Raw genomic sequence first — 115343 nt, 5'->3', positions numbered from 1 at the left:
TCGCGCTCGAAGCCCTCAACGAGCTCTCACGCGACCCGCGCGACGAAACGTTCAGCCCGGAGCTGAACAAGCTCGGCCGCACCCCGCACACTTGGCGGACCCAGATCACGAACTGGCACCGGTCCCGCATCACCAACGGACCCACCGAGACCGACAACAACCTCGCCAAGCTCATCAAGCGCGTGTCATTCAGGACCGCCAACTTCGACCACTACCGAACACGCGTCCTGCTCTACGCCGGCAAACCAAACTGGACCCTCCTCGACAACCTCACCCCACGCTAAGGGTCCGCCATCAGTCAAGTCGCGTGATTCTCCCCCATGCGCAGGTCTCTGAACTGCGGAAATGCGTGAGCGGATCACGCGACTTAAGACGCGGCGGACCCTAAAACGCGAAGAGCCGCCAAATCTGGAGCGAACGGGAACGCCGGAAAGGTCTACAAGACCTTCAATGAAGGGCCGATCAATTGATCGGCCAAATGACGCGTTGCGCACCGAGGTGCAGGTCGTGATCCGAGCTTCAATGAAGGGCCGATCAATTGATCGGCCAAATTCGACGGGTCGGTGCTCACGCTGGAATGGACCACCCCTTCAATGAAGGGCCGATCAATTGATCGGCCAAATTTGAAGGCCTGGGCGGCACGCAACGGATTGGCCTGCGCCTTCAATGAAGGGCCGATCAATTGATCGGCCAAATCTGCATTACAGCTACGGCGACGTGGTGTACACGCTCGACCTTCAATGAAGGGCCGATCAATTGATCGGCCAAATCTCCGGGTCTGGGACAGCGGCCCTCGGCGGACAGGCACCTTCAATGAAGGGCCGATCAATTGATCGGCCAAATTGGCGGGCTTTCGCATTCCCAAGGCTACCTAGCCGCCCGCTTCAATGAAGGGCCGATCAATTGATCGGCCAAATCGGGTCGCCGTCAGGGATCGCACGCGGACGCACCGTGCTTCAATGAAGGGCCGATCAATTGATCGGCCAAATTCAGATCACGACGATCACTGAGGAAGACGGCTGCGGGCTTCAATGAAGGGCCGATCAATTGATCGGCCAAATCAGGAGAAGTGGTCCCATCACATCCGCAGCGTCGAGGCTTCAATGAAGGGCCGATCAATTGATCGGCCAAATGACCAGCACGCCTCCGGGGGGCCCGCTCAACCCGGGCTTCAATGAAGGGCCGATCAATTGATCGGCCAAATGCTGCGCCGCGACTCCGTGTTCGGCACCGAGTCGGTCGCTTCAATGAAGGGCCGATCAATTGATCGGCCAAATAGTCGCTGCCTGCGCATCCCCGACTCGGGAGCCGACGCTTCAATGAAGGGCCGATCAATTGATCGGCCAAATCGCAGTGTCTCAGCGCAGGCTTCTGCGAGGTCGGCGCTTCAATGAAGGGCCGATCAATTGATCGGCCAAATCGCCTGTTCGGCGAGGAAGTCCTCACGCGACTCGGCGCTTCAATGAAGGGCCGATCAATTGATCGGCCAAATCGGGCGGCGTCACCGAGGAGGACACCGGCCCGCTCGCTTCAATGAAGGGCCGATCAATTGATCGGCCAAATGTGGATGCTGAATGCGCATGGGGACAGCAGCGCGGTGCTTCAATGAAGGGCCGATCAATTGATCGGCCAAATCGGACCCGCACGCACGACGTCGAGCTGGTCACCGCGCTTCAATGAAGGGCCGATCAATTGATCGGCCAAATCTCGACACCGGGCGCCCGTGGGCGCCCGGAGCAGGTGCTTCAATGAAGGGCCGATCAATTGATCGGCCAAATCTGGTCCACCGACAAGCCCATGTCGCCCGAGCGTGCAGCTTCAATGAAGGGCCGATCAATTGATCGGCCAAATGTAGCGGTGCTGGAACACCGGGCGGGCATCCACCAGCTTCAATGAAGGGCCGATCAATTGATCGGCCAAATGTAGCGGTGCTGGAACACCGGGCGGGCATCCACCAGCTTCAATGAAGGGCCGATCAATTGATCGGCCAAATCTCGACTTGAGAGGCGAGTTCCTCATCTGTCAGAGCGCTTCAATGAAGGGCCGATCAATTGATCGGCCAAATCACATGAGTGTACCAGGCTGGGACACGCAATTGACCGGCTTCAATGAAGGGCCGATCAATTGATCGGCCAAATACGGTGACCTGGTTTACGATGCGACGGTTCCTGTGATGCTTCAATGAAGGGCCGATCAATTGATCGGCCAAATAAGGCTTTTCGATGGTCGACCATCCTCGGTCGACCGGCTTCAATGAAGGGCCGATCAATTGATCGGCCAAATCAGCCGGCGGGCGTCCACGATGTCGACGACCCACGTGCTTCAATGAAGGGCCGATCAATTGATCGGCCAAATCCGGCTCGGACGGAAGGCGGTCCGGCTCGGACGGCTCGCTTCAATGAAGGGCCGATCAATTGATCGGCCAAATGGCGCTGGCCAGGATCCGATCCACGAGAGGACCGCAGGCTTCAATGAAGGGCCGATCAATTGATCGGCCAAATATCCCCCCCACCCCCCACAACCCCCCAAACTCCTAAGCTTCAATGAAGGGCCGATCAAATGATCGGCCAAATGTGGATGCTGAATGCGCATGGAGACAGCAGCGCCGTGGCTTCAATGAAGGGCCGATCAATTGATCGGCCAAATCTCGGGTGCAGCGTCCATCGGGGCGGCACATGAGCTGCTTCAATGAAGGGCCGATCAATTGATCGGCCAAATCGTCGGGAGTGACCGTCGCCTGCACCTCGAAATCGCCGCTTCAATGAAGGGCCGATCAATTGATCGGCCAAATCGTCGGGAGTGACCGTCGCCTGCACCTCGAAATCGCCGCTTCAATGAAGGGCCGATCAATTGATCGGCCAAATGGTGTGCCGCCGCATCTGATCGGCGCGGCAACATAGCTTCAATGAAGGGCCGATCAATTGATCGGCCAAATGCGGTCTCCGGGGAGATCGGCGCCGGGCCGGGGAGACTTCAATGAAGGGCCGATCAATTGATCGGCCAAATCATGGCTGCGTTCGAGTCGCTCACTCTGTCGCGGTAACTTCAATAAAGGGCCGATCAATTGATCGGCCAAATCGTTCGATCAGGGCGCTTATCTGTGGGGCGGCGAAGACTTCAATGAAGGGCCGATCAATTGATCGGCCAAATCTTCGCTGCACTCGGGCTGGCGTCGGCCTTGTCGATACTTCAATGAAGGGCCGATCAATTGATCGGCCAAATGTCGAGCATGTCCAGGCCGCACAGCCCGGGACGCCCACTTCAATGAAGGGCCGATCAATTGATCGGCCAAATCGGCCGAGTGATGGTCGTGCTCGAGGCCGCCTGAAAACTTCAATGAAGGGCCGATCAATTGATCGGCCAAATCTCAGAGTCCGGCGTTGATGACGCTGGCTGCTACGGCACTTCAATGAAGGGCCGATCAATTGATCGGCCAAATGGGCGGGCGGCGTCACCGAGGAGGACACCGGCCCGCTCACTTCAATGAAGGGCCGATCAATTGATCGGCCAAATGCCGGTCGCCCGCCTGGCTCGCCTGCTCGGCACGTCACTTCAATGAAGGGCCGATCAATTGATCGGCCAAATCCTGGCTTCGGCGGCGGGATCGTCGACGCTGGAGCGACTTCAATGAAGGGCCGATCAATTGATCGGCCAAATCGAGGTTCCGCCGCGCCGGGTCGACGATCAATTTCCGACTTCAATGAAGGGCCGATCAATTGATCGGCCAAATAACGAGTCGGACACCAACACAGCCGAGGTCGAGGCACTTCAATGAAGGGCCGATCAATTGATCGGCCAAATCTGCGCCTCGTCTCGCGCTCCGACCTTCATGTCCCACTTCAATGAAGGGCCGATCAATTGATCGGCCAAATCGGATGCTGCCCGCCGAGGGTCACCTGCTGCTGGAACTTCAATGAAGGGCCGATCAATTGATCGGCCAAATCAATCCGTCAACGTGCGGGAGACGCCGTAGACCTTACTTCAATGAAGGGCCGATCAATTGATCGGCCAAATGAGTGCAGCGAAGCATCTTTCTTATCTGACCGAGTCACTTCAATGAAGGGCCGATCAATTGATCGGCCAAATGCGCGCGAGCTGCTCTCGGTGCCGACCGGATCGCCACTTCAATGAAGGGCCGATCAATTGATCGGCCAAATTTCCCTCCGACACGCCGCCGACGAACAGAACCACCGTACTTCAATGAAGGGCCGATCAATTGATCGGCCAAATGTCACTGCACCACACCCTGTTGTGGGAGGTGGTGGTACTTCAATGAAGGGCCGATCAATTGATCGGCCAAATCATCCTCGAGGCGACCGGCCGCGGCTGGCTTCTCCCACTTCAATGAAGGGCCGATCAATTGATCGGCCAAATGCGCCAAGGCCGCGGGGTGTCCAACGACACGCTCCGCACTTCAATGAAGGGCCGATCAATTGATCGGCCAAATCGGCGACCCCGGCGGCGCGAACTCGTGGTCGGGGGGACTTCAATGAAGGGCCGATCAATTGATCGGCCAAATGGTGAGATCGGCGGGCTTGCATGTGCCGCCGACCATACTTCAATGAAGGGCCGATCAATTGATCGGCCAAATGATGCCGGCGACCATGGCAGCGTCGACGAGCATCCGGACTTCAATGAAGGGCCGATCAATTGATCGGCCAAATTCGCTGTCGGCACGGAGGCTGCCGTGCCGCACGACGAACTTCAATGAAGGGCCGATCAATTGATCGGCCAAATCGGCTTGTGCTGCTTTGGCGCTCGGACTGCTGCCGACTTCAATGAAGGGCCGATCAATTGATCGGCCAAATGCCGCCGCACTGCTGGTGGTCGCGCGTCAGGCCGCCACTTCAATGAAGGGCCGATCAATTGATCGGCCAAATGGGTCTCGGCGCCGCCTGTGACGGCTCCGGCGGCGGTACTTCAATGAAGGGCCGATCAATTGATCGGCCAAATATGCCTGTGTCGTCGACGTTGAGCAAGAGCCGGGCACTTCAATGAAGGGCCGATCAATTGATCGGCCAAATCGGATTGCGGAGGTGCCGAGGACGGTAGACCACCGACTTCAATGAAGGGCCGATCAATTGATCGGCCAAATTCTTTCCTATCTGACCGAGTCGAAGGTCGAGGTATGACTTCAATGAAGGGCCGATCAATTGATCGGCCAAATCGCCGGCCAGCGGACGCACCCCCCCTCGCGGCACGCACTTCAATGAAGGGCCGATCAATTGATCGGCCAAATCGGCGCCGTCCCAGGGAAGCCTCGAGGTCGAGCCTGGACTTCAATGAAGGGCCGATCAATTGATCGGCCAAATCCGCCCCCACCACCACGCTGACCGGCGAGGACGTGCGACTTCAATGAAGGGCCGATCAATTGATCGGCCAAATCAGGTGACGGCCCTTGACTTGGTGCCGACCTTATGACTTCAATGAAGGGCCGATCAATTGATCGGCCAAATAGGCCGGCGACCCGCGTGACGCTGACGCCCTCTCTACTTCAATGAAGGGCCGATCAATTGATCGGCCAAATCATGAGCAGGCACCAGCGCCAACACCGACGCTGCGATACTTCAATGAAGGGCCGATCAATTGATCGGCCAAATCGCGCCGCACTGCTGATGCCTCGGCACGCATCCGCCACTTCAATGAAGGGCCGATCAATTGATCGGCCAAATGCGCGGGCCAGTTCCCGTCTCGCAGCCGTGCCGCCCACTTCAATGAAGGGCCGATCAATTGATCGGCCAAATCGCCCCACACCCCGCCGCCGACCGGGTCGACGACCCGACTTCAATGAAGGGCCGATCAATTGATCGGCCAAATCTGGGGTTCCTCCGACAACAAGAACCGCCTCTCTATGACTTCAATGAAGGGCCGATCAATTGATCGGCCAAATGGTCGTGTCAAGGGTCACGGTGGGGAGACCGCTGCCGACTTCAATGAAGGGCCGATCAATTGATCGGCCAAATACACCGTCGCATGCCTTGTCGATTCGCTCAGCCACGACTTCAATGAAGGGCCGATCAATTGATCGGCCAAATGATGCCTCGGCATGATGCCGCCGTCCTGCCTCGGGTCACTTCAATGAAGGGCCGATCAATTGATCGGCCAAATCCCTTCCGCGTGCACGAGAACGGCTCCCCGAGGCGCACTTCAATGAAGGGCCGATCAATTGATCGGCCAAATCAGGCGGCGCGAGTGCGTGTTGCGGGCCGTCGAGGACTTCAATGAAGGGCCGATCAATTGATCGGCCAAATCCGAGAACCCCGTCACGAGCCCGTCGGCGACCGCGGCACTTCAATGAAGGGCCGATCAATTGATCGGCCAAATCATGCCGAGAGTCACCGCGAAGGCAGCCGCAGCGATCACTTCAATGAAGGGCCGATCAATTGATCGGCCAAATAACAGGAAGGTCAGAGTGTAGCTGCGCTGTTGGAAGACTTCAATGAAGGGCCGATCAATTGATCGGCCAAATTGAGTCGCAGGTGCCCCGGCGGACGGTGAGTGTGATACTTCAATGAAGGGCCGATCAATTGATCGGCCAAATAGGCCGACCAGACCGACGGTGCCGAGGACGTCGACGAACTTCAATGAAGGGCCGATCAATTGATCGGCCAAATTCGTGGACATGGCGGAGATCCTGAAGCAGTGTCGGCCACTTCAATGAAGGGCCGATCAATTGATCGGCCAAATCGGGCCTCGGTCAGCATCGCCGCTCGGCACGGCGAACTTCAATGAAGGGCCGATCAATTGATCGGCCAAATGTCGCCGCCGTGGCGGCGGCCGTGACCGCGTGGGCGACTTCAATGAAGGGCCGATCAATTGATCGGCCAAATCAGGGCTGCCGCCGCCCGATCCGGCGGCGGGCTGGCACTTCAATGAAGGGCCGATCAATTGATCGGCCAAATACAGCTCACGATCCCGCAGCCACGAGATGTCGCACGACTTCAATGAAGGGCCGATCAATTGATCGGCCAAATAGCGCCCAGCAGCACAGCGCCAGCGCCGTCCCAGGACTTCAATGAAGGGCCGATCAATTGATCGGCCAAATCTGCCGTCAGCGCCGAGCCTTGCCCAGCAACCGCACGACTTCAATGAAGGGCCGATCAATTGATCGGCCAAATGGCAATCTTGTCGGCCGACGCGGACACCTACTGCCCACTTCAATGAAGGGCCGATCAATTGATCGGCCAAATCTCTCGTCGACGAGTTCTGGCTCGCCGTCGACGACATACTTCAATGAAGGGCCGATCAATTGATCGGCCAAATCCCGATCCAGGCCATGACGGACTTCCTCGTCGCCGCACTTCAATGAAGGGCCGATCAATTGATCGGCCAAATACGCCGCCACAACGAACGACGTGTCGCTGCTCCATTCACTTCAATGAAGGGCCGATCAATTGATCGGCCAAATGGCGAGCGTCTGAGTGCTTCTGCGCGCGAGTCGCCGACTTCAATGAAGGGCCGATCAATTGATCGGCCAAATGAGCGGCAAGTCTGAATCGGCCCTAGCCGGACTGTGACTTCAATGAAGGGCCGATCAATTGATCGGCCAAATTCTGGGGTCGGCCGCCCTGAGCCCGCCGAGCGCCAAACTTCAATGAAGGGCCGATCAATTGATCGGCCAAATTGGTAAGCGCAGGACAGATCCAGCGTCCCATCCAAGACTTCAATGAAGGGCCGATCAATTGATCGGCCAAATGTCGGCAGCAGCAGGCGACGACATCGACAACACAGTACTTCAATGAAGGGCCGATCAATTGATCGGCCAAATGAGGTTCCGCCGCAGCGGGGCGACGATCAACTTCCGACTTCAATGAAGGGCCGATCAATTGATCGGCCAAATTCGAGCGGTTGAACTGGCCGGTGTCGGCGATCACGGTACTTCAATGAAGGGCCGATCAATTGATCGGCCAAATCTCGTCGACGCCCTCGCCGCTCACCGCGATCGAGGTACTTCAATGAAGGGCCGATCAATTGATCGGCCAAATTGCGCCGCATCGGGCGGATCGTCGAAGAGATCGTCACTTCAATGAAGGGCCGATCAATTGATCGGCCAAATCCTCCGGTGACCGGTCGGCTCCGCCGAACTCCATCTACTTCAATGAAGGGCCGATCAATTGATCGGCCAAATAACGACTCCGGCGGCGATCTGCTCGACCAAGCGATCACTTCAATGAAGGGCCGATCAATTGATCGGCCAAATGCCTGCTCGCCTGGTTCTGAACGCTTTCATCGGACGACTTCAATGAAGGGCCGATCAATTGATCGGCCAAATCAGCCGCCTGCCAGCTCACGCACTGCGCCGACCTCATACTTCAATGAAGGGCCGATCAATTGATCGGCCAAATGGTCTCGGCGCCGCCTGTGACGGCTCCGGCGGCCGTACTTCAATGAAGGGCCGATCAATTGATCGGCCAAATGCGAGGTCGTTTTGATCGCTCGCGGCTACGGCGCTTTACTTCAATGAAGGGCCGATCAATTGATCGGCCAAATGTCCAGCGAACAGCGAAAAACTGCCGAAAACCGTGCACTTCAATGAAGGGCCGATCAATTGATCGGCCAAATACGACGTGTCGCTGCTCCACTCGACGTTCCTGCCGATACTTCAATGAAGGGCCGATCAATTGATCGGCCAAATCAGACGATCAAGGTTTGGGGCGTCTCCCGGACGCTACTTCAATGAAGGGCCGATCAATTGATCGGCCAAATGTCCAGGAAATGGAGCTAGTGCCGGAAGGCCATTACACTTCAATGAAGGGCCGATCAATTGATCGGCCAAATTGGCTCAGTTCCGCGTCGCTGTCAGCCGGCGGCGCGACTTCAATGAAGGGCCGATCAATTGATCGGCCAAATAAGCGCCCAGCAGCACAACGCACACACCGTCCCAGGACTTCAATGAAGGGCCGATCAATTGATCGGCCAAATGTGCAGAACGAGGGGGGTCGAGGACCGAAAACCGCTCACTTCAATGAAGGGCCGATCAATTGATCGGCCAAATGCGACGCCGTGAGCCGCACGCGAGTTAGGCAGCCTCGGACTTCAATGAAGGGCCGATCAATTGATCGGCCAAATGCCTCGGCAACGACCCATTTCGCCGCAGGACCCCAACTTCAATGAAGGGCCGATCAATTGATCGGCCAAATGAGCTCGGCGCCACAGTGCACGCGACAGGTCGGGAACTTCAATGAAGGGCCGATCAATTGATCGGCCAAATGGAGCTGGATGACCGTACGGTCCTGTACAGGTTCCGACTTCAATGAAGGGCCGATCAATTGATCGGCCAAATTTGTGCCACGCGTTGAGCGCGATGTCAGATGCGTGACTTCAATGAAGGGCCGATCAATTGATCGGCCAAATCGCTCTCAAAATCTACCGGTGCTGACCAGCGGTTTCGGGAGCGGTTGCGAGCGCTCTACGCGTAGAGGCGCTCGGGAAGCGGTTCATTCGGTTGTCAAGGTGCAGACTAGGCCCGTGCTCCGGGGCTGCGAGCGCTGACCGGGGATCGGGGCCTGACCGGACCGCTCGCATCAGACGATGACCGGTCCGGAGTTGGGTAGTGGCGGTGCATTGCCCATGAAATCGAAGCAGTCCCTCCCTCGCTCCGCAGGCATTCCGAGATCGACGAAGGCGATGGTGTCCTCGCCATGATGGATGACTTCGCCGAGCTCGGTCTTGAGATTGATCAACTCGATGCTGTCCAGATCGCTGATGAACACGCTGTAGTGCATCGGCCATCCGTACGCCTTCATCGCCTTGTGGACCTTCCGGAGGCGCTTCGGGTCACTGATGTCATAGGACACGAGATACCGACGGCGACCGCTCATGAACTTACCTCGTGGTGAACGGCACGTACTCGGGAATCTCGCCGAGCATGGCGGCTGCGAGCATCCGTGCCTGCACCTCGAGCACACGCCGGTAGGTGATCTTGTAGCCGTAGGTGGGATGGGTGATCTCGTGGTCAAGGCGGCGTTCGTAAGAGGCGATCACGGCGCGGCGCGGCGCCTGCTCAAGCGCCACTCCCCCAGCACGGACGACGAAGCCGTTCTCAGCCACTTCGCCGTTGTTCACCGCGTTGATCACGACTGATTCGGCGATGATCGGCCGGAATTCCTCCGCAAGATCAAGGGCGAGAGCAGGCCGTCCGAATCTCGGCCGGTGGTAGACGCCCAAGTACGGATCGAAGCCGATCGAATACACCACAGCCGTCACGTCCTTGACCAACAAGGCATACAGGAACGACAGCAAGCAGTTCACCGGGTCTCGCGGCGGGCGCCGGTTGCGTCCCGCGAAGTCGAAGGTGCCCAGGCGGTCGTCCTTGAGCATCGATGCGAAGCTGCCGAAGTACGAGCGGGCAGCCGCTCCCTCGGTGCCCAGCAGCGACTCGACCGAATCGACCTCCGCCGCTTTCGTCGCGAGTTCTTTCAGCTGCCCGACCGCGGCGTCCACCGGTTCGCGCGAGTTGCGCATCAGCAGGGTGCGGGAGTTGCGGATCTTGCCGACGATCATCTGACGCGCCAGCGGCAGACCCGCCTGGGCCGCCACTGCGACCTGGCGCCGGCGCAGCTCAACATGCTTGGACGGCATGCCGTGAGCGATCCCCTGGAACCAGCCTCCGTAGCTGAACCAGCACACCGGGATGTCCTCCCGGAACGCCGCGTGGAGCAGCTGAGTCGACACCTGGACGTTCCCGCTGAGATTGATCTGCGAGATGTCGATCAGGCGATCGCTGCGCACCACCTCACGATTGACCTTCACTTCCACCCGCCGCTGGCTGATCCCCAGCCGAGCGCCCTGTTCGGTCACATACAGCGGCCGTGCCTCCGAGTCGCGCGGCGTCAACCGCCTCGGCGTGCCCTCCACGCGCCCGGTGTGGAAGTTGGTCTCATCGGGCAGGCAGATGCCCACCAGCGAGCAGCGCGGACACTTCGGGCTGTCCACCAGCGGCGGCGGCGCATCATCGGCAGCCGCGACACGACGCAGCCGCTCGACGGTGTCGAGCGTCTTGCCCAGCAGGCGGTCGTCGAACTCCACGGTTGTTCGTTCGCGCGAGGCCGCGAAATAGAATTGGCCCTCATCGCAGTCATACCCGCTGTCACGCAGAATCAGTCCGATCGTTGCCAACTGCTGCAGTTCCGGCTCCCAAGCCGGACCATGGTTGGGCGGCCGGCCTCGCTTCACCTCCACAGGCACGACCCTGCCGTCGAAGCCCTCGACAATGTCCGTCTTGGCAATGAGCCCCAGCCGCTCCGAGCTGACCAGCACCGAACGTGCATTGCTCACCGGATCGTCTTCCGACGACCCGCCCATGCGCCCGCCGCCCTCATCTACACGACGGTGCACGTAACGGCCATGAACGGTGTCCGCGTTGTCCTCGAACCTGCTCTGGACCCACTCGAGATAGAACAGCCGCGGGCAGTACACGAACTCGTTCACCATCCTGGCCGGAACGAGATCAGGTACCTCAGTCACGCTGCCAGATCACCCGAGGAGGACCGAACCGCCCGTACTTGCTGGACCTGTCGATATTCGAAGCCAGAACTTGGAAGAGTCCCCAGCCGGCGAACTGACGGGAACGAGACGTGGGCGAATCTGAGCCCGCGCTAGCCACGTCGTCGGGCGGAATCGATGCATGCGCGATCAGCGTCCGCGAGACGCTGAGTGACACCGAGTGCGCCCAGAGCGGCCACGAGAAGCAGCCTTGATTCCACGTGCCGTGGCACGCCGCTGTCGCGGTCTTCCGACCGCCGCGAAACACCGGGAAGCTGCGCATTCCCAAGATGGCAAGGCACTGAACACCCGGGCAAGCGAGCTTGGGGTTGTTCTTGGAGTCCGTCGGATCGAACGCCTCAAGTGCATATTGGCGGTCGTCGACAACGTCCCAACCCAGCGAAGGCAGCCTGTCGCTGTAGTGCCATGAGTCCGACATCACCTGAGCAATGTCATCAAGACGCGTTTCCGTGAGGATTCTCCTCATCATTTCGAGAAGCTTCTGATTCCCGGACGTGAAATCGAGGTCCGTCGGCTTCGCCTTCGTGCCGGACATCGCGTCAAGACTGTTCTCCGCAACCAGCGACATCGCCAGGGCTCCGTCCCTCAAGCCGCGTGACCGGTCTAGGTAGTCCCGGATTCCGTTCGCCGGGAACTTGACATCATCGCGTTCCGGCACGGGATTCAGCGCCGGGCCTGCAGCCCAACTCCGCGCCACTGAGAGAACGCGTGGAGTGATTTCGTCCAAGCCATATTCCGAGTCGATGATCGCGGTCGGAACAAGCGAGTCGGTCCACCCAAGACGCAGTTCACCATTCGTCTCGGCAAGCGCCGTTTGAACGCCGAGCGCGGCCATGAAGCCGAGCGGGTTGTTGCCAGACAATCCCGGTAGCTCCAGCTCCGACATCAGCGGGCCTCCGAATCGGCAGTGCCAATGCCGAGCGCTTCGGCCTCGCTCTGACGGTGGTCCGCTAGGCGGAGTATGGCTTCAAGCCAGGCGAGGCCGTGGTGCCCGTACTTGGCGCTGAGCCGCCAAAAGCGATCGGCCATGTCCAGCGCCAAGGGTGTTTCGCTGAAGTCGGTTCGAGCGCGCAGCACGACGCCCCCCATTTCGTACCTGAGGGATTGAGGGCAGTCGTCTCGGACGATGCGGGGCAACGGTCGGCCTCTGCCGTGGTGGGTCGCAACCAGATGCAGCACCAGGTCGGGATCGTCGGCCTGCCTAAGGACTTGGTCTGCCGACTGCGCCAAGGCCACGCTCGCAACTTCGTGGCGCACGGGCGGCCAAGCGTCAGGGCGGGTGCGAACACCTCGAAGTGACTTCGCGAGTGGGGCCGCCTGCATTGCCAGTCTGACTGCATCGTGTCCGACCATCTGCGCCTGGAATCTGGTGTCGACTTTGCCGAGATCATGCAGTTCGCCTGCGAGTCTCAAGTCGCTCGCCAGCTCCGGCGACAGCCCGAGTCGCACAGCGAAGTCTTCAGCACGTTGGCCTACGCCGCTGAGATGTGCTGCCAACGGCACTCCGGTGCCTGTCAATGATGCATCGTCATCGTTCGACAGCGTTGTCGACTCCACGGAGCGCTCGGCGAGGACGTAGTAGTACTCCGATGGCTGGCGAGGGCTCAGCCCGTTAACCGGGCCGCTGACCAGCTCGATGTCGAATTCTCCGGACTTCAGGACGTGAAGCGTGCCGAGTCTTGTTTCGTCATCGGCGTCTGGATCGCCCGCGAGCCACTGCAAATGCAGCGGTACCGCAACGGGGGCGTGAGCGAGCACATCATCGATCCACCGCCGTGCGCTCTCTTTGGGCGAGCTCAGGTTCTCCTCAGCGAAGCTGTCGCCCGGTGCTTCGTCGCTGGTCGGCCGGAGCATCGTCGGCGCATCGTCACCGAGCCACTTTCTGAGCTGGTCTTCGAGCTGTCCGTCGAGTCGAATCGTGCGGCGACGCTGGTAGGCCCACTGGGCTTCGTCGCCGAGATCATCCACTGCCGAGTCAGGCACTGCCAATCCGCCTCCGGCGCTTGGTCGAGTGTCAGCTTTCTCAGTGTGGAGCGGGTTCCAAGTGCCTTCGCTGAGGCCGCCGATGCGTGGATGAACCAGCAGCACATCGCCGGGCCCGATGTCCTCGACATCGACTGGCTGCACGACGTCGTTGCCTCCGATGTACCGCAGGACTGATCTCGACAACGGAGCGGTCGACGTATCGTCAGCCCTGCCTCGCCCAGCATCAGTAGCCGCGCTCGCGACATCGGCGACCGGTGTCTCGTCGGCGCCTCGCAGCCATGCCTTGGCGGCTGAGAGCGGCACCTGCAGCTGTTCTGCTGGACGGGGCGGCACCAATCGCAGCGCTTCTGTGCTGCGGTCCCGGCGCCACACAAGGGCAACCTCGGGCTCGGGCGGGTTGTCGTCGAAGCCGTGCAAGAAGTCTGTGATCTCGGGCTGAACCAGCGGCTCGGGACTTGTCTGTGTCCATGCGTCCATGTGCGTGGGCAGGAGCAGAGGGGCCGTTCGGGCTGGCGCGCCCGCCTCTCGGGGAAAGTCGTTGAGTTGCTTGCTCGCAGGGCCGATGTCGATCTGAGAGTCAACGGCCCGAGCAGAAAGCTCGTTCCACGTCACCCGAACGGCTTCCCCGTAGATCGGGTCGGGCCGCTTGCTCGCGAGTTCTGCTTTGAGGCCAAGCACCCAGCAGCGTGCGGGCTCGCCTGTGCGCTCAGCCAAGGTGCCGCGGCGGTCGAGACGGCCGACGCGCTGGCGGAGACTGTCGAGCGGACATGCCTCGGTGACGAGCGCATCGAAGCTGAAGTCGGCGCCGACCTCGATGGCCTGGGTCGCCACAACGACAGTGCGCTCCGCATCGGGGTCGCGCCTGTCTGGGGCGACCAGAGTTTCGATTTTGCGGAGTCGTCGCTGGCGGTCCAGCGGTCGCATGCGACCGGTGAGAAGGTGCGCCGTGACGCCGGCCTCGGACAAGGCGCGCTGCACCTCGCGCGCCGTGCGGACGCGGTTCACGATCACGCCGATGCTTCGCTCGTCGCCGCGCAAGTCCTCCTGGACTATTCGCACGACCTCTTTGGGCAGTGCCGAATGCGCGTCCCGGCCCGTTACCTCGGTCAAGCGAGCACGCTTGGCGGACCGAGCGATACGCCTGAGCCGCGCAACGGCCTCGCTGCCGCCCTCGAGATCGATGCCGGGATGCAACGCAAACCTGACCCCGTCTGCAATCAACGGTGTGGCAGACATCTCGACGATCCCGCCTCGCTGGGGCAGCAATGAACCATTGAAGGAGTTCGCCGACGGCTCGATCCGCACGTCCCGCAGCGTGGCGGCAAACGGCTTGCTCAGGTGAACCTCATCGAGGATGACCAGGCAGTCATTGCCCGCAAGTCCGGCGTGGATCGGCCGCATCACTTCGCTGATGCCGTAGCCGCGGAACAACAGCTTCGAACCGAACTGATCCACCGTGGAGACCATCACCCACGGCTGATCGGGCCGTGTTGCCCAGTCGTTGTCAAGCGGAATGCCGCCGCGCAGCGCAGAAACACCTATGTGCGAATCGGCATCACCGGCGACCTCGCCGAGCGCTCCGCGCACTCTGGCGAGCACCCCGCTGTCCGCGGCACGAATGGATTCGCTGATCTGTCGAGCTCTCTTGCACACCTGATCGACCACGATGCGACGGTCGATGACAAAAACGATGCGTCTCGGGAACACCTCGGGGCGGACGGCGAGCGCGAAGACCGCTGAGTCGAGCACTGCCGTCTTGCCAGCGCCAGTCGGCAGGTCGATCACATCCGGCCATCGACCCTCGGCGAGTACTTGGTCTGTCAAACGCACCTGCCACGGATAGGGCTCGTTACCGTGAACTGAGAAGAAGTACTCCTCGAAGTCAGCGGCAGAAAGCAGTTCAGCGCTCATGGCCGACCTGCGGGTCGCCGTCCCGGGTGAGCGAGTGCTGCCGCAAGACAGGTCGCATGAGGCCGAGACCGAGGAATCTGCCCGAGCCCAGTACGAGCGGTCCGCTGATGTCCTCATCGAACCGCACCGCGGCGTGCACCAAACGGCGGCGGACGCCATCGCCCCGTCGAGTGCCCTGCACAAAGGCGGGGTAGTGACCGGCTGGCCGCCCGCCGGGAATCAGCGGGTCCAGCGACACTGCAACTGCGGCCGGCTCAGGCAGCCCGACGTGTATGCACGACTGACGCACCTCTTCCTCAGCCGCCGCCCATGCCCTCGCCCGCGCGGCCGGCGACCCGGAGGTCAACCGGCCGGGATTCTTCGGGAGCGCGATCGGCGTTGCGCTGATCCACTCCGACGAAGGCCGCGACCACGTGGCGGTACGCAAGGTGCTGAGCTCGAATGGCGGCTGCTTACGCATCAAGTCGAAGGTTCGGCCGCCGGGCAGCATCAGCATGCACAGGCCGCGAGGTCCGGTGCTTTCTTCCCAATGCCCTACTGCCCGCAGAGCTGCATGACGTGCGTCGTCGCTCATGCCAGCAGGCAGCATCATCGCCAGACCTATCAGGCGGCCATCAGCATGGGGGTGGCCAACGAAGGGCAGACCCAGGAATACGGCGTGCGGATCGCGGCTCGGCGCGCCATCAGGCGTGTGACCGCTCAGTCCTTCGGGAAGTGGGTCGGCGGCATGCCGGAAGATCGCTCCGCGCATCGCCTGGGTGAACTCAACCACTCGGGTGACCGGCATTCGACGGGCCTCAGCCGGCAACTCAAAGACCACTAGGTCGCCTGCGAGGTCGGGCCGAATGGCGACGCCGTCGTGATCGTGACCGTCTTCAGCCTCGCTATACGGCACCCCAACGAATGGCAGAGAGCGTGGACGAATACTTGCGTGCCCGGCGTGCATCTGCTCGAGCGCTGCGAGTTGGCCTCGTTGGGTGCAACGAAGCATCCGCGTGCCGGCACCTGGTTGCAGAGTCGGTTCCAGCACTTCTTCGGTCAACCGGCACGACACCAGCGAAGAGGAATGGCCGATCCGGGTCACGCCAGCCAACAGTTCACCCAACGCCGCTCGGCTGCTTGCGTCCAAGTCAGCATCCCACCGGTAGACCACGCGTGAATCTGCAGGCGTCACCGACGGGAAGTGGCGTTCCTGCTTGGTACGACCATCAGGCAGCATCTGCGCTGCTGCAGTCGGGTTGGTCTTGCCTGCAGTAGTCACGAGCGAGTCAACAGCGCGTTCCTTGTCGATCTTGTCGCGTAGGCGCTCAGCGCTGCGAGTCAGCGTGTTGCCGGATGACTCAGCCTCATCTTCGTACTGATCGACGAATTCGGCGAGGCGCCGTGCGCGCGTGCGGTACTGAGCACCCGCGACCACAGATGCATCATTCACCGGCACGAAATGGCTCACGGCACGCCGGACCGCCACATCGTCGTCCCGAGAGGCCGCGATCTCAGGTGGGTCTTGGCGCTCGAGCCACTCCAGAGCCTTCCGCTGCTCGGCATCGGGCTCGGCGGCGTCCGCCCATGTCGCGACAAGAGCAGAGAACACGCGCGCTGGGTGAGGTGGCCACTCGTGTTCACGACGGTCGTGATGAGCGGTCGCGACGTAGCGGCCAGTCAGGAGCACCACTTCGATGGCGATCATGCCGACTCCGTTACGTCCTCGCGAGCGGACACCTCCCGGCTGCGACGAAGCAGTTCGACCAGCTTGGGGGCCGGAAGGAGCTTGATCTCGTCGGTTGCCCAGCCAATGCCCGCCTCTGCAGCAGCACTGGCCGCTTGAGAGACCAGCGCGGCGCTCGCCGCCCGACCGATCTCCACTGCCTCAGGCGCCGAACCATCACGTCGGACCAGCTCGACCGACGGCGCGCGTTCCGGGATGAGCAGGCAACGTGATCGCAGATCGAAGTCCATTTCATAGCCGTACGCGATGGCGGCGACACCCAGCGCGGCAACCGCCGTCCGAGCTGCCAGCGCCCCTTCGCGACCTGCGTCAGCGAACTTGAGCCGGCGAAGGGCCGCCAACGACAGCACGCTGGTCTGGCGAGCAGACGAGATCGTCACCCCTCCGGCGAGATCATCAATCAACGGTGGGATGTTCCCGTGGTTGATCTGGGACGGACGGCCATCCGAGCCGGCAGTCTTGGCCTTGCCCTTCTCCTCCGCAGCCTCGTCCTTATCGAGTGTCCAGCGCTGATCTGGGTCCTTGTGCTCAAAGATGACGGCGGCGTCGCGCTCAATCTGCAGCGGGTCAATCCGGCTCCCGACCTTCACCCCTGGTTGCGCATCCAACCCGACTACCTCGGACACGTAGGCCCGCTGGAATTTCGCCCCGAGACCGCCCTTTGGACCGGTGGAGTCCCACTGGCCGAACAGCAGTGCCGTCGGCGCGTAGCGGAACATCGCGGTCGCGTTGCGAGGCTGTGCATCGGTGATCTCCCGGCCGACATCCGACAGTCGGAACAGGGTGCCGTCGAGCAAGCTGTCACGGAAGATCGCATCCGCCAAGCGATGCGGTGCCTCGAGCACCGTCAGTCGGCCGATGTCGTCGACGCCCTCTTGGCCGCGGAAGTCGACGAAAGCGACGGGAAAGCTCAGCTCGCCGGCCTCCCAGCCTTCCAGCAGCGCTAGCTCAGCCCGGTTTGCCTGCGATGCAACGGAGTCCAGCAGGACCGTCGTCACGATCCGCTCACCGACCTGCCGCTCCTCCACTGCGTACTTGTGAGGTGCGTTGTTGGCTACCGCATAGGTCGGCGGAAACACCTTGCCCCCCGCACCGTCGGCTGGCTGCAGGCTCATGATCGAGCGCAGCGCTACGGCCCCGCCCGCCACGGCATCCCGCAACTTCTCATAGGTCAGTTCGGACATGGTGCAAACTCCTCTCGGGAACGCCTTCAGGCGTACTCAACACTCTCGCGCGGGGGTGTGACACGAACGGGTGGGTTGCTCCGCAGCGCTCCCGCAGGTCGCCAGGAAGCAATGAGGGCCGAAGATTTCTCCGGCAAGTGAAGTCGGTCTGCGCCAACGTCGCGACCGCACCCTCTCTACAATGAGGGCCGCTACTCAGCAGCGGCAATAGCGATCGCGTCAGCGGCCAACGCGCCACGGTTTCCGCCACAACGTCGTCCATCGGCCGTTCGTCTGCGTCAGCTTGACCTTCGCAGCCCGCAGGTCCGAGTCCCTTCCAAAAACCGATTGCCGTCGCTGAGCCCGCAGCCGAATCATGATCTGCTCTCGATGCATGGGTACTACCTCCCTTCCAAATTCAATCACAAGGTACACCCTAGCTGCGTTAGTCGCTACCACGCCCTCTAAGAGTACAACGCAGTGCAAAGGCCGTCTCGCCTCGGAGTCCTACGTCCGCTGCGCATGTCCGCGCCGGCCGCCGTCCGAGATCGTCGGAGGCGTTCTCCTGGCCACACCTACATTCAGGAGCGACACCCATGGCAATCGACGAGATCGAACGGACCGAGATGGTGCAGAAGCTCATCGACACGCTCGGCGAGAAGCCGGCCGCCACGCTGATGAAGTGCGTCTACCCCGACGGCACCGACTTCCTCGCAACCAAAGACGACCTCGCAGCGTCCGAAGAACGAATGCGCGGCTACGTCGACGCAGCGCTGGTGCGCCAGACACGGATGCTCATGGTCACCATGGCCGGTTTCATGCTGACCATCTGGGTGCCGCTCACCATCAGCGCTCTGACCTGAGCCGGCTAGCCCGAGCCGCATTCGCCACCCGTGCCGCGGCCGTACGCGAGGCGGTTTGCTACTCAGGTGAACTCGGCGGCGCCAGCGGAACCCGGTTCGCCGCATCGCGGAGCGTGTCGGGACAGAAAATACATGGAAACCATCGACATGGAATTTCTAGGGTTCGCTGTCAGAACCGATCGCATCAGGAGGACAACATGTCTGAACAGCAGCGAATCCGTCTCTATGCTTGGCTGCGTGAGCAGACCGACGAGCCGCTGGCCGAGTATCTGATGGCCTGCCTGGCACCGGCACCCTTGTCGGACCTGGTCACCAAAGACCATCTCTCTGCTGAACTATCACGACACACGGCCGAGTTCATCGCGCACACCGCCACGTTCGCCACCAAGGACGAGATGAACGCCGGCTTTGCCGCGCTGCGCGGCGAGCACGCAGCACAACGCGCCGAGGATCGGCGCGCCGCCCAGCATCGCCACTACTGGCTGGCGGGCACCATGATCTCGGTCGGACTCTCCCTAGGAGTGCCGATCTGGCTCAACACCTTCGGCGTCATCGGTTGAAGCGCCAAGCCCTGAGCACACGTGCCCAGATACCGCGATTTCCTTGAAAACCCGCTATTGCTTGCTTGATTTTCAAGGATAGAGTTGCTGGCGTGAAGTTCGTGCCTCGGCCGGATGATGAGCGGGCGCTGCGTGATGCGGTTGCTCACGCCCCGGTGACGCTGCTGACCGGGCCACGCCAGGCGGGCAAGTCGACTCTGGTCCGTCGGGTCATCGATCCGTCGCCTGCGGCACTGTTCGACCTCGAGGACTACCGCGACCGCGACCGATTGGCCGAGCCGATGCTCGCCCTGCGCGATCGCGGGGAGACCATCGTGATCGACGAGGCACAGCGCATGCCCGAAATGTTCGCGTCGCTGCGGGTGCTGGTGGACGAGCCCGATTGCAGCGTCCGGCGCGCTGCACGACCGACGGCCACGGAGCCGCTTCGGTAAACAGGAGCGCGGCTGAAAGATCGATGCCAGCTTCGAGAACCTGCGTGCTGACGACGATCTTGCCTGCCGGACCTGGTTCGGACAGGGCGGCATCTGTATACACCCAGTGCGTTCCGCTATTGAATCCGCCGAAGGACATTGGCCAATGCCACCGGCGATCGGCGTATCCGCGGTTGAGGGCTCGGGACAAGAGCATGTCGATCGTCCCGACGAACACAGCATCACGGTCAGGATTGAGTCGCCAGTCGGCGTCGCTCCAACCGACTCCGTCTTTCCGCAACCAGTGGAAACTTGCAGCAGCTCAGGAAGCCCCTCCTCGGCGACGCGCCGTTGGTACGCGTAGGGGCTGAACCCCGTCGCTTTGAGGTACAGAGCGCTGATCGGCGAGCCGTCCGCAACTCCGCTGGCACCGCTGCAGCTCACTACGCTTGGGATCCCCTTGCGTTCACCGAGCTCGGATGTTGCGGCTGCCGGGGCTATTGGGGTGGAGCGGGCAGGGGGCATCCCTCAGGCGCCGATTGCAGAGCGCTCCGTGGCGCAGCCGCTGGTTGCATCGAATCGCCCTCGATGGTGGTTGAGCGTCGGCTCGAGGCGATGCCCGCCGGGCGGGCTTGCTGCTGCGAAGTGCCGGCAGTGAGCACAGGTGTGCTTCCCAGATGCGGAATCGGGACATCATGCGAGCGCAGAAGTCGTGTTCGGCTTCGTCAAGTCGGCCGGCCGCATCGAGGCGGGCGATCTCGGCTTGTGCTGCGTCGCCGAAGCCGTCGGCGAAGTGCCGTGCTCGTTCGGTCAGGAAGTCGCGATCGATTCTGAGTTCATCGGCGAGAGTCCGCCAGGCACTCGGTGCGGTTGCGCCGCCGATGGTGTATCCGTCGCCGAAGCGCATGGCGAGCACCATGGCTTCATACTCGGCTGGGTCGTGTGAGGCTCGCACATGGCCGAGGTTGCTCGCTACGTCATAGAGCGGAGCGAGGGTCGCCGTGCTGTCGCTGCGATGAACCAGCGTGTAGTTCTTGGCGTGGGCGTCGCTGCCGACGATCACCAAGTTGAGCACCAACGCTTGCGCGAAACGACGCACTGCGTCGTCGCCTTCAGCAGCATTCGGTGCGCATGTGCGCAGCAGTCGGCTGATCGCTCGGATGCTCGGACCACCGCGGTCCTCCACCTTCTGATCGGGCCGCAATCCGAACGCTTGGCACAGATCCTCAGCGTGCAACCGGCGCCACACACCGCCGGTTCGACGGCGATCGAACCGCTCGACGATCAAAGCGGACTGCTCACCGAAGTGCTCGTAGCTGGTAGTCGCCGCGGCGACGCCCAGCGTGCGCGCTGCTGTCAAACAGATGTGCTCGTTGAGGTCGAGGTGCGACCATTCAGCCCTCGGTGCTGGCTTGAGGATGTGCGTGGTGGGAATGTCGCCGCGCGGTCGGGCCCATTGCCCGTCATCGAGCCGGTGCAGACCCAGCTTCGGTTGCAAACCGCCGATGCTGTGCATCAAGAGCGAGTGGTCCAAGCTCTGCCACGTGTCGGCGGCGTGACGCAACTCAGCAAGCCGTTGCTCGATCCAGTCGATACTGGCGACCTCGGCATCGCCGCCGCGCAACTGAAGACGGTCCACTTCTTCGCTGGGCGCGAACTGCACGGCACCGGCACAGTCCTCGCCGATGGGAGTGGCGAGCAGGTCAAACGGCGAAGTCGAGGCTGCCTTGTTGTCTCGCGCCCAAGTCGAGCGCAGGCGTTCATCATCCGGCAGGAGATTGTCGATCCAATTGAGAACGACCTCGCCCGCATACGGCTTGGCCCTGGGTTTCATCGAGAGGCTGACGCTCAGCCCTTCAGCGCGGCGATACTGCAATTCCAGACGATCCGATCTTGTTCGCCGCAAAGACGCCGTCGGCTCGCCATGCAACAGCACGTCGAGGGAGTCATGCATCGTGATCGAACTCCAAGTGACTCGCCGCAACAGCGTCTGCCGAGATGTTCGACTCGTGGTCGATGCGGTCACGAACGCAGAACTCGACGCCGAGAACGTCCAGCAGTCGCATGAGCGTCTCCATGTTGACGCTGCGCTGAGAGTTCTCGATGGCGCTGATCGTGGATCGCTGAACGCCCGCTGCCGCTGCGAGGTCGATCTGAGCGAGATCACGGGCTTGTCGGACGCGCTGCAAGACGGTGCCGAGCTGAGGCCGATTGGTCACAGCGCCCCACTCTCGTTCTTGTGCTGATTGTTGAGCCACGAGCGTCCGTTCCTGTCTTGAATTGCAGACATCTGCGAATGTCTAAATTATAGGGCATTTATAGATGTTGCGAATAACAGACATGGACACTGCCCTCCGCGAGTCCCGCAGATTGGCACTTGTCTTGAAAATCTCTGACCAGATGGCGGCTTTTCAAGAATGAAGCTGCCGGTCTCGCGGTCGCCGCAGATGCTGCAGCGCTATGGCGGCCGGGATGTCTCGCCAGCCGCACGGTCAGGCGAGAACGGCGTGATTCGATATGGCATGAGTCTTGGCAAGCGGCTCGGCGCGCGACTGACGGCGCGGCAGGTGGATCTGCTGCTGGGCGTCGCGGCCACAGCGGCGGTGGGGACAGGGCTGGCGTCGTGGGCGGTGGGAACCGGCTGGGGGCGCTGGCTGACCGTCACGCATGCGCTCGCGGGCCTGAGCCTGCTGGCGCTGGCCCCGGCCAAGCTGCGCGGCTCGGTGCGCACCGGGCTGAAGCGCCGGCGAGCGACCCGGTGGCTGTCGATGCTGCTCGGGGCGCTGGTCACCGCCACCGTCGTCCTCGGTGTTCTGCACGCGACCGGACTGTGGCACGGGGTGGGCTACTGGTCGGCACTGTGGACCCATGTCCTGCTGGTCGCACTGGTGGCCCCGCTGCTGGTGTGGCACATCGCCAGCCGTCCGGGTCGCCCGAAGCTGGCCGACCTCGACCGACGAGCGTTCGTGGGCGGGGGCCTCGCTTTGGTCGCCGCAGGGGCCGCGTACTGGGTCCAGCAACTGGTGGTGGGCGACAACCGGCGCTTCACCGGCTCACACGAGATCGGCTCGTTCAACCCAGCCGAGATGCCGACCACCATGTGGCTCAACGACCGATCGCCCAGTGTGGCCGCTTCGGACTGGGAGCTCACGGTCGCAGGCGAGCCGGTGAAGCTCGAGACCTTGGGCGCCCAGGCGGCACCGCTGGCGGCCGACCTCGACTGCACCGGCGGATGGTGGAGCCGCCAGTCGTGGGACGCGGTACCGCTGGCCGAGCTGCTGCCGGAATCCGACGCGCCGACGCTGGAAGTCACGTCGCTCACCGGCTACAGCCGCCTGTTCCCCGCTCGCGACGCAGCCAATCTCTACTTGGCCGTCGGCTACGGCGGCGAACCCCTGCGTCGCGGCCACGGCGCCCCGGTGCGGCTGGTCGCGCCGGGACGACGCGGCTTCTGGTGGGTCAAGTGGGTGAGCAGCATCGAGCCCGTCAGCCGCCCGTGGTGGCTGCAGCTCCCCTTCCCGGCGGAATAGCCGTCCGAACCACCCGTGAAGAGCGGGCTTGGCAGCGGCGGATGTCCCCTCAGGCACTCCAGATGCGATCTGCCGGAACCACATAGATCCGGTCGTCCAAGCGATAGCTCATTTCGCCCGCGCAGATCACAAAGCCGGCAAGAAAGCCGTCGCCCAATGTCTCACGCAATGCGCGCAAACCGCTTGCGTCGCGACGCTCGACACGGGACGCCGCCTTGACCTCCAGCGCGACGACGGACCCGTCGATGCGCTCGACGACCAGATCTGCCTCTTGCCGGTCGTGTGTCCGCCAATGCCCCACAGACGCAATGTCGTCTGTCCATGACGCCTGCTTCAGCAGCTCCCCGACAACAAACGTCTCGAAGAGATGACCGAACTCCACGCGCGCTGCCGGGTCGGGTCCAGCCAAGCGTTCAGGCGTCATGCCCAGCAGGCGCGTCGCCAAGCCGCTGTCGAGCACATGGATCTTCGGCGAAGCAACCGCACGAACCCGCAGCGTGCGACCCCATGCAGGCAACCGCCGAATCAGGAACAAGGCCTCGAGCAGTCTCGTATAGGTCTCCGTCGTCGCAGCTTTCAATCCGACGGCACTGCCGGCTTTCGCCATGTTCAAGACCTGTGCCGTCTGCCCGGCGAGACGCCGCAGCAGCGCCCGCAGGAGCTCGCCGTGGCGGACATTCGTCAAGTCTCGGATGTCGCGCTCCAATGACATCCGGACGTAGTCGTCGAACCACCGGCGGCGGCCCTCAGGGCTCCGTCCAACGGCAAGCGGCATGCCTCCGGCACAGAGCCGGTCGATGTAATCGGCGCGAGTCGTGCTCGACTGAACCGGCGACACGAGTGATTCGGGATCGCTCAACGCCGTCTCCAAGAAGCCTTCGGAGTGTGCCGACATCTCGCCCTGTGAGAACGGCAGCACGTCGACGACGTGAATCCGTCCGGTCAGCGCTTGCGCTGCGGCCGGCAGGGCATCGAACCTCGTCGAACCGGTGATGACGAATCGCCCGGGCGCAAGGTCCCGATTCAGTTCGGCCTTGATGGCATCGAGAACCACGGGTGCTTTCTGGAATTCGTCGATGCACACGGGTGCGGTCCCCGAGACGAAGGTCGCGGGATCGGATGACACCGCGTCGCGTACCGCTGGCTGGTCAAGGTCGATCACTGCAACATCATGCCGACGGGCTACCTCAGCGAGCAGAGTCGACTTGCCCACCGAGCGCGGCCCCTGCAGCGCCACCACCGGTTCGTCGTGCAGCCGTTCCAGCACGTTGATGGCTATTCGCCGGTCAATGGGCTGCGGCATGCTTGGACTGTAGTTCGAATCAGAGATTCCGAGGTTTGTTTTCTAGGGATTTAGAGACTTTAGTTTCAAGGATTTAGAGACAAGAAATCTAGGGATTCAGAGAGTCCACACCCTGTGGAGGTACGCGCCCGGCAGAGCCTTCGGCTGCGAGCTCTCAGATACCGACGCGGATTAGCAGGTTGCGGGGGCCTCGGATCTGCGAGCCGCCCCATTCCGCGCCGCGGCCGTCCGCGTCGGTGGCGAGCTCGAAGTTGGGGAAGCGCGCAAGCCACTCTTCGAGCGCAGCCCGCAGTTCCATCCGGGCGAGGTTCGAGCCGAGGCGCTCACGGGCGATGCTGCGCGTGACCTCAACGAGGTCCTCCACTGCCGGAGGCGCGAAGAACGGCAGCAGCATCCGGCGAGCGTCGGCGTGGAACGGCGGATCGGAGGTGATCGGTGGCGCCGAGATGAACGATGCGCCTTCAGGCGTCTGCTCCGTCAGGTGTCGATCTCGATGAGTCCCGCATCGCCGTCCGAGCGCAGGTACACCACGCTCGGCATGCCGCTGTCGGCGTTCACGAACAGGAAGAAGTCGTGGTCGAGCAGCTGCATGCGGGTAACTGCCTCGGCGGGGTCCATCAGCTCCAAGTCGAACGTCTTGCGGCGCACAATGCGCGGGACCCACTCAGGGTCGTCGGGACTCGCCTCGCGCTGAGGTGCTGCGGCGCCGCTCGCCGCATCAGTGACGAGATCGTTCTCGAGACGAGCCAAAGGATGGTGCACATCGTCGCGTTGCGGGTTCGGGCGATGCCGCCGCACCACGCGGGTCTTGAGCTTGCGCAGCTGCTTGCCCAGCTTGCCGACCGCGAGATCGACGGCTTGGTGCTGGTCCACCCCGGCCACCGAGGCACGCACCCGATGGCCATGCCCGAGCAAGGTCACCTCCACCTGCTCACGCTCGGTGATGCGCGGGTTCTTCTCCTCGCGGAACACCACCTCGGCTCGATCCAGCCCACCTACGAATCGGTCCAAGGCCCCGATCTTTCGCTCCACCGCAGCCCGCACATCGTCGGGAACCTGAACTTTTCGACCCGTGATGGTGATCTGCATCGCCTCAGCTTTCTGAGCACGTGCTCAGCTCGGTCGGCACTGCTCGGAATGAAGGGAGTGCCATGTTAGGCATCCGCGGGAACGAGGTTGCGACCCCGTCGTGCACACGCTGCCACATGTACAGCGGCAGCACCGGCACCCTCCAGCGCAGCGGTCGCCGCCGCCAGCGTTGCCCCGGTTGTGAGCACGTCGTCGACGAGCAGCACCCGCCGGCCCCGCGCGCTCGCGCGACCTCCGAAGCAGGGACCAGCCAGCCTCGCTGACCGTCCGGTGCCCGACTGCGCTGCGGAACCGATCCGCCGCAACAGCCTCGCAGGACGCACCCTGAGCGCCTTCGCAGTGGCACGCGCCAGCGTCTCAGCCTGGTCGAAGCCGCGGGCCCGGCGATGAGCGGCCGTCGTGGGCGCCCAGGTGACCGTGTCGATGCGCACCGGCAGAGCCGGTGCCGTGTCGACCACTGGGCCAGCATCGACGACAGCGCGGTGAGTGAGGGCGAGAGAGTCACCCAGCCACCGCGCAATCGCCCGCTCTCCCCGGTACTTGAGGGCATGAATGAACTCGCGTCCGACGCCTGAGTGCGAGAACAGCAGCGCGACCGAGTCCGCACCGGGCACCGACGCCGGCTCGGGCGCCTCCAGTGCCTCCACGCACGCAGCACACGGACACCACCCCAGCAGCCCGCAACCAGGACACCGCACCTCGAACAGCACGGGCCGACGATAGAAGCGGCCCCTCCCATCGCTGAAGCGAATTAGAGGCTGAGCCTGCAGGCGAAACCGTGGCCCGAGCGGCCCGTGAGCCCAATCGCAGGAGAATCGGGAACAAGAGCGGGAAACAACTGGTGCGACAACTGGAAGGTTCACCTTCCAGCGCAGCTCCGTATGGACCTAGCAGGATGCTGAAATATGCAGGTTCGGCCGGGAGCGCAAGTCCCTGACCTGCTGGTTTGTGTTACGCAATCGTCCGAAAATCGACTTTTTCAGCAGCCTCCTAGTAGCGGTAGCGGTCTGCCTTGTAGGGACCGTCGGTGTTCAGGCCGAGATAGTCGGCCTGCGACGGCGTGAGCCGGGTGAGCTTCGCTCCGAGCTTGCCCAGGTGCAGCCGGGCGACCTCCTCGTCGAGCCGCTTGGGCAGCACGTGAACCTCGTTGGTCAGTTCAGCGGCGTGCGCATGCAGCTCGAGCTGGGCGAGCACCTGGTTGGTGAAGCTCATCGACATCACGAAGCTGGGATGCCCGGTGGCACAGCCCAAGTTCACCAGCCGCCCCTCGGCCAGAACTATCACCGAATTGCCGTTCGGGAAGACGAACTCGTCCACCTGGGGCTTGATCTCGCTGCGCTGCACATCGGACATCGCCATCAGACCGGCCATGTCGATCTCGTTGTCGAAGTGCCCGATGTTGGCGACGATCGCCTGGTGCTTCATCGCAGACATGTGCTCCGCCGAGATGATGTCGCGGTTGCCGGTCGCGGTGACGTAGATGTCAGCGATGCCGAGCACATTCTCGAGCCGGTCGACGTCGAATCCCTCCATCGCGGCCTGCAAGGCGTTGATGGGGTCGATCTCGGAGACGATCACCCGGCATCCCTGGCCGCGCAGCGCCTGGGCGCAGCCTTTGCCGACATCGCCATAACCGGCCACGAACGCCACCTTGCCGCCGAGCATCACATCGGTCGCCCGGTTGATGCCGTCGATGAGCGAATGCCGGCAGCCGTAGAGATTGTCGAACTTGGACTTGGTCACCGAGTCGTTCACGCTGTACGCCGGGAACGTCAGCTCCCCGCGGCTGGCCATGTCGTAGAGCCGGTTCACCCCGGTGGTGGTCTCCTCCGAGACGCCGCGGATTCCCGCCGAGATCTGCGTCCACAGGCCCGGCTCTGCCTGCTGCAGCTCGGCGAGCAGCCTGTGCACGGCCACCTCGTCCGGCGAGGCGGCATCGGAACCGTCGGCCGGCAGCTGCGGCACCGCGCCTTGGGCCTCGTAGCGCGACCCGAGGTGGACCATCAAGGTGGCATCCCCGCCGTCGTCCACGATCAGGGTCGGTCCTCCGCCGTCCGGCCAGCGCAGCGCCCGGTAGTTGCAGCGCCAATACTCATCAAGCGTCTCGCCCTTCCAGGCGAAGACAGGCACCCCGGCGGGCACTGCGCTCGTTGGGTCAGCGCTCGTTGGGTCACGGCCGGCCACCACCGCGGCGGCAGCCTCGTCCTGGGTGGAGAAGATGTTGCACGACGCCCATCTCACCTGAGCGCCGAGATCGACGAGCGTCTCGATGAGCACGGCTGTCTGCACCGTCATGTGCAGCGAGCCGGTGATGCGGGCACCCCGCAGCGGCCGGCTGTCCATGTGCTGAGAGCGCAGGGCCATGAGACCGGGCATCTCCGTCTCGGCCAGCTCGATCTGACGCCGCCCGGCTGCTGCCAAGCTGAGATCAGCAACCTCGAAATCGATCACACATGTCTCCGTTCCGCCACTCGGCTCAGCCGCTCCCGACGCTAGGCCGACGTACCGTCGGCGAGGAAGTCTTTGAGACCGGTGAGCAGCGTGACAGGACCTGGATCGCGGCGAGCGGCCGCAGCCATGCGCAGGCTGAGGGCATCGACTTGGTAGATGAGATCGAACAGTTGCGCCATGGGTCCCGCACCGGCAGCGTGCAGCTCGCTGTACGGCACCGCGATGCGGGCGCCGCCGAGCACCCGCCGCGTGTACTCGTAGCGGCGGCGGATCTGCGGGTGCTCGAACTGGTGCCGCAGCGCGATCACCGCCAGCGGCGAGCCGTGCACTAGCCGGCCTGCGAGATCCCAGCCAGCGAGTTCGTTGTGACACAGCTCCGGCATGGCGCTCGCGTACGCGGGGAGCTTGGCGTTCTCGTTGACTTGGGCCTTGGCCCGGCCTGCCGCGACTGCGCCGAGAGCGCCCCCGCCGTAGAAGACCGCCAACAGTTCGCCCGTGCCCACCTCGGCAATGAGGCCATCGAGGCCGTCGCCGAAGGCGTGAGAGGCATCCGCGGCAACGACGTGCTGGCGGGCCTGCAGTTGGGCAACGGCGGCACGAACCCAGCCGGCGACTCCCGACAGCAGGCCGGCGCGCTCAAGGGCCACGAGCGGTGCGACCGAGATGGCGCCAACAGCAGCTCGCGGCATCGGAATGCTGGCATCGACCTCGTAGAGAGGCGCTCCCCACTCACGAGCCAGATCAGCCAAGCGCCCGCCTGAGGTGACAGCAATCATGGACGCACCGGCGTCGTGGGCTGCTGACGCCGCTTCGAGCGTCTCTTCGGTGTTGCCGCTGAAGGAGACCGCGATGGCGAGCGTCGATGGGCCGACGAACGCTGGGCACTCGTAGCCCTTGGCAACAGCCACCGGCGCAGACATCACCGGGGCTGCGAGCGCCGCGACGATGTCGCCGGCAATGCCCGAACCGCCCATGCCCATCACGATCACATTGGAAATCGGCACATCGGAAATCGGCACATCGGAAACCGGCACATCGGAAACCGGCACATCGCTGGCCCACTCAGAGGCATTCATGCCTGCGGCCGCGTCGAGCGCAGCTTCGAGCTGGCTAGGCAGCGCCTCCACCGCTGCAGCCATGCCCAAGGTGTCGTCGCCGAGTGCCGTCACGTCCTGCGGCGACGTCATGAGGGGGATCTCGGTGCTCTGGGCGCCGACGGATGCGATCTGTCCGTCACGGCTCGAAGGTCGGCTTCATCTCGCCGTTCGCGATGCGCTCGTCGAGTGCCGCTGCGGTGGGCGGGTCCAGCTCGGTGGCCTCGTCGATCAGCAGCACCGGGATGCCGCCGTCGATGGAATAGGCGCGTCCCAAGCGCGGGTTGTACAGCAGGTCGGCATCACCCACGTAGTACAGCGGCCCCTTGTCCTGGGGGCAGGCCAAGATCTCTGCCAAGACCGGATCAAGACCCACGTACGCATCCCGTGACTCGCGGGGCGCCACCTTGGGCCACCGGTTGCGGATCCATGCGACGATCATGCCAGCAGCGCGCTGATCTCGCTCACATGCTGGGTCACCGCGTCGGCGTCACGGGCTTCGAGATTCAGGCGGAGCAACGGCTCGGTGTTGGACGGCCGCAGATTGAACCACCAGTCGCCTCCGTCGACGGTCAACCCGTCAAGCCAGTCCTGCGCGAACCCGGCGAAGCGGGCCGCGGTGCGACGGAGCACCTCGTCGACATCGGCGACACGGGTGTTGATCTCGCCCGACGAGGCGTAACGGTCGAGAGGCGCAAGCAGTTCGGACAGCGGCATGCCGGCACTGCTCAGCGTCTCGAGGGCGATCAGTGCAGCGATGAGGCCGGAATCCGCCCGGTAGTTGCCAGCAAAATAGTAGTGGCCGCTGTGCTCCCCGCCGAAGACGGCCCCGGTGCGGGCCATCTCGGCCTTGATATAGCTGTGTCCCACCCTGGTGCGCACCGGCTGGCCGCCGGCTTCGGCGATGGCCTCGGGAACGGCCCGGGAGCAGATCAGGTTGTGGAGGATCGGTCCCGACCCGTGACGTCGCAGCATGGCCTGTGCCACCAGTGCGGTGAACAGCGACCCGCTCGTGGCGCGGCCCTGCTCGTCGACAAGAAAGACCCGGTCGGCGTCGCCGTCGAAGGCGAGTCCGACATCGGCGCCGGTGGCCAGCACTCGTTCGCTCAGATCGACGAGATTCTCGGGCCGGATGGGATCCGCCGGGTGGTTGGGGAACGTGCCGTCGAGCTCGCCGTACAGCAGTTCGACCTCGAACGGCAGCGGCCCGAAGACCGTCGGCACGACATGTCCGCCCATGCCGTTGGCCGTATCGGCCACGACACGCAGCGGCACCATATGCTCGATGTCGACGAACGAGCGGACGTGGTCCGCGAACGTGTCGAGCAGGTCGCGTCGGATACGACGGCCTCGGACGTCGGCCACGACGGCGCCGGATGCGGCGCGCTGTGCGATCTCGGCGAGGCCGCTGTCGGCGCCCACGGGCGCAGCACCCGGCCCGCACAGCTTGATGCCGTTGTACTCGGCCGGGTTGTGGGAGGCCGTCAGCATCGCTCCCGGCATATCCAGATGACCGGACGCGAAATAGAGCATGTCCGTCGACGCGAGCCCGAGATCGATGACATCGGCCCCGGCCATCTGGACGCCATCTGCGAAGGACTCCGACAGCTCGAGGCCGCTCGGGCGCATGTCTCGGCCGAGCACTACCCGCGCAGCGCCCGACCATTCGGCGAAGGCGAAGCCGATCGCCCGCGCTGTGGCCGCCTCCAGTTCGTCAGGACAAATTCCACGTATGTCATATGCCTTGACAATCTTCGCCAGAAGTGTCTCCGGTACCGGTTCGACGCGACCTGCCGTCACAGCGCCAGAGCCTAAGCGTTGCGCCTCCGGGGCTGCCTTAGGCAAGACTCGCGATCGCCCGATCCCGCAAATTTGCGAGCAGGCGAGACCGTCTCGGAGCCATTTCGGCACAGGTCAATTGTCGCTGTACCGCGCAGTGGTGCGCGGGTTTCCCATCGAACCCACTTGCAATTCACCCCCGCGTCTCCCTATGGTAGGAGCCGAGAGTGGGATACGAACCTGCCTGAAGAAAGCGAGAGAGGCGATGAGCAAGAGCAAGTATCAGCCAACAGAACGGGAACGATTGGTTCTTGATGCGGTCGAGAACCCCAGATACGACCGTCAGATTGTCAATGGTCTCGAGCCCTTCATAAGTGGCTCTGCACCTGAAGAATTCAAGAGTTTCTATACCTCTCAAGAGCTCGCAGGCTTACAGGAATTGCGCGGCACTGAGCGCGATGTCGAAGCGCGAATGCCCGTCAAGCTCACCCTCCATTATTTCGAAATGGCAACGGCAAGTTCTGCGCTGCAGAAACTCGTGAAAGCGTCCCCGGACGAAACTGTAGATTTGGAGGGAGATCCGGATCCCGCGAATCAGCTTGATTACAGCCCAATCGAAGGTCTCTTGCATAAGTATGAGATGGGTTTGCTGTACGTCATTTCTACATGCTCAGCACACTGCAGGTTCTGCTACAGAGAAGAACTCATCGGGCGCAAGGAAATCGAGCGCGCCGACGGCACACTCAAGAAGAAGGGCTTGGCGAGTGTTGGGGAAATCAGCGACTACATCAGGACGCACAACGAGGCAGTAGCCCAAAACGGCGGCAGCCATCCAGACACCGGGCGACCGAAGCTGCGTGAGATCCTGCTCTCCGGCGGCGACCCGATGGTGCTGCCCAATTCCAAGCTGGCTGGGTGGTTCACGTCCTTGGCCGAAGCAGGCACGGAGGCAATCCGGGTCGGCACCAAGGAGCTGGCCTTCTACCCCGACCGCTTCGACGATGCATTCTTCGCGATGATCGATCGCTTTCACGAGGTCTATCCGGACGTCGCGATGCGGTTCATGATCCACTTCAACCATCCCGACGAGTTCCTCGTCAAGAATTCTGAGGGTCGCTATATCGCCGACGACAAGGGCTTTCTGCAATGGCGTGAGAGCACGCGCCGGGCCCTCGATGCGCTGGTTGCGCGCGGCTGGATCAGCGTCGAGAACCAGACGCCGATCATCGCCGGCGTCAACGACGACGCTGAATCCCTGCGGATACTGCAGCGCACCCTCAAAAGCGTCGGCGTCGAGAATCACTATTTCTTCTGCGGGCGCAACATCGTGGCGTACAAGGCGTTCAACGTGCCGATCGAGCGGGCGTGGCAGCTGCTCAACGAGTCTCAGCGCGGCCTCTCGGGTGTCGAGTCGCATGCGCGGCTGACAATTGTGCACTACAAGGGCAAGACAGAGGTCTCAGCGGTGACCGACGGTCCCATCGCGGGTCTGCGGGGGGCCGAGAACGGCGTCGTGATCTTCAAAGTGCTGCGCAACCCGGCCCACGCGCCCGATCGGGGCAAGGTGACCATTGTCGGCCGGAATCCCGAAGCCCTCTGGTTCGACGAGTACGAGGACCGGGTGCTGGCAGACGAGGCCGGCCTCTTCAGCCGGCAGAGGCCGAGCGGCGTCGCCATCCCGCGCTCGCGCTCACGCCACCGCGGAGCGCGAGACAGCAGGCCGGTCCCAACGGCGCGACCTGCACCGCTCATGGCTGTAGTCGGGGGCACCGATCGCCGGTCGCACCCCACGAGCCCCGTCGGCGGCATCTCAGCGCCCGACATGCGCGACGCCCAAGAGGCCTGAAGCGCTCACACCCGCTGACGAACTGGGCGGGCGCAGTCGAAGCGCTAGCGATCGGCGCTTCGCGCTCCGTCCCCCTTTATGTGCGCCGTGATTCCGCCTCAACGCGATGGGACCGGTACCAGTCCACGGTCCGGGCCAGACCGGTGCGAAAATCCGTGCGGGCACGGAATCCGAACAACTCGCATGCCCGGGTGGCATCCACGCAGCGGCGCGGCTGGCCGTCGGGGCGGGACGCGTCCCATTGGATGCTCCCCTGGAATCCGCACACGTCGGCGATGATCTCCACCAGCTCGGCGATGGTCACCTCCTGCGCTGCGCCGAGGTTCACCGGCAGGGCGCCGTCGTAGTGCTCGGCCGCGGCCACGATTCCCTCCGCCGCGTCGTCCACATAGAGGAATTCCCGGCTCGCGGTTCCCGATCCCCAAACCTCGATGCGGTCGGCGCCGGTCTCCTGGGCGATCACGCACTTGCGGATCAGCGCGGGAATCACATGGCTCACGTCAGGATGAAACTTGTCGCCAGGCCCATAGAGGTTGGTCGGCATCAAGTACGCGCTGCGCTGTCCGTACTGGGCCCGGTTGGCTTGAAGGTGTACGAGCTGCGCGAGCTTGGCTATGCCGTAAGGAGCGTTCGTCTCCTCGGGGTAGCCGTTCCACAGCGACGCCTCCCGAAAGGGCACGGGCGTGTGCTTGGGATAGGAGCAGATCGTGCCCACGACCACCGTCTTGGGCACGCCTGCGGCGCGGGCCGCCTCGATCACGTTGATGCCCAGCAGCATGTTCTGCAAGTACAGGTCCGCAGGTCGTGCCATGTTGGCGCCGATGCCGCCCACCCGAGCGGCCAGGTGGATCACGGTGTGCGGCTCGGCCCGTGCCAACGCAGCTTGGGCAGCGTCAGCGTCGAGCAGGTCGACCTGCCGGCTGGACGGCGCGATCACATCGCTCACTCCCCGTCGCCGCAGGGCGGCCACGACGGCGCGGCCGAGGAACCCCGTGCCGCCGGTCACGAAGACCCGGCCGGAGGCAAAGTCGGCGTCTGGCATCGCACGCAGAAATTAGCGCGATCCCCGCAACGGCCGTGCGAGACTCCGCCCATGATTCGGGTGGCCGCTGTCGTGGAGCAGTGCTGGCACCGAATACCGGGGGGCACAGCCACGGCAGCCATGTGCACACTCGGCGCCCTGAACAGCCTGGAGGGAATTGAACTGGTGGGCGTCGCGGCCTGCCACCGACGCCCCCCGCCCGGCGACCTCGAGCCCGACTTCGACGTCCGGCAGCTGCCAGTGCCCCGACGCGTGCTCTATGACGCCTGGCATCACCTGAGGATGCCCCCGGTCGAGCTGGTCACGGGCAGGGTCGACATTGTCCACGCCACCGGAGGCGCGGTGCCGCCGGCCGGCAGAGCACGGCTCGTCGCCACCGTCAACGATGTCGCGTTCCTGAGCCACCCCGAATGGTTCACTCGGCGCGGCGCCAGATTCGCTGTCAAGGCATTCGGGCTGATCAAGTCGCGCGCTGCCGCCGTGATAGCGCCGTCGCAGGCCACCGCGACCGGCCTGGCAAAGCACGGGATCGACCCGCAGCGGATTCGAGTGGCGCCGCTCGGAACGGCGAGGACCAGGGCCGGTGCCGATGCTGTCGCCGCGGTGCGGAAGCGATACCGCCTCCCCGAGATCTTCGTCCTGTGGGTAGGAACCATCGAACCGCGGAAAAATTTGACCGGTCTCCTCCAGGCGGCAGGGCGCACCACGAGCCGCGTTCCGATCGTGCTGGCCGGACCGCAGGGCTGGGGAATCCGCGACGGGGAGGTCGACGCCTTGAGCCGAGCCGCCGGCTGCGAGGTGATCCGAGTCGGCTTCGTGCCGAGCGGCTGGCTCGACCCGCTGTACGCGGCGGCCCGAGTGCTGGTGTACCCGAGCCTGATGGAGGGCTTCGGCCTGCCCGTCCTGGAGGCGATGGCGCAGGGCACACCCGTCGTCACCAGCAGCGGAACCGCCACCGAGGAGGTGTGCGCCGACCCGGCTTCGGTCGTCGATCCGCATGATGTCGACGCCATGGCGGCCGCCATCGACTGGGTGGTGACCGACGACGTCGAGCATGCCCGGCGCTCCGCGACAGCATTGTCGCGGGCCTCCGAACTGAGCTGGCACCGCACAGCGAAGCTCGTCCGGTCCGCCTACGAGGCGGCCGTCGCGTGACGGCTCGGATCCGAGCCCCGAGATCAGCGGCGGGGTCGCGCCGGTGGTGAGGATTCTGGCGAACCTCTGCTCGATCGTGCCGGGCCGTGTCGGCGGGAGCGAGGTCTACGCCTCGCGCCTGCTCTCCGCGTTCGCCGCGCACGGTGCCGGCGAGGCGCCGGACATCGAGCTGGAAGTAGCGAGCATGGCCCGCACTCGCGCAGCCCACCCGAGCCTGGGAGATCTGCGCTGGCACGAGTCCCGCTGGAAGGGCGATATCCGGCTCTTGAGGATTGCGTCAGAGTCGACCTGGCTGACCCGACGCTCGGACGGATTCGACGTCGTCCACCATTTCGGGGGACGCCTGCCCGCGGCGCGGCGCGGCGCGGCCGTGCTGACCGTCCACGACATCCAGCCACTCGACATTCCGGCGAACTTCTCGCCGGCCAAGCGGCGCTACCTCAGATGGGCACTGCCCCGCAGCGTGATGGCCGCCGACGTGGTGGCCGTGCCGTCGAGATGGGTCGCCTCGAGGTTGGAGGAGCGGCTCGCGGTGCCCGCTGACCGCATCGCCGTCGTCCCGTCCAGCTATGCGACCGATCCACTGGTGCGGTCGGGAGGCGCAGGCTGCGAGGCACGGCCGCTCGGCCTGCCGCGGGCGCTGACCGGGCGGCGCTTCGTGCTCTACCCGGCCGCCACCTACCCGCACAAGAACCACGGCACGCTGATCGATGCCCACGCCGCTGTCTGGTCTCGCCACAATGAGCCGACCCTGGTCCTCACCGGAGCGGCCGGACGCGATCACGCAGTCGTGACTGAACACGCCGCACGAGCTCCCGGCGTCGTGCATCTGGGATGGGTGGAAGAGGCACGGCTGGCCTCACTGATCAGCTCCGCGGCAGCGGTGGCATTTCCCTCTCGCTACGAGGGTTTCGGCCTTCCCGTGATCGAGGCGATGGCGGCGGGAACTCCCGTGATCGCAGCCGCGGTCACCGCCTTGCCCGAAGTGGTCCGCGACGGCGGCCTGCTGGTCGGCCCCGACGATGTCGACGGATGGATCGATGCGCTGCTCGAAGTGCTGGACGGCTCGGCTGAGGTGGCGAGGCGCGTCGAGCGAGGTCGCGCCCGGGCCGCGGACTTCGCGCCCGAGCGGGCCGCGGCCGGCCTCATCGACGCTTGGAGGCATGCCGCGCAGACGGCAGGAGGCCAGACATGACTGGATCCGGCACGGATACAGCCGGATGAGGCTCCTCGTCGTCTGCCCCCATCTGGAACCCGATACGGCGCCGACGGGCGAGGTGATCAGCCGCGTCATCCTTGAGCTCGCCCGCAGCGGCCATGAGATCGATGTGGTGACGGCCCTCCCGTGGTACCGGGGCCACCGCGTCGCCGCGGGCTGGGGCGGCCGGCCTCTGCGACGCTCCCATCGGGGCGAGACGCTTCCCGCGGCTGTCGCGGGCGGGCCGGGTGCGGGCTCGGTCACTGTCACCCGGGTCCATCCCTTCCCGACCCGACGGCGCAGCCTCGCGGCCCGCGGCGCGGGCTTTGCGGGCTTCACGCTGCTCGCGGCCGCCGCCTCGGTGCTGCGGAGGACCCGTCCCGACGCGGTGCTGGCGATGTCGCCGCCGCTCACGCTGGGACTCGCGGGCTGGGCCGCGGCCAGGCGCTTCGGGGTGCCGCTGGTCTTCAACGTGCAAGACGTATTCCCCGATGCCGCGATCGAGGTCGGCGCAATCAGCAACCGGCGCATCATCACCGCGTCCCGCAGGCTGGAGCGCCTCGTCTACGGCGCCTGCGACGCCGTGACCGTGCTGTCGGAGGAGATGCGGGCCAATGTCGCGGCCAAAGTGGACCCGGCACGGGGTCCCGAACTGCGGATCATTCCCAACTTCTCCGATACGGCAGAGATCCGACCGCAGAACCGCCACACCGCCTACCGGACCGAGCACGGCCTGGGCGAGCGCACCGTGGTGATGTACGCCGGCAACATCGGCTATTCCCAGCCGCTGGAGACACTGGTCGCGGCGGCGAGAGCCTGCCGCGACCGCCGCGACATGGTGTTCGTGGTCAACGGCGAGGGTTCCGCCCGCGAAGCGCTCGAGGAGTCGGCGACCGGACTCCCCAATCTGGTCCTGGTCGACTTCCAGCCGGCAGCGCGGATCTCGGAGGTTCTGGCCTCCGCCGACGTGCACGTGATCCTGCTGCGCGAGGGGCTGGCCCACTCGAGCGTGCCTTCGAAGCTCTACTCGATCATGGCCGCTGGCCGCCCGGTGCTGGCGGCAGTGGATCCCGGCACCGAAGTGGCGAGAGTGCTGGAGAGGACCGGATGCGGCGAGGCCGTCGCGCCGGCTGACGAGACCGCGTTCATTGCCGCGCTGCAGGCCATGATCGACGATCCTCGCCGCCGGGCTCAGATGGGCGCTCGAGGCCGCGCTTTCGCTGAGGCCTGGTTCTCGGCGTCAGATGCAGCCGGCGCCTACGGCGCGCTGCTCGAAGAGCTCACCGCCGACCGCTGATCGCAGCGGCGTCGGGCCTACGAGGATGCGATGACCCCGTACACCCCGAGGAATTGCTCGGCCGCCGCAGCCCATGTGAGCTCGGCGATGCGCGCCAGCACCGGGGGCGGAGCGGGGAGCGGCTCTGCGACTGCCTCCGCGAGTCGCTCAGCGAAGGCCTCGGCGTCGCCCGCTGGCACGAGGCTCACCTCCGGCTCGAGGATCTGGGTGAGTGCACCGACCGCGGTGGCAACCACCGCCGTGCCCGCTGCGGCTGCCTCGAGCGGCGGCATGCCGAAGCCCTCCAGCAGGGACGGGTAGGCGAGCACCGTCGCGCCCGCCAGCAGATCGGCTTTGCGCGCCTCGTCCACCTCCGTCAAGCGCACGAAGCGCTTCGAGATGCCACCGGACTCCACTGCCGCCTCCAAGACTGCCTCATGCCTGCCGCGAGGTCCCGCCACGACCAGCCGGACATCGGCCGGCAGCCTGGCCATCGCAGGGGGCAGACACGTCAGGCCCTTCCGAGGCTCGGTCGCGCCGAGCGTCAGCACAAACCGCTCGCTGCCCACCAGCCTCCGGGCAGCAGCCCCGTCGCCCGGGGGGGCCGCTCGAATGCCGACAGGAACCACGTGCACTCGTTCCCGAGGCATGTCGAGTACCTCCGCCGCCCGGCCTGCCTCTTCCTGCGTGGTGACGTGAAGGTGGGCGCCTCGCCGCACGGCGCGCCGCAGCGCGTCTGCGGTGCCCCGCACCGCGGGACTGCACCATTGCGGGTGAGTGACCGGGGTCAGATCAGGGGCAGTGATCAAGCGGTGCAGGCCCGGCGGCGCCGAGTAGTTGGTGCCGTGAACGATGTCGGCATCGCGGACCAAATGAGACAGCGCAGGCCGGTCGCTGAGGGACCAGCCCAGATGGCACAGCCGTGCCGGCAGCCGGCTGCGGCGGACCACGAGGCCGAGGCGCGATGCGACGGCGATCATCTCCCTGCGGGGCGCGCGCGCCGACACCGCGTAACCGGCAACCGAGACGTCCGAACGGTCGGCGAGTGCTTCGACGAGTCCCTTGGTGAGCTGGTGCATGCCGGTCGGGCTTCCCAGCAGCGGTGTGACGTCGAGCATCACCCGCACGTGTGCCCCTTTCGGGGGGCGGACCTGCGGGCAGAACCCGCCGATGCCGCAAGTGCCGCCGACCCCGAACCCACGGTGCTCACACCTCAGGAATTCAGCCGCGGATGCAGAAGCGTGTAGAGAATCAGCGCCAGCGCGGCGATCCCAGCCGGGACCACGCCGTCGCCGCTCCCGGTGTAGGTGGGGTAGAGCACGAACGCCGAGAGTCCCGCCGTCCAGAGCCACAGCACGACGACGGCACGCCGGTGGCCGTGGCCAAGACGCATCAGCCGGTGATGCAGGTGCCCAAGGTCGGCCGCTGCGAGGCCGCGGCGGCCGACAGTGCGGCGCACGATGGCGAAAGCAGTGTCGAACACCGGCACTCCCAGGATCACCAGCGGGATGAACAGCGGCGCGTAGAAGAAGAAAGCCTGGCCGCTGAACTCTCCGGTTGAGCGGCCGCCCACGCTGATCGTCGCGACTGCCATCAACGCGCCGAGCATCAGCGCACCGCCGTCGCCCATGAACACCCGGGCGGGATGCAGGTTGTAGGGCAAGAAACCCAAGCAGACCCCCAACGCCATCGCGGCCCACAGGGCGCCGGGATTGGCAGCGTCGATGATGCCCACATCCGCGAGGCGCACGGCGTACAGCACGAAGGCAGCCGAAGCGATGGCCACGACGCCGGCCGCCAGCCCGTCGAGCCCGTCGATGAGGTTGACGGCATTTGCCAGCCCGACCACCCATAGCACGGTGATGAGCAGTGACCACCCCGAAGACAGGATCACGCGATCCCAGAACGGCACCCTGAACACCTCGATGGAAATCCCCGCCAAGGGGAGAATCACCCCCGCAGCGGCGGTCCCGGCGACCTTGGCCCGAGGAGACAACCCCCTGGCGTCGTCGGCGAGCCCGACAGCAAAGATGACCGCCAGCGCGGCGACGCCGCCGAGAATCTCCCCACGCGAGGACTGACCGCCGACGAACAGCGCCGCTGCCGCCGCCGCCAGGATCCCGGCGATCATGGCCATGCCACCGCCGACGGGGGTGGGCTTCGCATGAACATGGCGGTCTCCGGGCTCGGAGGCCGCACCCCACCTGAATGCGAGCCTCGCCGTCAACGGGACCAACGTGAGCGTCACGGCTGCGGCAACGGCCGCGACTACGGCCAACGTCGCCAGCGTCGGCATCTCAGTCGCTCATGGCAGCCGGGGACGTTGTCCTCGGGGGCAAAGATCGGGACGACTGCGACGGCATGGGTCCTTCACGCGAGACGCGGCACCACCGGCTCGCAGCTCGCGGGAAAGACTCATCCTGCCCACGCTAGAGCACAGCAGCCGAAGAGGGCACAGCAGCCGGGTCCCTTGCGCGTCGGCCTCAGCAGGTCCCCGCCGCCGGTGCGGATGCCGCTTCGGCGGCAGAGCATTAACCTCCTCCGCCATGGGTCGACCCGCGGGCGAGGGCGCGGCTCCCGCGTCCCTCCTGCGCTTGGTCCAGATGCTGGGCTTGGATCCTCAGGAGTCCGAACAGCTCGCGGCGCTGGTGACGCCGACGCCTCCCCTGCCGACGTTCACGGCGATCGTCCGCACCCAAGGTCACCGCCCGCGATCTCTGCTGGAGGCCGTTGGCTCGCTGGCCGCGCAGACGTGGACCCATTTCGACATGGTTGTGGCCGTGCACGAAGCGCCACATGTCGCAGCGAGAGTCGAGTCAGAACTGAACGCAGCCGCAGGCGCCGCGCCCGCCGACTACCGCGTCCTGCACGTCAGCGAGGGGGGCACACGGACCAAGCCACTCAACGCCGGTCTCGATGCGGCCGAGGGTGATTACGTGTGCTTCCTCGACGACGATGACCTGGCCGAGCCGAACTGGCTCGCCGTGTTCGCCGGCGGTGCGGCTGACGCCCCGGGCCAGATCATCCGGGCCCGCACGGCACGCCAGCCTTGGCTGGCCTCTGACACCGGGGAGCCACAGACTCCAGCCGGGCCTGTGGAGTACGTCTACCCGCCAACGTTCGATCAACTCGCGCACTTCTCGTACAGCGAGACGCCGATTTGCTCGCTCGCGCTGCCCAGAGCGGCGCTCAACAGCTTCGGCCTGCGCTTCGACGAAGAACTGACCGTCTGTGAGGACTGGGACCTGCTCGTCCGCGCCTCACTGGTCCTCGGGGTGCACTGCGTGGCCGAGGTCACGTCGCTGTACCGGCGCAGCAACGGTGGGAACTCTGAGATCAAGGCCAACCGGCAGTACTGGCACCGCAACAGGACCCAAGTGATCGAGAAGATCGCCAGCCAGCCGTTCGTGCTCGACGGCCCTTCGGCCCGCCGGCTGGCCGACGCGCACTTCGACTACGGCGGCGGCCCCAGCGAGCGTCTAGAGCACATCAGCACCCGCGACCTGCTGGCCGCTTTGCCGGGGCGCCTGCGCGCCCGGTTGGCGAAGTCTCTGAGGCTGCGCTGAGACCGTTCCACGGCGCAGCGCCGCAGCCAGCAGCAGCACCCAGATGTGGGAGAACCACAGCACGAAGCTCTCGGCCAGGTTCTCGACGAGCACGAACACCGAGAGCGCCGCCCACATCCAAGCGTCGACCGACGGCCGTCGCCAGAGGCTGCTACCCGAGTTGACCGCCGCCAGCATCGCGAGCGCCACCAGCGGCAGAACGCCCAGCAGTCCCAGGCCGAGTGCGGTCTCCACCAGGCTGCTGTGAGCACTTCCCCGCTGAAGAAGCACATGCTCCTGGACCAGCTCCGGCACCTCCCAGAACGCGAAGAACCCGTGGCCGCCCCACGGCCTCTCCTGCACGCGGTCCCAGGCGAGGCGCCAGATGGCGCGGCGCTGCGCGAACGTGGGAACGTCCCAGACCGCGGCCGCGGCGGTCGCACCGGCAACCGCCATCACCACAGCCCCACCAGCCAACGCAGCCCAACGCTTCTTGGATCCCACGCGGCACGGCCCCGCCACCCGAGTTGCAGCCAGACCGAGCGCCGAAGCGACCGCCAGCGCGACCGCCAGCGCCGACCAAGCTGTGCGGCTGCCGGCGCCAGCCATGGTGACCAGCGACACCGCCACGAGCGCTGCGCCGCCGACCCGTCTCCACGAGACCGAGCCGAGCGCTGCGCCGCCGACGGACGTCGAGGCCGGGACCGGCCGACCGTGCCGGATGCTGCCACCGGTGCGCGCTCGCGGCGGCAAGCGGCGCGGCCGGGGGATCGCCGATCCCGCCAGCAGCCATCTCAAACCGACGATGACTCCCATGGCGGCCATGGGCGCCAACGAGTTGCGGTTCGTGTAGACGCCGATCCAATTGCCTTGGTGATCGACGCCCTCCTCGCGCAAGAGCGCGATCACAGCCAAGCTGCCCCCCACTGCGACGCTCGTCACCAAGACGAGCATCTTGGCCAGCTCGTCGTCGCTGAATCCGGCCAGGGTCAGCGCCAACAGCGCCAGGCCGAGATAGACCGCCGACCGCCACAGGGTTGCGCTCGGATACACGCTCCAGAGGCTGGACGCGACTGCCGCGGCGGAATACCAGCCAAGTGCAAGCAGCCCAGCCCGCGACAGCGTCGCCCGTCGCAGATCCTCCTCGACCGGGTGTTGCTGCGCCAGTCGCACGTTCGGGCCAGTCGGGCCAGCGGGGTATCCACTCGGGTGTCGGTCGGCCCAGGCGAGCACTGCCGAGGCTGCCGCCGCGCCCGCGAAGAAGGGCCAGACCGCCCAGTCGTTCCAATGCGCCGACCGGCCCAGCACCCCCGTTACGAATCGCAGGACTGGCCCATTGCTGAGAACCAGCAGCAGCACTGTGCCGACCGCGACCCGCCACGCACGGCCCGAGGCGGGCGTCATGTCGGACGGAGCGCCTTCGGAGGACAACGGCGCCGATATGGAGACAGCCTTGCCACGCGATCGGCCGGGGCGGGTGAGAGCGCTGCTTGACGGCGAACTCCATCCTGTGCGGTCCAGTGCGCCGCCCAGTGCCAGAACTCGGCTGGACTGCACACACGCGAAACCCTAGTCGGCTCAGCCGGATGGGCAGCCGGCCAAGGGCGTCCAGTTCGGTCAGCGGCGCCTGCGAGCCATGCCAGTGGCCTTCGCCAAGACGCGAAGCGCCGTCGGCTCACCGCGTCGTTTGACGGCGGGCCAAGTCGTCCCGCAGGCGGTCGCTTGCCCGTGGGTACAGTGCCGCCATGGGACAGAATGCTTTAGGCACACTCCTTGTGGCACTGGCATCTGGCGCGGCGCTGACGTCTGGCGCGGCAGGCGCGAACTCGGGCGGGGCGCGCTGGCCCTCAGCCATGAACGACTGCACAGACGCCACCGCGGTGGTCGTCGCCTCCGACCTCGCCGCACAGTCCGACGTGTACAGCGCCGTCACGCTCGCCGGCGTGCTCGACACGAACTGTCTCATCGACGCAGGCGCACGCGACCAGCCCATGCCCTCCACGTCCGCGACGATGCTCGACGCCGCCAGCACCAACGTCTACGTGGTGGGAGGCACCTCAGCGCTGCCCGACTCCAAGCTGCACACGCGCAGCGTGCACCGCATCGCAGGAACGGACCGGTGGGCCACCGCCCGAGCCGTGGGACAAGTCGCCGCAGACATCGCCGCCGGCAACACCATCGCCTTCACACACATCAACGCACCCGTCGCGGCGCTGTCGCCTGCCGCGGCGGGCGCGAACTCGGGCGGGGCGCGCTGGCCCTCAGCCATGAACGACTGCACAGACGCCACCGCGGTGGTCGTCGCCTCCGACCTCGCCGCACAGTCCGACGTGTACAGCGCCGTCACGCTCGCCGGCGTGCTCGACACGAACTGTCTCATCGACGCAGGCGCACGCGACCAGCCCATGCCCCGCACGTCCGCGACGATGCTCGACGCCGCCAGCACCAACGTCTACGTGGTGGGAGGCACCTCAGCGCTGCCCGACTCCAAGCTGCACACGCGCAGCGTGCACCGCATCGCAGGAACGGACCGGTGGGCCACCGCCCGAGCCGTGGGACAAGTCGCCGCAGACATCGCCGCCGGCAACACCATCGCCTTCACACACATCAACGCACCCACACACCCCATCGACGTGCAGGTCAGCAACGCGAATCCGACCGTCGGCGACGATCTCGTCGTCATCGCCACGGCGACCGATGACGACGGTGCTCCTCTGTGCGGCGCCGAGTTGCAGTTCTTCATCGACGGCGAGAGTCAGGGCACCGCCACCACCGACTGCGAAGGGAGGGCGACATTCACCTACGACACGCCCTTCGGGTCACCGAACGAGGGTGGCTACGACTCCATTCAGGTCATCGTTGCGTCCACAGAGGCGGCCTCGCGCCCTCAAGGCGTGTTCTGGATGCCTCCGGAATCGCGTCGCATCACCATCTCAGTGAGTCCTGACGCATCGCACTCGAGTGCCGCCAGAACCATCACCGCGCGTGCGTTCGATGATGAGAATCCGATCGCGTTCCGGATAGTTGAGCTCTACATTGACGGCACCCTGACCGGCCGCGCCGCGACCAATGGCGAGGGTCTCGTCCAGTTCACGCACACGGCGCCGGTCCACGGCCCGTTCGATCTGGCCAAGGTCGCGTTGAACGCCGATCGCAGTGTGGTGAGCAACGAAGTGCTCATCAGCTGGCCCATGAAGACGAAGGGGGCCGACCACCGCAACGACTGGGCGCTCGTGTGGTCAGACGAGTTCACTGGCGCCTCTCTGAACCCGTCGAAGTGGACTGTCAGCAACAACTGCCCGCCGGTGTATCTGGCTTGCGACACCGACCGGCCCGAGAACGTCTACGTCTCCGACGGCCTGCTGCATCTGCGAACCCTGCGCGAGCCGTACGCGGGCGCCAACACGTGGAAGGGAAGCGGCAACCAGTTCGGTCCGCTCACGAACTACACGCCGGGACAACACCAGCGCAAGGACTTCACCTCTGGACGGGTGGACAGCAACGCGAGCTTCACCTACGGGCGATTCGAAATGCTCGGAAAGCTGCCCCAAGGGCACGGGACGTTCTTTGCCTACTGGCTGAAGCCACGCGACACGCCCTACGGCAGCGGCGCGGCCGGCGGGGAAATTGACATCGCCGAGGGGGCCAACATCAACGTGACCAACGACGGCAGGGTTGGCATTGACGCTCAGCCTCCCGGGCCGGGATGGGGAGTTCATCACGTCGTCCACATGGGATACCCCTTCACCAACCCGTTCTCGCTGACGAATCTCCCCGTCAATCCGGCTGAGTCGTTCCATCTCTACGCAGTCGAGTGGGACACCGCCTCGATCCGCTTCTACGTGGACGACACGCGGGTCCTGACCGTGCCGCAAAGCGACTGGTTCGCACAGACACGGGGCAGCGACGAGCCGGTGGACAATCCCAATGCACCGTTCGACGTGCCCTTCTACATCGTCATCAACAACACGGTCGGCAACTGGGCGTTGGAGACTTGGCCGGGCAATCGAGTGCCTGACAGCACGGTGTTCCCTGCGGAGTTCGCTGTGGACTACATGAGGGTCTACGAATGCCGACCGCCGTCGGGCACGAGCGTCGCCGGACCCGGACAAGGCTGCGAGACGCCCTGAGGTGACCCCGCGTTCACCCTAGGATCCTCCGCGACTATGGCGGTGCAGCGCGGCCCCTCCGCTCGGCTTCCGAGGCTGTCGCCGGCGGCCCGTACCGGCGCGGGTCTGGTCCGCAGCTTCGCCGAGCGCGAGACCAAGGCGCTCTACAAGCGCAACCTGCTGGGCTGGCTGTGGTCGCTTCTCAAGCCGCTGACGACGGTGGCGGTGTACAGCCTGGTGTTCGGCGTGATCTACCGGGCTGCCGCGCCTGTCACCGCCAATGGCCAGGCCGAGGTATTCGCGCTCTATCTGTTCTCCGGGCTGGTGGTGTGGAACATCTTCTACGCCATCGTCAACGGCGCCATGCGCTGGATGGAAGGCGTGAGCGAGCTGCGCAAGAAGATCTACTTCCCGACGGAGACAGCGATCATCGGGGGCGCAGTCGCCACACTGCTGCAGAGCAGCCTGGAGGCGCTGGTGCTCGTGGTGATCATGGCCGCGCTGGCCAACGTGTCCTGGACGGTGCTGTTCCTGCCGGTGGCGATGCTGCTGGTCGCCATGTTCGCCCTCGGGCTGGGCTTCGCGGCCTCGATCGTCAACGTCCGCTACCGGGACATCCAGCACCTCACCGCCATCGTGTTGAGCGTGGCGTTCTTCATGGTGCCGATCGTCTACACCCCCGACATCGTGCCGGCGCGGGCCTACGGGCTGCCGGTGGCGCGGATCGTCGAGCTCAACCCCCTCAACTCGGTGATCGCCGTGGCCCGGGACGCGGTCTACTTCCTCGAGATGCCCGATCCGGCCGACCTGGCGGTGGCCGCGGCATGGGCGTTCGGCGCGTTCGCCATCGGCCTCGCCTTCTTCCGCCGCCGCTCGATGGCGATCAGCGAGGAGCCGTGAGCGAAACGCCGGGGACCGCCCCGTCCGCCGTCGAGGTCTTCGAGGTGTCGAAGCGCTTCCGGCTGGAGCTGAACCGGCCGACCTCGGTCAAAGAGGCGGTGCTGCGCTTCGGCCGCCGCGACGTCAGGCACCTGTGGGCGCTGCGCGACGTGTCGCTGTCCATCGACAAGGGCTCCTTCTTCGGCCTCGTCGGACACAACGGCAGCGGCAAGTCCACGCTGCTGCGGCTCATGGCAGGGATCCACCGCCCCACCAGCGGCCGGATCGCGGCGCAGGGTCGGCTGTCGGCCCTGCTAGAGCTCGGGTCCGGATTCCATCCTGAACTGACCGGGCGCGAGAACGTGTTCCTCAACGGCGCCATGCTCGGTCTCGGCCGGCGCCAGATGGCCGCCGCTATGGACGACATCATCGACTTCAGCGGGATCGGCGACCAGATCGACGCTCCGGTGAAGATCTACTCGAGCGGGATGTACATGCGCCTCGGCTTCTCAGTCGCCGTGAACGTCGAACCCGAGGTGCTGCTCGTCGACGAGGTGATCGCCGTCGGAGACGAGGAATTCCAGCAGCGATGCCTTCACCACATGGAGAAGCTCCGCCGCGGCGGCACGACCATCATCCTGGTCTCGCACGACGCCGCCTTGGTGCGCCGACTGTGCGACCGCGTCGGCTGGCTGGACGGAGGATGCCTCCGCGCGGTGGGAGACCCCGGCGAGGTGCTGGACTCCTACCTTGCCCACTCCGCCGAAGCCGATGGCGCCCAGCGCGTCGGCGCCGACCTGTCCTGATGCTCGGCACACCCCGATGGCGTGCCGAGGCTGCTGTCGTCCCAAGGCGAATCCGCCATCCTCCCAAGACGATCACCGCTGGGCAGCTTCAGCAGCCGACGGCGCGGGGTCGGCGTCGTACGCGCCGGCCCCGGCCCGGTGGCGGATGCGCCAGATGTCCGTGACAACCCCGAGCGACTGCGCAACCAAGCGGACCGTGGTGTCCGCAGTGTGGTCGACCGCCACGGGAACCTCGGTCGCCGTCAAGCCGAGGTGCTCGACGAGGTGGAGCACCTCGACATCGAAGGCGAAGCCATCGATGACGCAGCGGCCGAAGATCGTCTGTGCTGCCTCTGCCGTGAAGCCCTTGAAGCCGCATTGGGTGTCTCGATAACGGCTCAGCAGCACGACTCGCGTGAACACATTGAACAGGCGGCTCGCGAGCGCTCTCGCGGGAGGCGCAGGGCTGATCGTGCGCGCCTCCGCATGACGCCGGTTGCCGAGCGCGACATCTGCACCTGCGTCCAGCGCATCAATCAGCGAGGTCAGCTGACCGGGCGGGTATGCCAGATCGACATCAGTGAACAGGCGGCGGCGCCCGCTCGCCGCGAGCATTCCGGTTCGCACTGCCGCACCCTTGCCGCGATTCTGATCGAGCGATACGACGAGGTCTGCGCCAGCTTGCCGAGCCGCTTCCGCGGTCCCATCGGTGGACCCGTCGTCCACCACCACGATCTCAAGGTCGCCGCCCAGCGCTTCGTTGCCGCGCAGAGCCGCATTGACATGCTGCACCGCCCGGCTCACCAGATGTGCAGACTGGTAGGCCGGCAGCACAACCGACACCGCTGGCCGCGCACGGTCGCCCTCCGCGGAGAGTGGGCCGTCGGCTGTGCCGGATTGCGCCGACGCTGCGTCGAACTGCGTGGCGCGTCGAGCTTCGGCGGCCCGGCGTCCCTCGAATAGTGCCGGCGGCCGGACCGCAACGAGCGCCAGCGCCGCGAGTCCGATGAGCGTCGTCATCCAAGCGAGGTACTCCACCGCAGTGGCGCCATAGGTGAGCACGACGTCGTGACCCGCAGGGATCACCACCATCCAGTTCGGCGTGACCCGGAAGGGACCCTCGGCGCCTTCGACCGACCAATTCGGGAAGTAGGACATCTTGACCAGCACCGGCACACCGGGCTCGTCGACAGAGAACGACAGCCGCTCCCTGCCGATTTTGACGTCGCTGACCTGGACCGGCGGCAGCGCTCGCCGCGGTGCTGCGCTGAATCTCGCCAGCGAGGCCGGCGGGGAACCGTCAGGGTCGGGCGGCGGGAGCAGCGTCACCCGGGTCCAGTGCTGCGGGCCGTCGACTGCGATGGGCACATCCCACGCCGCCGGTTCGTTCCACCAGATCGCCGCGGGATCGGTCCAGGCTCGACCGGCTGGGGAGACTCCCTCGGCGACAGCCGGCTCGAAGCTCAGCGGCGACACCACGTCGCTGTCAGCCACCAGATAGATCGACCACGGTCCCGACGAGGCAATGAGCTGCAATTCGGTCGAGCTGTTCGCTGCGGCAGTCGCCTCAGCGCTGAACGCTGCGTAGTACCGGACTCCCGACATCTGCAAGTGCGGGACGCCGAGACTGAAGTCGAGGGCGCTGTAGGGCAGGCCGCGCATGGGGCGCGATGGCGCCGCCGACAGTTCCGACTGCATGAGGAAGTGAAACGGCACAGTCGGCGACGACTCGAAGTAGAGGCCCTCCATCGAGGCGATGCAGCCGTCGGTCCATTGCGGCATCAGCATCGGTGCCATCGGCGTGCCGTACGCGCCCACGATGTCGCGGTCGTATTCCCAGAGCAACCGGCCGCACTCGTGCTGGCGGCCCACCTCATCCATGGTCGTGACGAAGTCGTAGTACTCGGGATAGGCCGGGCGTCCCTCGTAGCCGCGGAAGTTCCATTGCGCCCATCCCGAAACGAAGTTGCGGTCTTCCGATGACACCGTGAGCGGACCCCAGCGGTAGGACCCGCCGGCATCGAGGCTGCCGCCGGGAGCATTGCCGAAGCGCAGCAGCAACAGGCCCAGCGCCGCGATGAACGCCACGGCCGACAGGGCCGTCTGCAGCCATCGCACAGACGGAGGCTGCTGCCAGATCGCGCTGCCAGACGATGACGACTCCCGGCGAACCAGGCTTTCGATGAGGAGCCACAGCCCCATGGCTGCCAGCAGGTACAGGGCCAAGTACCAGAAGGGCAGGATGCGCGCGTTCCACAGACGGTGCTGGGGCCAGTGGACGAATCCCATTCCCATGGTGAACGCGATGACGGTCCACGTCAGCGCTGGTCGGTACCAGCGCGCCAAGCCCACCGCGGCGCCGGTGCCTGCGAGCACCAGCAGCCAAGTGATGCTGTGGAATGTCCCGTCGCTGCCGATCTCGTCGGTGAAGAACAGATGCTCCCGCACCGAGACAAGCCGCTCCCAGCCCATGTCGTTCATGAACTCCCGGCGGGCCACAAATGGCACTGTCCAGAAGGCCGACACTGCGCCGCCGATCACCCCGATGACCAGCGCATGCACGCAGCGTCGCCATTCCGCCAGCGCTAGTGCTGCGAAGGCCCCCGCGGGCACCGCGAGACGCCACAGCGGGGATTCGGTGAGATTCCACACGGCTGCCCACAGCAGGATCACTGCAATCGAGGCGCCCATCGTCGGCACCCGGCCGATGCGGCCCGGCAGCGAGTGCAGGCTGCGCACCGCCACCATCCCGACGCTCGCAGCAACGGCGAAGGCGAGCGGAATCGGATGGCAGAGCGCCACGAACGCCAGCACGAAGCTGGCGCGGGCGCGGCCTGTGCCCCGCTCCAGCGAGCGCCAGAGCATGCCGAGGTACACCAGCGTCGCCGACAGCGCGATCGAGAACGCGAACTCCCCCGCCAGAGTCGATGCTGCATTCCCGCCGTAGATCGTGAAGTTCACGTCGAAGACGAACAGCATCAGAGCTACGGGCAGCAGCATTCGCAGTGGCCGTGCCCAGCCTGCCAGCCGGCCCATCAGCCAAGCAGCCGCCGGCATCGAGACGACACCGCTGACCGCCACCAGCTTGAAAGCAACGCCGAAGGGCAGCACCCAGTCGACTGCCACGATCAAGAGGTACGGCACCACCATGTAGAACTGCATGGCAGGCATGCCTGCGTACCACTCGGTTGTCCAGCCGCGCAGCGAGCCCGAGGCCAGGAGCTCGTCCCGCAGGAATGCCGGTCCCCACACATGGGCGCCCATGTCCCCGCCGGTAGGCGTCGCGGCCGAGAAAATCCCAGCCGGGTCGAGCCACAGCAGCACAGCCACGCAGCTCGCCACCACAACCGCGGCTTCGACCCATGCCGCCAGCACCGCCCCTCTGCTGGAAGGGCGCACGGTCACTGCGGCCACCATCGCAGGCTACTGCTGCATCTTGCTCGGAATGCCCGGCTATGGGTTCTGACGGCGCCGCCATAGCATGAACCCATGGCATCCGAGGTGCCCTCCGGAGAGGGGCACTCCCGAGCACGCAAGCCGCGCGGCAGCGAGCCTCCTGACGCGTCGGCCGACGACAGCTCCGACGATGCCCACCGGCACAGTGGCGCATCGGCGTCGGGACCTAGGACGCGGCAGCGAAGCGAACGCTGGCCTCGCTGGTCCATCTGGCTGCTCGCCTTGGTCCTGCTGTCGGTGATGTTCCTGCCCGGCCTGCTGAACAACGAGGACCGCGAGTCCGTCGACTACAGCGTCCTTATCACGCGGGTGCAGGAGGACGACGTTCGCAGCGTCACGATCACCAACGGCACCGGCGAGATCACCGGCGAGTACCGCGACGGCACGAAGTTCTCCTCCGAGGGACCTGTCGAGCTTCCCGAGGACGATCTGCGTCTCTTGCGCGGGCAGGAAGTGGTCATCGAGTTCCACACCGACAAGCCCAACCTGCTGGTCAGCCTGCTGCCGTTCCTGCTGCCGTTCGGCCTGATCTTCCTGTTCTTCTGGTGGATGCAACGCCGTGCCCAAGGGCAGATGTCAGGGATCATGTCGATCGGCCGCAGCAAGGCCAAGACTTACACCACCGAGCGCCCGTCGACGAAGTTCGACGACATCGCCGGCTACGACGGCGTCAAGCAGGAGATCACCGAGATCGTCGGCTTTCTCAAGACGCCGGAACGGTTCACGGCGATCGGCGCCAAGGTCCCCAAGGGCGTGCTGCTGGTCGGCCCTCCCGGCACCGGCAAGACGCTCATCGCCAAGGCGGTGGCCGGCGAGGCGGGCGTCCCGTTCCTGTCGGTGACCGGCTCGGACTTCATGGAGATGTTCGTCGGCGTCGGCGCCAGCCGGGTGCGCGACCTGTTCCAGAGTGCCCGCAAGCTGGGGCGGGCGATCATCTTCATCGACGAGATCGATTCCATCGGCCGCAAGCGCGGAGCAGGGCTCGGCGGCGGTCACGACGAACGCGAGCAGACGCTCAACCAGATGCTGGCCGAGATGGACGGCTTCGAGGAGACCGGCGGCATCGTGATGATGGCTGCGACGAACCGGCCGGACATCTTGGATCCGGCCCTGCTGCGGCCGGGACGATTCGACCGGCAGGTGGTGGTGCCGCTGCCCGAGTACTCCGAACGGCTGGCCATCCTCGAGGTGCATTCGAAGGACAAGAAGACCGACGACGACATGCACTTCGAGTACCTCGCCAAGGGCACGCCCGGCATGAGCGGTGCAGATCTGGCGAACCTGGTCAACGAAGCCGCTCTGCACGCCGTCCGGCGGGAATCCGAGTCGATCGGCTTGGCCGATTTCGAGGCGGCGCGCGACCGGGTGCTGATGGGCCAGCGCCGCGAGTCCGTCGCCCTGACCGAGCGCGAGCGGGAGGTCACGGCTTACCACGAGGGGGGTCACGCGTTGATCGCCACGCTGTTCCCCCATGCCGACCCCGTCCACAAGGTGACGATCCTGCCGACCGGCCAAGCGCTCGGCGTCACCATGCAGCTTCCTGAGGAACGCCACGCATACAGCCAGGAGTACATCGAGGACCGTCTGGCAGTGCTCTTCGGCGGCCGCATGGCAGAGGAGACGGTCTTCGGCGTGACCTCCACCGGCGCTGCGAACGATCTCGTCCAAGGCACCGAGCTGGCCCGCAAGATGGTGTCGGAGTGGGGCATGAGCGATCGGGTGGGACCGATGGCGTGGGGATCCCACGCCCAGGTGTTCCTCGGCGAAGATCTCGTCTCCGGGCGCGACTACTCCGATGAGACAGCCCGGGTCATCGACGAGGAAGTCCAGCGGATCCTGCGCACCCAGCAGGACCGAGCCCGGCGGGCACTCATCGAGCACCGGGGGGCGCTCGACCGGATCGCGGTCGCCTTGCTCGAGTACGAGACGGTTACCGGCTCGCAGATCGCGTTGCTCATTGCCGATCCTGAATCCGGCCAGCCATCGACAGCCGGCAACGGGATGCTCGATGCATCCGATGAGACCGCCGACGCTGGATCCGAGTCCGAAGCCGAGACCGAGCCTCCTGCGGACGTGCCGCTCATCGAACAAGCTGCTCCCCCGCCCCACATCGCTGACTGACCAGCACCTGCCTCTCAACGGCCCACGACTCGGGCGAGTGCGGCAGTCAATCCGGAGACGTCCACGCGACCGATCCAGCCGTCGACGACTTGACCTTCCGCGTCCGCGACCACCGTCGTGGGCACCGTGTCGATGCCGTGGTCTCGGTGCATGCCTCGCTCGCTCGCAAAGGGCACCTCAACGACCGGCACGCCGACGCCGACCGATCCGCTGACGACGGTGACCGCATCGGCACATGTCCGGCACGTCTCCTCTGTGAAGACCACGATTACGGGTCCCGCATCGATGCCCAGCAACGCAAGGTCAACTGCGGCAGGCACGGTCGATTGCGGCATGGTGCCAGCGGCAGAGTCCCAGCCCCGCCGGCGTCGGGCCGCAAAGGCCGCCGCGAGTGCGACAACCGCCAGCACTGCGGCAATCGCGAGTCGTTCCATCAAGGACTCACCACCCCATCGGATGCGCCACGCTGAGGCCGCTGCCGTTGGTCCGGGACTGCCAAAGCAGTGCCCCGAACGGAACATCGGACACCACGAGACGGGTCGAACCACTGGCCAGCCGGTGCGTCACCACACCCGATGCCGGCACGTCGACCGCTGCCACCGTCTCGCCCCCCAGCGTCCCGACGAGAACCCTGCCGTCAGCCGCCGCACCGTCGGGGGCCTCCGCTGCGTCGCCACCCAACGGTGACGGATCTCTCATGATGGTCAGGAACGTCTCGGCGCCCGCTTCGGCGGGAACGACCACGAGCCAGCGCTTGCGCATCCGGCCGATGCCCGGCACCGTCGCCAGACCTGACTGTGCGGTGAGCACCGGGGGGGGAGTCTCTGCGGCCACGCTCTCGAACTCGCCGGAGGGATCGCCGGAACTCGAGGCATCGCCTGGTGCGCCGACGGCTGGCGCCGCATCGTCGCTGGCATCGTCGCTGGTCTCTCCCGTCTGAGCCACCACGGTCACCGAAGAGCCGGCCGAAGCCTCCGCTGCGTCGTCGGCCGGATCCGAGGCGGCCGGAATGTCGGCCAGCGGGCGCGCGGCGGATCCGATCAGGGTTTCCGCCCAGACGACGAAGGGCACACCGTTCTGCCCAGCCACCGAAATGCCGAACGGCGCCCCCGGCGGGGCAAACAAAGCGTCGAGGCCGGGTGCCCGGCCACTCGGAGACTCGACGGTCACCTCGAGCACATCGTGCGATGCCACCGCCAGTGCCACACGGTCGCCGTCGGAACCTGCAACCTTCACCCGCGCAGCAATCTGGGCCACTTCGTCGGACGGGTTGAACACGCGGAGCGTCACATGAGTCGTGTTGTCGATGCCCGCAAGCGGCACGAGCCAGTTCTCGCTGAGGCTGACCGAGCCCAGCTCCGCTGCGAAGCCTCGCCGCCCGACGCTGCCGTCGTAGGACACGAACGAATCCACAGCGATGCGACCTGTACGGGCGTGCACCGACGCTGCCACGACATCGCGGCGTCGCGCGTGCTCACCCACGTTGACCGCCACTGTGCTCCATGCCGGCACCACCACACCGGTCAGCGCCGGCACCACGAACGGCCCGAATTCCGCGTCGGTGGCAAAGGCGAGGTCGACGATCGCGTCCCTCGGCAGCGGATTCATGATCGCGATCACCCCGAGCGCATCGGCCTGGGTGTCGCCGACCGGGACGTACCAACTCGGGGCAAGCACACTCGAGCAGCGGGCCTCGTCCATCCCGAGCGGGGAGGTGAACCTGCGCGTCACCGCGAGACCTCCTGAGGTGGCTTCGACCAACGCGCCGATGATCTCATCGCGCGCGTGGTCGGAAATGTTCACCACACCCGTGCTCAGCGGCGCGACGTCCGCAGTCACGAACTGTCGCCCAGCAGTGCGACCGCGCAGCTCCACTGACACCGACACGGATGTCTCTGTCATGTTGGTGAGCACCAACTCGGAGGCCGTCTCGCCGAAGCCTGGCATCATGGCCCGCATTCCCACAACGGGGCAGAACCAACTCGACGTCAAGGCGCTCGGCGACGGCACCTCAATCTGGGTCAGCGTCCCGAGCTCTTCGATGGCAGCCTCCGCGGACGGCGTGCGGTCGATGCGCCCGTCGACCACCAGCGCTGCGGCCACCGCCAGCGGTATCAGCAGCCTTCCGAACCATCGCAGGACCCTCATTGCCGTCCTGTCCTCACAGGTCCGCCGCCCTGCCGCCGGAGCCGCTGCGCCGCCTCGATCCCTTGGTCGCCCTCCGGGCCGTCCCATGTGTCCACTGCCGTGCCGCCTGAAACGCCGCGCCGCCCCAATCCCCGGACCGCCGCCATGAGGCGGTCGGCCAAGGGCGCGGGCTGGCCGATCGCCACCCAGACGATGGCGAGCCAGATCAGGACTTGAGCCCACAACCGGTTGGTGACAGCAGCCGAGCGCTCGTAGCTGAGCTCTGCCTGACCGGCGTGGGGCGGGTCGAAGCGCATCGCCCAGCCTTGGGCGAGCGTCGGGGAGATCCGGGATTCGGCGATCCGCAGGCGCCAACCCGGGTCATACGTGTCGGCAACCAGGAGCGGACCGGTTCCCACCGAACCGATCTGGCTCGTCGAAGATCGGTAGTCGGTGAGCACGCCGATTCCATCGCTCAGGTCGCTCACTACGAGATCTGTCTGGTCGATGGCGAAACCCGGCCCGATGGGCTGAGAGAATTGCGCCCGCGTCGACCACCAGGCCTCGTTGCGGAACACCTGCACCGACGGATCGACGGCCAGCGGCCGCAGATCGATCTGGGAGGCCAAGGCTTCGGCAGTCTCCGGAGCAATTGGCCGCTCGATGCCTGCGGAGTACGACGGACCCGATCGTTCCACCACAACGACATACCTGATGCCGAACGATCCCAGCAGCCGTCCCATCCGCAGGGTGTCGCCGGCCAGTCCGACCCTGACCGCAGCCAGGAGCCGCTCGTTGCCGGTCGTCCCGGGGGTCGCCCATTGGTGCCGCACATCGGGATAGCCGCGAACCGACGTGCCCGCGGCAAGTCCGTCCATGCCCAGATCCCAGCCGCGCAGCGGCAAGACCTCCGGTGCGCCCAGCCAGAGGACGCGATAGTCGGGTCCGACATCGCGATCGTCGACGAGTCCCAGCGGCACCCGATGGTCGAAAGTCGGCGCGGACCAGTTCCCGTCAAGTGCTGCCCAAGCTGTGGGCAGCACCATCGCCCCTACGGCGATACCGCTGATGAGGACCATCGAGCCGCGCGCGCGCTGCGAGGTGTCGCCGTCCGAAGCCGCCAAGGACGTCGGGCCGACGGCAGCCGCCCAGCAAAGACCTACTGCACCGAGCACCAGGGAGATCTCGGCCAGCGAATCCCCGAGCGGCGCGCCCGCCCACAGGCCATCCGTCCATCCCGCCGTGACGGCCCAAGCCCCGGCGAAGCCCGCCAGCCCGACCAGCCACGCCCGTACCGCCCACCACAACCGGCGCGCCCGCGCGACCAAGAGCGGCACGGCCGCGGCTGCGAGCATCCCCCAGCCGAGCGCCGACTCGCCCAGCGGTCCCGTCTGGAAACGCAGGAGCTCACCGAGCGAGTCCGGCGCAGAGGCGGTCGGGCTGCCCAGCGAGACCTCCAGATAGTCCACCAGCGAATCGAACTCGAGCATCCAAGGAACGTGTGCGAGCACCGCGAGGGCCGCAGCACCGACGACCAGCAGCAGCCCGAGTGCAGGCGTTCCAGGTGACGAGCGGCTGACGGACCGCCTGAGGGTCTCCGCCGCTGCCAGAACCACCGCCGCAGCCGCGCCAAGCAGCACGACAGATGGCTCGAATGCCGCCGCGACGGCGAGCAGCAGCCCGAGCGACGCCACCCGGGCAGATGTCGCTCGCCGGTGCCCGTCTCCCGAAGGGCCAACCTCCGAGGCGCCCATCAAGCGGCTGACGCACAGCACGACCGAGGGTGCGACTCCGTAAGCCAGCAGCACGTCCCAGCGTCCGCTGGCCAGTGCGTTGTAGGGCAAAGGGCAAGATGCGTACAGCGCGAGGGCGTACAGCCGTCCATTGCGGCTGGCCGTCGAGGCGCAGAGCTTCCACATGCCCACCAGGCCGACCACCAGCAGACCCCAGACGGCGATGTGACGCAGCAGCCCGACCGCACCCAGCACGATGAACCCGCCGATGCCCAGCAGACCCATCGCGGGATGGCCGATCCCCGCATCGCCGACCGCGTTGTCGCGCCAACCCTCCAAGTAGGCGCCGAGCATCGTCGATGCGTCAGCGAAGCGCGCGAACTGGCCGTATGCCGGGATGCCGCCGATCAGCAGACCGCGGGACCCGAAGAAGATCCCGCCAAGCACCAGCGCCCAGACCACCCACACCGTGCGGTGCGCGTTGCGTCGCCATGTGCCGAGAATGCTCTCGTCGATCGTGGTACGCGCCGCCAGACCGCCTTCGGGGCTCAGGCGGTAGCGAAACCAATCGGCCACCCGCACCGAGCCGCCCTGCTGCATTCGACGCAAGTCGGCATCCCGCACGCGTCGGCAGCGCTTGGCGGCGCCCCGCAATGAGAACGTGCCCGGAAGCTGCCGCGCATTCCATGCCCACGCCAGCACCACATCGGAGGCCTGAGCGAATCGACCGCGCAGCGCCGCAAAGAGCATCTCACCCAACGCGAGGAACGCTGCGAGCACGACCGTCGGCAGCAGGTACACCCAGCCGTAGCACTTGAGCACGGTTCGCAGCCGAGCTCGATGCTCGTGCTGGCGCACTGAGGGCCCGTGCGCGGCCCGGGGCGGCCCGCTTCGCAGCAGGCCAGTGGCAGTCGGCACGACACGGACCCGCGAGCCGGCGAGATGTATCCGCCAGCACAGGTCGACCGCGGCGCCGTCGCCATCGAGGTGCGCGTCGAAGCCGCCGACCATGCGGAACACGTCCTCTCTCACCAGCATGGCTTCGGTCGGGGCCACGAAGACATCGCGGGCTCCGTCGTGCTGGGCTTGGTCCAACTCGCCTTGGTTCGCGATCGGAATCCTCACGCCGAGCCGGTCCGCAGTACCGCCCAGGTCACACAGCGTCATGCCGTCGTCGGCATCCAGCAGCTTGGGACCCGCGACGCCGACGACCCGGCCCGAGGCGTCCTCGGCACTTTCGACATCCTCGATCAGGACGCTGATGGCATCCGGCGCCAGCGCGACATGATCTGTGAGGAACAGGAGATAGTCGGCCCCCCGGACCAGCGACGCACCCCGGTTGTTCAGAGCGCCGGAGCGATGCCGGTGAGACCCACGGCGCAGATGGCTGCTGGACGACACGCGGTTCGCGACCGCGGCGGTGGGCAGCACTTCTCGGACCCGACGGCCTTGGGGCCTCTCGGCGTCGCAGAGCACCAAGACGGCAAGGCGGGTGTAGTCCTGCGCCGCCAATGTCCGCAAGGCCGCCTCTGTGTCGGACCATCGATCTCCTGCGGTGACGATCGCCGCCACCGCAGGCAGTGAGGCCAATGCTGGGAGGTCTGCGACGTCCGGCTGCATCGCCCTCGCCGAAGGATCCGAGTTCATCGCGAAGCCACTCCCGGCAGGTTCCCTACCTCACCGAGGAAGCAGCGACAACGCCGGGTCCGGCACGGGAGGTGCGGTAGTCAGGCGCGTCCCCGTAGTTGAAGCTGGTGCCGTCGCTCCACACCAGCCAGTAGCCGTCTCCGGTGGCAGTCGCGGCGATCGCGACCGTTCGCAGGCGATTCTGGCGGGAGGCGCGATCGCCAAGATGATCTGCCGCGCCGATGGCATGCACGGCCGTGTCAGCGCCGGCGATCCAGTAGCCCCCGCCATCGGGTCCGACGGCAAGACCGATGCCTGCCGTGCCGGTGCGAAGCAGCGGCCCGCAGCCGAGATCCCGCGCGTCGCCGAATGCCAAGACGCGTCCGTCGTCCAGCGCCAGCCAGTAGCCGTCGCCGGTCGGAGAGGACTCGATGTCGACGACTTCGGCTGCCAGCCGGAGGTGCGCGATCGCGCCCCAGTGCCCCGCCTTGCCGAAGGCGAATACGTCGCCCTGACCGGTTGCAAGCCAGTAACCGTCCCCATCCGGATGGGCCGCCATCGCAACGACAGATCCGGGACCCCCGGCGCCGACCGCGTTGCCGTGATATGCGGCGCTGCCGAAGGACTGGACATCGCCGCCGGAGGTCGCAAGCCAGTAACCGTCCCCATCCGGATGGGCCGCCATCGCCGCGAACCTGTCGGATGTCGACGGCAGCGTTCCGTCGCCCAGGTGCTCCGCGGCGCCGTCAGCGATGACAGTGCCGTCAGACTTCAGCACCCAGAGACCAGGGCGGGCTGTCACCGTCGAGGGATCCCCGATCACGGATGCGGGACGCTCGCAGGGCTGGCCGTCGGGGAACTGGGGGAAGCGGTACCAGTCAGACCTGAGGGAGAACTGCTTGCGGAAAGGATCGCGTGCCCACCGGTTCCATTGCCCGCCGACCACACCGGAGTGCCCTTCGAAATCCTCGACGCCGTCGGTTCCCACGATGCGCATGCCGCGGGTCCGCCCGCCCCACGCTCCGTTGCCGTTGCGGTGCGTGACTTCGATGCAGACCAAGCTGCCGATGCTCGGATAGGCCGCCTCGATGTCCGATCTGCTGATACGGAATTCCCATGCATGGTTGGAATTGCCGACAGTCGAGTCGCCGAGATCCTGGACGCCGGGGAATCGGGAACCCTCGTCGAGTCCAACCGTCCAACCGCCGCTCGAAGCGTGAAACTCGGTGAACGCGATAGATCCGTCGTCATGGACGCGTATATGTCCCGCAGTGGAAAGGATCGCCGTGTTGGTGTGGATGTACTGGATGCCGTGATCGAGCGCCTGCCCGTCTCGTGCGGCACCGTCATACACCTGGCATCTCGCGTTGTCGCAGGTGTCGGTGAACCTCCCCAGCTTTTCTCGTGACGCGGCGAGCGACAGCACGTACGACCGAGCCGCAATGGCCTGCGCCTCAAGAGCTGCGATGCCGCGCCCATCACCCAAAGCTCCCCACGCCGGCCTGCTCTCGCGGGGCACGACGCCACGCAGGTACTGCTCCAGCGGGACCCGGTTGAACGAGTACGGGCCGTTCTGGTCCAACACGCCGAGGCTGCCCCGGTAGGCGATCCGCGACGATTCCACCGCTGTGTCGAGGCCGTCACAGAGAATCATGACCAAGAACTGGGACTGATCGTCCACGGAGTAGTCGTCGGCCGACGGGACCGCTTCGACGTAGCGGTCGCCGCGACGACTCGAAGCTTCGAGCCCATCGGACACCAAGTCGCCCCGGCGCCCACAGCCACTGTTCGAACGCACCCAGAAACTGCCCGAGCTGACGCCTATCCGCACGACCTCGCCGCCGTCGAACTGGTGTCCGGCCACGGCGAACGCTGACGCTGAGGTGACGAGCAGATCGTTGCGGTCGTTGCGTGCGAGATGCACCCAGATGTCGGGATCGGACACGTCCAAGCGGACCGTGTTGCCGTAGTAGTGCTGGACGATCTGGTCGCTGGTCCAGCGATGGTCCACCGCGTAGCCCAGCGCACCCCACTGGCTGAGACCGTTTCCGTGCCCGAATCCGCGGCCCTCCACGATGATGACGCTTGGCGCCAGCTCCGCCTGCTGAGCGCCTGCGGGCGACGCTGCAAACGCCAGCGATCCTGCCGCCACCGCACACGCCACCGCACACGCCACGGCCACGGCCACGGCGCGACGCAGCCTGTCGGGGAGTTCCTGCACCCCTGTAGTGGTACCTGCCCGCAGGCGGCGACCGTCGGATATCACGCCGACTGACGCCCGCCCGCGACGGCTCAGCCTGCTGTCAAACGGACAGGATGCTCGCTTCGGAGTCGTCACTGCAGCTTGCGCCGCTCGATCTTGATGTCGTTCGTGACCATGGCCATCACCAGATCCTCGAACGACATCCGGGGCGCCCACCCCAGCACACGCGCAGCCTTGGACGCATCGCCCACAAGCAGGTCGACCTCGGCAGGCCGGAAGAACCTCGGATCGATCCGCACATGGCGCTCCCAGTCATCGATGCCTGCAGCAGCGAATGCAAGCTGCACGAAGTCGCGCACTGCGTGGGTCGTGCCGGTCGCGATGACATAGTCGTCAGGCTCGGGCTGGCGGAGCATCAGATGCATGGCACGCACGTAGTCACCGGCGAAACCCCAGTCGCGCTTGGCATCGAGGTTCCCGAGTGCCACCTCCTCCTGCAAGCCAAGCTTGATGCGCGCCACGGCGTTGGTGACCTTGCGCGTCACGAACTCTAGCCCGCGCCGCGGCGACTCGTGGTTGAACAGGATGCCGCTGCAGGCGAACAGCCCGTAGCTCTCGCGGTAGTTCACCGTGGTGTGGTGGCCGAACACCTTCGCCGAGCCGTACGGACTCCGCGGGTGCAGCGGCGTCAGCTCGTTCTGAGGCGTCTCGCGCACCTTGCCGAACATCTCGCTGGAGGAGGCCTGGTAGAAGCGGATCGGGTTGTCCACGCCGCCCACCAGCCGGATCGCCTCGAGCAGGCGCAGCACCCCCAGACCGGTGATGTTGGCGGTCAGCTCGGGCTGCTTGAACGACAGCGCCACGAAGCTGATCGCGCCGAGGTTGTACACCTCGTCGGGCTGGGTGTATTCGAGCGCCGCGATGAGGGACGCGAGATCGGCAAGGTCGCCCGGCACGAGTTCGACATAGGGCAGATCGGCGGCCACTGTCTCCGAACGCGGATTGTGCTGACCGGTGATGAGCCCGACGACCCGGTATCCCTCGCCGTGCAAGTGCTCGGCCAGGTACTGGCCGTCCTGGCCGGTGATTCCGGTGATGAGGGCCGTCGGCACGGGTCGGCTCCGGTTCTCCGATCTCCCCGCAGGCGCGCGAGGCAACGGTCAGGGTACGGGTCATCCCCGACGCTGTGACATCAGCCCTGAGACGAAGCTGGTCTCACTCGCGTCGCCGACGGATCCCGGTACGGTGCCGCGAATGAGACATCGACTCAGCCTCCGCGGATGGATTCGCCTGCGACGCGCGGCGACTGCCATGCTGCTGGCCAGTACTGCGGTCGTCGGCATCGCACACGCAGCCGACGCAGCATCGAGTGTCGACGTGGACCGGCTGTGGGGTGCCGACCGCTACGAGACGGCAGCGGCGGTAGCAGAGATATACGCATCTGCCGTCGGACCGATCGACACGGCCATCGTGGCCTCAGGAGAGACCTTCGCCGACGCACTGGCAGCCACCCCGCTGGCACAGGTGCACAACGCACCGATCCTGCTGTCACCGCCAGATGCACTGCACCCCGCGACCCGCAGCTTCATCGAGATGCACCGGATCGACGACATCATCATCGTCGGTGATGCCGACTCTGTCTCTGTCGAGGCAGAGAACATGCTGGCGGGCTTGATCAGCGGCAAGCTTGAGCGGCTGGAGGGTGCCGACCGCTACCGGACCGTGGTCGCCATCGCCCGCGAGATCGACGCCGACCAGATCGGCAGCTTCTGCGGCGACGGTCGACGCACCGCCCTGCTGGCGACCGGGGAGGAGTTCGCTGACGCACTGGCGCTGTCGCCGCTCGCCTTCTCGGGTCCGCATCCGGTTCTGCTCACCACACCCGACGAGTTGCACGCTGCTGTCGGGGAATTCGTCGGCGACTACGCCATCGAACAGGTGTTGATTGCGGGCGGACCGGCGGCGGTCGCGGACTCGGTCGAGGCTGAGCTTTCTGCTCTTGATGTCAGAGTCCAGCGGCTGTGGGGGCAGGATCGCTTCGAGACTGCTGCGGAGGTCGCCAGAGCGCTCGCTGATCGCTGCTTCGGGTCGGACGAGTTCGGACTCGCCGACGGCCGGAAGTTCCCCGACGCACTGGTCGGCGGCGCATTGCTGGGCCTGCGCCGGGCGCCGATGCTGCTGTCCGGGCCAGCCCTGCCCGATGCGACGCGCGGATTCCTGGCCGGCTCGGTTCCCGATGCGGGCACCGTCGGACTCACGATCTTCGGCGGGCCGGCGGCCGTGTCCGATACCGCAGCGGCGGCAGCAACCGATGCGCTGAGGGGCCTCAACCGGGAATGCGACCCCCGCACGGACGCAGCCGGAGTGCCACGTGACGTGGCAGTGCTGCCGTTCAACGGCGCATTGGAGATCCGCTGGAAGGCACCGGCCGCTGTCGGCAGCACCGGTCCGTCCGCCTACCGCATCAGATACCGGCCGGTCGGCGGGGACTGGGTCACGATTCGGGGCGTCAACTCTCCCGTGACCGTCTCGGGACTGCAGAACACCGTTCTGCATGAGGTGCAGGTACGCGCCGACGGCAGCGGTTATGAGGTGTGGAGCCCTCCCAGCTACGCGACGCCCTCAGATGCGATCGGGGCGACTGTCGCAGCGAGCCGGCCTTCGGACAGCCCCAGCTCGGCCACCGTCATGGCGTCTTTCGCCCGGAGTTCGCCGGCGCCGGATCCTGACTGCCGCCCTGCAGCCTGAGCATGCGTCAGTAGCGTCGCGCCGGTGTCGGAGAAAAACCGGACAACGGCCGTCGCCAGCGGCGCATCAATCGCCGTGCTGGCCGGAGGCGTCGGAGCGTCTCGATTCCTCCGCGGACTCGTGCGCATGCACCAGCCCGCCGATGTGACGGCCATCGTCAATGTAGGCGACGACTTCACGCTGCACGGACTGAGCATCAGCCCTGACCTCGACACGGTGACCTACACCTTGGCGGAGCAGATCAACCCCGAGACGGGCTGGGGCCGCGCCGGCGAATCATGGCGCGTGCTGACCGAACTCGGCCGCCTCGGCGGCCAGGACTGGTTCCAACTCGGCGACTTGGACCTCGCGCTGCACCTCTACCGCACACAGCGCCGCAGCGAGGGTGCATCGCTCTCGCAGGTGACCAGCGAGATCGCCGCCAGTTTCGGCCTCGAACTGACACTGCTGCCGGTCAGCGACGACCCGATCCGGACTCGCATCACGCCCGCCGAGCCTGCCGACGCCGCAGAGATCGACTTCCAAGACTATTTCGTGGCTCAACAGCACGGCATCTCGATTCGTTCCGTCCGTTTCGCAGGCATAGAAACGGCCCGTCCGGCGCCCGGCGTTGTCGAGTCGCTGGAACACTCCGCCGTCGTGGTGGTGGCGCCGTCAAATCCGTTCGTGTCGATCGGCCCCGTGGTGGACGTGCCGGGAGTCCGCGACATCCTGGCGCAGCGGCGCCGCAGTGTCGTCGCGGTCTCGCCCATCGTCGGCGGCGCATCCGTCAAGGGACCTGCCGGAGCGATGATGCGTGAGCTGGGCCACGAACCCAGTGTCGTCGGCGTAGCCCGTCTCTATGCCGAATTCGCCGGGACGTTGGTGATGGACAACGCAGATCGTGACTTGGCCCCAGCAGTGCTCGACGCCGGGATGTCACCGGTGGTCACCGACACGATCATGAGCATCCCGGAGCAGGCCGTCGCATTGGCCCGCACGACGCTCCACGCCATGAGCGGGCGCGCCAGGAAATGAACCCTCTCGCTGCCGCGCCGGTTGTCTCCTGCTCTTGTTCGCTGTCGCTCACGGGCTGCTCGGGCCGCGACTGTGCCCATTGGCGCAGCTTCTGAGAGAAATGAGAATTGCGTGACCATCGAGTTGCTGCCCCTCGAAGGCATCGGCGAGATCGCCCGAGGCGACGATCTGGGCGCCGTCATCTGGAGCGCCTGCGAGGCCTCATCGAACGGACCTCCGACCGGATTGCGCGATGGCGATGTGCTGGTGGTGACGCAGAAGATCGTGTCCAAGGCCGAGGGCGCCATGTGCCGGATCGACCCTGACGACCCGCTGTCGCACAAGCCCCTCGTCGAACGTGAGTCGGTGCGGATCCTGCGGCGCCGCGGCGATCTCATCATCAGCGAGACCAAGCACGGGTTCATCTGCGCCAATGCGGGAATCGACCTGTCCAACGTCGAACGGGGTTACGCAGCACTGCTGCCCGACGACAGCGACCGTTCTGCGAACAAGATTCGCGACCGCATCAGGGCGCTGTCGGGTCGCACTGTCGGGGTGATCATCTCCGATACGTTCGGCCGGCCTTGGCGTCGCGGCGTCACCGATGTGGCCATCGGCTGTGCCGGCATTGCAGCCGTCGTCGATCTCAAGGGCACCGAGGACGCGCTCGGCCGCGAACTGCTGGTCACCGAGGTATGCGTCGCCGACGAGATCGCTTCGGCGGCCGACTTGGTCTGCGGCAAGGCCCGAGGCGTCCCAGTCGCCGTCGTGCGCGGCGTCGATCCGGGCTGGCTGCGGCGGGCCTCGGTGCGCTCCGAGATCATCCGCGATCCCGCGGAAGATCTTTTCAGGTAGGTCTCAAGCGGCCGGTTGGCGCACTCCGTGCAGACGGGCGCCCGGCGGCACCAGTTCCCCGGCGCCGATGACCGAGTACCCGGTGAGCACCGCTGCGGCGCCGACGACGGCACCCGGGCCGAGCACCGAGTCCACGACGACGGCGTCCGCTTCGATGCGGCAGCCGTCTGCGAGAACCGATCGCTGCACGACGGCATCGGGACCGACCTCGCACTCGCGGCCGATCACCGCCATCCCGATGCGCGCATCGGGATGGATCACCGCAGAGCGCGCCGCGCTGCCGTCCACCACCCTCGCGTTCGGCCGCCGACCTTCGAGGATGTCGAGATTGGCCGCCAAGTACTGCTGCGGGGTGCCGGTGTCGAGCCAGTAGGCGTCCGAGACCAACGCCGCCAGCGCCCCATCCGCGACGACTTGGGGGAAGATCTCCCGCTCGATCGAAACGGGCCTGCCGGGCGCGATGCGATCCAGCACGCGTGAGGTGAGCACGTAGGTCCCAGCGTTGACGGTCGGTCGCCCGCCTTCCGGCACCGCCGCGGAGGCCGAAGGGGACTCAGGCTTTTCCGAGAACGACAGCACCCGCCCGGACTGATCGGTCACCACTAGGCCATACGGCGTCGGATCGTCGACCGACTGCAGCGCGATGGTTGCTTCGGCACCCGAGGTCTCATGCACGCTCGTGAGGACTCTCACATCGAGATCGGTGAGCACGTCGCCGTTGAGCACCAGAAAGGTCCCCGTGACGGCGCCGGCCTCCGCGGCAAATCGCACTGCTCCTGCGGTGCCGCGGGGCTCAGGCTCGACCGCTATCTCATAGGAGAGCTGTCCGATGCGCCCACATGGGTACGCCGCGGTGAACGCCTCGGCCCGGTAGCCCAACGACAGCACGACCCCCGAGACGCCGTGACGTGCGAGATGATCGCAGACCCACTCGATCATCGGACGCCCGCACACCGGCAGCATCTGCTTCGGAGTGTCGTTGGTGAGTGGTCGCAGCCGGGTGCCGAAGCCGCCCAGCAACAGGATCGCTTTCATGGTGGAGATGCCCCGGGTCGGCCCTCAGGCACCCGAGTCAGTCTCGTCGCCAGTGTCGCCGGTCTCAGGCTCGCCCTCCGATGGCTCGGAAGTCTCCGGGACGTCGCCCGTGACCGGCATTTCAGGACCCTCTTCCCCCAGGGTCGGCCCTTCTTCAGGACGCTGATCGTCGATCAGGGGCTGGTCCTCGGGTGGGAGGTTCAGATAGACACGCAAGAAGTCGTCGTCGGGTCGCGGGATGTCGGCGTTGTCGACGCTCGGATGGACGAAGGCGAACACGAAGATCTGCCCGTCACCCAGGAAGCGCACATCCTGCAGGTCTTCGGTGAAAGCCAGCGCCTTCTCGGCCTGCAGCGTCTCCCATCGCAAGACTCGAAGCTCTGCTGCCGGCTCGGCAACATCAGGATCATCGCTGTCGGGATCCGGCGATGCACACCCCTCTCCGGACTCGTCAAGAACAGTGCCATTCGGCAGCTCGATCCTCGAGTCGTCGAACTCGAACTCGATCTCGCGCATGAACGCCCCGACCGTGGCGAACTGACCGGTGACCGTTGAGACGAACGGATGGATGTGAATCAAGCGGTCGCCGTGCGTATGGATGCCTGTTGAGTCGTCGACATCATTGGGATACATGTCCAGGATGAAGTCGTCGCAGTCGTAGATCGCGTAGAGCGAGTGCCAGTGATCGCCAATCCGCGGCGGACCGGCCGGTGCGTTCGCGGCCCGCTCGTTCCGCGCCACCAAGATCAGCACGACCCCCAAGGCGACGACGAGCAGCATCGCTGTGGGAAACAAGAGGTTTCGCCGGGTCCGGAAACCCCGGCCGCCTCCGCCCGCGCTCGCAGCTTTGGCAACCTTCTTGGCTGCGGCTGATCTCGCCATACGGGCCGACAAGCTACCGGCGTTACCGCCGGCCGAGCCCCTCATAAACGAATCCGGACGCGCGCAGCTTGGCGGAGTCGAGCAAGTTGCGGGCGTCGACGATGCGGGCTGTCGCCATTTCGTCGGCCGCCTGGTTCCAGTCGACAGATCTGAATTCGGGCCACTCCGTGAGCACGACAGCCACATCGGCCTCCCGCATGGCCTCGAGCGCGGAACCGCTGAGCGCGAGTCCCTCAGGCAGATGGGCCTCCGGATCTGGACGCTTGCCGAGATTGCTGCTCAGTGCGGGGTCGTACGCACGAAGGCGTGCGCCGGCTTCAAGGAGTCGCTCTGCCACCCTGATCGCGGGCGAGCCGCGCAGATCATCGGTGCCGGCCTTGAAAGTCAGTCCCAGCACGGCCGCGGTGATGCCGTCCAGATTCGGCTCGCTGTCGCCGACTGCGTTCCCCTCGATGCCAGCCCGATCGACGACGCGAGCGATCTTGGCGACCACACGGTCAAGTTGCTGCTCGTTCACTGCGATGACGCCTTCGAGCAGGTCGAAGACGTAGCCGGCGCCACTCGCGACTCCCACCAGCGCCCGTGTGTCCTTGGGCAGACACGAGCCGCCCCAGCCGGGACCAGGCAGCAGGTACGCCGAGCCGATGCGATGATCGGTGCCCACCCCTTCGAGCACGACGTCGACATCTGCGTCGACGGCTTCGCACACCGCTGCCAGCGCGTTCACGAACGAGACCTTGGCCGCCAGGAACGCATTGGCTGCGTACTTGACCGTCTCCGCCGAGTTGGGATCGCACAGGATCAGCGGCGCTTCGATGCGCCCGTACAGCGCTGCGACCCGCTCCGCGACCGAGCGGTCGTCGGCGCCGACGACGATCCGATCCGGCGCCAAGAAATCGGCCACCGCCGAGCCTTCCCTCAGGAATTCCGGGTTCGACGCCAACCCCACATCGGTGCGCCCGAGCGCCGCACCGATCTTGGGCGCTGTGCCGACCGGCACCGTGGACTTCGTGACCACCACAGCGCCCGGCCGCAGGTTCGCTGCCAGCGCCTCGATCGCTGACATCAGATAGCTCAACTCGGTTTCGCCATCGGCGCGCAGCGGTGTCGGGACGCACAGGAACACGAAGTCGCAGCTCGCCGCAACTGCTGCGACCGAGATCACGAACCGCAAGCGCCGCTGCGCGATGCCCTCGCCCACCAGCCGATCCAGGTCCGCCTCGCGAATCGGCACGATGCCGGCAGACAGCGACGCCACCTTGGCCCGGTCGATGTCGGCGCAGATGACGTCGTGGCCGAGGTGAGCGAAGCAGGCTGCAGTGGTCAAGCCGACGTAGCCGGCGCCGACGACGAGGATCCGCTGCTGAGCAGTGGCGCTGCTCATCGGCCGAACTGGTCCGCAGGCGGGACGTCGACTCTGCGATAGCCCGCGTCTACGCGGGGCGTCTGGGGGCCGACGTGCAGGATCACTGTGGCCGGGTCGAGGTCGTCATGGCCGGCGAAGTCTGGCACAGGCACCAAGTGGCTGGCGAGCAGTCCCGCCGAAAGCCGGCCTTCGGGCGACAGGTAGATGATCGTGCCCGCCGGCGACTGTTCCTGTCCTGGGGGCAGGGCGCCGACTGCTTCTGCAACGAAGCCGAGCCTGCGCAGCTCCGCCGCGATCTGGTGCCGCTGCGTGCCGGTGACCTGGACCCGGACGCGCGACTCGACGATGTCGTCCCAGCCGATGCCCCGGAACACGTCCAGCACGCGCTGGTTGTGCGGGTCCGGAGCGAGGGCCAGCGACCACGGCACCGGATCCTGATCGTCCTGCACCCGCAGCTCGTATTCCTCGAGGTCGCGCTCGAAGTCCATCCCGGCGAAGTCTGCGGCGAGACGGCGTCCGTCATTGACGATGTTGAGCGTGTCCGATGCGGAGAGATGATCCGCAGCGACGTCGAGCATGGTCAGCAGCCTCCTCGGACTCGCGAGCAGTCCAGGTGCGACCTGCCGCGCAGCGAGTCGCAAGAAGTCGCGCTGGCGGTCGTTGCGGGCGAGATCATTGAGGGCGCCATGCGGACGCCAAGTTCCGTCGGGAGCTTGCTCCTCCAGGAATCGGCTGCGGACATACGCCAACGCCTGCCTGCCGTCCAAGAGGTGCGTGCCAGCTTCGGCGACGAAACCGGTCCAGCTCTGCATCGGGTTCTCCGCATCCTCCTTCGGCTGGTCCCGCAGCGGACGACCGAACGTCATCTCCACACCCCCGACCGCATCGACGAGCCGCAAGAACGCCTGGAAGTCCACCTCCACATAGTGCTGCAGCGTGATGTCGAGGTTTTCCTCGATCGTGTCGATCAATCGGGCCGCTCGCGCCGCGGTGGTCGGGTCGCGGTTGTAGGCACTGTTGATCTTGGCGAACTCACCGGTACCGGCGATATCGCCCATGCCGGCGATCTCGACGGCGAGGTCGCGCGGGATCGACATCATGGCCGCCGTGCCGTCGTCGCGCAGCCGGACGACCATGATGACGTCCGCAAGCTGACTGGTGTCCCAATGGCCCTCGCGCAGCGGGTCGTCGGGTGCGAGACCCAGGGCGCTGTCGGTGCCGACCAGCAGGTAGTTCTCCCCCGCCGGTCCCCCCGGCAGCACCGGCCTCTCAGCGGACGGTTCCGCTCGGTCGCGTTCCTCCGTCGCCGGGCCGGATCCACCCATGTGGGCGCCGTCGTCACCTGCCGGGGGTGCCTCGCCGCTGCTCGCTTCGCCTCCGCCTGTCGAACCGTCAGTTTGCGCCGACGAAATGGCCGGCCGATCCACCAGCACGTCAACGGCTGTCACCGGCTGTTGGGGAGCAGAAGTCAGCGAGTCAGCCACTTCGACACGCTCCACCCGCCCGAGTTGCAGCCCGACATAGGCGAACAGGCTGGTCGTTGCGGCACCGACCAGAGTCATGCCGGACAGCAAGATCAGCATGAGGCGGGTCCGCCAGCTGCGGCGGCTCACTCAGCTGCCTCGGAGAGAGCCTCGCTCAGAGACGGATACACGAACAAGCTCTCGGCGATGTCCTGCACGCGCAGGTTCGCGCTGACTGCCAGAGCCACCACCGAGATCAGCTCGGCGGCGTGGCGACCCACGATCGACCCGCCCAGCACCTGGCCGGTGAGCGGATCGGAGACGATCTTCACGAAGCCGCGAGGGTTCTCCTCGATCAGGGCCTTGGCATTGGCGCCGAAGGGCACTTTGGTGACGCGGATCTTTCGCCCCGTCGCAAACGCCTCGGCCTCGGCGAGTCCGACATCTGCGATCTCCGGCTCGGTGAAGATGGCCGATGCCGCCTTGTCGTAGTCGAGATGGCGATGCGGGCGGCCCTCGTGCAGTCCCATCGCATGCTCGACGATCTTGCGCCCTTGCATCGCGGCCACCGACGAGAGCGGCAGCTTGCCCGACAGGTCGCCGGCCGCGTAGATGCTCGGCGCCGACGAGCGCAGGTTGTGGTCCACCTCGACGAACCCGTCGGCGTCCACCTTCACGTCGGTGTTGGAAAGTCCCAGCCCGTCGCTGTTGGGAATCGAGCCGATGGCGAGCAGGGCGTGCGATGCCCGCACCGTCCGGCCGTCGCTGCAGACCACCTCGACTTCGTCTCCATGGCGCATGATGCTCGTCGCACGTGCTCCCTTGAGCATGTCGACGCCGAGATCGCTGAACGTCTGCTCCAGCACCGCAGCGGCCTCGGGGTCCTTGTGCGGGAGCACCTGCTGACGGCTGACGATCAAGGTGACCTTCGAGCCCAGCGACGTGAACATGTGCACGAACTCGACGCCGGTCACGCCAGAGCCCACGACGACCAGATGTGCCGGCAGCTCCGTCGGCGGATACGCGTCGCGGGTCGTGAGAACGCGCTCCCCGTCGATCGGCGCCCAGTCCGGGGTGCGGGGCCGACTGCCGGTGGAGAGCACGATCACGTCGGCGGACAGTTCGACCGCGCCGTCGGCTGTATCGGCGCAGACCTCGTTCGGCCCGAGCAGCCGGCCTGAGCCCTTGAGGATCTGCACTCCTTGGCTGACCAGCATCTGCCGGGCGACATCCGCCAGCCGGTCCTCGATGTCGCCGATGCGCTGTCGCAGATGCGGGGTGTCGACGGAGGTGGAGACGTTGGCCAGGCCCAAGTCGTCGAGATGCCCGGCGAAACTGAGCGCCGAACCCGTGGCGATCATGGTCTTGGAGGGCACGCAGTCGCGCAGATGGGCGGAGCCGCCGACGATGTCACGCTCGATGAGCGTCACTTCCGCGCCGTAACGCGCGGCATAGGTGGCTGCTGAGTGACCCGCCGGGCCACCGCCGATCACGACGAAGCGCTTCTGCGCCATGAGTGGGCAGCGTACCTGTGGCCTCCAGCCCCTCTGTCGTCAGGGCGCTGTGGCTCGCCCTCGTTCCCGACTCTGACTCGATACGGACTCACCGGCCGCTCGGGCCGAGGACTCAGTCTGCGGGTCAGGTGGGGCTAGTGCAGGGTGGGGCTGCAGAGTCCGTCGAGTTCGGCGACTCTGATCCGCTCGCGGTTGTCGTAGGTCACTTCATTGGCGGGATCGGGCCGCAGCCGGAACTCGCGAAAGGACATCTCCAGCGAGTCGAACGCGATGATGCGGCCCGACAGCGAATCGCCGATGCCCAGAATCAGCTTGATCGCCTCAAGCGCCTGAATGGACCCGACGATTCCCGGGAGCACGCCCAGCACACCGGCCTCCGCACACGACGGCGCCAGCTCCGCGGGCGGGGGCTCGGGCAGGTAGTCGCGGTAGGTCGGGCCGTTCCGCGGATCGAAGACGGTGACCTGCCCTTCGAAGCGGAAGATCGAGCCGTGCACGACCGGGATGCCCAGCTTCACCGACGCGTCATTGAGCAGGTAGCGGCTCGGGAAGTTGTCGGCGCCGTCCACGACGACATCCCATCCCGACAGGATGTCCAGCACGTTGTCCGCGCCGAGCCTGGTGTCGTAGGTCACCACGTTGATGTCCGGGTTCAGCGAGGTGAGCGTCTTCTTGGCCGAGTCGACCTTGCGGTCGCCCACCCGGTCGACGTTGTGGAGAATCTGGCGCTGCAGGTTGGACTCGTCCACCACGTCCATGTCGATGATGCCGATGGTGCCGACCCCCGCGGCCGCCAAGTACAGCGCCGCCGGCGAGCCGAGCCCTCCGGCGCCCAGCATGAGCACCTTGGCCTCTCCCAGCTTGAGCTGCCCGGTCTCACCCACCTCGGGCAGCAGCAGATGGCGCTGGTAGCGGTTGCGCTGCTCGGGGCTGAGCGATGCCGGCATGGACCACGGGCGGCCCTCGTCCTTCCAGCGGCCGAAGCCGCCGTCCATCGAGACGGAGTTGGGATAGCCCAGTTCGGCGAGCGTCTTGGCAGCGAAGGCCGAACGGACGCCGCCGGCGCAGTAGATGATGATCTCCGCGTCGTGGTCCGGCACACGGTTCTCGATCTGGGCCTCGAGGTGCCCGCGCGGGATGTGGATCGCGTCTGCGAGTGCGCCCTGCTCGTACTCGTCGGGCTCGCGCACGTCGAGCACGACCAGCGAGCGATCGGCAATCCACTCGGCTGCGGTCGCCGTATCGACCTCGGTGATCTCGCGCTTCGTTGCAGTCAGCAGTTCGCGGAACGAGGGCATGCGGGCCTCCCTGTTCGTCGCTTGGCGTCGCGTCCGGTGCGGCCTGATCAACCGATCAGGCTCAGGCCCTAAATCCTACCTATCTGGTCAGGATTTGGTCACCGGTCATGCGAGGCGGGCAGTGCCTCCGCAGATCTGCGGCAGCACCTCGGAGATCGACCGGCGCAGCGTCATGTCCGCCAGGTGATCCATCTCTGTGGGCCCCGCGTTGACGATCACGACGCGTGCGCCGGCCGACTTCGCTGCGGGAACCACCGCCGCTATCGGATACACGGCCAGCGTCGTGCCCACAGCCAGCATCAGATCGCAGTTCTCCGCAGCGACCTGAGCCCGCATCAGGTCGCGCGCCACGAGCTGCTGGCCGAAGCTGATGGTGGCGCTCTTGAGAACCCCGCCGCAGAGGGGGCACGGCGGGTCGTCCTCGCCGAGCCGCACACGGTCGAGCACCACGCCCATGTCGTCCCGGTAATCGCACTCCAGGCATGCCACCTCGCGGATGGTGCCGTGCACCTCCACGATCTTGGAGGGGTCGGATCCGGCGTCGTGATGCAGCCCGTCCACGTTCTGGGTCAGCAGCGACACCAGCTTGCGCCGACGCTCGAGTTGCACCAGGGCCAAGTGCCCGTCATTCGGCTCCGCCCCCCACGATCGATGGTCCATCCGCGCCCGCCAGGCAAGCACACGCACCTCGGGGTCGGCCAGATAGTTCTGCAGCGTCGCCTGCTTCTCGGCAGCGGGGTTCTTCGTCCACACGCCGTTGGGGCCACGGAAATCCGGGATGCCGGAGTCAGTGGAGATCCCCGCACCCGTCAGCACGGTGATCGCTTGAGCCTCGTCGATCCAACCGGCCGCCGTCCGCACGTCGTCGTCGATCTCGGAACCCGAATCGGCCCACGTGTTCACGCTTTCAGGACTCATGTCGCCCAGTCTGACCGATGACGCCCAGTGCGGTGGAACGCTCTCGACGCCACCGCTGGTCAACGCTTGGCGGGCACACAGTCCCATCTAGCCAAGTCTTCTTATTAATTTTTGTATTTTTTCATTATTTTTTGATATACAAACGACTTCGCCGGTGCCCTGTCCGGTCACCAGAGAACGAGAAGGAGCTTCCGTGCCCGTTGATCCGATGCCATCCACACACACCTCGGTGACTTCATCAAACGTCGGCGCAGCCGCCCCGCTGCGACTTGTCGAAGGCGCCACTGGGCAACTGAGTGCCTCTGATCTCGACGACTGGCCGAACGAGCGGCTTCGCGCCCTGCAAGTGCGCCCTTGGGATGATCCGGTGCTGCGCCGCCTCGGCCATGATCCACGCTCGGTCTACGTGGAGCGATTCTGGGTTGCGGTCCTCGGACCGAGCGCAGTGTGGCTGCTGCGACTGCTCGCACGGGAATTCGACGAGCTCGGGCCAGACGACGACCTGCATCTCGATCTCGAATTCACAGCGCGGCGGCTCGGTCTGCAGCACCGTGGAGGCCGCCAGAGCACGTTCATGCGGACCGTCGACCGGTGCCGCATGTTCGACTTGGCGTATTTCGACGACGACGCGGTGTTGCTGGTGCGCAGGCGGATGCCGCCCGTGCCTCGCCAGCTCTATGTGCGCATGCCCCGCGAACTGCGAAATGAGGTCGGCCTGTGGACCCGGACGGACGGGCACGCCGACTTCTCAGTAGGGGAGATCAGGCTGCTGGCGACCTGCATGCTGATGCTCGGCAACGGCCTGCATGAGGCAGCGGAGCGACTCGTGATCCTGGGACTGCCGCCGTCGGCCGCCAACGAGGCAACCGCTTGGGCATGGGCGAAGCACTGTGTCGGGCCACACTCCCTCCGGCAGGCGCAGCGATAGAGGTCGGCGAAGTTGCCTGTCTCCCGAGACGGATCCGATGACGGCTATTGCCAACCGCAGATGAGCTCGACCAGCGTTCGCACGCCGAACCCGGAGGCGCCCTTCGACATCTCGCCGACATCTGCATCGGCTCGCACAGGTCCGGCGATGTCGAGGTGCACCCACGGCGTGTCGCCGACGAACTCCGACAGGAACAAACCGGCATGGAGCGTGCCCCCGTAGCGGTTCTTGCCGATGTTGCGCAGGTCGGCGATCGGCGAGTCGAGCTGCTCGCGGTATTCGGGCGGCAAGGGCAGGTGCCAAAGAAGCTCCCCAGCGGCGCGTGCCGCAGCCTGGGCCCGTTCGATTGCCGCCGGGTCGTTGCCCATGAGTCCGGCGTACTTGTCGCCCAGCGCAACGAGGCAGGCGCCGGTCAGCGTCGCGAGATCCACGACCAGGTCAGGCTCCTCTTCGACGGCGAGCGAGAGACCGTCGGCGAGGACAAGCCGCCCCTCGGCATCGGTGTTCAGCACCTCGACGGTCTTGCCGTTGCGGATGCACAGCACATCGCCGGGCTTGGTGGCGGTCGGTCCGGGCTGATTGTCGGTGCAGCAGCAGATGCCGGTGACGGCGACGTCGGGCGCCAGCCGGACGATGGCGCTCATCGCCCCGATGACCGCGGCAGCGCCGCCCATGTCCACCTTCATCCACTCCATGCCTTCGAAGGTCTTGAGGTTGAGCCCGCCGGTGTCGAAGGTGATGCCCTTGCCGACCAGATGGACGGTCGCACGCGGCGTGGCGGTCGGCTGCCAGCGCATGCGAACGAGTGCCGGGGGCTCCGTCGAACCCGCATTGACGCCGAGCATCCCGCCGCATCGCTCGGCTTGGAGTCGCTCGCGGTCCCATACCTCGACCGAGGCGGTGCCCGCAGCAGGATCGCCGTCGGCAATTGCAGCTTCGATCGCTGCTGTCGCCGCGTCGGCGAGGCCGGTGGCCGTGAGCGCACCGGCCGGCTGGTTGACGAGATCGCGGGTGAGAGCGATCCCGCCGGCCACTGCGGCGGCGCGAGACAGCGCAGCCTCAACGTCGGTCCCGTCGGGCGCCAACAGCACGATCCGCTCGATCGCCTCTGGCTGCGGCTGCTCGCCCTTGTGCTCGTCGAAGCGATACGACGCGAGCAGCATTCCTTCGACGACGGCGCTGAGCGCAACGTCGGCGCCGAGGTCGTCGGCCGCAGCCGCCGCCAGCGCCGAGGTCAGCGATTCGAGTTTCGACGCCGAGCGCCACAGGTTTGCTGCCGCAGTGCGGAGGTCTGCCGACGCGAGTTCGTCCGATCCGAGGCCGACGGCGATCGGCAGCGTGTCGTCGGAGGCCTCGGCTATGCCGGCCATCAACGCGGTCGTGCCGGCAGAGCCGTCGAAGCCGCTGGCCGCCAGATAGTTCGACGCAGCACCCAGCGTCTCGAGTGCATCGCTGCGAACCGGCCGGTCGCCCGCGGCAGTCGGCGGCGAGTCACCGCGGTCGGTGACAACTTCAAAAGCTTCAATGGAAATGCTCAGAGGCACGGCATCCTCGATCTGTCAGAGGTCGGCACGGTTGCGCCGAGTACACGATGCGGGCAGGCAGGTGCCCGCAGCGAGGTTCTACCCCACGCCCGCAGGTGGCGCAGGCAGGTTTGAACGACAGCCGGCAAATCGCCCGGCGATTACGAAGCAGGGCGCAGGTGGACGACGTCCCCGACCGACACCGTATGAGTGATGCCGACATCGTCACGAACCAGCAGCCTTCCTTCGGCGTCAAGATCGCTGGCCAGCCCCTCCAGCGCTTCCCCCTTCGACATCTGGCCAAACGAGATGCGCACGCGGCGTCCGAGTGTGGCCGAGCAGCAACGCGCCTCGGCCAGCAGGGATGCCGCCCCCGAGTCGTCGCCGGGGCCGGCGCCGTGATCCGCGCGGCACAAGCGCGCATAGCGCTGTTCCAGTCCTTCGAGCACCAAGCGCGCCAGCAGCGTCCTGTCCACAGGCGCCCCGGATTCCAGGTTCAGGCTTGTCGCGATGCCGTCGAGTTCATCGGGGACGGCAGGCCAACCGGTGTTGAGTCCCATGCCGACGACGAGCGCTGTCAGCTTTCCCTCTGTGCTGATGGATTCCGCCAGGGTGCCCGCCAGCTTGCGGTCCCCGAATCCCGGTGCGGCGATCACCAGATCGTTCGGCCACTTGAGACTCGGTCGCACGCCACTGTGCCGCTCGCATGCGTCTATCGCGGCGAGCGCAACCGCCATTGTCACCAATGCCGCACGGGACGGAGGCAGCGGACCCGGGGGGGGCCGCAAGAGCACTGACATCATGAGCGAAGTGCCTGGCAAGGCCGTCCAGCGGCGCCCTCGCCTGCCGCGCCCCGCGGTCTGGGTGTCAGCGATGAGGACCAGTCCCTCAGGTGCACCTCGCCGCGCCCGTTCGAGCAACTCGGTGTTCGTCGAGTCGATCTCGTCGTGCCACTCGATGCTCGTGAACCTGGTGCAATCGACCGATGTGAAGTGTGCTGATTCGGCGGACTGGGAATCGCGCGATCCAAGCACACCGCGAGCGTAACGGTGGCACTTGCGACGGCAGCCGACAGACTTGCCCGCTGCCGATCACAGGTGCATCGGCGCGCTCGGCGTGGGGTCGGCGGGCATCTGCAGCCGGCTCGGTCGGCACAAGACAGTCAGGAATTCATTCGTGTTCAGCAAGCTCCTCATTGCCAACCGAGGTGAGATAGCGGTACGGGTCATCCGAGCCTGCCGTGAGCTGGGCATCGGCACGGTCGCCGTATACAGCGAACTCGACCGCAATGCGATGCACGTGCGGCTCGCTGACGAAGCATTCGCCCTCGGCGGGCAGACCGCTGCTGAGAGCTACCTCAACACCGAAGCCATTCTCGGTGTCATCGAGCGCAGCGGGGCTGAGGCAGTGCATCCCGGCTACGGCTTCTATTCCGAGAACGCCGACTTCGCTCGCGCCATCACCGAGCGGAGGGTGACCTTCGTCGGGCCGCCGCCGGACGCCATCGAGGTCATGGGCGACAAGATCTCGGCGCGCCTCGCCGCCGAGCGCTCCGGCGTCGCAGGCGTTCCGGGCACCACCGAGGTCATCACGTCAGCCGACGACGTCGCAGCATTCGGCGAGGCTCACGGCTATCCGATCGCCATCAAGGCGGCCTTCGGGGGCGGGGGCCGCGGCATGAAGGTGGTCGGCGGCCCCGGCGAGATCGAAGCAGCGCTGTCTTCTGCGCAACGAGAAGCCGAGGCCTTCTTCGGGCGAGGCGAGTGCTACATGGAGCGTTACCTCACGTGGCCTCGTCACATCGAGATGCAGGTCATCGCCGATCACCATGGCAACGCCGTCTGGCTGGGCGAGCGCGACTGCTCCGCCCAACGTCGGCATCAGAAGCTGGTGGAGGAAAGCCCTGCGCCGCTGCTCGACGACGATGTCCGCACTGCGATGGGCGAGGCAGCGGTGGCTGTGGCTCGTGGGTGCGATTACACGAATGCGGGCACTGTCGAGTTTCTCTACCAGGACGGCGAGTTCTTCTACCTCGAGATGAACACCCGCCTGCAGGTCGAGCACCCGGTCACCGAGCTGGTGACCGGCATCGACCTGGTGCGCGAGCAGATCCGGGTGGCAGCGGGCGAGCCGCTGTCGTTCAGCCAGTCAGATATCACCTCAGTCGGTCACGCCATCGAGGCACGCATCAACGCCGAGGATCCCGCCGGCGGGCGCTTCCTCCCCTCGCCGGGGACCGTGAGCGCGTTGCGGGTACCCGACGGCTTCGGCATTCGCTGGGACGGCGGGTACGAGGCGGGCGACAGTGTGAGCCAGTACTACGACAACCTCATCGGCAAGCTCGTCGTGTGGGGTTCGGACCGTCCGACTGCGATCGCACGCATGCAACGCGCGCTCGGCGAGCTCCAGGTCGGCGGTGTCGCGACGACGGCTTCTGCGCACGCAGCGATCATGGCGTCAGAGGACTTCCAGGCAGGCACCCACAGCACGAAATGGGTCGAGGAGCGGCTCGATCTGAGCGGCGTGAGCGGCGCAGCCGACGCGGCGCCCGATGCGCCCCCCCATACGTCAGTCGACGGCGAAGCCGGGCCTCGTGTCCGCCGAGATGTCGTGGTGGAGATCGACGGCAAGCGGTTCTCTGTCAGCGCATGGGTGCCCGAATTGGCCGCCGCTGCAAACTCAGCGTCGGCCGCCGCACGGCCGAGGCGCTCGAAGAGCACCGCATCCGGGGGCGCTGGCACCGGCCAGGTGACGGTCCCCATGCAGGGCACGATCGTGAAGATTCTCGTGGAGGTCGGTCAAGAGGTCTCGACCGGCGAGGGCGTGGTGGTGCTCGAAGCCATGAAGATGGAGAACAGCATCAACGCCGATCGGTCAGGCACGGTCACCGAGATCAAAGTTGCGCCGGGCGACACCGTCGGCGCCGGAGACGTGGTGGTGGTGATCTGCTAGACCCGTCTCCTAGATATCTGCGTCGAGCGGCTGCGGCTGTTCCGCGGCAGCCCGCCGCGTCTCAGCAGCTCGCTCCTTCAGCGTGCCGACATCGAGTTCTATGGCCCGCACGCGTCGCAGCGTCCGCTCGGCAATGACGCGGTTGGCGCGCAGCAGATCCGCGAGCACGCCCAACATCACCAGCTGCATCGCCACGAGCAACGCGACGGCGCCGATGATGAGCGACTGCACATGACCCGAGCCGCCCGAGGTCACCCAGAACCAGCCGAAGCGGCCGAAGAGAAACACACCGACTGCTGCGAACAGCGCGGCCGGCACCGCGAAGACCCGCAGAGGCTCGTGCATTGCGTAAACGCGGGCAATCGTTCCTGCAGCTCTGCGCACGTACTGCCGCTTGGACTTGAAGAGCCGTGACGGGCGGGAGGTGGGATTGACGCGCACATCGACATCGGTGATGGCGAGGTCGGACTTGCCCGCCTGGATCACCGTCTCGAGCGTGTAGGTGAAACGCGAGACGACGTTGGCGGCCAATGCGGCTTCCCGGCTGTAGGCACGGAAGCCCGAGGTGACATCCGCGACGTCGGTCCCTGACGCTTGGCGCACGGTCCACGAGCCGAGTCGCTGCAGGCGCTTCTTCAGGGGCGAGAACTCCGGATGATTGCGGATGTCACGCGAACCGATCACCAGGTCGGCTCGGCCCGCCACGATCGGGGAGACGAGGCGGCTGATGTCTCCTGCGTTGTACTGATTGTCGCCGTCGGTGTTGACGACGACATCGGCGCCCATGCGCAGCGCCGCATCGAGGCCGCTGGCGAATGCCACCGCCAGCCCCTTGTTCTGCGTGAGGCTCACCACAGCGTCCGCGCCGTGCGTCCACGCCACGTCGACCGTGCCGTCAGTGGAGCCGTCGTCGATCACCAGCCACAGCACCTCGCTGAAGCCCTCCACCTGGCGCGGCAGCTCGCTCAGGGTCTGACCCAACGTCTCCGCCTCGTCGAGACAGGGGATCTGAATCACCAGCCGCACCCGCCCATTGTGTCGGGTGCACCTGACACAAGAGAACTCCCCTCGGGTGCTCCCGCGCTAGTCCACGTTGATGTTGCGGAGGCGCGCAGTGGCAAGCGCGAGGCTGGCTGCTGAGGTGGCGGCCAGCACGATGACTGAGATCCCGACGCTGTACGTCGTGAAGCCCAGATCGACCTCGGCAATCTGGGAGAGCATCGAGCGGGCATAGCCACGCAGCGACAGCCGCTCGGCAAAGTCGCCCAGGCCCACCGCCAGGCCCTCCCACAGCAGGATGTAGGCAATCCCCCACAGCACGGCTTTGCGGAACAACAGACCGAGCAGCACGAACAAGCACGAATACGCGACAGTTCCGAGTGCCGCCGCGGCCAGCGATCCGAGCGCGGCTCGGCCCGAACCAGCGACGAAGTCGGTCGCGAGCCAGCCGCCGAAGACCGTCGGCACGACGCACAGCGGCAGTGACACCGTGGCGGAGGCCAACGCCGCTGCCACCGCCAGCGGGGCGCGGCCGATGGGACGCAGCCACAAGTACACCAGCGTGCCGTCGTCGCGCGCGTCGCCCAGCGAGGCGGCCGCGAAGACCAGCGAGACGATGGGCACGATCACGATGAGGCCGAACCCGTCGGCATAGCTGGCGCCGTCGAAGATCATCCCCGCACTGCTGTTGGCACCGCGATTCGACGAGTTGCCGACGACCCAGCCGACGACGATCATGAGCGCCCCCAAGGCGCCGAGCGCGGCGATGCGGCCCGCCGAGACGATCTGGCGGATCACCACCCGGTAGCACAGCGTCGTCGCGCGGACGGTGCCGACGCGCCGACGCACCGGCGCCGTCGCTGCTGCAGTCGCCGAACTGCTCACCGTCGTTCCACCAAGTAGCGGAACACCGACTCGAGATCCTCGTCCAAGGGCAGCACTGAGCGCAGGCGTGCGTCCAAGCGACGGGCCAAGGGCGCGATCTCCCGGCCGAGCCGATCCACGTCCAAGGTGTCGGCTACGACGGCGTCGCCCTCGACACGAACGCCGACGGCCGTTCCCGACTCCACGAGCGCCGCAGCCAAGGATCGGGGCCTGTCGGCTTCGATGCTGACACGGTGTGGGCGGTCGTCCATCATCTCGCGCAGTTCGCGGTAGTCGCCGCTCGCAACCAGCCGGCCTTGGGCGATCACCAGGATGCGCGAACCCAGCAAGGCGACCTCTTCGAGCACATGGGAGGACACGAGCACGCAGCGGCCCTGCGCGCCGAGACCTTCGAGCATCTCGATCATGCGACGCCGCTGGACAGGATCGAGGCCGTTCAGCGGTTCGTCCAGGATCAGCACGTCGGGGTCGTGCACCAAAGCAGCAGCCAGCTTGGTGCGCTGCCGCATGCCCTTGGAATACCCCGAGACTGGCCGCGGATCGTCGGGGTCCAGCTCCACGAGTTCCAGCGTGCGGCGCGCAGCGTCGGCGGGGCCCGCGACACCATGGGTCTCCGCCGCGATCTGCACAAACTCGAGCGCGTCGAGCCGGTCGAACAGGGCATCTTGCTGTGACGACAAACCGATCCGGCCGCGCACGTCGCGATCCCGGCGTGCGTCTGCCCCCAGCACACGCACCGATCCTCGCGAGGGCGGCGTCAACCCGCACATCATGCGGAACAGCGTCGACTTGCCGGCGCCGTTGGGTCCGAGCAGCGCGGTGACGCCCGAGCGCACCGCGAAAGTGACGTCCGACACCGCCACCACGTCACCGAAGAACTTCGACACACCGTGCACCTCGACCATGCCGGCAGGCAGTGCCGGCACTCCCGATCCATCCGGCGTGCCTACGGTCTCGCCGGAGGACATCGGGTCGGTGGCCGATCCCCCGGCTGGGGGCGCGGGCGCCGGCACCGGACGCGGACGCGGGCTCATTGCGTCCCCTCGATGCGGCGGTAGCGCCACCACAGCACCGCCGCTCCTGCGGCGACCCATGCCGCATTTACCGCTATGACGAACAGCGTCGACAGCTCGCTGATGCGTTGCCCGGGCGAGCTTTCGTCTTCGCCCAGCACCGGCGATCCGACGCCGAAGATCCGATCCTTGAGCGCCTCGCCCATCTCACCGAGATTGAACGCGTAGATGCGGGGATCCATCTCGGCGACTTCGACGAGCACGCTGGTGACGAGTTGCGTGCCCAACAGGAGCAGGATGACGCCGATCACCGCGAATGCTCGCCGATCGGTCAGGCTCGAGATCGCCAGGCTGGCGGCGGTGATCGTGGCCGCGATGGCGACGCCCGAAGCCAGAATGCGCACGAGCACGATCAGCCAGTCGCCCAGCCCATCTGGGCCCGAGCCCTCCACGGTGTAGGCGATGAGCAGAAAGAGCAGCGGCCCCACCGTGATCACCGCCAGCGTGACCGCCACTGCGGCAGCTTTCGAGGCCAGGTAACTCCACAGTCGCAACGGTGTGGACAGGTACAGCGGCAGCATCCCGTTGCGGCGATCCGCTACCAGTATCTCGGGCACCACGATCCCGCAGTAGAAGAACAGCGCCGCCTGAATGAGCCCGTAGTACTCGTGGTACTCGGGCAGGATGTTGTCGGAGATCAGGTCGATGTCCAGAACGGTCGCAATGCCCACGAACACGATCGCCGGCACCAGGGCGATCACCACCGCCAGCCACGGCAGGAACTTGTGCCGGGCCGGGCGTCCCAGGCCGAGCGTGAACCGCATCGACGAGACGATCACCGCACGCATGGCGCCGGCGAGCCCGCGCCGGGGACCCTCATAGGGCCGGAAGCGCTGATCGTGGATCTGCGCGGCCCCGTCGGCTGCCGCGACGCCCGATTCAGTCGACTCGCTCATGCCGCTGCCGTCTCGAACAGGTCGGCCAAGGTGCGCCGGCGGGCCTCGAGCCGCCGGATTCGGGCGCCTGCATCGGCCACCGCATCCCGGGCACGGTCGCACAGCACGTCTCGCTCGCGTCCGCCGAGGCGCAGCGTGGTGCCGGCGCGCTCGACCTCGACGCCTGCAGCGCGCAGTGCGCTCTCGACGGCATCTACCGAGCCGGCTGGATCGGTGACATCGACGAGTTCGAGGGCGACGCCTTCGTCATCGCCGATGAGCTCCCCTATCGGACCGCACGCCACGAGCCGACCGGCGTCCAATGCAACGACGTGGTCGCAAACGCTCTCGACCTCATTGAGCAGGTGCGACGACAGCACCACGCTCACCGAGTGCTCGTTGCTGATCTCGCCGATGAGCGTGAGCATCTCGCTGCGCTGGGTCGGGTCGAGCCCGGAGGTCGGCTCGTCGAGCAGCACGAGCCGTGGATCGGACGCAATCGCCTGCGCGAGCTTGACCCGTTGGCGCTGACCGGTCGACATCGTGCCGAGCGTGCGGGTTCGCTCTTCGCCCAGGCCGACGAGCCACAGGCTGTCCGAAGCCCGTGTGCGGGCCTCGCTGCGCGGCAGCCCGCGTACCTGCGCCAAGTGACGCACGAAGTCGACGGCTCGCATCTCGTCGGGCAGCAGGTCCCGCTCGGGAGCGAAGCCGACCTGTGCCCGCAGCGCCGCTCCCTGGCTGCGGGGATCGAACCCCAGCACCCTCGCTGAGCCGGAGGTCGGCGCACGCAAGCCGAGCAACGCGTTGAGCAGCGTCGTCTTGCCGGCGCCGTTCGCCCCGACGAGCCCGGTCACCCCGGGCCGCATCTGGACATCCAGCCCATCCAATGCCACCGTCGAGCCGAACTGCTGTGTCAGCGATGTCGTCGCGGCGATCACCGCCGGCTCGGATCCCGATTCGCTCACAGCGTCAAGCTAGTGGTGCGTCGGCAATTTGCACAGGGCCTGCCGAAGCCTGTTTCCGCAGGTCAGCGGGCCGCGACCTGCCCGCAAGAAAACCGCGACACACCACTAGAGGCTGAGCCGGCAGGCGAAACCGTGGCCCGAGCGGCCCGTGAGCCCGTATTGATATCGAAACTGGGAACAAGAGCGGGAAGCAACTGGTGCGACAACGGGAAGGTTCACCCACCCGCGCGGCTCCTGACGGGAGCCGCGCTCGCGACCCCCGTCAGCCGGGCTGTTGGGGATGATCGTCTCGGAGATCTTCTCCTTGACGTGGCCAATGCCGGCTGTGCCGTTGGCCTCGAAGTACGTCAGACGTCCGTCCGCGAGCGATGCTCGGTACTGCTCTCCAGTGCGCATGCTGGAGTCCCCGTTCGTCCCGAGTGCTGTCGCTGTGCAGTCGCAGCCGCAGCAGAGCGGGTGTCACGCTAGTTCTCTGGCCGCGGTCGATCCCTGCGAGTCCCCTGCAGGCAGGCGCTGGGCGCGCCGGGGGCGGTAGAACGGAGGTCATGGACGACGCTTCTGGCCCTACCCCGCTGAATCCGGGCGCGGTTGCCGCTCCCGCTGACATCACGTCGCCGACGGCCGCTGCGACCTACGAACTCGACGGTCACGTCGCCATCATCACCTACAACCGGCCAGAATCGCTCAACGCCATCAACGGCGAAATGCGGGCGTGCCTGAATGCCGCCTGGCTGGAGTTCTACAACGACCCTGACGCCTGGGTGGCGATCATGACCGGCGCCGGCCGAGCCTTCTGCGCCGGTGCGGACATGCGCGACCGAACCGGGGGCTCGGCGGGCATCTGGTCGGGCACGTTCTTCGAGACGCCGACGGTCAACAGCTACGAGAGCGGCTTGGAGCTGTGGAAGCCCACGATCGCAGCCGTCAACGGGGCCTGCATTGGCTACGGCCTCACCGGCGCGCTGGTCGCGGATTTTCTGATCGCCTCGGATCGGGCGATCTTCGGCATGCCGGAGGTGAAGATCGGCGTCCCGACCATCGTGGGGTCCATGCGCATGCCGTCCAAGATCGGCTGGGCGAACGCCATGGAGCTGTTGCTGACCGGCGACAACGTCGACGCCGAGCGGGCTCGCGAGATGGGCCTGGCGTGGAAGGTGGTGCCGCACGACTCGCTCATGGGCGAGGCCCGGACGCTGGCCGAGCGGCTGTGCCAGGGTGCGCCCCTCGCCGTGCGAGCCGTCAAGGAAGTCGCCTGGCGCAGCGCCCGGATGGGCTGGACCGATGCCGTCCGCATGGGCGAATCGCTGCGCCGCCTCGTAGCCGCCAGCGACGATGCCTCCGAAGGCGGCCGCGCCTTCGCCGAGAAACGCCCTCCCGAATGGACCGGCGCCTGACTTCGATCGGTATTACCTGAATCATGGAGCACCGAACGATTCAGAGTTCTAGTCTTCGAGGACAGCTGCCCAGCGCATTAAGTGAGACGTGGGGACGTTCAGGGCCCTCGGTAGCTCCCTTAAGACTCGCCGACACCGCTTCGCATCATCTCTCATCCTAGAACAGAGATCAGCAAGCGAGTGCTTACCCAACTGCTTGAGTTCCCACGCTCGTGCAAATGCAAAATGACGCTTTAGTTCATGATACGAAAGATCATTCGGAAGCCGACGACCTGAGTCGCAAACCTCGCATTTACAGCGAAAATGGCGATCATGCTCGATCAGTGTAGTGGCAGTGGCTGTCGGCAAATATGCATGGAGCCCACGAACGTAATAGCGTGCTGGGGTCGCGCCCGTAGATTCCAACGTAGGCCAGTCGCGCGACTCGCTATAGCCTAACCCGTTACTGAAGCCATGGAGCCCGACTATACTAAGCAAAATGCTAAAGTAGCCTCCATACAGGTTTACCAACTTGCGCCGGCTTGCTGTTTCTTCAACGAAGTCACGCATTGCTTCCAGTTCTTCAAGCGACACGCGTCGTTCATCAAATCCTGGCACCCAATAGAACAACGTTGCTGACAGGTTCTCCGGTACCTCGGCGAACGTCGAAGACAAAGAATCAACATCACTATACGATATCACTGGCGAGATGCTTGTGCTTTCGTCCATCATTGAAGCCGCAGCCCAAATGCTCTCCATCACCCGCATCCAAGGATCTGAATCAGAACGAACGGCAAAATAGGGACACAAGATGTATTCGGGTTCTCGACGTTCGTCTACCACTGAGTAGTGGCTAGCTTCTCCACCGGCCCTCTGAAGCAACGTCCGATACCGATCAAGTCGCTGAGTTACCTCGTCGGCCCGCTTGCCATAGTCTCTCTGAAAGGCGACCATAGACGCCACGACTTCTTCACACACACCGTTCGAATAGAAGCTCGGAGGAAACGACGGCGACGCTTCACCTCCAGGAACCGATACTTCTTGCATACGGGAGCTAACCGCACTACCCATTTCACGAGCCAATGTGAAATGCGAGGCCCGAGGAGACTGGAGCACATTCTGAAAGAGAGGAGTACGAGGCTCAATAATGTAAGGCAGAGCCGACGAAAGCACAAATGCGGCCGTTGCGTCGGCATAGTACGATGCAATTGTTGACGGAACGGTCATGATGTCGAACGCAGACCGTACCGCCGGATCTCGAAAACTAACCTGATCCGAATTACCGTAAGCCAGAAAATGAAGCACTAACTGCCCCTTGCCTCAGTTGGACACTCTGCTATTGATTCCAGTAGTCGCAAAGCAACACGCGTACAGGGATCGCCAAGCGCTGCATCAAGAAGAATCACACATTCTCCGTTCTCTACTGCAATAACTCCTACCGCCAATCGTCGCGCTTCTTCGAGCCTAGAGTCCGACACCAACGATGTCGGAATAGCTACATAAGTGCGGTGGGCACAATACCGATGTAGGAAGGCCTGGGCCAAGACACGGTTCCAATGGAACAACTTGGCCTCGATGGCGATCAAACGCGAATCTGCATGAACCAAGATGTCCATACGTGCCTGATCATGACATGCGACCTCGGTTTCTACTGCGGATACATTCTCCCACAGGTGCCAAGCGCACTTCTGTACCTCGGCCACGAGTTCCGACTCTGAACCATACACTAGGATACGGCTCCACTGTTTCGAAAAATGCTGTGCATTTTGCTTCTCGCGGATGCTCGTAGCATTGTCAGGAGAACCACCGCAGTCACCATTTGGACGAATATGGTTAGGGCAATCCAGTGTAGCGGCCCGAATGACCAATCTGAGTCGAACGCAACCTTGATCCAGGGCAAGAGCAACCCCAAGCCTGCAACGACACCGACAGTGGCAGCGATGGTTCGCAGTCTCGCATATGCAGCAGCGCTGCGCTTGCAAGACTCACAGCTGGAAAGTGTGCCGAACAAGACCTGCACACTCTCAATCACGTCTGGCTTTCCTAGAAGCAGCTCAAACTCGCGCCGCAATCTCTCTTCAGGTTCTAGCTTTAGGTAGATTTGACTGAGGCCCTTGAGGTTATCGCAGAACAGATCGACTGTCGTTGTGCGTACCCAGTTCCGGAGCCTTTCAATCTGGGATCCCTCCAGTGATCCACTTGTTGGGATTGTCCTGCGATATCCGAGCAATGAAAATACGGTGCCGAGCGTTGTTATGGCCAGCCCGACGATGAAATAGATGAGGTCGAGTTTATCTGCCATTGATTCTGACGAGAAGTACTAGGAGGGTGGTCGGAAATGGGGATCTTGCCGACACAGCAAGTCCCTGACCTGTGGGTTTGCATCTGACAAACGCCGAAACAGCGGCTTTCCGACCAGCCTCCTAGGGGTTCGATCGCAGGATCTTGTCTCGTATGACAGATTTCTCGGTGTAATCGGGATACTCGGTGTATACGTGGTAGATCAGGTTTTGTAAGCTGAGTCCGCCGTATCGATCCTTTAAGTTGGCGATACCATCAGACAGCGATCCGTGCTTGCGTGCAAGATATCCGGCAACTAACGCGCCATCTTTCGTCAGCTCGAATCGTCGCTCATAAGATATCTCTGACGCCATATCGGAGTAAAGCAACTCCTCTGCTCTATCGAGGTCAGAGTCGGTGAGGCTACGTTCTTCTGAGAGAAGTCCGGCTTCCTCTAGCAATTCGACAGCCTCATAAATCTCGCGCGAATATGGACCATAGTGATACGCTTCAAATGTGAACGGCTGACTAACGTTTAGCGCTTGCCCAAGTTCCTGTTCCAATAGAAATAGTAGCTTCTCAAGCCTTGTAATTCCGTTGATCTTGCCTTCCGCTTCCGGCCACTTGGTTGGCGCGTGCAATAGCAGTAAGACAAGATCGGGAGCGATTAGGTCTTCAGATTCCATGTCTCCGCCCGGACTTAGATGGACTAGTGGTGTGTCGCGGTTTTCTTGCGGGCAGGTCGCGGCCCGCTGACCTGCGGAAACAGGCTTCGGCAGGCCCTGCGCAAATTGCCGACGCACCACTAGGGATGTTTGGGCAAACCACTGCAAACAAGGTACGACTGGCCGAATGGCGCCATCGAGACAACGCGATGGGATCCGCTATCTTCGCCCGTACGTGTACGCCGCACGGAAGTAGTCGTGTTCGCACCGCGATTTCGGAGGCTCATGGGAGACTGTTCCGCACCAAACTCGCGACGCGCTCACGCACGGACGGTATCACCGCCGACTTTCTGTGCTGCAATTTTGCCTCCTTGAATCGGTGCCCGAGCTGGGTCATGGGGGTCTTCACTAGCTGACGAGCGTGAGGCGGGCCACGAGGTCGGTGCCGAAACCCGTGAGGATCGCCAGGTAGAGCAGGCCTGTGGCAGCCATCACGGCCGCGTACTGGCGCTCTCGCAGCGCGGCCATGGCTACCGCCGCGAGCGCCGCCGTGGTGATGGCGCAGGCAACCCAGAACCAGCCGAGCAGCCCGCCATAGCCGTCATCGATCGAGCCAGTCAGCACGGCGATCATGCCGGTCGGCAACAGCAGCAGTCCCACTTCGACCGACCAGACCGCGCCGAGATGCCGCACGAGCTCGCGCAGCGGCTCACGGCGCAGCCCCGGCTGCACCAGGTACCAATGTCCGAGCAGCATCGAATCGCTCACCACGCCGAGGAATGCGGCACCGGCGATGACGCGGGCGAGGTGCAGGGCCGGGTTGACGTCCCCGCTCGCGCCGAGCCCCGCGGCGACGACGCCCACTACGCCGGCCAGTGGCGCCGCCAGGTCCCAACGGGGGTCGAAACCCTCGATCGTCCGGCGCGGCGAAAGCCCCGGTGACTCGACCCCGTCGCTGCCGTTGCCCTGATGTGGCACAGCAGAGCCCGCAGTGGATGCTTCGGGTCGAGCCGAGCGCGCCAACGTCGCGAACGCGCACGCCGACACCGCAATGCAGGCCACATCCCGCACCGCGTTCGGCTGGAACACGAACCCCGTGACCGCGGCGATGACCGCAATGGCCCCATACAGCGAGCGCAGCAGCCAGCCGTAGCCAAGCCCTACCTCGCGTCGCCGGGTTGTCAACCACAGGTAGGCCAGTCCCCCCGTGGCCCACTGGCAGAGCACAGTGGCCACATCGACGGGCGCGCCCTCACCCATTGCGGGTCAAGCTCACGGGAACGAATCTCTCGCAGAACTCTTCGATGATCTCCCGGATGAGCGGATTCTGGCCTCCGGGGACAGCGAGATCTGAGTGCCGCTGGGCAAGCGCACCGGAATCCGGCGAAGCTCCCTAGCTCGCTCGAGGCGCTCGGTCAGCGTCCCAACACGGTCCAGATAAGCCGCAAGTTGACCCGGCCATTCAGTCGTGCCGCGTCTGAGCATCAGCGACCACGCGATGTGGCTGATTTGGTAGACGGTTTGACCACTGTTGGTCGGACGGTCTGGATCGTCCGGATTCTTCGTGGCGAGTCCAGCATCACAGAACTGGTGGATTGGCTGACGTCGCACGGTCTCACGCGTGTTCGGCGCGTAGTCCTTTTCGTAGTGATCCCGCATGAAGGCCATCATTTCGGTGATTCCCAGCATCGGGTTGCGGGCCTCGGCCCACGGTCGTTCTGGGGTCAGGCCGAGGAGGGCCAAGAGCACGAGAGCTGAGCGTTCATTGCTCTGCGCGCGTGGGAAATCCAATTCCTTGAGGACTTCCCTCGCTTCGGAGACTCGCTGTTTGGCCTGCGGCTTCACAGGACGCCTTCGAGAGCAGGAACGTGACGTTGCACCAGCGAGTCCGTGGCTGCTTGCTCGAACTCGGTTGAGCGAGCCTCGGCGCCCAAGGAGAGCAGGGAATCGACATTGGGGTACCGAAGCGACTCCAGGTCGGCAGCGTTCACTTGGGTGTGCCCGTTGAACTGCCGGAAGAACTGATCGACGACCGTCGAGTTGAGATAAGCCGCCAGTCCCCATGCAAGATCGAGCTCCATGCCCCGATTCGAGACATGGAGCACGTTGACGTGATTCTCCATAGCCACCACATCGCGCGGTAGGTCCCCGGGTCCCAACACCGCCGCCACGACGCGGCGACGTTCCTCTTTCGAGGAGAAGCGCTTGACCAGCACGTAGTCGCCCGCCGGCAGGAACATGCTTTCGGTCGCCGACGACTCGGCAATCGCGCATGGCTTTGAATTGGACCGGCCTGGCCAGTCGATTCTGCCTCGCTTCAAGTGCCCTGGGTAGATCAGCGGAATCGCGCCCTCGTCGCACTCCTCGCGCAGGTACTCTCGCGACCGAAAGTCCACCACTCGACCGGTCGAGGCCGTGACGCCTAACCCCGACAGCGTCTGAGGCAGGCCCCCCAAGTGCTCTGCCAGCACAACGCTTGCGCGATCTTCAGGTATCCGGATGAAGAGTCGCGGGTCCTTCGGGTGAACGACGGAGTCGGCGCCGACTTCATGCCGGCGAGGCTCGTCAAGGCCCGAACCCGAACTGACAGCGATCTGCACCGACGGGCGCCGAGGCGACCGAACGATTCTGAAGATGATGTTCTCTTGAAGCACTGCGCCGTCGCGAAACGCCGTACCGCGAGATTCGAAGACGTGAATGTCCCGAAGCGCGCAGTCATCCAGCAGGGCTTGCCGGAAGGCCCTGAAGTACGACCCGTTGCAGAAGCTCCGTGGGGTAATCGCGACCAGCTGACCATCGGGAGCGAGCAAGCGGCTGGCAAGCCAGACGAACGCCGAATACAGATTGCTCGTGCGAATGCCGAGACGCCGAAGTCGTTCGTTAGTCGCAGATGCTGTGCGCATCTTGCCGTACGGCGGGTTCATGATGACGAGATCGAACGACTGGCGATCCTGCTGGAACATCTCCGGCGCTGCACGGCTAGCGCCCCATGTCAAGAAGTCAGAGTGTTCGACTTGGCCCTCAGCCGCCTGCGTCACATCACGACAGTCAGTAAGCGTCGAATCGAGACTCTCCAGTAGCCGATCATCGATTTCCACGGCCGTCACGTCCAGAGAGCACTGCCATCCCTCGCTGGCTGCTCGTTCAACTAACGCAGCCGAAAGCGACCCGACACCGGCACCGGGATCGAGCACGCGAACCCGTCCTTCCACGGGTTCGAACATGTCAGCCAGAAGTCGCGCGATCGGAGCTGGCGTGAAGTACTGCCCAAGCTCCGCCCGACCGTTGTCAGCCGACGCTTCGGCGTGCGCAATGCGGCACTGTTCGGCGCGAGCCAACGGTCCGGCCGCTACAAGTTCATCGACAACTGTCGCCACGCCGCCTCACCGGGTCCTTCGAGCACATGGCCTGTCGGCAGCATAGGTAGAGCCCGGGATTGCGTCGCGGAGCATTTTCTCCGCGGCCGCTTGGAGGCGCTAGGCCCCGACGGGCTGGGTGCGCACCGCGAGCGACACGGCCGCAGCCGAGGAGGCGGCGTGGTAGCTCGAGCGCGTCAGCGGGCTGGATTCGACATGGGCGAGACCCAGTTCGGATCCCACCTCCCGCCACCGCTCGAAGGTTGCAGGCGGCACCCACCGGGCCACAGGAATGTGGTGGCTCGTCGGGCGCAGGTACTGGCCGATCGTCACGATGCTCACACCGACGGCCGCCAGGTCTGCCAGCGCGGCATCCACTTCCGCATCCTCCTCGCCCATGCCGACGATGATGCCGGACTTCGTGACATGACCTGCCGAGGCACTGCGCGCGAGCAGGGTCAGGCTGCGGGCGTAGCCGGCCGACGGCCGAACCGCTCGCTGCAGCCGCGCCACCGTCTCGATGTTGTGGTTGAGAATGTCAGGGCCGGCGTCCAGAACCGTGCCCAACGACGCCGCGTCCCCGCCGAAATCCGGTACCAGCACCTCGACGGTCGTTCCCGGAGATTGAGCCCGAATCGCCGCGATGGTCTCGGCAAAGCCGGCAGCTCCCCCATCAACGAGATCGTCGCGGGCGACCGCTGTGACAACGGCATGGTCCAGGCCCATCTCGGCAACCGCGTCGGCAACCCGGCGCGGCTCCTGCGGATCAGGCGCGCCCGGCTGGCGGGTGTCGACCAGGCAGAAACCGCATGCTCGGGTGCACCGCTCCCCGTTGAGCATGAACGTGGCGGTGCCCGCGCCCCAGCACTCGAAGATGTTCGGGCACCCCGCCTCCTCGCAGACCGTCACGAGGTCGTGCCGTCGCATGACCTTGCGCAGCTGCAGGTAGCCGTCGTTGAGATCCATGCGAGCGCGCAGCCACAGGGGCTTGCGATCGGCGAGCTCCAGGCCCCCGTTCACGCCAGCCTCGGCCAGACGCCCACGGCTGCGCGGCGGGGCCACCTCGACGGGTCCGGGACCCAGGCCACGGCTGAACGCACTCAGGTCGGAGGGCCGGTGCCGCCACGCCACGTCGGCCCTTTGGACACCCCCGTCGGCCCATCGTTCCACTGCTCGCTGGGCGATCGCGTCGATCACGCCGCGCATCGTCGCGGTGCAGCCCTCAGCCCGCAGCGACGTCGGCCGGTACTCGCGGATGCCGCAGGGGACGATGCGCTCGAACCACGACAAGTCGGTGTCGACGTTCAGCGCAAAGCCGTGCATCGTCCGACCGCGGCTGAGCCGCACGCCGATCGCGGCGAGCTTGCGGGGAGTGTCGTCGAGGCCGGTCCACACGCCGGGGTACCCGCGCAGCCTGCCGCACCCGCCCATCCCGACATCAGCCAGCGCATCGATCAGCACCTGTTCGAGATCGCACACGTAGGAGGCCGTCTCGGCCAGCCCGCCGCCGCGGCGGCCCGGCAGCATCAGGATCGGGTAGCCGACGATCTGGCCGGGGCCGTGGTAGGTGAAGTCGCCGCCCCGGTCGATGCGCACGCAGTCGGCGCCGACTTCGGCGGGATCGACCAGCAGGTTGGCCTCATCGGCGCTCGGCCCCGCGGTGAACACGTGGTCGTGCTCCACCAGCAAGAGGTAGTTGTCATTGCTGTGAGAGAACAGCCGTCGCTGCAGATCGAGCGCCTCGGCGTAGCGAACCCGCCCCAGCCAGCGCACCCGCAGCTCGCTTGGCGCCAACCTCAGAGCTCCGCTCCCCAGTCGTGCTGTTCGAGCATCTGGCGGACATGGCCCAGGAATCCCGCGGCATAGCTGCCGTCGAACGCCCGGTGATCCCAGCCCATCGCCAAGTGGCCCACCGAGTGGATCACGATGCTCTCGTTGCCGAAGCGGTCGGTGACCACCACCGGGCGGCGAGCGACGCCGTCGGTGGAGAGCACCGCTACCTGCGGCTGGTTGATGATGGCCGCGGTGCTGTAGGTGCCGAACGAGCCGTTGTTCGAGATCGTGAAGGTGCCGCCGGTGATGTCATCGGGCGTCAGGCGCTTGGATCTGGCCCGCCCGGCGAACTCGTTCATGGTACGGGCCATGCCTCGCAGGCTCAGCGAATCTGCGTCGCGCAACACCGGCACGATGAGCCCGTCGTAGCTGAGATCTACCGCGACTCCCACGTTGCGGCGGCGCCAGAGCCGCAGGCCGCCCTCCTCCACGGAGGCGTTCAGGCGTGGCCAGTGACCCAAGGCGTCGGTGACCGCCGCCACGATGAACGGCAGGTAGGTGAGACTGAAGCCCTCCGACGCCCGCCAGGACTCGCGATGAGTCCGGCGCACCTGCTCGACGTTCTCGTAGTCGACCTCCACAATCGTGAGCGCATGGGGCGAAGTGGCGACCGAGTGCACCATGTGCTCACCGGTGCGGCGCCGGATGTTGTTGAACGCCTCGAAACGGGAATCGCCATCGGTCCATCCCGCAGCGGCTGCGGCGGGAGCCGGCACTGCAGGCGGGCCGGGAGGCGGCAGGCGGTCAGCGGCCGGCGAACTGGAGGGGGATGCAGGGGCTGCCGCCGTTGCGGCCGCGGTGCGCTGACGCTCGTCGAGTGCATTGAGCACGTCCGAACGCGTGATGCGTCCGCCGACGCCCGTGCCGACAAGGCTCGCCGGGTCGAGGTCGTGTTCTCGTACCAGCCGTCGCACGACCGGCGACAGCAAGCGTCCGGCGCTCTGTGTCGCCGGCCCGTTCGCCGCACCCTCGTCTGACGCGGCAGCGACCAGTGGTGCGGCAACCGGCGCCGGCGCAGGCGCCGGAGTCTCGGCGGCCGGGACCGGCTCGGGCGCAGGTGCCGGCTGCGACTCAGTTGCGCCAGCATCACCACCGGGCGCGGCAGACACCGGCACCTCGGCGCCTTCGCTCACTTCTATGATCGCCAGAACTGTGCCCACGTCCACCGTCTCGCCCTCGGGCACACGGATCTCGGTGATGACACCGGTCATCGGCGAGGGCACCTCGCTGTCCACCTTGTCGGTGGAGACCTCATAGAGCATCTCGCCCGCGGCGATCGAGTCGCCGACGCCCTTGAACCAGCGGGTGATCGTGCCTTCGGTGACCGTCTCGCCGAGCTGCGGCAGCACCAAGTCAGCCATCTCGCCGCTCATCCGTGCAGTCCTCGTCCCGTGAGCGACAGCATGGTCTCGCCGAACAGCTCCGAGAGCGTCGGATGCGGCTGCACCAAGGCAGCCACTTCGGCAACCGTGGCCTCCCAATTGACCGCCAGGTAGCCTTGGCCGAGCTGCTCAGTAACCCAGGGTCCCATCATGTGAACGCCGAGCACGCGCCCCGCGGTTCCGTCGGCCTCACGCTCGGCGACGATCTTGACCAAGCCCTCGGTGTCGTTGACGATCATGGCGCGCGAGTTGCCGCTGTATCGGTGCTTGGACGTCACGACGTCGTAGCCGGCTTCGCGGGCCGCTGCCTCGGACAGCCCCGCAAAGGCAACCTCGGGATGGCAGTAGATCGCCCACGGCACGTTCGCATAGTCGACCGGAGCGGGCTCCTCGCCCAAGATGTCCTGCACGGCCACGATGGCCTCGGCGAACCCGACGTGGGCGAGCTGCGGCGTGTTGATGAGATCGCCGATTGCGTAGACACCGGCCATCGACGTGCGGCACCGCTCGTCGGCAACGACGAAGCCTCGCTCGTCGACCTTGACTTCGGTGTCCCCGAGGCCGAGATGGTCCGGGTACGGTCGCCGACCCACCGAGACGACCACGGCGTCCACCTCCAACGAGGCCTCGGCATCGCCGTCCGACGAATCGCCGGTCGTGTACCGCACGGCCGTGCCGCCGCTGCCCGCCGGTGTGTGGCCGGTGACGCGGCATCCGGTGAGCACCTTGATGCCTCGCTTGGAGAACGCCCGCGTCAACGCCTTGGCGATGTCGATGTCGACCCCGGGGACGATCTGGGAGGCGTACTCCAGCACCGTCACCTCTGCACCGAGGTCAGCGAGCATCGACGCGAACTCGCATCCGATGGCCCCGCCGCCGATCACCGCCACGCGACCCGGGACTTCATCGAGGGCCAAGACCTCGTCGGAAGTCATGACACGGGACGAGTCCCGGTCGAAGCCGGGCAGAGTGATCGGCACCGAGCCTGCTGCGAGCAGAACATGGTCTCCCGCGAGCGTCTGCGGGTCCGCCCCGTCGCTGTCCACCACGACGGTCCGGTCAGCCTCGAGCCGGCCGGTGCCCTCGAACACCGTGACCTTGCGGCGCTTCAGCAGGCCCTTCACGCCGGCTTCGAGGCCGTCCACAATGCGTTGCTTGCGTTCTTGCGAGACGCTGAAGTCCAACTCAGGTGGAGCGACATTCACGCCGAAGGTGGCTGCCTCGCCGACGGTGCGCCACACAGCCGCCGTCTCAAGCAGCTCCTTCGCGGGTATGCAGCCGCGGTGCAGGCACGTGCCGCCCAGCCGGTCGCGCTCCACCAGCGCGACTTTCATCCCGGCGGCCCCCGCGTACAGCGCCGCTCCGTAACCCGCGGGCCCGCCGCCGATCACGACGAGGTCGTAGCGAACCGGGGCGGTCGTCTCGCCGTTCATCGCTTCATCTGCCATCGCTCGACGAGGGTACGCCGCAGTGCCAGCCCGTCGGCACCGGGGGCGATGCCAGCCCACTGACTGGTTGCTGAAATTGGGAGTAAACGAGCATGTGGCCGTGGTTTTTGTGAGGCCGGCAAATCTGGTGTGTCATTTGAGTTGTCGGATGTTGCATTCGGGTGGGTGGGTCCATGCGGTGCCGCTGGTGTCGGGGGTGCCGGGGGTGTAGGCGATGGTCTCGATGACGTCTTGGTAGAGGATTGCGAGGCTGTCGCAGCGTTTGCGCCGGCGTTCGTTGATCTGTTCGGCGTGCTGTGCGCTGGTGGGGGTGTCGGATTCTGCGGCTGTAGCGACCTCGGCCGCGGCGAGTTCGGCTGCGTGCTGTCGGGCGTTGTGGTTGTCGATCTGCTGGGCGGTGTCGCCGATGACGTCTTGGACGACGACGACAGCGATGGCTGCGAGGGCGGCCACGGCGGCGACGATGAGCAGCCATTCGAGGGTGGTGAGCCCGGTTTCGGGGCGGGGCGGGGGTCGTCGCATTGTGCGAATAGCTACACCTGCTCTCCCATGTCGTGCTACTCTCGCATGTCTTGCGCGCACGGAGCGTCTTCGACACAAGGACCGCAGGCCGGCGTCGTGTGCGCACGGCGTCGTTGGCGCTGATTGCTGTGGTGGGTGCGCTGGTGCCGGTGAGCGCGACCTCGCCGTCAGCGGGCGCGCAGGCTGCTGATCCGGTCGCTGCGACCCCGGTGTGCGCTGCGGGGTTTGTCTTTGACAGCGGCCGCGGGGTGTGCGCCGAGGCGCAGTCCGAGCCGGCGGCTGCTGTGTGTCCTGGGTCGGTGGGGGCGCGGCGTTGGCGGTGTCGGGCCGTGACTGCGTGACGGTGTCGCGTGCTGTGGAGTTGCCGGTGTACTCGTGCGACGCGGGCTGGGCGCTGGTGGTGGCGCTCTGCGAGCGGCAGGTGACGACGCCGACGACGACCTATTACACCGACTGGGTGCGCTACCAGGAGCCCTACCGGGCGCGTGTGGCGCCGTTCACCGAGCGGGTGCAGGTGTCCTATGTGGTGCAGGTGCTGGTGTCCTACACCGAGGCCGTGCGCGTCGCGCCGTTCTCCGAGCGGGTGCAGGTGCCGCCGTACAGCGAACTGGTGACGGGAAGCTACGAGACGACGGAGACCTACTGCGCCCGGTGGGACGTGGTGCTGGGCCACTCGGTGTGCGCGCAGTGGGCTGAGCGCACGGTGACGGTGACCTACAGCGAATGGGTGACCGCGTACAACTACGAGACCCGCGAGGTGTTCAACTACGAGGACCAGGTGAGGTTCCGCTACGAGCCCGAGACCCGCTCGCGTTGGGTGGACGAGCCGGTGTACAACTACGAGACCCGCTATCGGTGGGCGTGCTGCCGCGCGGTGCAGGTTCCCACCACGACCTATGTGACCACCACCCAGACCGCGCTGCCCCACGCGTCGTGCACCGCGGGGTACGCGATGAACCCCTCGTCGATGTGCGAACGGCCCGCCCGCACACGTGTCGGAACTGCGACGCCGGCATGCCCCACGGCGACGCCCGCATGGACCCGCACGGGCTGGGACTGCACCCGCACCGTCACCGCGGCGGTGCAGCGATGGGACTGCCCCGCAGGCACCACCGCGGACAGCGCCACGCCGGTTCCGGGCTGCGTCCCCGACACCGACGGCACACAAGACGGACACGAACAGCCCGACGACGGCACTGAGACCGGCGGCAGCAGCAGCGGACGCGCGGGCTGCTCTGCTGTGCTGGCCTCGGCGTCGGGCACGCTTGCGGGGGCGTGGGCGTCGGGCTGCCCGTCGACTCAGTTCGGCAACGCCCAGACCCCCTACTGGGCCCACAGCTACACCTTCGCGGTCGCCGCCGCCGCGACGATCGACATCGACGTCACATCCCACCAGAACCCCTACCTGTTCGTCCTCGACCCAGACGGCAACACCGTCGGCTCCGACGACAACTCCGGCACAGACGGCCGCGACGCCCGCATCAGAAACCTGCCGCTCGCCGCCGGCAGCTACACCATCGAGGTCACCACCTCCGGACCGCGCACCACCGGCAGCTTCACCCTCGCCTGGGCGATCACCGGCGCCCTCGCCGACACCGTGACCATCACCGGCCTCAACGACACCGCCCGCACCCCACAGGCCGGCGCCTCCACCGCGACAGTCACCGACACCTTCAACGTCCGACCCGCCGACGCAACCTGCCACGCGGCCCCCCGAGGAGCGACGATCGCGTCGCCGACCGGCGCCGCCCGCGGCGTGTCCCACACGGTGCCCGAGGGCACCACGGTGACCGTCACAGTCACCTGCACCACCGCCAACGGCTCGGACACCGCCACCGCGCGGTTCACCGCCGACCCGGCGCCGGTCGCGATCAGCGGCCTCGAAGACAGGACCGAGCCCGCGGCCAGCGCCGCGAGCGTCGACGTGTCAGACAGCTTCACTGTCGTGCCTCCAGGCGCACAATGCCGTGCCACGCCCACCGGCGCGACAATCACCCCGACATCGGGCGCGACCGCCCGCACGGTGACCCTCCCCGTCGCTGCCGGCGACGCTGCCGATGTGACCGTCACATGCGCCAACGGCGCCGAACGAGCGGATCACACCGCGAGGTTCACCGCGACCGCTGTGGGGGCCTGCACGCGGAGGCCGTCGAGGTGGGGCCACGGCACCATGGTCTCCACAGGCCGCATCAACGCCGACTATCCCGAGTGCGTCTCGGTGTGGCGATGGGCGACCCCCACCGGCTTGGGCTACTGGGCGCGCTGGCACACCTTCACCCTCGATTCGCCCGGCTGGGTCACCATCACCCTCCAAGCAGCCCCGACCGGCAGCGGCGACCCCGACCTGTTCGTCGCCCTCGGCAGCGGCCACGACCCCACAACAGGCAGCCGGCTCGAGCGCAACGACGACGCACGCGGCTACAGCGAACTGGGACTGCACCGCCGCGACAGCCGCATCGCCGACCGATATCTGCCCGCAGGCGACTACACCGTCGAGACCACCACCTACCGCACTCACACCACCGGCCGCTACCGGCTCACCATCGATGTCGACCACACCCCCCGCACCCCAGCACACCCCGCAGCACTGAACACAGACATCGGCGCCGAACTCATCCAGACCTGGCGATACCAGCCCGCCGCAGCCACCGCACAGATCACCAGCAGCCTCCCAGAGGGCATCACCGCCACCGTCAACGCAGCCCACGGCCTCGCCACCCTCACCGCCACCGCCACACGCGTCGGCTCGTACCCCATCGACATCACCTACACCAACGGACCGCGCACACTCACCAAAACCACCACCATCACCGCCACCTGCCCCACCACACACACCCAAACACCCACCGGAAACTGCATCCCCCCAATGGGCTGTGGGCCGGACTCGCTGCAAGGTGCAAATGGGACTTGGGGGAGGTTTACACAATATGGTGCTTGGTCTTCGACCTGTCCGTCGGCGACGGTCCAGGGATCAGTTGCACATTTCTACCGATTGGATGTTCCGGCTACGACGCGTTTCGGCGCCAGAGGAGTTCCGTCCAAGTTTGAGTTGATTTCTGATTCTGCCGCTGCAGTCTTCGTTTATCGAGGTTCTCAGTTCGACGAAGCGCAGTTGGTTGGATTCAATAGCACCCCTGACGGTCGAATTGCTTCTGGCAGCACGTATGCTCTCACTGCTGGGACCTATTTCATTGAAGTTGCGCTTGATGGCCTGAACGGAATGTCGGAATCTGCGAGCTTCAAGTTCATCGTCCAAGCGCCGTCTGGCAGAGTGCAAGCGGATGACACAACGCACGTTGGCAACACGACGCGCGATGACAGTGGCCTGAGCCTGAGCGCATTCATTGCAGTGCATCCGGATTTGCCACCTAATGACTCTCGATATGACTATCTTGCCTTTAGTCAGGACGGGTGCAGCGCACCGCTCATCGGCCCGATTATTGACAACCTAGTGATTCCTCCTGGTCTCTTTAGCGTCTTTACACAGCGGGGAGTAACAGCGCCGTTCCACAAAGACTGCCTGAGGCATGATTTCAATTGGCGGAACCTGTATCGAGTCGAACATGACATCGATCCAAGCGTGGACTCTTGGAACGCTCCTGCACGTGCTCGCGCGGATGATCGATTTCTCGATGACCTCGGAGTTGTTTGTGATGAGTTCTTCCGGGGTCATTGGATCGTGGATGCGATCTTGAATGCACAGGGTTTCATTTGGTGCAATACGGCCAGGCTGACCGTGGGCGGTGCCGTTCGAGTGGTTCCGTTTGAGGAGATCGGAGTCGGCACTTACGAGTTGGAGTACGGTATAGAGTGATCGAGAGTTCTCTTGGCACCAGCGGGCAAGATGCTGATTGCCAACCTATCGGTGCCATGCCTATCACCGGTGCGAAACCGAATGTCAGATATCGCCGTACAATCCTCACGATTGCTATTGCCTTTGCGATGTCAACCGTGGCCTGCAGTTGGCCGGAGCGCCTGACGGACGACAATCGCTCAAGCGAGGTCACGGATGTTTTGCGCGAACTTGGCGCAAAGACTGTCGGACCGCCTGAGTGGAGGGTGTCTCAGCGGTCCTTCTTCGACGCCGGACTGGAAATAGAAGAGTCGATCGAGAGACATCTCGAGCGGCAATTGCCGTTCGCAAGCTTCAGAACTATTCAGGAGTTCGAAAGTCGGTCGGTTGATACTTCTCAGGCAGAGCGGATGGTCTCAGGTCAAGGAAGCACCGCAGGGCGATTCCAGGCGGAGCTCAACGCCGTTTTGTTGAATGCGGACGCGACACGCGCACCGGAGGTCGCGCTGGGAAGCGGCACGCTGTTTGAGGCATACTCTGAAGCGCTCCGTATGTGCGCGTCGGCGGCTGGGATCGACGAGGTATGGCAACTCCTGCAGCCGAGCGATGAAGATGTGGCGTTTGTGACCCGGGAGCAGTACGTCAATGCTGCTGCAGCCTTGGGCTTGACGCGAGACGGCCTCTTGGATCTGCGGTCGGCGTGCAGCCAGTATGCGGCGAGTTATCCGACTCTTGAGCCGGAGATACGCAATTCGCTCTTGGAAGAACTTGAAGGTCACTATGTTCGAGCAGTGCGCGACTGGCTGCAACAAGCGGAGCTGGATGACGAGTTCACGCCGTAGGCGCTCTGGTATGCCGGGCGATCGGCGTCGTGGTGTCTCGTAGTGGATGCCGTGCCGTGGTTCTTGCCGTGGCGGCGGCTATGGCTTTGTTGGTGGTTGTGCTCTTGTTGGCTTCGGGGGCGAGAAATCGTGGCCGAGACGCAGGTTGCGAGAGCGTTCTCGATCAAGGCCACAGAAGTGTCGAGACGATGGAGTTTCATCTAGAAGAGTTCGAGGCCTCCGCGCGTTACGAGATGAGCAACGGCGTAGTCGCGGGCTCGCTGACGCACGAGAGCGTCATGCGGAATCTGTCAGAACGTGTTCAGCGGCTCCAGGGCTTGCTGCGAGACTGTGCTCGCAACCTCGTCGAGAGGGACCTGATTTCACATCAGAGCATGGTCGCGCTTGAGAATGACAGCAGGATCCTTGATGCCGCCTACCGCTTGGTCAGGCGATTGCCTGAGTGGTTCTGCATGGCCGATCCCTCGACTGGCGCATCAGGCTGCGGAGACCACCGCCCGGGGACTGATCTCGTGGCGTGCGATCGGCACCGACGCCGCGTGGCGGCGTCCATCGGTGCGTCGATGGACGAGGCCTTCGCAATGGCCAGATCGGTCCGCGAGTACGACCTAGGCGCAGCCGCTGCGCACGAGACTGCGTGGCAAGAAGCGCACCGGCGCCTCGTCGCGAACGTCGAGAGCTACTGCGCCTGCCGGCCCGACTGCACAGAAGACCGTGAGTCACCGATTTGGGTTCGGCTCGCGGACTTGCTGGCGCAGGAACGCCAAGCAATAGCGCACGCCCCAGCAGCGCTTCAAACCTTGCGTGAAGTGCTCAACTCGGAATGAGGGGTCACGCACAGAGCGCCCGAGGGCCGGCGAGGCAGGGCCACAGCACCCCTGACATGTTCGTCGCCCTCGGGTCGGGCCACGACCCCGCGACAGAAGGCGCACGGCTCTACCACAACGACGACGCATACGGCTACAGCGGCCTCGGGCTGCACCGCCGCGACAGCCGCATCGCCGCCGAGTACCTGCCCGCAGGCGACTACACCGTCGAGGCCACCACCTACAGCACTCACACCACAGCCGACTACCGGCTCACCATCGATGTCGACCACACTCCACGCGTCGCAGCACACCCCACCACATTGGACGCAGACGTCGGCGTCGAACTGACTGAAATCTGGCGCTACCAGCCCGGCGCAGCCACCGCCGCCATCACATCGACGCTGCCCGACGGCATCACCGCCACCGTCAACGCAGCCCACGGCCTCGCCACCCTGGTCGCCACCGCCGCCAAGGCCGGCACCTACCCCATCGACATCACCTACACCAACGGAACCCAAACCCACACAGCCACCACCACCATCACCGCCACCTGCCCCACCACACACACCCAAACACCCACCGGCAGCTGCGCTATTCCGGCACATTGCGTGCATTCAATGCAGGCATCTTCCGATACTATGTGGGCGCAGCGGTGGGGGAAGCAAGAGTACAGCGGGAATTGGAGGAATGCCTGTTTGCCGAGGAGCGCGTCGGGGACCAAGTCAGTCTACTTCCATATTGATGTTTCCGTGCCGAACCCCGCCGAGAGCACATTGCCGGTGCAGTTTTGGCTGACTACCCGACCCGCTGATGTCATGTTCTTGTACCAAGGAGCCGATCCGAGCACGGCGTCTCCAGTCAACGTGGGAAATACGCCGGTCAATCTGATTGAGAACTCTCGCGTGTACGCTTTGCCTCCCGGTGACTACATACTGGAGACGGGCCTGCAAGAGAACTACGATGCGCTTGAGGACAATGCTTTCATGTTCTTTGTTCAACTGCCATCGCCTGAGAAGCAGTATTTCGAAGTCAAGCGCCTCAGTGCAACTCAACAGGTTGCAGGTGTCGTAACGTTGGACGGCTTTCTTGAGACAGGTCGCAGCAATCAAGTGCAGTTTCCATACCTGAGTTGGGGACACGACGGCTGCTCCAACGTCCCCGATAGCTGGGACTTCAAGTTGTGGCGTGAGGTCGCGTACCTTCAATGGCGGTTAGTCGAGACTCGGACCGTTCCGGCGCAGACGAACGCTCCCGGCTCGACGCGCTCTTCGAGACCCACCCGAGGCTCAAAGCAGCCTGGGACGCGCTCGGCGAGCTGCACGGCCTCTATCTCGCCAAGGACCGCAAAGGCGCCCTCGAAGCGCTCGACCGGCTCGCCGACATCTACCGCACCGGCGACATACCCGAGTTCAGCGACGTCGTCGACACCTTCCTCGCCTGGCATCCCCAGATCCTCGACTGGCACCAAACCGGCCAGCCCAGCAACAGCCGCATCGAAGGCACCAACAACCCCCACCCGAGTCCTACGCCGCAAAGCCCACGGCTTCACCAACTACACGAACTTCGAAGCCCGCGGAACACTCATAGCCTGAACCCGCCGAACCCAGCAGCCCCCATCCCAACAAAAGACGAAGGCTCCAAATGTCTCTGAATGCGATCCGGGGAACGCCAGAGACGCCTCTCGCCTCATCCGAGGCATTCAGATGACAGGCGGCAATGCAGGGTGCCCTAGGTCAACGACTTTCGCAGCGAGGTTGCCTTACGCCATGCGCGTGTAGTCGGCGTCGTCTCTCACCTGCTCGAACCGCGCCACATCCAGAGCGTGGTTCCAGAGCCGACGCCCAGGAATCTTCAAACGATGATGTGGATTTGCCGAGCTCCACCACATCGCAGTCTCAACCCGCTTGCCGGCATCTAGCGCGACTTCCACGGCTGGCACTAGATCCGAATCAGCGGAGGCAACGATCGCGACGTCGTACATGTCGTCGCGAGCGCCGAGAGCGATGTCAAGGGCCATCATCACATCGATGCCCTTCTCTTCGGCTCGCCATTCTGAAGGGCGCCCCATTGACCAAGCGATGGGCTGGTACCGCAGTTGTCGACTCCGCACCCGAACGAGCGGCTGAGCCTCCCATGAGGCGAACTGTCTGGCAGCGCCGGCTTGGGCGCGCGGGCCGCTCTTCGGTCCGGGTCGCCCGCGGTAGACACTCACCGCGATGAGTTCCCGATCTGGGTCAATGCTCTCGCCAAGTTGCTTGAGCAACAAACCGAGCCGGAGAGGAAGGACGTGCCCAAAGGTGTACGGATCACGTCTTGGATCACCGAATGCGTTTCGCGCCCCGTATCGGATGTTCTCGTAGTCGATGAATACCGCCACCCTGGTCATCGACTGCCCCTAGCAGGATGCTGAAAAAGTCGGTTTGCGGGCGGTGCCCAGTTGCAAACCCGCAGGTCAGGGGCTTGCGCTTCCGGCCAGACCTGCATATTTCAGCAGCCTGCTAGACGAATATGCCCCGCCATTCCCGGCGAACCGGGAAGGCGGGGAGAAGTAAGAACATGGTATCGCTTGGTGCTGCCGGTCGTGCGACGAGAAACCCCCAGTCGCTGTTCACGCCTCCGGGTACTCCCCGCAGACGAGGTTCCACAGGGCGATCCCCAGCGGTGATGCCTTGGAGTCGTTGCGCAGATGCGGCGACGTGTCGTCAGTGAACGGGACGTCGCAACGAGCCAGAACGGTGCGGGCAACACACGACGCGTGGCGGGTGGTCAGCAAGGTGTGCATCCCCCACGCGGCGGGTTCACGGTCCACCGGCGGATACTGGATCATGTAGCCCGCCCAGTCCCACAGCAACTGACCGCCGTCGGCATGCCACGCCTTGTCGTTGTCCAGATCGACCCGGCGCGCACGATGAGCGCCGAGGTACTGCTGCATCGTCGCCGAACACTCGCAGGGTGATGCGGTCACGGCCGCTGCGGGCATCGTTGAGGAACTCCACGGTCGTTGGGGGCAGCTTGCGGGGGTCGGTGAGCACCAGCGGGGCGCATCGTTGCGAGAGCAGCGGTGCGGCGCTGAACGAGTCGAACGGGATGCGGGCCCGCGCCAAACCGATCTCGTCGCCGTCGAAGCACTCGTTGGAGTGCTCGGCTGCGTAAACGGCGAACATGGTGGCGGTCTCGAATCGCGTCGCTCCGGACATGCGATCCACGGTGATGTCGAGTGTCTCGATGGCTGTCTGAACCTCGGAAGAAAGCGCCGCTGTGCCGCCCATCAGCACGACGCGCTCGACACCTGCATCGGTCAGGTACTCAGCCACGTCGGGATGCAGCCCCCGCCTTGGGGGTCAGCAGCAGAGGCAGATGGTTGCGCGCAGCGAGCGGCCCGGCGACAAGAGCGTCGGAGAACACTTCGCCGGAGGCAACGATCGCGGTCGAGCCGAAGCTGCCCAGTTCCCCGGCGCCGCCGATGCGTCGAGCGGCGGCCACGCCGGTGCGGTACTGGTCATTGCCAGATACCCGTTCCACGCTGAACCCGGCTTCGGACAGCGCATCCGTGACAGTCGCATCGACTGCCGGGCCGCGGTCCGGAGGCTCAGCACTGACCACGACAATCCGCTCGACGCCGAGATCGGTCAGCCATTCGAGTGCATCGTCTCGCAGGCGGTCCGGCGGGGTCATCAACACTGGGGCGCCGAAGCGCCCAGCTGCTGACGCAGCGACAACAGCATCAGTCCAATCAACTCCAGACACCATCACAACCGTGTCAGGTGTCTCGCCGGCGCCCTCAGCGACCAGCAGCGACGTGGCGTAGCGGTCCGCGCCGCCGTAACACACCACCTCAACCGGAGCGAGTGTTCATGGGGATGCCTCTTGTTCGCTTTCTGCCGTTGTTCCAGCGGGTTGTGACGTTCGGCGGCCCGGCAGTGCCAGGTGATCGACGTCAGTGCGTGTGTGTAGTTCTGTCTTCATGGGTGTGCGTTGCTGGACTCTGGCGACAAGGTACCGCTCGGGGAAGGCTCAACTGTGGCCGGGATCTTGTCCGGAAGCTTCGCGATGTCCTCAGCCAGTTCGCCGATCTGGTCGATCGTCTCAGCGAGTTGGTCTTGAACCTCGTCGCTTGACTGGCCCCAAGTCTTGATCGACTCAGAAACAGGGACAGACACAAGGGTCGCAGGGGGTGGCCCAGACGACTCCGGCTCTGTTGACGACTGCGGGTGGCCCGTGCTCGAGGACGAACACGCAACCAACATCAAGGCCAACGCTGCAGCGCATGCCGCGATCGTGGCCCTGAGCGAGCTCGGCTTCCTATTCGTGCGAGTCCCGTGAGGGGCCTACCCCCGCTCACGCGGGGAGCACCGGTTCAGGACAGGCCGCATTGATACGTGTCAGGGCCTACCCCCGCTCACGCGGGGAGCACCCCAGGATGCTGTGGTGTGTCGTCTCGGTGGCGGGCCTACCCCCGCTCACGCGGGGAGCACCGGTGCCGGTACCGGCGGATCATCTCCCCCGCGGGCCTACCCCCGCTCACGCGGGGAGCACCCCCCCCCACACCGTCCGCAACCACACCCGATTCAGGCCTACCCCCGCTCACGCGGGGAGCACTGTCCGGTGACGGGTGTGGTGACGGGCTGTGCGGGCCTACCCCCGCTCACGCGGGGAGCACGCTCTGTGCTGTGTGCATGTCGATCTGCGGCCTACCCCCGCTTGCGCGGGGAGCACGCGTGGATTTCGAGGCTGAATCTGATGGTGCTGGGCCTACCCCCGCTTGCGCGGGGAGCACCTCGAGTGCGTCGAGCGGCCGCACCTCCCCCACGGCCTACCCCCGCTTGCGCGGGGAGCACGTTCGCAAGCTCACGGAGAGCGGCGGCTGCGATTGGCCTACCCCCGCTTGCGCGGGGAGCACCCGAGCCATCCGTGGATGTGCGCGAGCATCGTGGGCCTACCCCCGCTTGCGCGGGGAGCACCGGCTGGACGCTGTCCGCGGCGCCGGTGTCCCAGGCCTACCCCCGCTTGCGCGGGGAGCACGCCGGGGAGGTGCGGCCGCTCGACGCCTCGGAGGGCCTACCCCCGCTTGCGCGGGGAGCACGTCGGGAGTGGTGAGCGTCGCGTCCGCGATCTCGGCCTACCCCCGCTTGCGCGGGGAGCACGAGAGGGAGATCGTGTCCAAGAACGGCGAGCCGGGCCTACCCCCGCTTGCGCGGGGAGCACCGCTCGTTCCTCGCGGGAGATCGTCGGCTGCGAGGCCTACCCCCGCTTGCGCGGGGAGCACGTCGTCCGGTTCCGTGGCAGGTACCGCAATCTGGGCCTACCCCCGCTTGCGCGGGGAGCACTGGTCGTCATCATGCGCACGTTCGCCTCCTCGGGGCCTACCCCCGCTTGCGCGGGGAGCACATCAACGACTATGTGCTCGACTGGCGAGTCCAGGGCCTACCCCCGCTTGCGCGGGGAGCACTGGCGTGGGAGCAGTCAGTCATGTCGGTGGCCCGGCCTACCCCCGCTTGCGCGGGGAGCACACGTGCGCGTCGCCGGGCGCCTGCGATCCGAGCGGCCTACCCCCGCTTGCGCGGGGAGCACTCGACGGCGCTCGCCTCGAGCGGGAAATGCGGGGGCCTACCCCCGCTTGCGCGGGGAGCACATGGCGGCCCGCAGGTGGTGCTCGTCGAGCGCGGGCCTACCCCCGCTTGCGCGGGGAGCACACCTCGACTCCCCACTCTCCCGGCCCGCCCGGGGGCCTACCCCCGCTTGCGCGGGGAGCACGCGCTCGAACGGCGACGACTCCCCCAGGAACTGGGCCTACCCCCGCTTGCGCGGGGAGCACTTTTCGGCGGCGGCCCTCCTCGATCCCGCCGGAGGCCTACCCCCGCTTGCGCGGGGAGCACCTTTCTGCGTCCCACCCCCCCGTTTTCCGGGCGGGCCTACCCCCGCTTGCGCGGGGAGCACACGGGGCACTCGACGGCGTGCGACGGCTGCGACGGCCTACCCCCGCTTGCGCGGGGAGCACTACCACGCAGCAGAAGTCGCAGCAGAAGTCGAAGGCCTACCCCCGCTTGCGCGGGGAGCACTCGCAGCGACCGCGTAGGCAGTGTCGGCGTGCAGGCCTACCCCCGCTTGCGCGGGGAGCACCCCGCGACCCCTATTTCCGACATCCCGATCTCCGGCCTACCCCCGCTTGCGCGGGGAGCACGACGAAAACATCCTGCACCGTGAACGGCTCTAAAGGCCTACCCCCGCTTGCGCGGGGAGCACCCCGAGGCGGACGCAATCCCAGCGTCTTCCGAGGGCCTACCCCCGCTTGCGCGGGGAGCACATCCTCCCCATCGCCATCGCGGTGGCGATCGTGGGCCTACCCCCGCTTGCGCGGGGAGCACCCCGCCTCCGCCGCCGCTCAGGTGTCCTGCACGGGCCTACCCCCGCTTGCGCGGGGAGCACCCCGCCTGAAGCTCGCAAGCTCGCATGCGGGCCGGCCTACCCCCGCTTGCGCGGGGAGCACGGTGGTGGCACGCTCATACACCAGGCTTGTGAAGGCCTACCCCCGCTTGCGCGGGGAGCACGTCGAGCGTGCCGGCGGACGCAATCCCAGTGCCGGCCTACCCCCGCTTGCGCGGGGAGCACCAGATGCCAGTGAACGGCGCCTCGTTCCTGCCAGGCCTACCCCCGCTTGCGCGGGGAGCACCCCGGCTCGGTGGACACGATCAATTTTCAGGTGGGCCTACCCCCGCTTGCGCGGGGAGCACGGCGGTGTGCTGCGGGGTCGGGTCTTGATGCGGGGCCTACCCCCGCTTGCGCGGGGAGCACTGGAGTGCTGCTTTTCTTTTTTATCTTTCATTTGGCCTACCCCCGCTTGCGCGGGGAGCACTCCTCTCCCCATCCTCGGCCTACCCCCGCTTGCGCGGGGAGCACCCTGCGGTGACCTTGGCCGTCTACCTGTTGGGGGGCCTACCCCCGCTTGCGCGGGGAGCACCCTGCGGTGACCCTGGCTGTCTACCTGCTGGGGGGCCTACCCCCGCTTGCGCGGGGAGCACAACACCGTCGCGTGGGCCGTGGGCGCCATCCCGGGCCTACCCCCGCTTGCGCGGGGAGCACCCCGGCCCGCTCGACCCGAATTTCTTCCGGTGGGGCCTACCCCCGCTTGCGCGGGGAGCACGTGACGTGGCTGGTGCTCGTCGGGGTGGTGCTGGGCCTACCCCCGCTTGCGCGGGGAGCACATCCCCCTCGGCCTGTTCACCCAGCTCATCCAGGGCCTACCCCCGCTTGCGCGGGGAGCACTCGGCGGCCTACGCCTTGAACGGCGTCACAGTGGGCCTACCCCCGCTTGCGCGGGGAGCACTCCGTAATAGACCTGATCCTGGTCTCGTCCTCGGGCCTACCCCCGCTTGCGCGGGGAGCACCTGTTGTGGCCTTGTGCCGTCGTGGCGGTGCTGGGCCTACCCCCGCTTGCGCGGGGAGCACGAGGGCGACGTGGCCGCGTTCTCGACCGGCAACGGCCTACCCCCGCTTGCGCGGGGAGCACCCCACAATTCAAGCTGTGACGATGACGCCAGACGGCCTACCCCCGCTTGCGCGGGGAGCACCATGCCCTGCCGCAGGACCGCCGGGCCGCCGCCGGCCTACCCCCGCTTGCGCGGGGAGCACAATCGGAGGCGCTCCTAGTCTCGGCTCTCGTCAGGCCTACCCCCGCTTGCGCGGGGAGCACGGCTCGTTGCGTGACTGGCTGGCTGCGTGCTGGGGCCTACCCCCGCTTGCGCGGGGAGCACCCTGCGGTGACCTTGGCGGTCTACTTGCTCGGGGGCCTACCCCCGCTTGCGCGGGGAGCACGCCGAGCCGGCCGCACACCAGGTCAGGACCCCAGGCCTACCCCCGCTTGCGCGGGGAGCACTGCACCTGCGCAGACGACCCGCAGAGACGAACGGGCCTACCCCCGCTTGCGCGGGGAGCACCTGGCAATTGGGCTCCGCCCACCTGTCGACCACGGCCTACCCCCGCTTGCGCGGGGAGCACGAGAGCCATCCGTGGATGTGCGCCAGCAGGGTGGGCCTACCCCCGCTTGCGCGGGGAGCACCGCCGCCGTCACCACCTGCGGCAGTCGTCACTCGGCCTACCCCCGCTTGCGCGGGGAGCACAGCTCGATGGACACCTCCAGGCCGTCCGCCAGCGGCCTACCCCCGCTTGCGCGGGGAGCACGACCCGACCCCGAATCTCGGCGGCGCACTGGGTGGCCTACCCCCGCTTGCGCGGGGAGCACGCGCGTCGGGCTGGGTGTCGGGGCTCGTGTCCGGGCCTACCCCCGCTTGCGCGGGGAGCACAGGCGCTGGGTCGCGTGCGGCGGCGACGACGGGGGCCTACCCCCGCTTGCGCGGGGAGCACCATGCCCTGCCGCAGGACCGCCGGGCCCGAGCAGGCCTACCCCCGCTTGCGCGGGGAGCACGGTACCGCAACTTGTTCGTCGAGTCCGTCGAAGGGCCTACCCCCGCTTGCGCGGGGAGCACGACGTTGAGGCCAGTCGTCGGCAGTTCCGGGCGGGCCTACCCCCGCTTGCGCGGGGAGCACCTTTGCTGCGGGGGTCTCGTCGTTTTCCGGCTGGGCCTACCCCCGCTTGCGCGGGGAGCACCTCGACGGCGGCGGCTTGGAGCACGGCTGGCTGGGCCTACCCCCGCTTGCGCGGGGAGCACTGGCGTGGGAGCTGTCGGTCATGATGGCGGTCCGGCCTACCCCCGCTTGCGCGGGGAGCACGCGGGTCGGCGTGCCGCCGAAATCAGCGATCAGGGCCTACCCCCGCTTGCGCGGGGAGCACAATTCAAGCTGTGACGATGATGGCAGACTTGAAGGCCTACCCCCGCTTGCGCGGGGAGCACTCGAACGCGGGCGTGCCCGCGATGCCGGGGACGGGCCTACCCCCGCTTGCGCGGGGAGCACGCACGGGGTCTCATCGTCGGATGCAAGGGTCCGGGCCTACCCCCGCTTGCGCGGGGAGCACCTGCTCGCCAGTCCGCCGCCGGATCGGGCGTTAGGCCTACCCCCGCTTGCGCGGGGAGCACGAGGGTGCAGTCAGAGAGAGAGGTGCTCGGGGGGGCCTACCCCCGCTTGCGCGGGGAGCACTCACCGCCTTATTGCTCCTGCGTCGCAATGCGGGGCCTACCCCCGCTTGCGCGGGGAGCACCGGCCGGACGTTCCGGGTCTACGGTGTCTCCCGGGCCTACCCCCGCTTGCGCGGGGAGCACAAGGAGCATTGAGGCGGCGAGCTTCCTTCCGCTGGCCTACCCCCGCTTGCGCGGGGAGCACTTGGTTGATTGCCCGACCGGATCAGTAGGAGGAGGCCTACCCCCGCTTGCGCGGGGAGCACATCACGGAGACCCGCGTCTACGAGCTCCGGACGGGCCTACCCCCGCTTGCGCGGGGAGCACTGCTCGGGGTGGCCGTATCGGCCTGCGCCGTAGGGCCTACCCCCGCTTGCGCGGGGAGCACCGGGATCCTGCGCAGGATCCCGGGCCTCTTGCGGGCCTACCCCCGCTTGCGCGGGGAGCACTGACTCTCGACACGACTGACGTCGACGGCGACGGGCCTACCCCCGCTTGCGCGGGGAGCACACCGGCGCAGCGGCGTGGGTCGTCGGAGCCGGGGGCCTACCCCCGCTTGCGCGGGGAGCACCGACCTTGAGATGACAGCGTTGAAAAAGCGCCGGGCCTACCCCCGCTTGCGCGGGGAGCACTGCGATGCTCGGGGTCGTGAACTTGGCTCTCACGGCCTACCCCCGCTTGCGCGGGGAGCACATCGCTGTGGCCATCGTCTTCGGTTTCTATCGGGGCCTACCCCCGCTTGCGCGGGGAGCACTCCGGAGCTCTTGCACCCGACCTCTCGCCGCCAGGCCTACCCCCGCTTGCGCGGGGAGCACCTGAAGATGCTGCCTCCCGTGATCGCTGCCTTGGGCCTACCCCCGCTTGCGCGGGGAGCACCACAGGAACTCCATGCCCTGCCTGCGCAGCCGAGGCCTACCCCCGCTTGCGCGGGGAGCACGACGACGAGGCTCCCGTCCGCTCCGCCGATCAGGGCCTACCCCCGCTTGCGCGGGGAGCACCTCAATGACGAGCCGAGGAAGCTGTGCCTCAGAGGCCTACCCCCGCTTGCGCGGGGAGCACGGATGGTTTGGCGTTCTAGTCCGGCCTCTGTTGGGCCTACCCCCGCTTGCGCGGGGAGCACTCAGCGCCTGATTGCTCCTGCGTCGCAATGCGCGGCCTACCCCCGCTTGCGCGGGGAGCACCGGGCCTCTGCGTCGACGGTGACGGATCGGGCGGGCCTACCCCCGCTTGCGCGGGGAGCACCTGTCGACGTTCCGTCCGAGGAACCTTTTTAGGGGCCTACCCCCGCTTGCGCGGGGAGCACTCAGCCCAGATCCACCGGTGGGGTGTGCGGTGTCGGGTTGGGCGGGATGTCGGTGGCGCGGTTTGTCGTGGGGGCGGGGTGAGGGCTGGGCGGACGCGTGGTTGGTCGGCGTCGGCTCGGGGGTTGGTTTGTGTGCTGCGCCTGGGGTGTGCTGCGCGGCGCTGCGTGGCGCTGGGGTTTGCTCAGCAGCGCTGGGGCAGGTTGCGGATGTGTCGCAGCGCGGCGGTGAACTGGGCTGCCCAGGGCCATTTGGCGGGCAGCCGCAGGGTGGGTCGGCCGCTGCGGTTGACGAGCCGGGCGGGGATGTTGAGCAGGCGTCGGGCGATGGTGGCTGCGACGGTGAGCTTGCGGGGTTCGTGGACCCGGCCGATGCGCGCGGTCCAGCGTGCGATGTTGTGGGCGAGGACGGCGAAGGCGAGCCAGGCGGCGTTGGCCGCGAACCGTCCTGAGGGGCTGTGGGCGAGGCCGCCGGCTTTGAGGTCCTTGATTGCTTGTTCGACGCGGGCGTGGGCGCGGTAGGCGGTGTCGGCTGCTTTGGTGTCGAGCTCGTCGTCGTCGATGTCGGTGACGAACGCGTGGTGGCGCCAGTTCGGCCACAGCTCGGCTTGGCCGCCGACGAGGCGGGTGCGGCGCACCACGAGGCGCACCGTGCGCTTGGGCTTGCCCGCAGCGCGTCGGCCGCTGGTCAGCGTGGCCTGGGCGACCTGGGCTTCGCCGTCGTCGGTGTAGCCGATCGGTGTCCAGTCGTCGTCGCCGATGGCGGCGATCGCCTTGTCGACAGCAGGGTTGCGGGCGATCGCGATCAGGAACCTCGTGCCGTGCGCGTCGAGCTTGTCGATCAGGTCCCACGAGAAGAACCCCGCGTCAGCTCGAAGCGTGAGCGCCGCGCCCGGCGCCAGGCGGCGCACCCGCGCCAAGGTCTCCGCGGCGAAATCGACGTGTCCCCGCTGCGAGGAGCCCTTGCGCATCCGGGAGTGCACGATCTCACCGGTGTCGTCGCGGGCCGCCACCAGCGGGTGATAGCCGAGCCGCCCGCCGTGGCCGTACGCGGCGCCGTGCTTCGCGTCGCTGTGCACCCCCCACAGCGTGGAGTCGATGTCGACCGTGATCGCTTCCGCGGCCGGGGCGGCCCCAGCAGCCCACGCACGGCCCAACGCGAGCTCCTGGGCGCGGTCGAGCTGGCGCACATGACCCCACGAGAACGACCTCGCGAACGTCCCCAGCGTGGACGGCGCCACCGGCGCGAACCCCAGCACCGACCCAGCCGAGCCGGCCCGCAGCCGATCCGCGTCAGAAAAGAACGACCCGCCCACCAGCATCGAGCACACCGCCGTGAGCACCTTCGCTCCCGACCCGCGGCCCGCCGCCGGCGGACGCACAGTCTCGTCGATCAAGCCCTCCAAGCCCAGCCGGCCCGCCAGCGTGCCCACCGCCAGCAGACCCGCGTCCCCCACCAAAGAGCCCTCGTCGAACACTGCCTCGACCCGGTCCAACAACCGCGTATCATCGCTCACAGAAAGTGCCTCCCGTCATGGCATCACGCCGCGTTCTCACAACCGGCAAAATGCCACCTCAGGAGGCCTTTCTGGTGGACGCAAACCCCCACCAGCCCAACCGAACCGGTGGATCGGGGCTCAGAGACCAGCCGGCGGCGGGCCCCCCAGCTCGGCCTACCCCCGCTTGCGCGGGGAGCACCGGATGGGCCGAGACCGAGATCGTCCATCCCGAGGCCTACCCCCGCTTGCGCGGGGAGCACCGACCTGGACTGGGAGCCGGTGTCGGCTGCGGAGGCCTACCCCCGCTTGCGCGGGGAGCACGAGGTCAGCAGCATGACGACCTCGGTGCACTCGGGCCTACCCCCGCTTGCGCGGGGAGCACCGTCTTTCGTTTTTCATCTTTCGTTTTTCGTCTGGCCTACCCCCGCTTGCGCGGGGAGCACTCCGAGCCGGCCGCACACCAGGTCAGTGCCCCAGGCCTACCCCCGCTTGCGCGGGGAGCACCCGGATCATGTTCGAGATGCAGCGCTGCAAGGAGGCCTACCCCCGCTTGCGCGGGGAGCACTTTCCGCGTCTGGCGGCGCTGTTCCTGGCGGTGGGCCTACCCCCGCTTGCGCGGGGAGCACGGTGGGACTGCGCCGTTGCTGATCCAGTGCTCGGGCCTACCCCCGCTTGCGCGGGGAGCACCTCGGACGAGTGGTGATGGCTGCGCTGCCGTCGGGCCTACCCCCGCTTGCGCGGGGAGCACCTACGGCGAGGACTGGGCTGTGTACGTCGCGGAGGCCTACCCCCGCTTGCGCGGGGAGCACCCCGTGCGCACCCCGGAGCGGGCCGGGCCTTGGGGCCTACCCCCGCTTGCGCGGGGAGCACGTGAAGGAGATGAGCAGGCCGTGGCTGGGCCTGGGCCTACCCCCGCTTGCGCGGGGAGCACTGGGACGGTGCTGTCGCTGTGTTGCCTGGGCGCGGCCTACCCCCGCTTGCGCGGGGAGCACGGACAGACTTCTCCTGCTGTGTTTGAGTGCCCAGGCCTACCCCCGCTTGCGCGGGGAGCACTGCGGGATCGGGTCGAGCGTCCATGCCCAGCCGGGCCTACCCCCGCTTGCGCGGGGAGCACCCCAATGACAGAGCGAGGAAGCTGCGCCTCCGAGGCCTACCCCCGCTTGCGCGGGGAGCACTCCGGAGCCGTCCCATTTCGGGACACAGTTCGAGGCCTACCCCCGCTTGCGCGGGGAGCACCTCTGACCCTCCGGGCACTGCTGCTGCCGCCACGGCCTACCCCCGCTTGCGCGGGGAGCACACCGTCGGCGAGCCGCCCTCGTCGACCTCCGCAGGCCTACCCCCGCTTGCGCGGGGAGCACCGGAAGGGCCGTTTTTCGGTTTTCGGCGGGGTCGGCCTACCCCCGCTTGCGCGGGGAGCACTC

The 115343-nt window shown here is 66.0% G+C and carries 78 protein-coding genes, 1 pseudogene and 4 CRISPR repeat arrays (2 of these 83 running past the window's edge); of the genes and pseudogenes, 24 read left to right on the top strand and 55 right to left on the bottom strand.

Annotated elements, in window-relative coordinates:
* Positions 1 to 284, top strand: the final stretch of a protein-coding gene (locus ACOGXQ_RS17030; RefSeq protein ID WP_419944795.1) for an ISL3 family transposase. It extends 295 nt beyond the left edge of the window; 284 of the gene's 579 nt are visible here — the last part of the coding sequence; its start codon lies beyond the left edge, outside the window; it ends in the stop codon at positions 282 to 284.
* 160 nt (positions 285 to 444) lie between these two features.
* Positions 445 to 9354: direct repeats of the CRISPR family, unit length 36 nt; unit sequence ACTTCAATGAAGGGCCGATCAATTGATCGGCCAAAT.
* A gap of 170 nt (positions 9355 to 9524) precedes the next feature.
* On the opposite strand, the gene cas2 is transcribed toward ACOGXQ_RS17030, so the two are convergent.
* The 6 genes from cas2 to cas7u are packed head-to-tail and all read right to left on the bottom strand — an operon-like array spanning position 9525 to position 18312.
* A complete protein-coding gene (gene cas2 / locus ACOGXQ_RS17025; RefSeq protein ID WP_419944794.1) occupies positions 9525 to 9821 on the bottom strand; it encodes a CRISPR-associated endonuclease Cas2 in 297 nt (98 codons plus the stop codon).
* A 4-nt stretch (positions 9822 to 9825) separates the two neighbouring features.
* The gene (gene cas1 / locus ACOGXQ_RS17020; protein ID WP_419944793.1) at positions 9826 to 11466 is read right to left on the bottom strand and encodes a CRISPR-associated endonuclease Cas1; all 1641 of its coding nucleotides are present in this window, start codon (positions 11464 to 11466) and stop codon (positions 9826 to 9828) included.
* Complete coding sequence (locus tag ACOGXQ_RS17015) at positions 11459 to 12391, bottom strand: hypothetical protein (protein ID WP_419944792.1); 933 nt, start codon at positions 12389 to 12391, stop codon at positions 11459 to 11461. Before ACOGXQ_RS17015 ends, cas1 begins: the two co-directional genes overlap by 8 nt.
* Positions 12391 to 15402 carry a type I-U CRISPR-associated helicase/endonuclease Cas3 gene (gene cas3u / locus ACOGXQ_RS17010; protein WP_419944791.1) on the bottom strand — a complete coding sequence of 1004 codons (3012 nt, stop codon included), beginning with the start codon at positions 15400 to 15402 and terminating at the stop codon, positions 12391 to 12393. The genes ACOGXQ_RS17015 and cas3u overlap by 1 nt, the downstream gene beginning before the upstream one ends.
* A complete protein-coding gene (csb2, locus tag ACOGXQ_RS17005) occupies positions 15392 to 17089 on the bottom strand; it encodes a type I-U CRISPR-associated protein Csb2 (protein ID WP_419944790.1) in 1698 nt (565 codons plus the stop codon). The genes cas3u and csb2 overlap by 11 nt, the downstream gene beginning before the upstream one ends.
* On the bottom strand, positions 17086 to 18312 hold the full coding sequence (cas7u, locus tag ACOGXQ_RS17000; RefSeq protein ID WP_419944789.1) for a type I-U CRISPR-associated RAMP protein Csb1/Cas7u: 1227 nt from the start codon (positions 18310 to 18312) through the stop codon (positions 17086 to 17088). Before cas7u ends, csb2 begins: the two co-directional genes overlap by 4 nt.
* Before the next feature lie 575 nt (positions 18313 to 18887).
* On the opposite strand from cas7u, the gene ACOGXQ_RS16995 reads away from it, so the two are divergent.
* From ACOGXQ_RS16995 to ACOGXQ_RS16985, 3 genes are all read left to right on the top strand, one after another.
* Positions 18888 to 19154 (top strand): hypothetical protein, encoded by a 267-nt coding sequence (locus ACOGXQ_RS16995; RefSeq protein WP_419944788.1) that lies wholly within the window; start codon positions 18888 to 18890, stop codon positions 19152 to 19154.
* A gap of 197 nt (positions 19155 to 19351) precedes the next feature.
* Positions 19352 to 19714, top strand: a complete 363-nt coding sequence (locus ACOGXQ_RS16990; protein WP_419944787.1) for a hypothetical protein — start codon at positions 19352 to 19354, stop codon at positions 19712 to 19714.
* A gap of 92 nt (positions 19715 to 19806) precedes the next feature.
* Entirely contained in the window at positions 19807 to 20148 is a 342-nt protein-coding gene (locus ACOGXQ_RS16985; protein ID WP_419944786.1) for an AAA family ATPase, read from the top strand.
* Here ACOGXQ_RS16985 and ACOGXQ_RS16980 read toward each other — a convergent pair.
* The 3 genes and pseudogenes from ACOGXQ_RS16980 to ACOGXQ_RS16970 all read right to left on the bottom strand — a co-directional run.
* Positions 20072 to 20233: pseudogene (locus ACOGXQ_RS16980) on the bottom strand (hypothetical protein); the annotation flags it as partial. The gene ACOGXQ_RS16985 and the pseudogene ACOGXQ_RS16980 overlap by 77 nt on opposite strands.
* A gap of 360 nt (positions 20234 to 20593) precedes the next feature.
* Positions 20594 to 22081 (bottom strand): HipA domain-containing protein, encoded by a 1488-nt coding sequence (locus ACOGXQ_RS16975; protein ID WP_419944785.1) that lies wholly within the window; start codon positions 22079 to 22081, stop codon positions 20594 to 20596.
* Positions 22074 to 22346 carry a helix-turn-helix domain-containing protein gene (locus tag ACOGXQ_RS16970; protein WP_419944784.1) on the bottom strand — a complete coding sequence of 91 codons (273 nt, stop codon included), beginning with the start codon at positions 22344 to 22346 and terminating at the stop codon, positions 22074 to 22076. The genes ACOGXQ_RS16975 and ACOGXQ_RS16970 overlap by 8 nt, the downstream gene beginning before the upstream one ends.
* A gap of 198 nt (positions 22347 to 22544) precedes the next feature.
* Here ACOGXQ_RS16970 and ACOGXQ_RS16965 point away from each other — a divergent pair, with 198 nt between their 5' ends.
* Positions 22545 to 23657 (top strand): molybdopterin-dependent oxidoreductase, encoded by a 1113-nt coding sequence (locus ACOGXQ_RS16965; RefSeq protein ID WP_419944783.1) that lies wholly within the window; start codon positions 22545 to 22547, stop codon positions 23655 to 23657.
* Between the two features lie 49 nt (positions 23658 to 23706).
* Here the strand turns inward: ACOGXQ_RS16965 and ACOGXQ_RS16960 are convergent, their stop codons facing one another.
* From ACOGXQ_RS16960 to manB, 8 genes are all read right to left on the bottom strand, one after another.
* On the bottom strand, positions 23707 to 24960 hold the full coding sequence (locus ACOGXQ_RS16960) for an ATP-binding protein (protein ID WP_419944782.1): 1254 nt from the start codon (positions 24958 to 24960) through the stop codon (positions 23707 to 23709).
* Between the two features lie 154 nt (positions 24961 to 25114).
* Positions 25115 to 25354, bottom strand: a complete 240-nt coding sequence (locus tag ACOGXQ_RS16955) for a hypothetical protein (RefSeq protein WP_419944781.1) — start codon at positions 25352 to 25354, stop codon at positions 25115 to 25117.
* A gap of 83 nt (positions 25355 to 25437) precedes the next feature.
* Positions 25438 to 26049, bottom strand: coding sequence for a ribosome hibernation-promoting factor, HPF/YfiA family (hpf, locus tag ACOGXQ_RS16950; RefSeq protein ID WP_419944780.1), 612 nt, complete (start codon positions 26047 to 26049; stop codon positions 25438 to 25440).
* A 65-nt stretch (positions 26050 to 26114) separates the two neighbouring features.
* Positions 26115 to 26696: a ComF family protein gene (locus ACOGXQ_RS16945; RefSeq protein WP_419944779.1), complete on the bottom strand. Its 582-nt coding sequence runs from the start codon at positions 26694 to 26696 to the stop codon at positions 26115 to 26117.
* A gap of 343 nt (positions 26697 to 27039) precedes the next feature.
* Positions 27040 to 28497, bottom strand: a complete 1458-nt coding sequence (gene ahcY / locus ACOGXQ_RS16940; RefSeq protein WP_419947422.1) for an adenosylhomocysteinase — start codon at positions 28495 to 28497, stop codon at positions 27040 to 27042.
* A gap of 44 nt (positions 28498 to 28541) precedes the next feature.
* Positions 28542 to 29687, bottom strand: a complete 1146-nt coding sequence (locus ACOGXQ_RS16935; RefSeq protein WP_419944778.1) for an SIS domain-containing protein — start codon at positions 29685 to 29687, stop codon at positions 28542 to 28544.
* Between the two features lie 46 nt (positions 29688 to 29733).
* Complete coding sequence (locus ACOGXQ_RS16930) at positions 29734 to 29970, bottom strand: Trm112 family protein (RefSeq protein WP_419947421.1); 237 nt, start codon at positions 29968 to 29970, stop codon at positions 29734 to 29736.
* A 62-nt stretch (positions 29971 to 30032) separates the two neighbouring features.
* Complete coding sequence (gene manB, locus ACOGXQ_RS16925; RefSeq protein WP_419944777.1) at positions 30033 to 31394, bottom strand: phosphomannomutase/phosphoglucomutase; 1362 nt, start codon at positions 31392 to 31394, stop codon at positions 30033 to 30035.
* A gap of 118 nt (positions 31395 to 31512) precedes the next feature.
* Here manB and ACOGXQ_RS16920 point away from each other — a divergent pair, with 118 nt between their 5' ends.
* Positions 31513 to 33219: a hypothetical protein gene (locus ACOGXQ_RS16920; RefSeq protein ID WP_419944776.1), complete on the top strand. Its 1707-nt coding sequence runs from the start codon at positions 31513 to 31515 to the stop codon at positions 33217 to 33219.
* Between the two features lie 76 nt (positions 33220 to 33295).
* On the opposite strand, the gene ACOGXQ_RS16915 is transcribed toward ACOGXQ_RS16920, so the two are convergent.
* Positions 33296 to 34261, bottom strand: a complete 966-nt coding sequence (locus ACOGXQ_RS16915; RefSeq protein WP_419944775.1) for a GDP-L-fucose synthase family protein — start codon at positions 34259 to 34261, stop codon at positions 33296 to 33298.
* Positions 34262 to 34312: 51 nt separating this feature from the next.
* On the opposite strand from ACOGXQ_RS16915, the gene ACOGXQ_RS16910 reads away from it, so the two are divergent.
* The 3 genes from ACOGXQ_RS16910 to ACOGXQ_RS16900 are packed head-to-tail and all read left to right on the top strand — an operon-like array spanning position 34313 to position 37911.
* Positions 34313 to 35416: a glycosyltransferase family 4 protein gene (locus ACOGXQ_RS16910; protein WP_419944774.1), complete on the top strand. Its 1104-nt coding sequence runs from the start codon at positions 34313 to 34315 to the stop codon at positions 35414 to 35416.
* 43 nt (positions 35417 to 35459) lie between these two features.
* Entirely contained in the window at positions 35460 to 36611 is a 1152-nt protein-coding gene (locus tag ACOGXQ_RS16905) for a glycosyltransferase family 4 protein (RefSeq protein WP_419944773.1), read from the top strand.
* 25 nt (positions 36612 to 36636) lie between these two features.
* Positions 36637 to 37911, top strand: a complete 1275-nt coding sequence (locus tag ACOGXQ_RS16900) for a glycosyltransferase family 4 protein (RefSeq protein ID WP_419944772.1) — start codon at positions 36637 to 36639, stop codon at positions 37909 to 37911.
* A 17-nt stretch (positions 37912 to 37928) separates the two neighbouring features.
* On the opposite strand, the gene ACOGXQ_RS16895 is transcribed toward ACOGXQ_RS16900, so the two are convergent.
* The gene (locus ACOGXQ_RS16895; protein WP_419944771.1) at positions 37929 to 39008 is read right to left on the bottom strand and encodes a glycosyltransferase; all 1080 of its coding nucleotides are present in this window, start codon (positions 39006 to 39008) and stop codon (positions 37929 to 37931) included.
* A gap of 95 nt (positions 39009 to 39103) precedes the next feature.
* Positions 39104 to 40186, bottom strand: coding sequence for a glycosyltransferase family 4 protein (locus ACOGXQ_RS16890; RefSeq protein WP_419944770.1), 1083 nt, complete (start codon positions 40184 to 40186; stop codon positions 39104 to 39106).
* Positions 40187 to 40436: 250 nt separating this feature from the next.
* Between ACOGXQ_RS16890 and ACOGXQ_RS16885 the strand changes: the two genes are divergently transcribed.
* Positions 40437 to 41456: a glycosyltransferase family 2 protein gene (locus tag ACOGXQ_RS16885; protein WP_419944769.1), complete on the top strand. Its 1020-nt coding sequence runs from the start codon at positions 40437 to 40439 to the stop codon at positions 41454 to 41456.
* Here the strand turns inward: ACOGXQ_RS16885 and ACOGXQ_RS16880 are convergent.
* Entirely contained in the window at positions 41370 to 42992 is a 1623-nt protein-coding gene (locus ACOGXQ_RS16880) for an O-antigen ligase family protein (protein WP_419944768.1), read from the bottom strand. The genes ACOGXQ_RS16885 and ACOGXQ_RS16880 overlap by 87 nt on opposite strands.
* Positions 42993 to 43180: 188 nt before the next feature.
* Here ACOGXQ_RS16880 and ACOGXQ_RS16875 point away from each other — a divergent pair, with 188 nt between their 5' ends.
* The 3 genes from ACOGXQ_RS16875 to ACOGXQ_RS16865 are packed head-to-tail and all read left to right on the top strand — an operon-like array spanning position 43181 to position 47229.
* The gene (locus tag ACOGXQ_RS16875; RefSeq protein ID WP_419944767.1) at positions 43181 to 45565 is read left to right on the top strand and encodes a family 16 glycosylhydrolase; all 2385 of its coding nucleotides are present in this window, start codon (positions 43181 to 43183) and stop codon (positions 45563 to 45565) included.
* Between the two features lie 36 nt (positions 45566 to 45601).
* Entirely contained in the window at positions 45602 to 46444 is an 843-nt protein-coding gene (locus ACOGXQ_RS16870; RefSeq protein WP_419944766.1) for an ABC transporter permease, read from the top strand.
* Positions 46441 to 47229, top strand: coding sequence for an ABC transporter ATP-binding protein (locus ACOGXQ_RS16865; RefSeq protein ID WP_419944765.1), 789 nt, complete (start codon positions 46441 to 46443; stop codon positions 47227 to 47229). The genes ACOGXQ_RS16870 and ACOGXQ_RS16865 overlap by 4 nt, the downstream gene beginning before the upstream one ends.
* A 72-nt stretch (positions 47230 to 47301) precedes the next feature.
* On the opposite strand, the gene ACOGXQ_RS16860 is transcribed toward ACOGXQ_RS16865, so the two are convergent.
* Positions 47302 to 50622, bottom strand: a complete 3321-nt coding sequence (locus ACOGXQ_RS16860) for a glycosyltransferase (protein ID WP_419944764.1) — start codon at positions 50620 to 50622, stop codon at positions 47302 to 47304.
* 75 nt (positions 50623 to 50697) lie between these two features.
* Here ACOGXQ_RS16860 and ftsH point away from each other — a divergent pair, with 75 nt between their 5' ends.
* The gene (ftsH, locus tag ACOGXQ_RS16855) at positions 50698 to 52785 is read left to right on the top strand and encodes an ATP-dependent zinc metalloprotease FtsH (RefSeq protein ID WP_419944763.1); all 2088 of its coding nucleotides are present in this window, start codon (positions 50698 to 50700) and stop codon (positions 52783 to 52785) included.
* Positions 52786 to 52799: 14 nt separating this feature from the next.
* Here the strand turns inward: ftsH and ACOGXQ_RS16850 are convergent, their stop codons facing one another.
* From ACOGXQ_RS16850 to ACOGXQ_RS16830, 5 genes are all read right to left on the bottom strand, one after another.
* Positions 52800 to 53219 carry a TlpA family protein disulfide reductase gene (locus ACOGXQ_RS16850; protein ID WP_419944762.1) on the bottom strand — a complete coding sequence of 140 codons (420 nt, stop codon included), beginning with the start codon at positions 53217 to 53219 and terminating at the stop codon, positions 52800 to 52802.
* Between the two features lie 7 nt (positions 53220 to 53226).
* Positions 53227 to 54933 carry a hypothetical protein gene (locus tag ACOGXQ_RS16845; RefSeq protein ID WP_419944761.1) on the bottom strand — a complete coding sequence of 569 codons (1707 nt, stop codon included), beginning with the start codon at positions 54931 to 54933 and terminating at the stop codon, positions 53227 to 53229.
* Positions 54930 to 58292 carry a glycosyltransferase family 2 protein gene (locus tag ACOGXQ_RS16840; protein WP_419944760.1) on the bottom strand — a complete coding sequence of 1121 codons (3363 nt, stop codon included), beginning with the start codon at positions 58290 to 58292 and terminating at the stop codon, positions 54930 to 54932. Before ACOGXQ_RS16840 ends, ACOGXQ_RS16845 begins: the two co-directional genes overlap by 4 nt.
* A 25-nt stretch (positions 58293 to 58317) precedes the next feature.
* On the bottom strand, positions 58318 to 60492 hold the full coding sequence (locus ACOGXQ_RS16835; protein ID WP_419944759.1) for a SpoIID/LytB domain-containing protein: 2175 nt from the start codon (positions 60490 to 60492) through the stop codon (positions 58318 to 58320).
* Positions 60493 to 60605: 113 nt separating this feature from the next.
* Positions 60606 to 61586 carry a GDP-mannose 4,6-dehydratase gene (locus ACOGXQ_RS16830; protein ID WP_419944758.1) on the bottom strand — a complete coding sequence of 327 codons (981 nt, stop codon included), beginning with the start codon at positions 61584 to 61586 and terminating at the stop codon, positions 60606 to 60608.
* A gap of 142 nt (positions 61587 to 61728) precedes the next feature.
* Here ACOGXQ_RS16830 and ACOGXQ_RS16825 point away from each other — a divergent pair, with 142 nt between their 5' ends.
* From ACOGXQ_RS16825 to cofE, 3 genes are all read left to right on the top strand, one after another.
* The gene (locus tag ACOGXQ_RS16825) at positions 61729 to 63222 is read left to right on the top strand and encodes a cell wall-binding repeat-containing protein (RefSeq protein ID WP_419944757.1); all 1494 of its coding nucleotides are present in this window, start codon (positions 61729 to 61731) and stop codon (positions 63220 to 63222) included.
* 24 nt (positions 63223 to 63246) lie between these two features.
* Positions 63247 to 64239, top strand: a complete 993-nt coding sequence (gene cofD / locus ACOGXQ_RS16820) for a 2-phospho-L-lactate transferase (protein WP_419944756.1) — start codon at positions 63247 to 63249, stop codon at positions 64237 to 64239.
* A 111-nt stretch (positions 64240 to 64350) separates the two neighbouring features.
* The gene (gene cofE / locus ACOGXQ_RS16815; protein WP_419944755.1) at positions 64351 to 65073 is read left to right on the top strand and encodes a coenzyme F420-0:L-glutamate ligase; all 723 of its coding nucleotides are present in this window, start codon (positions 64351 to 64353) and stop codon (positions 65071 to 65073) included.
* Between the two features lie 3 nt (positions 65074 to 65076).
* Here cofE and ACOGXQ_RS16810 read toward each other — a convergent pair whose 3' ends face one another.
* The 7 genes from ACOGXQ_RS16810 to ACOGXQ_RS16780 all read right to left on the bottom strand — a co-directional run bounded on the left by ACOGXQ_RS16810 (position 65077) and on the right by ACOGXQ_RS16780 (position 73549).
* Entirely contained in the window at positions 65077 to 66108 is a 1032-nt protein-coding gene (locus tag ACOGXQ_RS16810) for a sugar phosphate nucleotidyltransferase (RefSeq protein WP_419944754.1), read from the bottom strand.
* A 24-nt stretch (positions 66109 to 66132) separates the two neighbouring features.
* A complete protein-coding gene (locus tag ACOGXQ_RS16805) occupies positions 66133 to 66990 on the bottom strand; it encodes a hypothetical protein (protein ID WP_419944753.1) in 858 nt (285 codons plus the stop codon).
* A 22-nt stretch (positions 66991 to 67012) separates the two neighbouring features.
* A complete protein-coding gene (locus ACOGXQ_RS16800) occupies positions 67013 to 68374 on the bottom strand; it encodes a UDP-glucose dehydrogenase family protein (protein WP_419944752.1) in 1362 nt (453 codons plus the stop codon).
* Positions 68371 to 69939, bottom strand: a complete 1569-nt coding sequence (locus ACOGXQ_RS16795; protein WP_419944751.1) for an LCP family protein — start codon at positions 69937 to 69939, stop codon at positions 68371 to 68373. Before ACOGXQ_RS16795 ends, ACOGXQ_RS16800 begins: the two co-directional genes overlap by 4 nt.
* 26 nt (positions 69940 to 69965) lie before the next feature.
* Positions 69966 to 71333 carry a dihydrolipoyl dehydrogenase family protein gene (locus ACOGXQ_RS16790; RefSeq protein ID WP_419944750.1) on the bottom strand — a complete coding sequence of 456 codons (1368 nt, stop codon included), beginning with the start codon at positions 71331 to 71333 and terminating at the stop codon, positions 69966 to 69968.
* Between the two features lie 134 nt (positions 71334 to 71467).
* Entirely contained in the window at positions 71468 to 72631 is a 1164-nt protein-coding gene (gene moeB / locus ACOGXQ_RS16785) for a molybdopterin-synthase adenylyltransferase MoeB (RefSeq protein ID WP_419944749.1), read from the bottom strand.
* Between the two features lie 105 nt (positions 72632 to 72736).
* Positions 72737 to 73549 carry an SIR2 family NAD-dependent protein deacylase gene (locus tag ACOGXQ_RS16780; protein ID WP_419944748.1) on the bottom strand — a complete coding sequence of 271 codons (813 nt, stop codon included), beginning with the start codon at positions 73547 to 73549 and terminating at the stop codon, positions 72737 to 72739.
* A gap of 193 nt (positions 73550 to 73742) precedes the next feature.
* Here ACOGXQ_RS16780 and ACOGXQ_RS16775 point away from each other — a divergent pair, with 193 nt between their 5' ends.
* On the top strand, positions 73743 to 74477 hold the full coding sequence (locus tag ACOGXQ_RS16775) for a hypothetical protein (RefSeq protein ID WP_419944747.1): 735 nt from the start codon (positions 73743 to 73745) through the stop codon (positions 74475 to 74477).
* Positions 74478 to 74521: 44 nt separating this feature from the next.
* Here ACOGXQ_RS16775 and ACOGXQ_RS16770 read toward each other — a convergent pair whose 3' ends face one another.
* Complete coding sequence (locus ACOGXQ_RS16770; RefSeq protein WP_419944746.1) at positions 74522 to 76021, bottom strand: leucyl aminopeptidase; 1500 nt, start codon at positions 76019 to 76021, stop codon at positions 74522 to 74524.
* A gap of 140 nt (positions 76022 to 76161) precedes the next feature.
* Positions 76162 to 77034: a biotin--[acetyl-CoA-carboxylase] ligase gene (locus ACOGXQ_RS16765; protein WP_419944745.1), complete on the bottom strand. Its 873-nt coding sequence runs from the start codon at positions 77032 to 77034 to the stop codon at positions 76162 to 76164.
* Positions 77035 to 77176: 142 nt separating this feature from the next.
* Here ACOGXQ_RS16765 and ACOGXQ_RS16760 point away from each other — a divergent pair, with 142 nt between their 5' ends.
* A complete protein-coding gene (locus ACOGXQ_RS16760) occupies positions 77177 to 78952 on the top strand; it encodes an acetyl/propionyl/methylcrotonyl-CoA carboxylase subunit alpha (RefSeq protein WP_419944744.1) in 1776 nt (591 codons plus the stop codon).
* Between the two features lie 9 nt (positions 78953 to 78961).
* On the opposite strand, the gene ACOGXQ_RS16755 is transcribed toward ACOGXQ_RS16760, so the two are convergent.
* The 6 genes from ACOGXQ_RS16755 to ACOGXQ_RS16730 form a co-directional block, all read right to left on the bottom strand.
* A complete protein-coding gene (locus tag ACOGXQ_RS16755; protein ID WP_419944743.1) occupies positions 78962 to 79969 on the bottom strand; it encodes a glycosyltransferase family 2 protein in 1008 nt (335 codons plus the stop codon).
* Positions 79970 to 80035: 66 nt separating this feature from the next.
* Positions 80036 to 80836 (bottom strand): ABC transporter permease, encoded by an 801-nt coding sequence (locus ACOGXQ_RS16750; RefSeq protein WP_419944742.1) that lies wholly within the window; start codon positions 80834 to 80836, stop codon positions 80036 to 80038.
* A complete protein-coding gene (locus ACOGXQ_RS16745; protein WP_419944741.1) occupies positions 80833 to 81870 on the bottom strand; it encodes an ABC transporter ATP-binding protein in 1038 nt (345 codons plus the stop codon). The genes ACOGXQ_RS16750 and ACOGXQ_RS16745 overlap by 4 nt, the downstream gene beginning before the upstream one ends.
* Positions 81867 to 82805, bottom strand: a complete 939-nt coding sequence (locus ACOGXQ_RS16740; RefSeq protein ID WP_419944740.1) for a hypothetical protein — start codon at positions 82803 to 82805, stop codon at positions 81867 to 81869. Before ACOGXQ_RS16740 ends, ACOGXQ_RS16745 begins: the two co-directional genes overlap by 4 nt.
* Complete coding sequence (locus tag ACOGXQ_RS16735; protein ID WP_419944739.1) at positions 82802 to 83749, bottom strand: ABC transporter ATP-binding protein; 948 nt, start codon at positions 83747 to 83749, stop codon at positions 82802 to 82804. The genes ACOGXQ_RS16740 and ACOGXQ_RS16735 overlap by 4 nt, the downstream gene beginning before the upstream one ends.
* A 105-nt stretch (positions 83750 to 83854) precedes the next feature.
* Positions 83855 to 84145: a hypothetical protein gene (locus ACOGXQ_RS16730; protein ID WP_419944738.1), complete on the bottom strand. Its 291-nt coding sequence runs from the start codon at positions 84143 to 84145 to the stop codon at positions 83855 to 83857.
* Positions 84146 to 84294: 149 nt separating this feature from the next.
* Here ACOGXQ_RS16730 and ACOGXQ_RS16725 point away from each other — a divergent pair, with 149 nt between their 5' ends.
* Positions 84295 to 85143 (top strand): enoyl-CoA hydratase/isomerase family protein, encoded by an 849-nt coding sequence (locus ACOGXQ_RS16725; RefSeq protein WP_419944737.1) that lies wholly within the window; start codon positions 84295 to 84297, stop codon positions 85141 to 85143.
* Between the two features lie 2402 nt (positions 85144 to 87545).
* Here ACOGXQ_RS16725 and ACOGXQ_RS16720 read toward each other — a convergent pair.
* From ACOGXQ_RS16720 to ACOGXQ_RS16685, 8 genes are all read right to left on the bottom strand, one after another.
* Entirely contained in the window at positions 87546 to 88088 is a 543-nt protein-coding gene (locus ACOGXQ_RS16720; RefSeq protein WP_419944736.1) for a hypothetical protein, read from the bottom strand.
* A 387-nt stretch (positions 88089 to 88475) separates the two neighbouring features.
* On the bottom strand, positions 88476 to 89327 hold the full coding sequence (locus ACOGXQ_RS16715; protein ID WP_419944735.1) for a hypothetical protein: 852 nt from the start codon (positions 89325 to 89327) through the stop codon (positions 88476 to 88478).
* A gap of 12 nt (positions 89328 to 89339) precedes the next feature.
* Positions 89340 to 89912, bottom strand: a complete 573-nt coding sequence (locus tag ACOGXQ_RS16710) for a hypothetical protein (RefSeq protein WP_419944734.1) — start codon at positions 89910 to 89912, stop codon at positions 89340 to 89342.
* Positions 89909 to 91444 carry an Eco57I restriction-modification methylase domain-containing protein gene (locus ACOGXQ_RS16705; RefSeq protein WP_419944733.1) on the bottom strand — a complete coding sequence of 512 codons (1536 nt, stop codon included), beginning with the start codon at positions 91442 to 91444 and terminating at the stop codon, positions 89909 to 89911. Before ACOGXQ_RS16705 ends, ACOGXQ_RS16710 begins: the two co-directional genes overlap by 4 nt.
* 99 nt (positions 91445 to 91543) lie before the next feature.
* Complete coding sequence (gene lipA / locus ACOGXQ_RS16700; protein ID WP_419944732.1) at positions 91544 to 93217, bottom strand: lipoyl synthase; 1674 nt, start codon at positions 93215 to 93217, stop codon at positions 91544 to 91546.
* A 2-nt stretch (positions 93218 to 93219) separates the two neighbouring features.
* Complete coding sequence (locus ACOGXQ_RS16695) at positions 93220 to 94629, bottom strand: dihydrolipoamide acetyltransferase family protein (protein ID WP_419944731.1); 1410 nt, start codon at positions 94627 to 94629, stop codon at positions 93220 to 93222.
* Positions 94626 to 96086, bottom strand: coding sequence for a dihydrolipoyl dehydrogenase (gene lpdA, locus ACOGXQ_RS16690; protein ID WP_419944730.1), 1461 nt, complete (start codon positions 96084 to 96086; stop codon positions 94626 to 94628). The genes ACOGXQ_RS16695 and lpdA overlap by 4 nt, the downstream gene beginning before the upstream one ends.
* 132 nt (positions 96087 to 96218) lie before the next feature.
* A complete protein-coding gene (locus ACOGXQ_RS16685) occupies positions 96219 to 96608 on the bottom strand; it encodes a hypothetical protein (RefSeq protein WP_419944729.1) in 390 nt (129 codons plus the stop codon).
* A gap of 286 nt (positions 96609 to 96894) precedes the next feature.
* Between ACOGXQ_RS16685 and ACOGXQ_RS16680 the strand changes: the two genes are divergently transcribed.
* The 4 genes from ACOGXQ_RS16680 (at position 96895) to ACOGXQ_RS16665 (ending at position 103703) form a co-directional block, all read left to right on the top strand.
* Positions 96895 to 100422 (top strand): pre-peptidase C-terminal domain-containing protein, encoded by a 3528-nt coding sequence (locus ACOGXQ_RS16680; RefSeq protein WP_419944728.1) that lies wholly within the window; start codon positions 96895 to 96897, stop codon positions 100420 to 100422.
* Positions 100419 to 101243 carry a hypothetical protein gene (locus tag ACOGXQ_RS16675; protein ID WP_419944727.1) on the top strand — a complete coding sequence of 275 codons (825 nt, stop codon included), beginning with the start codon at positions 100419 to 100421 and terminating at the stop codon, positions 101241 to 101243. The genes ACOGXQ_RS16680 and ACOGXQ_RS16675 overlap by 4 nt, the downstream gene beginning before the upstream one ends.
* A gap of 188 nt (positions 101244 to 101431) precedes the next feature.
* Positions 101432 to 102070, top strand: a complete 639-nt coding sequence (locus tag ACOGXQ_RS16670) for a hypothetical protein (RefSeq protein WP_419944726.1) — start codon at positions 101432 to 101434, stop codon at positions 102068 to 102070.
* A gap of 1186 nt (positions 102071 to 103256) precedes the next feature.
* On the top strand, positions 103257 to 103703 hold the full coding sequence (locus tag ACOGXQ_RS16665) for a transposase (RefSeq protein WP_419944725.1): 447 nt from the start codon (positions 103257 to 103259) through the stop codon (positions 103701 to 103703).
* Positions 103704 to 103811: 108 nt separating this feature from the next.
* On the opposite strand, the gene ACOGXQ_RS16660 is transcribed toward ACOGXQ_RS16665, so the two are convergent.
* From ACOGXQ_RS16660 to ACOGXQ_RS16640, 5 genes are all read right to left on the bottom strand, one after another.
* The gene (locus ACOGXQ_RS16660) at positions 103812 to 104438 is read right to left on the bottom strand and encodes an NYN domain-containing protein (protein ID WP_419944724.1); all 627 of its coding nucleotides are present in this window, start codon (positions 104436 to 104438) and stop codon (positions 103812 to 103814) included.
* Positions 104439 to 104660: 222 nt separating this feature from the next.
* A complete protein-coding gene (locus ACOGXQ_RS16655) occupies positions 104661 to 104861 on the bottom strand; it encodes a hypothetical protein (protein ID WP_419944723.1) in 201 nt (66 codons plus the stop codon).
* Positions 104851 to 105366 (bottom strand): cell wall-binding repeat-containing protein, encoded by a 516-nt coding sequence (locus ACOGXQ_RS16650; RefSeq protein WP_419944722.1) that lies wholly within the window; start codon positions 105364 to 105366, stop codon positions 104851 to 104853. The genes ACOGXQ_RS16655 and ACOGXQ_RS16650 overlap by 11 nt, the downstream gene beginning before the upstream one ends.
* Positions 105359 to 105883 carry a cell wall-binding repeat-containing protein gene (locus tag ACOGXQ_RS16645; RefSeq protein ID WP_419944721.1) on the bottom strand — a complete coding sequence of 175 codons (525 nt, stop codon included), beginning with the start codon at positions 105881 to 105883 and terminating at the stop codon, positions 105359 to 105361. Before ACOGXQ_RS16645 ends, ACOGXQ_RS16650 begins: the two co-directional genes overlap by 8 nt.
* A 494-nt stretch (positions 105884 to 106377) precedes the next feature.
* Positions 106378 to 108844: a CRISPR direct-repeat array (repeat unit 28 nt; unit sequence GGCCTACCCCCGCTTGCGCGGGGAGCAC).
* 76 nt (positions 108845 to 108920) lie between these two features.
* A CRISPR array of direct repeats spans positions 108921 to 112426; the repeat unit is 28 nt; unit sequence GGCCTACCCCCGCTTGCGCGGGGAGCAC.
* Positions 112427 to 112608: 182 nt separating this feature from the next.
* The gene (locus tag ACOGXQ_RS16640) at positions 112609 to 113940 is read right to left on the bottom strand and encodes an IS1380 family transposase (RefSeq protein WP_419944720.1); all 1332 of its coding nucleotides are present in this window, start codon (positions 113938 to 113940) and stop codon (positions 112609 to 112611) included.
* 153 nt (positions 113941 to 114093) lie between these two features.
* A CRISPR array of direct repeats spans positions 114094 to 115343; the repeat unit is 28 nt; unit sequence GGCCTACCCCCGCTTGCGCGGGGAGCAC (it continues 547 nt past the right edge of the window).

The sequence above is a fragment of the Candidatus Poriferisodalis sp. genome, from assembly GCF_965208485.1.
GTDB lineage: Bacteria > Actinomycetota > Acidimicrobiia > Acidimicrobiales > Poriferisodalaceae > Poriferisodalis.
Note: the sequence above shows the minus strand (reverse complement) of the source record. Positions and strands in the feature narration are given on the sequence as shown.

Coding starts and splice junctions, on each gene's coding strand:
- cas2 (WP_419944794.1), bottom strand. CDS start 9,821: ATGAGCGGTCGCCGTCGGTATCTCGTGTCCTATGACATCAGTGACCCG.
- ACOGXQ_RS17015 (WP_419944792.1), bottom strand. CDS start 12,391: ATGTCGGAGCTGGAGCTACCGGGATTGTCTGGCAACAACCCGCTCGGC.
- cas3u (WP_419944791.1), bottom strand. CDS start 15,402: ATGAGCGCTGAACTGCTTTCTGCCGCTGACTTCGAGGAGTACTTCTTC.
- csb2 (WP_419944790.1), bottom strand. CDS start 17,089: ATGATCGCCATCGAAGTGGTGCTCCTGACTGGCCGCTACGTCGCGACC.
- cas7u (WP_419944789.1), bottom strand. CDS start 18,312: ATGTCCGAACTGACCTATGAGAAGTTGCGGGATGCCGTGGCGGGCGGG.
- ACOGXQ_RS16995 (WP_419944788.1), top strand. CDS start 18,888: ATGGCAATCGACGAGATCGAACGGACCGAGATGGTGCAGAAGCTCATC.
- ACOGXQ_RS16990 (WP_419944787.1), top strand. CDS start 19,352: ATGTCTGAACAGCAGCGAATCCGTCTCTATGCTTGGCTGCGTGAGCAG.
- ACOGXQ_RS16975 (WP_419944785.1), bottom strand. CDS start 22,081: ATGCATGACTCCCTCGACGTGCTGTTGCATGGCGAGCCGACGGCGTCT.
- ACOGXQ_RS16965 (WP_419944783.1), top strand. CDS start 22,545: ATGAAGCTGCCGGTCTCGCGGTCGCCGCAGATGCTGCAGCGCTATGGC.
- ACOGXQ_RS16960 (WP_419944782.1), bottom strand. CDS start 24,960: ATGCCGCAGCCCATTGACCGGCGAATAGCCATCAACGTGCTGGAACGG.
- ACOGXQ_RS16955 (WP_419944781.1), bottom strand. CDS start 25,354: ATGCTGCTGCCGTTCTTCGCGCCTCCGGCAGTGGAGGACCTCGTTGAG.
- hpf (WP_419944780.1), bottom strand. CDS start 26,049: ATGCAGATCACCATCACGGGTCGAAAAGTTCAGGTTCCCGACGATGTG.
- ACOGXQ_RS16935 (WP_419944778.1), bottom strand. CDS start 29,687: ATGACGTCGCCGCAGGACGTGACGGCACTCGGCGACGACACCTTGGGC.
- ACOGXQ_RS16915 (WP_419944775.1), bottom strand. CDS start 34,261: ATGCCAGACGCCGACTTTGCCTCCGGCCGGGTCTTCGTGACCGGCGGC.
- ACOGXQ_RS16910 (WP_419944774.1), top strand. CDS start 34,313: ATGATTCGGGTGGCCGCTGTCGTGGAGCAGTGCTGGCACCGAATACCG.
- ACOGXQ_RS16900 (WP_419944772.1), top strand. CDS start 36,637: ATGAGGCTCCTCGTCGTCTGCCCCCATCTGGAACCCGATACGGCGCCG.
- ACOGXQ_RS16895 (WP_419944771.1), bottom strand. CDS start 39,008: ATGCTCGACGTCACACCGCTGCTGGGAAGCCCGACCGGCATGCACCAG.
- ACOGXQ_RS16890 (WP_419944770.1), bottom strand. CDS start 40,186: ATGCCGACGCTGGCGACGTTGGCCGTAGTCGCGGCCGTTGCCGCAGCC.
- ACOGXQ_RS16885 (WP_419944769.1), top strand. CDS start 40,437: ATGGGTCGACCCGCGGGCGAGGGCGCGGCTCCCGCGTCCCTCCTGCGC.
- ACOGXQ_RS16875 (WP_419944767.1), top strand. CDS start 43,181: ATGGGACAGAATGCTTTAGGCACACTCCTTGTGGCACTGGCATCTGGC.
- ACOGXQ_RS16870 (WP_419944766.1), top strand. CDS start 45,602: ATGGCGGTGCAGCGCGGCCCCTCCGCTCGGCTTCCGAGGCTGTCGCCG.
- ftsH (WP_419944763.1), top strand. CDS start 50,698: ATGGCATCCGAGGTGCCCTCCGGAGAGGGGCACTCCCGAGCACGCAAG.
- ACOGXQ_RS16850 (WP_419944762.1), bottom strand. CDS start 53,219: ATGGAACGACTCGCGATTGCCGCAGTGCTGGCGGTTGTCGCACTCGCG.
- ACOGXQ_RS16845 (WP_419944761.1), bottom strand. CDS start 54,933: ATGAGGGTCCTGCGATGGTTCGGAAGGCTGCTGATACCGCTGGCGGTG.
- ACOGXQ_RS16840 (WP_419944760.1), bottom strand. CDS start 58,292: ATGAACTCGGATCCTTCGGCGAGGGCGATGCAGCCGGACGTCGCAGAC.
- ACOGXQ_RS16825 (WP_419944757.1), top strand. CDS start 61,729: ATGAGACATCGACTCAGCCTCCGCGGATGGATTCGCCTGCGACGCGCG.
- ACOGXQ_RS16810 (WP_419944754.1), bottom strand. CDS start 66,108: ATGAAAGCGATCCTGTTGCTGGGCGGCTTCGGCACCCGGCTGCGACCA.
- ACOGXQ_RS16805 (WP_419944753.1), bottom strand. CDS start 66,990: ATGGCGAGATCAGCCGCAGCCAAGAAGGTTGCCAAAGCTGCGAGCGCG.
- ACOGXQ_RS16800 (WP_419944752.1), bottom strand. CDS start 68,374: ATGAGCAGCGCCACTGCTCAGCAGCGGATCCTCGTCGTCGGCGCCGGC.
- ACOGXQ_RS16795 (WP_419944751.1), bottom strand. CDS start 69,939: ATGCTGATCTTGCTGTCCGGCATGACTCTGGTCGGTGCCGCAACGACC.
- ACOGXQ_RS16790 (WP_419944750.1), bottom strand. CDS start 71,333: ATGGCGCAGAAGCGCTTCGTCGTGATCGGCGGTGGCCCGGCGGGTCAC.
- moeB (WP_419944749.1), bottom strand. CDS start 72,631: ATGCCCTCGTTCCGCGAACTGCTGACTGCAACGAAGCGCGAGATCACC.
- ACOGXQ_RS16780 (WP_419944748.1), bottom strand. CDS start 73,549: ATGAGTCCTGAAAGCGTGAACACGTGGGCCGATTCGGGTTCCGAGATC.
- ACOGXQ_RS16745 (WP_419944741.1), bottom strand. CDS start 81,870: ATGAGCCCGCGTCCGCGTCCGGTGCCGGCGCCCGCGCCCCCAGCCGGG.
- ACOGXQ_RS16740 (WP_419944740.1), bottom strand. CDS start 82,805: ATGAGCGAGTCGACTGAATCGGGCGTCGCGGCAGCCGACGGGGCCGCG.
- ACOGXQ_RS16730 (WP_419944738.1), bottom strand. CDS start 84,145: ATGCGCACTGGAGAGCAGTACCGAGCATCGCTCGCGGACGGACGTCTG.
- ACOGXQ_RS16725 (WP_419944737.1), top strand. CDS start 84,295: ATGGACGACGCTTCTGGCCCTACCCCGCTGAATCCGGGCGCGGTTGCC.
- ACOGXQ_RS16720 (WP_419944736.1), bottom strand. CDS start 88,088: ATGGAATCTGAAGACCTAATCGCTCCCGATCTTGTCTTACTGCTATTG.
- ACOGXQ_RS16715 (WP_419944735.1), bottom strand. CDS start 89,327: ATGGGTGAGGGCGCGCCCGTCGATGTGGCCACTGTGCTCTGCCAGTGG.
- ACOGXQ_RS16695 (WP_419944731.1), bottom strand. CDS start 94,629: ATGAGCGGCGAGATGGCTGACTTGGTGCTGCCGCAGCTCGGCGAGACG.
- lpdA (WP_419944730.1), bottom strand. CDS start 96,086: ATGGCAGATGAAGCGATGAACGGCGAGACGACCGCCCCGGTTCGCTAC.
- ACOGXQ_RS16685 (WP_419944729.1), bottom strand. CDS start 96,608: ATGCGACGACCCCCGCCCCGCCCCGAAACCGGGCTCACCACCCTCGAA.
- ACOGXQ_RS16670 (WP_419944726.1), top strand. CDS start 101,432: ATGGAGTTTCATCTAGAAGAGTTCGAGGCCTCCGCGCGTTACGAGATG.
- ACOGXQ_RS16665 (WP_419944725.1), top strand. CDS start 103,257: ATGGCGGTTAGTCGAGACTCGGACCGTTCCGGCGCAGACGAACGCTCC.
- ACOGXQ_RS16660 (WP_419944724.1), bottom strand. CDS start 104,438: ATGACCAGGGTGGCGGTATTCATCGACTACGAGAACATCCGATACGGG.